The sequence below is a fragment of the Taibaiella chishuiensis genome (genome assembly GCF_003014535.1).
In the GTDB taxonomy this organism is placed as follows: Bacteria; Bacteroidota; Bacteroidia; order Chitinophagales; family Chitinophagaceae; genus Taibaiella; species Taibaiella chishuiensis.
The window spans coordinates 1,325,293-1,440,635 of record NZ_PYGD01000001.1; the positions used below are offsets into that span (position 1 = coordinate 1,325,293).

Below are 115,343 nucleotides of genomic sequence, written 5' to 3' on the forward strand. Positions count from 1 at the left end.
CACTCCGAAGCCAAAGGCCCAAAGGTACAAACTCCAGACCCAACCCGAAACAAATAAGGCGATACAGCCCAGTATTATTTCCAGGATACCCAGGTAACGGATATCGCTGATGGTGTAACGGCTGCCGTTGAACAGGGCCATGCCATACAGGATCAGGCATACCGGGACTACATACTGCAGGTCGCCCTGGTATAAGAACACGAGGATAAGCAGGGCTGCCGCTGCTATCGGGATCATCATGCTGACGATCATTTTGCGGGAGGCGCTGTTCCAGATACTGATACCCTGTTTTTTGTTTTTCCGGTAAGTAAAATAATAACCGCCGGCCAGGGCTACCAGGAATACGACCAGTGCCAGGAGCAACAGGTTATTGATACCGGTATCGCGCGCCGTTGCGTGCTCCATGGGGGTATAGGCAGCAGGCTCGAAAGTGCCCGGACCCGCTGTTTGCAGCCACACATAAGCGATTGCCGAACCGGCAAGCGCTACAAGACCGGCCCATATACCGCTCCAGCCGCTCAGCGATAAAAGCCGGGCAGAACGTTCCATGATCGTGCGTATTTCCCTGAGGGTATCTAAGGAGGAGGCTTGTTGTTCTTGATGCATAAAAGCGCTTTGAAATACAAAGTAATTGAAACTTCTGCTAAGCGGCAAATTTTTTTTCGGACGCACGCTTGTTCGTAGCGGGACGCTACGAACAGCCAGGCGCTTTTACCGGCACATCCGATCGGGCAAAAAAAGAACAAAGAAGCCTATTGTGCCCGGCCAAGCGATTCGTTTATACTGTTCCTGTTTTTTTCTCGCAGCGCCGCGGCACTGCGAGCAGATTTATTCCATCTCTGTTACCTCAACCGGGTTGTAACCTTGTTTTTACTTTAAAGTGCGCTCCTATAAACTCCGGCCGCAATAATTCTGCTATGCTGTTGGTGGCGTCCGGTACGAACCAACCGGCATAAAAAACATCCATGAAACGGGATCATGGATGTTGATGATAAGTTGATGGGTAATGCGCCCTTATATTCTTTTAATGCTTGCACCCAGGGCATTGAGCCTGCCGTCTATATCCTGGTAGCCGCGGTCGATCTGGTCGCTGTTTTCGATAACACTCTTGCCTTCGGCCGAGAGCGCCGCGATCAGCAGGGCCACACCCGCCCTGATATCGGGCGAGGACATGCGTATGCCACGGAGCGACGACTGCCTGTTGAGGCCCATGACCACCGCCCGGTGCGGGTCGCAGAGCACAATCTGGGCGCCCATTTCGATCAGTTTATCGACGAAGAAGAGGCGGCTTTCAAACATTTTCTGGTGGATGAGCACATTGCCCTTGGCCTGTGTGGCCATAACGAGGATCACGCTCAGCAGGTCGGGCGATACGCCGGGCCAGGGATGATCGTATATGGTCAGTATGGAACCGTCGATAAAGGTGCTGATGCGGTAATGATCCTGCGCCGGTACATAGATATCGTTGTCCTTAAGTTCGAACTCGATACCCAGGCGGCGGAAGGTTTCGGGCATCAGGCCCAGTTCCTGTACATCGGCATCTTTAATGGTAAGTTCGCTCCGGGTCATAGCGGCCAGGGCAATAAAGGAGCCGGTCTCGATCATGTCGGCCAGCAGGCGGTGTTCGCAACCCTGCAGGCTGCTTACACCTTCGATCACCAGCAGGTTGGAGCCTATGCCGCTGATGCTGGCGCCCATGCGGTTCAGCATTTTGCATAACTGCTGCACATAAGGTTCGCAGGCTGCATTGTAAATGGTGGTGGTGCCTTTGGCCAGTACGGCAGCCATTACGATATTGGCGGTACCGGTTACCGAAGGCTCTTCCAGTAGGAGATAGGTGCCATGCAGGTTTTTGGCGGTCAGTACAAATTCCTTCTGGTCGTTGCTGTAGCTGAAGTCGACGCCCATTTTCTCGAAACCGCGGATATGGGTATCGAGCCTGCGGCGGCCGATCTTGTCGCCACCGGGCTGGGGCAGGTAGGTGCGGCCAAAGCGGGCCAGCAACGGGCCAGCCAGCATTACGGCGCCACGCAGTTTGCCCGACTTCTTTTTGTAGACTTCGCTTTGCAGGAAATCGATGTTGACGCTTTTGGCCTGGAAGGTACATACATCGCGCGATGGTCTTTCGATCTCGACGCCCAGGTCGCCCAGCAGCTCGATCAGCATATTGACGTCGAGTATGTCGGGTATATTGGTAATGGTTACTTTCTGGTCGGTCAGCAATACGGCGCACAATACCTGCAACGCTTCGTTCTTGGCGCCCTGCGGCTGTATGGTGCCCTGCAGTTGTCTGCCTCCCTGTATTTCAAATGCGGTCATAATTGCTGTATTAAGAGCTGCAAAGAAAATGAAAAATCGGGCGTAAAAAAAACGCCAATCAAAGAATTGGCGTTTCTGTAAGTTATTGTTACAACGTGTAATAAGCAGAGTTGAGGTTGGCATTTGCTTTTTCTGCCTGCTCGATCGGGCTGTAGTCGGAGAGCAGCTCTGCCTTGCCTTTGCGTACACAGGCGTTATGCTCGAAATGTACGGAAGGCAGACCGTCTTCGGTAACGATGGTCCAGCCGTCGTCGGCGGTATAGATGTGGCGTGTGCCGAGGTTGATCATCGGTTCGATGGCCAGTACCATATTTTCCTGGAGCCTTTTGCCCGATCCGCGTTTGCCGTAGTTGGGTACCTGCGGGTCTTCGTGCATATCCTGGCCTACGCCGTGGCCTACGAGTTCGCGTACCACGCCGTAACCATGCAGTTTATTGGTATGGTTTTCGATAGCCCAGGCAATATCGCCGGTACGGTTGCCCACGATGGCCTGTTCTACGCCCAGGTACAGCGATTCTTTGGTAACGCGCACCAGGTCCATAATCTCGGGTTTTACCTCGCCGATGATAAAGGTATAGGCATGGTCGCCGTGGAAACCGTTGATGTAAAAGCCGCAGTCTACGGCTACGATATCGCCGTCTTTCAGTTCGTACTCGCCTGGAATACCATGCACCACTACTTCGTTTACGGAAATGCACAGGGAGCCGGGAAAGGCATTGCGCGGATCGCCGTACCCTTTAAAAGAGGGAATGCCGCCGTTATCGCGGATAAAGGTTTCGGCCAGTTTGTCGAGTTCTATGGTCTTGATGCCGGGACGCAGTACTTTGGCTACTTCGGCCAGGGTCTTACCCACCATCAGGGCGCTATGCCGCTGTATTTCTACTTCTTCGTTCGATTTGTATAAACTCACTGTTGTCTTGTTTGTGCTGCGGCATTACGGCCGCTTGCGGAATAAAATTTCGGGTTGTTACCGCCTTTTCAATCCAGGAAATCTTCCCTTACTTTCAATTGTACGGTCTCTACGGAGTTGCGGTACATTTTTACGATCACCGCATCATATTTGTCGATCTGTATCCGGTCGCTCTCTTTAAGTTCTTTATCGTCGTATAGCTCGGATATAAGCCCGGCCAGTGTTTCGAAGTGTTCGCCCTCTTCCAGTTTAAAGGGTATCAGTTTATTGATATCGGAGAGGGTATAGTGTGCGTTTACGAGATAGGTATTTTCGCCGGTAACCTCTACGATGGGCTTTTCATTATCGTATTCGTCCTGGATCTCGCCTACCAGTTCTTCCAGGATATCTTCCATGGAAACGATACCGGTAAGCTCGCCGATCTCGTTGGTCACAACGGCCATTTGCAGGTGTTTCTGCTGGAATTCTTTCAATACATTTTTGATCTTCGCACTTTCCGAAATGAAGTTAGCTTTGCGCAGCAGCGGCTCGATCGACTTCTCTTCGGGGTTGCTGAAAATGTATTTTACCATATCCTTGGTATAGAGGATGCCCTTGATATTATCGAGCGACTCGTCGTATACGGGATAGCGGGAGTAACCTTCCTGTATGGCATAATCCATAGCCTCTTTGATGGTGCTGGATACTTCGATCGCGGAGATATTCTTCCGGAGGGTCTGTATATTGCTTACGCGCCTGTCGTCAAATTCGAATACATTCTGGATCAGGGCCCGCTCGGTTTCTTCGATGGCGCCGCCTTCGTGGCTTTCGGAGATGATCACTTTCAGTTCTTCTTCCGAGTGGATCTCCGAACCATGCAGCGGTTTGATCCCGAATATCTTCAGGATGAAATTGGCAAAGCCGTTCAGGATCCAGATAAAGGGACGGAATACAAAGTAGAAGATCTTAAGCGGCCAGGCCACGGTAAAGGTGGTCTTGGTCGGGAAACGGATGGCCAGTGATTTGGGCGCCAGCTCGCCGAACACGATGTGTAATACGGTAATGATGACGAAAGCTAAAGGAATGGCAGCATTTTCGGCTGCTTTTTCAGAAAGGTTGAGGTTGAAGAGTCCGAAGGCGCTCCGGATCACTTTGGTCATTACTTCTTCGCCGACCCAACCGAGACCGAGACTGGCGAGGGTAATGCCCAGCTGGGTAGCTGCCAGGTAGGCGTCGAGATTATTGATAATGGATTTGGCTGCCGCGGATAGTCGCTTGTTGAGCCCGGTTTTTACTTCAATCTGGGAGGACCGCACTTTGACAATTGCAAACTCTGCGGCAACAAAAAAACCGTTTAAAAGAACTAAAAACAGGGTAAAAAGAATCTTGATTATCGAGACGGGTTCTGTGTCCATTGGGGTTAAGTTAGTAAACAATACCACGCTCAGCGCTGTCAGGCTACCGGCGTGGCTTTCCAAAGATACCGAAAACGAGTATATTTTTTATGTTCCGGTAACTTGCAAATTTTGCACAAAAATAAGAATTTATAGTAAAGTAAACACATGGGGGCCGGCAAAACCCCAAAAATAATAATGCCATCCCCGTCAGGGGATGGCATTAAAGACCACGGTCTTATACTTTTTTAACGGGGGGCGGATTGCGGTTCCAGGATGCCCGGTGCGAGCGCCTGTAACGACTGTCCCCAGGTGCGTGCCGTAGCGGAGTCGCCGGCCTGGTTGGCCATGAGTACCATATTGTTCAGTTCGCTCAGGTTCAGCTGCGACAGATGGGTCATCATGCCGTCTTTGCTGTTTTCGCCGAGGCTGTTGTAATAACGGATCTGGTCGCTGATCCCCTTGGCCACCCGGTTGCCATACTTGCGGGCCTTGTCCTGTGCACCGGCACGGTAGTAGGCGTCGATAATGTATCGCATGCTGCTGGGCGAATAAGGAAGGATATCGTAAGGCATAGACGATTCGGAAACGTTGTTCATAAAGTGATCCAGCACTTTAATCGCATCCGCGTTACGGTTTTCGGCTACCAGGCTGAGTGCGAGCTCGGCGGTGTTCTGGCGATATACCAGGAATACCAGGCGGTTCTTTTCGTCGTAATAGATATTGTTGCCTTTAGCACCGCCATAAACAAACTTATTCATGAACAGGTTCAGGTTCTTATCGATATCGGTATACGGCGCCAGCCCCTGTATGATCTGGGGTTTATTAACCGGTACAAATTTGCGCAATACGCCTTCGGATTGGAAGTAAGCATCCAGGCCCAGGTTAGGCGTTCCGTCGGTCATATAGATCGGCCTGGTCCAGCCGGTCTTGGCCTGGCCGGCGATAATATTCATCAGGGCCAGGTCGGGACGCTGGGCGCCGCCTTTGTTGTACACAAAACGGATCTCGGAAGGAATATTAGCCGAGTCGGCAGTCTTTGCCAGGCCGCTTTTCAGCAGGGCATTCCGGTCTACAGGGATCATAAGATTCCGGGTAGGCAGGTAGCTGGTACGGTCGCCGTTGCGGGTTGGCAGCTTATTGGCATCGGAGGTGAAGAATTTGATTACCTCTTCCAGGCTGAAGAAACGGTCTTTAGGGATACGCGGATCTTCGTAGTAGGGCAGGTACGACAATTTGCCGCCACGATAGTGCTCCGGTTGCCAGATTACCGGCAGGGAGTCGGCATTGTTGATCTTCATATTCAACTGCTCGTTCTGCCAGTCGGTGCCGAGCAGGTTGTAGTTAATGATCCGGATATCGGTACGGTAGCCTTCGATCTCCTGCAGGTACCAGAGCGGGTAGGTATCGTTATCGCCATAGGTAATCAGGATCGCGTTGCTGTCGCAGCTGCTCAGCATATTGTAGGCATGGTCGCGTGCAATCGTTTTTTTCGAACGATCGTGGTCGTCCCATTCCTGGGCTGCCATCAGCACCGGTACGGCCATAATGCAGATCAGGGTGGCGATCACGGCCGGTGCAGGCCCTTTGCTCATCTTTTTAAACCAGTCGGTAACCATCAGCACACCCAGGCCGATCCAGACAGCAAAGGCGTAGGTAGATACATAGGAGTAGTCCCTTTCACGGGGTTGTATCGGCGTATTGTTGATAAACAGCTGGATGGCCATACCGGTAAAGAAGAACAGCAGGCCCAGGATAAAGGTGTCCTGTTTGTCGCGTTTATACTGGTATACCAGGCCCAGGATGCCCAGGATAAAGGGCAGGAAATAGAGCTGGTTACGGGCTTTATTGTTTTTGAGCGAGTCGGGCATCAGGTCTATATCGCCGCGGCCGAAAAATTTGTCGATCGGTTTGATACCGGAAATCCAGTTGCCGTTCTGGGCTTCTGTCTGACCGGCAACATCATTCTGCCGGCCCACATAGTTCCACATAAAATAACGCCAGTACATCCAGTTCATCTGGTAACCCCAGAAGAATTTCTGGTTGTCCATTGCAGTCGGCTCCTCCGTATCGGACAGGCCCAGGTAGGCGCGGTAGAAGGCAACATGCCCCGGATCGTTAAAGTCGTGTATCCTGGGGAAGAAACGTACTTTGTCGTAGGTGTATTCCGGTTTATGATCTACCAGTTCATAGTAGTCTTTGCCGTCTTTTTTTACCCCTGCATAGATGGCGCGGCCATCTTTTACATCGGTTACTTTAGAGTCGAAGTCGGGCCCGAAAAGGATAGGCTGGGAGCCGTATTGCTCGCGCAACAGGTAAGGAATAAGCGTCATTACATTATCCGGGTTACCCATGTCGATGGGCACATCGGCTTTGGAACGCAGTACGATACTGACATAACTGGAGTAACCGATCGTGGTAAAGGCGAAACATAATACACCAAGCTGCAGCAAGTACTTTCCTTTTTTCTTGGCCCAGATAACGAGCAACACCATAATGGCGGCCAGGAGCAGCAGGAAGAAGATAGCGCCGGAGAAGAACGGCATACCGATCGTGTTGACGAACAGTAACTCGAACTGTGATGCAATAATAGGCAGGTACTGGATAATGCCAAACTGTACCAGGCCGAGCACCGCGCAGCCGATAATAAAGGCGAGCACAGCGCCACGCATATTAAAGCTGTACCGTTTAAAGTAATAAACAAATACGATAGCCGGTATGGTCAGGAGGTTGAGCAGGTGCACGCCTATCGAAAGACCCATCAGGTAAAAGATAAGGATGAGCCAGCGGTCGGCATGCGGCTGATCGGCGGTATGTTCCCATTTGAGCACAGCCCAGAATACGATCGCAGTAAAGAAGGATGAGGTGGCATACACCTCGCCTTCTACCGCCGAGAACCAGAAGGTATCGGAAAAGGTATAAGCCAGGGCGCCTACCACACCTGCGCCGATAATGGCCACCAGGTTACCGGTGCTCATCGGCTCGCCCTCTTTGGCCACCAGCTTGCGGGCAAAGTGGGTAATGGTCCAGAAAAGAAATAATATGGTCAGCCCGCTCATGAGTGCACTCATGGAGTTGATGAGGAGCGCTACATGTTCTTTACTGCTGGCAAACAGCGAGAAGATGCGGCCCAGCATCATAAATAAAGGAGCACCGGGAGAGTGACCTACCTCCAGTCGGTATGCGGTGGAAAGAAACTCGCCGCAGTCCCAGAGGCTGACAGTGGCTTCCATTGTAAGCAGGTATACTGCGTAGGCAATGGCGAACACCAGCCATCCGGCAATATTATTTACTTTTTTAAAATTCATGAGCGTGCTTAAATTTTTATGTGCGACAAATATATAGAATTACTCCAAAGGGGCTAAGACATAGGCCGGATTAACCTTGGAATATTACTTCGTTAACCAAATATTATCCCAGCAGCGGGCGCCATCGGCGGTTTCGGCATACAGCCGGTAAAAGCCCCGGGGCAATTTGGATACGTCGAGACTTACTTGTTTGTGACCGTTGGCTGTGGTTTGCGGCAGGGGGAAAGACTGGTCGAGCGAGACGCTGCCGACGATCCACCTGTTTTCTATGAGCGCACTGGCAGGCGCCGATTCGAAGAGCGCTGGCATCATCAGGATACGTACCGTGGTAGCGGGGTTGGTATTGCTGATATGCAGGTTAAGCACCTCGATGGAGGGATTGGGATAGCAGAGCAGGGTACAATGCAGGTCTTCGGTATGTATGTCGGGCGCGCCTTCCTGGCCGGCAGGTGCGGCATCTACGGTGCGCAGGTATACGCCCGAGATGACTTCGGTTTGACGCCCTCCCTTGTCTTTATTACAGGCGCCCGCAAGCAGCAGGCAGAGTAAGAGGGGGAACAGGGCAATTCGGTTCAGTTTCATAGCGTTATTGGGGTTTTTAGGTTGACAAAAATAATATAATCGGGCTAAAGACAAAATCCGCTTCAGAACAAGGGTAAGGAATAATTTGAGGCTATGCTTACTTTTGCTCCCTAAACCATAAATGATGAGACCACAGCAGGACGAATTTGCTCCTTATTACGATAAATACATCAGCCTGATCGGGGAGGATGTGCTGGCGGTGCTGGCGGCACAGCAACAGTCCTTTACCGATTATATACGCCGCATACCCGAAGCTCAGGCCGACTATGCTTATGCCGAAGGTAAATGGACGGTAAAGCAGGCCCTGGGTCATATTATCGATACCGAACGCATTATGGCTTACCGCGCCTTAAGGGTGGGCCGCGGCGATACTACGCCATTGCCGGGTTTTGAGCAGGACGAATACGTGGCGCTGGCCGACCTAAGCCAGCGGAGCCTGGCTTCCTATGCCGATGAGTTTGCCGCTGTGCGGGCCGCCAACCTGTTCCTCTTCCGCAGTTTCGATGCAGCAACACTAACCCGCCGTGGCACGGCTTCGGAGCAGCCGGTAAGCGTACGGGCGCTTTTGTATATCGTAGCCGGTCATCTCGAACACCATATCCGGATATTCGACGAACGTTATTTCCAATAAACGAAAAGCCCGGCTGCATAACAGCCGGGCTTCCTGTTGAAAAGAGATTTTTATTATTTGCTGCCGTCCTTATCTACGGCCAGTACGGTTTTTACTTTAAGCGCCTGTGCGGCACGCATTACGGCCACAATGTTGTCGGCGGTAGCCTGTTTGTCGGCATTGATAACGATGGTAGGCTCTGCATCCTGGCTTTTGCTGATCGATTCGGTGAGCATCTGCTGCAGGGCATCGGGGGTAACCGGGCTGGTACCTACGAAGAATTGTTGCTTGTCGTCGATCGAAACCACCACGGTTTGTTTGGCTTTGGTATCGCTGTTGGCCTTGGGGATCGACAGTTTTACCACGTTAGGGTTGGCCAGCGTGGCAATGATCAGGAAGAAAAACAGGAGGATGAAGAGGATATCGTTCAACGCCGAAGTATGCGCCTCGCCCCGTTCCCGTATCGTTTTGCGTAAATTCATAGATAAGCCGCCTGTTTTTAGGCTCCAGGCAAAAGTAAAAGATTTGATGGATTTTTCGTGTAGCTATTTCTTGCGGTTGCGCTCTTTCCACAGCTGGTTAAATGATTTGGGCGGAAACTCCAGGCTTACCCTGCGGTCGCCCCAGGCTGTTCTGAAGGCTTTTTCGAATACAAAATTCTTGATCTTGCCGCTGGCCGTATTCATCAGCTGCCGGTGCATTACTCCATGCCGGAACATACGCCAGGCCATCTTTTCCTTGATGCCGCCATATTTCTCTTCTACATAGATATGCCGGTTTTCCAGCAGCATTTCGTGGATGTTGATCTTTACCGGGCATACCTCCGTACAGTTGCCACAGAGGCTCGAAGCATAACTAAGGTGCCCGTAATCTTCCATATCGTTCAGGTGCGGGGAGATCACCGAACCTATGGGGCCGCTGTAGGTGGTGCCATAGGCGTGGCCGCCGATATTTTTATACACCGGGCAGGCATTAAGACAAGAGCCGCAGCGGATGCAGTACATCGACTCCCGTACCTCGCGGCGCAGCAGGTTGGTGCGGCCGTTGTCGAGCAGGATCACGTACATATCGCGCGGACCGTCGGTTTCGCCGCCCTGGCGTGGCCCGGTAATAAGGGTATTGTATACGGTAAGCGGCTGTCCGGTGCCGAAAGTAGCCAGTAAAGGCCAGAACAGGGCCAGGTCGTTGACGGAGGGCAATACCTTTTCGATGCCCACAATGGCGATATGAGTGGCCGGGAAAGCGGTGGTAAGCCGGCCATTGCCTTCATTCTCGGTAATACATACCCCGCCGGTATCGGCGATCAGGAAATTGCCGCCGGTAATGCCCACTTCGGCTTCGGTATACTTGGCACGCAGTTTTTCGCGGGCGATAAGGGTAAGCTCGGATGGCGACAGGTTGGACGGCACGCCCAGCTTATCATGAAACAGGGCGGCAATATCCTCCTTGCTTTTATGCATGGCCGGCGTTACGATATGGTAAGGCGGCTCGCCATCCAGCTGCTGTATATATTCGCCCAGGTCGGTTTCGATCGATTCAATCTCGTTTTTTTCCAGGAACTCGTTCAGGTGCAGCTCTTCGGTAACCATAGACTTCGACTTCACGACCAGCCTGGTATTTTTCGAACGGCATATAGCCAGTATCGCATTCAGCACTTCGTCTGCATCTTCGGCCCAGATCACCTTGCCGCCCTGCTCGGTAAAGTTCTTTTCAAACATTTCGAGATGGGTATCGAGGTGCTCAATGGCTTTCCATTTTATATTCTTGGCTTGCTTACGGGCGGCGTCGAGGTTGGCGAACTGTTGTTTGCCGCGTACCACAGCTTCATTATAACGGTCTATGTTAAAGCTGATCTTCCGTTTATGGTCGAGGTCATGCGCCTTTACATCGCTTTTGGCGATAAAGGTGTCCTTGTATTGCGTCGCTATATTCATAGGCCTTCCCGTTTGAGCCGTAAAGGTAATGATTTGGTGTAAGGCAAAACAAAAGGATATGTCAAAGCTCAGATACCGGGGCGCGCCGCATCATTTGCAATACCTGCCGGGTTTTGCTGCGGAGGGCGGCGGCGGGATCCTGGCTTTGCAGGTCCTCGATTACCAGTTGCAGCTCGTTCCTGATCCCGGGATACACCAGCGATAAGCGCCCCAGTATGCCCAGGGCAAATGCTCTTACGGCAACGGCTTCATCGGGATTGATCACGATATCGAAGCAGGTATGCATCATATCGCCATGCAGCGATTCCGGCAGCTCGGTTTCCTGCAGGATGCGCAGTACATTCCGCTTGACGGCGACATGGGTGCCGGTATCCTGCATACGTTGTATCAACTGGCGCAGGTAAGGGGCCATAAGCGCGGGCTGCGACCGGGCTACATAACTTACGATCCAGGCGGCCCGTTGTACTACGCGGTACTCGCCGTGCATAAACAATTGCATTAAAGCAGCTATGCGTTGCGGGTTGTCACCCACCCATTGACTGATTGCCAGGGTATGGGCCCGGCTATGTTCCTGCAGTATGGCTTCGCGGAGATTCATGCTGGCGCGCTTTAAAGTTGGGAAGAACCGCTTCCCTTCGTCGATTTATAGGTGCCGTTCGTCGATTATATTTGGCCCTACCGGGTCTAATGACCACCTTTGGACTGTAATAAAAAAGTAGCGAGCGGGATTCACCATGAAAAAGTAAAATCCACCCAAAGCTACTGTTTTTGTTTTACTCCGGGGCCTTGTTCGCGGCCCTTGCTGCGCTTTATTGCCATTCACCAAGGATCCCGGTCCTATCTCCTCACCCATTTTAGCAACCTAAACCCTATCAAAAATGGAAATCTTAGAATCATTTATGCCGCGCATCGGCATAGAAAAAGCGGCCACCCTGCTCTCCCGCCGCGAAAGGGAGATCCTGAACCTCATCATTAACGGTTATACCAATAGCGAGATCGCCGGGCTGTTGTTTGTAAGCTGCCGTACGGTAGATACCCACCGGCAGAATATCCTGGCCAAACTGGGCGCCCGCAACACCGCCGTGCTTGTTCGCTTCGCCGTAGAAAACTGTACCTGTCTCGGATTGACGCCTTGCTGAAACGGCTAAGCCCGCCGCTCCTGTAATCCTGCCTTTGGACCCGGTACAGACCTGCTTGCTTTAACTTTTAAATATCAGAATAAAAGTATAAAATTAGCCCGCCGGTTTTTTCCTTTTCTTCGATGGAACGACATTTGCTTCATTAATTAATGTATGTAAATTTTATCGGAAATGAAAAAGACTCTGTACTCCGTCCTCGCGCTTACCTGCCTGCTCTTATTAACAATTACCCCAACCGTGCAGGCGCAAAATGGTAGAGCATTTTACAAAACATCTTATAAAAACAGGAACAGCGGCTCTTTCAGTTCCAAAGCCAGCCTGCTGAGTTTCGGTATCGGTTTCCCGAACCGCTCCGGTGCGGGTTACGACTGGGATAGCGACCGCCTGGGCTTCGGACCGCTGTATGTAAAGTACGAACATGGTATCCTGAACGAACTGGGTATCGGCGGTTATGTGGCAGGCGCGGCTTCGCGCCATAAGTATGGCCCCAACGACCGCTATACGGATAAAATATTCTCCGTAAGCGTGGGTGCTATGGCTTATTACCACTTCAACAAACTGATCCCGGTGCGTAAACTGGATGTATATGCCGGCGCCGGTATCGGTGGCCGCCAGCTCTCCTATACGTACGACAACGACTGGGGCGGCTCGCGTTACCACGACAGCAACTTCGACATCATCCCGCTTTTTAAAGTGGGCGCCCGTTACTATTTCACCAAAATGTTTGGTGTATATGGCGAAGGCGGTTACGACGACATGAGCGATGTAAACCTGGGTATCACCCTCCGCTTCTAAAACGTAAACGTATTTTAACCCTCCCGGATAAGGCGCTTTTTTAAAAGCGCCTTATCTTTGTATAGATCATGACATGCCGTTTGCAAGAACGGTAAGCGGCGTGTCATTTTCTCTTCACCTGTTTAAACCCATTATTATGCTCAACGGTTTTTTTAGTGGTTTGCTGCTTATCCTGCTGGGTATCCTGGCGGTACCTTCCCTGTTGCTGTCCCGCAAGCCCGAGGCACGGGAACTGCTCGACAAGATTACCCCTTACCAGGGCTGGATCGGCGTCGTGTTTTGCGTCATCGGCCTGTTAAACCTGGTCGACGGACTATTCCGGTTAAATATACTGTTCTATTTCCCCATGTACGGCCTGCTTTTCTTCGCAGTAGCGCTGGTAATGGCCCTGCTGGGTTTTGTATTGGGTTACGGACTTATCCAGAAGTATGCCCTGTCGCGCAATAATGCTGCCAGTGAAAAGGGCGCAGCCTTACTCGCCAGGATCCGGCCTATGCAGGGCCGGCTGGGGATACTGGCCATTATACTGGGTATCGTACTGATTATACTCGCATTCTCCTTCCGCATCTGAAGGCGGTAACGACGCCAAAAACAAGAGGCTGCTTCCCCGGGGAAGCAGCCTCTTGTTTTTACGAGGAAAAGCAGGGGTTTAGGCCTGTTCCTCTTCGTATACTTTGATCTCGTTGTATAAAGTGTCGCGTTCCACAGGGGTGCGGCCCACTACAGCGATCAGCTCGCAAAGCTGCTCGGTACTGAGCGAAGGTGTCTGCTCTTCGCTGCCAGCCATCGAGTAGATCTTGGTCGTATCGTCGATCGTGCCATCGAGGTCGTTTACGCCGTAGTCCAGCGTCAGCTGTGCGGTCTGGCGGCCCAGCATCGGCCAGTAGGCTTTCAGGTTGGTAATGTTGTCGATAAATATACGGGCGATAGCATACAGCCGCAGGTCCTCTACAATGGAGGTCTCGGGCAGGTGTGCCATGTCGTTATCCTTGTTGCGGAATTTGAGCGGGATAAAGCAGTTAAAGCCACCGGTACGGTCCTGCAGTTCGCGCAGGCGGTCCATATGGTCAATGCGGTGCTCGTAGGTTTCTATATGACCGTATAGCATGGTCGCATTGCTGTGCATACCCAGTTTGTGGGCCGTTTCGTGTATATGCAGCCAGCCATCGCCGTCTACCTTATCCGGACAAATTTCGTCCCGTACTTCCTGGGCAAATATTTCGGCGCCGCCGCCCGGTAAGGATTGCAGGCCTGCATCCCTTAAGCGTTGCATGCCTTCTTCGATGGTCAGCTTGGCTTTGCGGATCATATACTCCAGCTCCACGGCGGTAAAGCCTTTGCGGTGCAATTCGGGGCGATGCGTTTTAATACGCTCCAGCAGGTCGCAGAAGAAGTCGAGGTTCATTTTGGGGTGCACACCGCCTACGATGTGTACCTCGGTAACCGGCTCCCCATCGTACTTCCGTACGATATCCATCATCTCTTCCAGGCTCAGTTCCCAGCCATTCTCCTTATTCTTATAGGTGCGGGAATACGAACAGAAACCGCAGGTAAAGATACAGACATTGGTAGGCTCGATATGGAAGTTGCGGTTAAAATAGGTCTTGTTGCCATGCAGCCTTTCCCTTACGAAATTGGCCAGGGCACCTACAAAATTGAGTTCCGCTTTTTCAAACAGGATCAGTCCTTCGGCGCGGCTCAGTCTTTCTTTTCGAATCACTTTTTCTGCAATTGCCCGGAGCTCGTCGTCATGGGCAACCATGGCGATAATGCTTTCCGGAAAAACAGGAGAAACTTGCATATAAATCAGTTTAGAAGCCTTGCGGCGTAAGAGGTTACGGTAAGGGCACCTGCAAAGATAGGAGATTCCGCAGTATGCGGGCAGCCCGGCGCATAGTTTTTGACAATAGGCATTATTAGATCAGGTACTTGATGCTTTCCACGCTCATACGGCCAGCTAACCGATGAGATCCTTCGCGATGCTCAGGATGACAATCGTCCTCTTGATACTTCATGCTTTACACGCTCATACGGCCAGCTAGGGGATGAGATCCTTCGCGGTGCTCAGGATGACACGTCCTCCTGGTACTTCATGCTTTACACGCTCATACGACCAGCTAATGGATGAGATCCTTCGCGATGCTCAGGATGACAATCGTCCTCTTGGTACTTGATGCTTTACAGGCTAATGCAGCCAGCTAACTGCGGAGATCCTTCGCTGCGCTCAGGATGACAATAACCCTCCAATATCTCACATCTCACATCTCACATCTCACATCTCACATCTCACATCTCACATCTCACATCTCACATCTCACATCTCACATCTCACATCCATTCCCCAACAAAAAGGCCTGCTTGTTACGGCAGGCCCTTCGCTCTAAAATTTACAACTATGAAAAAAACTTGAATTATTTAGTCGCTTCAACGTGGATGGTCAGGTTGATATCGTTGTTGATGATTTTATCCTTGATATCGCCGGTGCTGCCGTAGGTAATGCCCCACTGCGAACGGTCGATGTTGAATACCGCGTGTGCACTGATTTTAGCGTCGCTAACTTCGAGGTGAGCCGGGAAAGTGATGCTTTTGCTGATACCTTTAATGGTCAGGTTACCGGTTATGGTATGGGTAGCGCCTTTAAACTGGATTTTAGCCGTATCTGCACCTTCGGTTACGCTTACTACTTCAAACTTGGCAGTAGGGAAAGAGTCTACCAGGAAGAAATCAGCTGCAGACAGGTGACCTTTCAGTTTGGTGTTACCTTCGGCATCCTGGTCGGTAGGGTTGATAGATTTCATATCGATCACGAATGAACCGCCGGTCAGTTTACCTTGCTCTGCTTTTAAAGTACCTTCTGAAATGCTGATGGTTCCTTTGTGGTTGTCACCAATTGCTTTGGAACCAATCCACTCGATTTTACTGGTTGCTACATCTACTTTGTAGTCGGCGCCTGCAGCAGGAGTAGTGTTGGTAATGGCTTCACCCGCTTCTGCTTTATCTCCTTCGGGAGTGTTGTTGCAGGATGCTGTGAATAAAAGGGCGGCGGCCACTAAAGGCAAGGTTAATTTTTTCATTGTTCTTTTTTAAGTGATTGAATGAAGGGGCAAAACTAGTAAATAAATGTATATACAACGGTTGCTTTTAATAAAATATAACTTATGCTTTAATAAGATTTTTCAATAAGCGGCCCCGGCATGCCCGTATGCCGGCCCCACACTGTGGAAAAATAATCGTTGATGCGTCATCCAACCAGGCTGGCAGCTTGCGCTGTTACCTCCAGGGTGTAGGATTTACCCAGGCATAAGGTATAGTTAAGTTCCTGGTGGCCTACCGGGAAATCGAAACAGACCGGGTAGGCGTACTCCGCCACTTTATCCCGGATCAGTTCATAAATATTTTGTCCGAAGGGTCGTTCCGTATCCTTGATGTCGGTAAATCCGCCGCAGACCAGCCCGCGTATGCCGCTGAGCATACCGGCCCGTTTCAGGTTGAGCAGCATACGGTCAATATTATACAGGTATTCTCCTATATCTTCTATAAACAGGATCTTACCCTGCGTGTCCAGCTGCGATACCGACCCGGAAAGGTGGGCCAGTATGGCCAGGTTGCCGCCCACCACCACCCCCTCGGCCCAGCCTTCGCGGTTGTACTCGTGTGTGGGTACCGGGTAGGCAAAGGGTTGCCCGGTCCAGGCCTGTTGTAAAGACAGCAGGTTGGCCGGCAGGTCTTCTGCGGTATGAAAAGCGCCGCACATGGGGCTGTGCAGTGTAGCTATGCCGAAATTGCTCTGGATATGGCTATGCAACACGGTAATATCGCTGAAGCCACAGATCCATTTGGGTTGTTGTATAAAGCGGCTGAAATCGATATCGTCGATAATACGGCTCAGTCCATAACCGCCGCGGCCCATCAGTATGGCTTTTATCTCCGGGTTGTCCAGCATGGTTTGCAGGTCGTAACGCCTGCGTTCGTCGGTATCGGAAAAGTAAAAATGCCCGCTCCCGATCGTGCTGCCTGTAATGACCTTGTATCCCCAGCTTTCGAGCGCCTGTTTGGCAAAGACGATCCGCTCGGGCGGCAGGTAACCCGAAGGACAGGTAATGCCTATAGTGTCGCCGGGTTGAAGAAAGGGAGGAAGCTGCATGCAGGGTTAATTTTAAAATTTCGGTTTTTCAATCAGTAAAAATAATTTTCTTTTGCAAAATAACCTTGTTATACCTTTTATGAAATTTAAAATAACAGCAGCCGCAATCCTACTGGGCCTGTATAGCTGTAACAACCCTGAGGGTAAGGTACAGGAGCAGCCGGTCACAAAAGCGGCAGTTAGCCAATGGCAACCGCCGGCCGCCGGGAGTGTTGTCGGTAAAATGGAACAACGGATCACAGAAGATAACCTGAATGAAAGTTATTTCCGCGTAAGCATTATCAGCACAGATTCCAGCAAGGCCGGGTTCTATAACCTGAAACTGGAGTATGGCTACAATATCAACGAGGTGCCTGTAGGTCTGCCTGCCTGGACCGGCGACACGGTATTGAAACCGGTATTGCAGCAGGGTACGGGCAAGTACCATTGCCTGGTCGGCTTCGATACGGGCGATAACCAGTTCCGCGAATTGTACGAGGTTACCGTGGTAAACGGCAATGTTAAACTCAAACAAACCCACGGGTATTACCCCGACAAGAGCGCCACACCTTAATCAAAAAGAGTAAGGCCGCTGTAAGGCGGCCTTTTATTATGAAATGAGGTGAGGATTACTTTACTTGCCCGTAAATACAGCCTTCCGTTTTTCCAGGAAGGCAGCGATACCTTCTCCGAAATCCTCGGTTTGTCCCGAGGCATGCTGGTAGTCTTCTTCGGTCTGTAATTGCTGGGTCAGGGAGTTTTTAAAGGTCTGGTTCAGCGCGAGCTTGGTATAACCCAGGGCACGGGTCGGCATCTGTGCGATGTTCTGTACCAGTTTGCGGCTTTCTTCTTCAAACGCATCGTCGGCGAAAAATTTATAGATCATACCCAGTCTCTCCGCTTCTTCGGCCGATACCTTATCGCCGGTCATCATGAGTGCAGATGCTTTCTGGAAGCCGATAAGGCGGGGCAGGAAGAAGGTGCCGCCGCTATCGGGGATGAGGCCTATCTTGCTGAATGCCTGGATAAAAGAGGCGCTCTCCTTAGCTACGACGATATCGCAGGCCAGGGCGATATTAGCGCCGGCACCGGCCGCCACACCATTTACGGCAGCGATAACAGGTTTTTCGATCGTCCTGATCCTTTCAATGATCGGGTTGTAATGACCGTGTACTATAGAACGCAGCTCGGGACCATTGGGATCTACAGCCTCGGCGAGGTCCTGGCCGGCGCAGAAGGCTTTGCCTTCGCCGGTAAGGTATACGGCGCGTACATCATCGTCGCGCATACATTTGTCCAGTTCCTGTTGCAGGGCCAGCGCCATTTCCCGGTTAAAGCTGTTAAACTTCTCCGGGCGGTTGAGGCTGAGGTAGGCCACATGGTGTTCTATCTTAGATAATACGGTGCTCATTGCTATGTTTATTTGTCCGGGAGTAAAAGTACAATTTTCAAAAAACAAAACGTTTCTTCTCTATTTCTGTTATCCCTGTTAACGGAATTATTACATCATCTATCTTTACGGTATGGTAGTGGACAAAAAGGAGAGCCAGGTGCTGGATCAGGCGATCGGCCAATGGCTTCAGGAGGGGGTGGTCGACGAGGCCACGGCACAGCGGCTGCGTAACGGTTATACGGTACGCGAGGACAATGCCGGTGTGCTTTCGGTGTACGCTTTTATTGCGGCAGTGTCCTGCGGCTTGCTGGCTTTTGGCGCCCTGGTAATGGACGAAAAATGGATAGAACTGTTGCGCCGCCAATTTGGTTTTTCCGAACTGATCGTGGGGCTGTGCTTCCTGGTGCTTACCCTGGCGCTGGTTTATATGTCGCGCCGGCGCCGGCAGCGGCATCCCGAAGCGGTAGCGGCTAACGAAGCGCTGTCGGTAACAGTGGTTATGAGCCTGGCTGTAGCCCTGGCCTACCTGGGGCGCAGCGTCGGTTATATGGGGGGCAATTATGCGCCGGTATTATTCATCGCTGCAGTTTGTTATGGCGGGCTGGCCGTGCTGCTGCGGGGATACCTGCTCTGGATCACGGCTCTGCTGTGCCTTTGCGGTTGGTGGGGTGCGCAAACCTATAGCTGGAGCGCCGGCAGTGCCTATTTCCTCGGTATGAACTATGCGCTCAATATGACCCTGTTTGGCGCGCTGGTATGGTTGCTTTCGCTGCTGTTGAAACATGCCGGCTCCCTGCGTATCTTCTTCCGGCCCACTTATATCTGCGGTTTACTAATGTTCCTTACCGCGGCCTGGACCCTTTCCATTTTCGGCAACAACGGCAGTTTCGAAAGCTGGCTGGCCATGCGCCAGGGGCGGCTCTGGTATTGGGCGCTGTTGTTTACGGCCTTACTGGGCGGCCTGCTCTGGTATGCCATACGCAGCAAAGACAATACCTTGCGCGATATATGCCTGCTGTTCCTGTTGCTCAATATCTATACCCGCTATTTCGAATACTTCTGGGATCATACCAACAAAGGCCTGTTCTTTGCCATACTGGCCCTGTCGTTCTGGTGGGTAGGCAAGAAGGCGGAACAATGGCGCAGGAAACAAAACAGCAACGGCAACCCGGACCTACAGCATAACCTATGACGACAAACAGTAAGAAGCCTGTACACACCAGGCTGGTGCGCAGCATAGCCCTTGCGCTAATAGCCGCCATCGGCGCTTTATTGATCTATTACGTAATACCTTCGGCTAAGATACCGGACGGCGTCCTGGTCGACAGGATCGTCGTATACAAGGCGGCCCATAAACTGGAAGCTTATGCCCAGGGTCGCCTGGTGGTTACCTACCGGGTAGCGATCGGCAAACAGCCTGTGGGCGCCAAGCAGTACGAAGGCGATCAGAAAACACCCGAAGGTATCTATACCATTAACGACAGGAACCCCAACAGCGGCTACCATCGCAACCTGGGCATTTCTTACCCGAATGCGGATGATATGGCCCGGGCCCGGCAACTGGGTAAGCCTGCCGGCGGCGATATTAAAATACACAGCCTGAAAAACGGGCAGGGGTATATCGGTAAGTTTCACCGCTGGAAAGACTGGACCAATGGTTGTATTGCCCTGACCGATGCCGAAATGGATCAGTTGTATGAACATACGACGCTGGGCGCTACCATAGAGATCCGGAAGTAATTGCAGGCTATGGAGTATAAAGGAATAAGGGACGGCGCCGGAGCCGTCCCTTATTCCTTTTCGTTTTATTATTTAACCTGTTCGGCGACAAAACCGATTTCGTTGAAGCCAAGCATTTCGAGCAGGAAGTCGCGATCGTTGCCGAGTCCGTTATAGCGTACATTGCCGTCGAGGTTTACGTCTGCAGGCGTATATACCTGTTGGTTATAACCCACCTCGTCGAAACCGAGGTAAGCCAGTATGGCATCGCGATCGTTGGCGGTGCTGTTATAACGTACGTTGCCATTGCTGTTGGCATTACCCGCGATCAGGCATACTTTGCCATTTGCAGTAGTATAGGCATCGCTGGTACCAAACAGGGTAGCATCTGTTGCCGTGCTGAAGTCGAAGCCTGCGCCTGCAGCAGGCAGGGTGATCAGTTCGGTGCTCAGGCCCAGGTGGTTGCGGTGACGGATGGTAAGATGGTAGCTGCCGGGCGGCGCTTTGAAGTAAACGGGGCTTACTTTATCCGTACCCACTACATTACCGTTTTCCAGGATGAACGCCGCATGCCTGTCTACCAGGGAGCCGTCCGCTTTTTTCAATTCGAGCAGTACCCAGTCCACAATGTCGTTGTCATCAGATGGGGAAGCGGTAAAGGTGGCGGCAGTAACCGATTCCGTGCCTGCATAATTGCCGAACGCAGCAGTATTGTAGGGTTGCGTCAAAGCGTTGGCACTGAGCACGCTTGCCCAGGCGGGAGTAACGTCTTTATGGCGCGTGCCGCCCCAAGCTCCCCGCAGGTAAGCCTTTACAGACAGGGGTAATGCGGCCGTTACCGTATAGGTAGCCGGGGCACTGTTTTTACCGGCCGCATCCTGGAGCCGGTAAGTAAACGACATGCCCGTAGCATTACCTGCCATATACATCATTAGTTTGCCCGGGTCAAATTGCTTCAGCGTGTCCTGGGCTACAACGGCCCTGATACCGGTGGTGCCGCCAAAATTGTAGTAAAGTGCTGTATTGACACCTATGGTGGCAATCACGAAATTACGGTTCAGGTTGCAGGAGGAGGCGGCGGCACAATCTTCAGGATCGGATCCGCTCAGGCTGCCGCCGGTGGGGTAACCGGTAAGTGCGGGGGTGTTCATGGCGATCCAGTTGTAGGGTATACCGGAAATGGTCACCGCCGGGAAACCGCCTGCCGGTGCATTATTACCGAGTGCGGCAGTGCTGATCGCAAAGGTTTTATGGTCGGCCTGCGGCAATTGCTCGATGCCAAAGTTCACATCGCTGAGTGTGCTGCCATTCGATGGCGTGCCGATATTGCTAAAGCCGAGCGGATACAGGCCATTGGGATAATTGTTACCGGTAAATACCCAGCCCGCAGGCAGGGCAGGCTGTACAAACTGTCCTACCTGTGCAACGGTAGTGCTGATGCATATGTAATTATAGGTGATTATGGCCGGCGCCGTTATCGTATACGTGCCGTCGGTGTTTACAGGAGCCAGGGCTTTGATTTGCATGGCCTGGCCTGCATATGATGAAAGCTGGTAGACGTACAGGCCGGACGGTACCGTGTTGGGACCATTGCTGCTATGATTGACAGGACCGCCATCCGGATCGTGGAATACGGTGCCGCTTACGGTTACCTGGGCCCCCGCGCTGTATGCGAGTAATAAAACGGACAAAAACAGGCCGGTTATTTGTTTGCTCATAAAATTGATGTTTTTTGTTTTTTGTTGACGGATGCCGCCGTTTCGTCTACCCCGTTTCCTCTGTTCCCAGAGGTTAGTTTAGACTTTGTGGACAGGCCGGTAAGCCGGTACGTTCTTTTTTGCGGATCGGCATGCCCCGTATAAGAATGGTGCAAAGTTGATGCCGGAGAGGGGCGCAGAATGTGAAACAGTGCGAATGTGAAATAAATAGTACATATTGTAAATTTTATAATTTAATCTAATTAACAAATCTATCCGGTCTTAAGTCATACGGCAGGGTAAGACATCTACCTGCAGCAAACAATATGAGGTACTGTGGGCAAAACGGTTCGGGGCTAAATAACAAGAGGGCTGCATGATTACATGCAGCCCTCGTTTATTATTTAAGCGGGTATATTGCTTAGTGCTGTACCACCAGTTTCAGGTGTTGTACACCGCTCTCGGTAGCTACGCGCAATACATAGTTGCCCGAAGCCAGGCCGGAGAGCTGCAGTTCATTTTCCAGTGCACCATATTGCACAGGTACGGTTGCCTGCTGGCCATTGATATTGAACACACTGATGTTTTTGATATTGTTGCCTTTTACACGTACCATAGCGCCGTTTACAGGATTAGGGTATACTTCGATAGCGGTAGCAGCGGTAAAGGCTACAGCTTTTACTTCGCTCAGGCTGGATTTGCCGTCGATATCGATTTGTTTGAGGCGGTAGTGGTTTACACCATTCAGGGGTTTGCTGTCGATAAAGCTGTAAGCCAGTTTTTCGGTGCTGTTGCCTTCGTTCGCCTGTGTGCTTACAAAACCGATCTTGGTAAAGGTTTTACCATCGGCGCTGCGTTCTACATCGAAGCCGGTATTGCCGCGCTCGGTTGCAGTAGCCCAGTTCAGCATGGCTTTGTCGCCTGCTTTGTCGGCAGTAAAGGATAACCAGGTAATGGGCAGGGGCACGGAGTTCAGGCCTACTACTTTAGGGTTGCCTGCGTTGCTGAGGCCTACGGAGTTGGCCGATGCGTAGAAGGTGCTGGCGGTTTCGGTTCTGTCGCCGCCGATAAATACATAATACTCCATCTGGTAGTTGGGAAGGGCAGGAGTGCCCGGAGGGTTACCACCCAGGAAGCTGATCATTTCTACTGAAGGGATTACGGCAGTAGTGCCGTTGGAACCGCGGAACGCAAGACCCAGCAGGTCTTTCTCCTGGCCTGCGGTCATAGGGAATGGAGAGTTGCTGAAGTTGGGTGCTACGAGGTAGTAAGCATAACCGCCGTTAACTACGGAAGGAGCAATATTGGTGATAGGACCGCTCGGCGTCGTGGCGTTGAGGCCGCTAATGGTAAGCGTTGGGTTATTGGCGCCCTGGTCCTGGATGCGGATACCTACCGTAAAGCTGGAGATATTGCCGCTAATGGCGGCGCCGCTGCTGTTTTTCAGGCGGATAACGGTCTGGTAGTTCTGGCCGGAGGCGGCAGGGGTCAGGGTAGCCTGCACATTGCTTTGGGCAAATAAGCTTACCTGCACGAGTAAAAAGGCCGCAATGGATAAAAAGATTTTTTTCATCGTATCTGATTATTTATAGTTTAATAGTTTAAAGTGGAAGTGTAAGGAACAGTGCCCGGGAGCACTGTTCCTTGTTGGTTTTATTTATTTGATCTGTTGCGAGATAAAGCCGATTTCATTGAAATTGAGCATTTCCAGCAGGAAGTCACGGTCGTTGGCAGCGCCATTGTAGCGTACGTTGCCATCGAGGTTTACGTCTGCAGGCGTATACACACCCATAATAAAGCCGATCTCGTTAAAGCCGAGATAATTCAGGATAGCGTCGCGGTCGTTGGCTGTACTGTTGTACCGTACGTTACCATTGCCGTTTGCATTGCCTGCGATCAGGCATACCTTGCCATTCACAGTGGTATAGGCATCGCTGGTGCCATACAGGGTAGCATCTGTTGCCGTGCTAAAGTCGAAGCTGGTGCCTGCAGCGGGCAGGGTGATCAGCTCGGTGCTTAAGCCCAGGTGGTTGCGGTGACGAACCGTGAGGTGGTAGCTGCCGGGCAGTGCTTTGAAGTACACGCGGCTTACTTTATCGGTTCCTACTATGTTACCGTTTTCCAGGATCAGTGCGGCATGACGGTCTACCAGGGTGCCGTCTGCTTTTTTCAGTTCGAGCAGTACCCAGTCCACTACATCTTCTTCGCTGGACGAAGAGGAGGTGAAGGTCGAAGCCGGTACGGATTCGGTGCCGGCATAGTTGCCAAAGGCCGCGGTATTGTAAGGCTGGCTGGTTGCAAATTGCTGCAGCACATTCAACCAGTTTGCGCTTACATCTTTATGACGGGCGCCCTGGAATGCACCACGGAGGAAGGCTTTAGCGCTTATGCCGATATTGGATCCGAGACCGCCGAAGTTGTTGTTGTCGGCATCGATAATATCAGGTATGCCATCGCCGTCGCTGTCTGTGCCACCACCGGTATCGGCGCTGGTGATCCTGCCGTCGCCATTGGTGTCTTTGCTCTTATACGGCGTATCATCGATATCTTTTTTGGTACCGGTAATCGGATCTTTATAATCCGGTATGCCGTCGCCATCGGTATCTACCGGTGCGGGGGAATTGGTACCCCAGGTAGTTGTACCATCGGCCGGTGTCAGTACGCCGTCGCCATCCGGGTCGTTATTGATGAAGTCGATCACACCGTCGTTGTTGAGGTCGCCCGCTATAGCAGCAGCGTTGCCGCTTTCAACCAGGTCGCTCTTACCGTCGTTGTCGCTGTCGAGGTCCCTGAAGTCGGGGCGGCCATCGCCGTCCGAGTCTATCGCTACAGGGTCGTTGCTATCGCCCCATGCATTGGGTGCGCCGTCAACGCTGGACATGATACCGTCGCCATCAGCGTCAGTACCATCGGCCCTGCCATCGTTATTGGCATCAGTACCGCCATTTTCCCTTACGTCGGTAATGCCATCGTTATCGCTATCGAGGTCTTTATCGTTGCTTACGCCGTCGCCATCGGTATCGAGCGGGGTCAGACCGCCGTTGCCCGCTGTGGCCGGGATACCGTTGGCTGCTATAGCGCCATCGGCTTTACCATCGCCGTTGGCATCGGTGCCACCGGCTTCCCGTACGTCATTCACGCCATCGTTATCGCTGTCGAGGTCCCTGATATTGGGTATGCCATCGCTGTCGCTGTCGAGCAATGCAGGATCGTTGGCATCGCCCCAGGTATTGGGTGCGCCATCGGCGCCACCTACGATACCGTCGCCATCAGGATCGGTACCGTCTACTTTACCGTCGTTGTTAGCATCGGCAAGGGCCGGGTTATTTTCTTTCAGGTCGGAGAGGCCGTCGTTATCGCTGTCCAGGTCTTTTTCGTTGGTCACGCCGTCGCCGTCCGAGTCGGCCACTACGAGGCCGTTACCGGCTGTGGCCGGGATACCGTTGGCTGCTATAGCGCCATCGGCTTTGCCATCGCCATTGGCATCGGTACCACCTGCTTCGCGCACATCGGTAATGCCATCGTTATCGCTGTCGAGATCCCGCATGTTCGGAACGCCGTCGCCGTCGGTATCAGCAAGTACAGGGTCGCTTGCATCGCCCCAGGTAGTGGGTGCGCCGTCGGCCGAGCCGATAATGCCGTCTTTGTCTGTGTCTACATTACCGTCGACTATGCCGTCGTTGTTGGCGTCCACGAGGGCGGTATTGCCGCTTTCCCTCAGGTCGGAAATGCCGTCGTTATCGCTGTCCAGGTCGTAGGCATTGGGTTTGCCATCGCCATCGCTGTCGATCGGGGTAAGGCCGTTGGCGCCTGCGCTTGCCGGAATGCCATTGGCAGATACGGCGCCATCTGCTTTACCGTCGCCATTGGCATCGGTGCCACCGGCTTCGCGTACGTCGTTGATGCCGTCGTTATCGCTGTCGAGGTCCAGGTAATCCGGGATGCCGTCGCCATCTGTATCACGCGATGCAGCTGGGTTGGAGGCATTGTAACCTTCGAGTGTGTTCGGTATGCCATCGTTATCGGCATCCAGGTCTGCGCTGTTGGCTACACCATCGCCGTCACTGTCACAGATACTAACGGTAACCGAAGCCGTGGTACGGGATGCGGATATTCTTTGTGTAGGGAAGGCGCAGTTATTGGCCGCTACAGCTTCCACATAAACGTTGTTGGTGCCGTTGGGCAGCGTAGCAGAAGTGGTATAGCTGGTGCCGGTGCTCAGCAATGTGCCGCCGGTGCCGGCATTGTACCATTTGTATACCAGGCTGGATGAAGGATTGGTAATGGTATAAGTAGTAGCTGTAGAGAAACAGTTGCTGATGGTGGTGCCGCTGCCGGTTACAGCCGGTGCTGCGGGTTGGGCGGGTACACGTTTTACTTCATAAACACGTACCAGTTCGCCGGAAATACTTACGGCGGCCGGGCTTACAAATGCAATGTCTACTTTGCTGAATTGCTTGCCCGGAGCGTCGAGATAAAGACCGTTGTTCGTTGTGGTACCGCCAATGGTAAGGCCCCAGCTTGCCAGCGAAGAACCGATGTTCGCTGTTCCCGTGGTGCCGTCGGTAAAGTAATACTTCACAGAAAGGTTACTGAAGATATTCGCGGAAATGATACTGCCGTTCAGTTCGGCCTTTACATACAGTTGGTCGGTCTGGTTGCCATTGCCCACCATATTTACGGTCAGCGTATGGGTAGAAAGAAAGCCGGCCCCAAAACCTTGCCAGAAAAGGGCGTAGGTGCTCAGGTCGCCATCGCGTGCATCGCTGGGGTTCGTTACATTACTTCCGAGAAAGATACCAAGCGACGAAAAATTGCCGCTGGCTGTGCCCGCCGGGTCGCATTGTGCATTGGAATGAAAGCCGCCTGCTGCGAGCAGCAGGCCCAGCGTTGCTTTACGGAATACCCCTGAAAAATTCCTTTTAAGGAGGGGGGCATCGGGTGGGGCGGACAGGAAACGGCTTCTCTCAAAGCGGAGTTTATCTGCATTCATAGGTTAAAAATTGAAAAGTGTGAAAATTGAAGAATTAGTGTGTTTCTTTTTTGGGATGTTTTTAAGATTAAAAGTTGTAGTGTCTTTTTTTTACCTCGTGCCAAAAACCATACCTGAAATTTTTCTAATTAATAAAATATTCGCAAAATGAGTGCTCTATCAGGAGTCTTGATAATTGATAATTCTGTTCTATTTTTATAGAGAGCTAATAGCCACAGTTTTATCGGTTTCTTTGTCTACTTATAAGAATAAAAAAAAGCTCCCCCAGGAATGGAGGAGCAAACCAATAACCAGATGAATGCGTATGTATCAGCACATTAAATAATTATATTATTTAACTGCACAATAAAACGCGCTTCTAAAACCGAGACAAAAATGAAGATTATTTCCTTTCGTCCAACCCGCAAAAAATATAAACTGGCCCCCCAATTTTTTGCGGGGTATATCGCATATTAATTTAATTTTGATGCTTGGTAGGAGGCATAAAATATTATCGTTGGGTTACTTCTTAAAAAAGCAATTATGAAAATCAGTATTATAGACGACCACCAGATTATTACCGAATCGTTGAAGAAACTTTTGCTGCGTAATCCCGTCGTAAAGGAGGTGTATACTTATCCCGATGCTGATACTTTCCTGGTACAGGCTACCCCTGGTAACCTGCCCGATGTTATTATTACCGACCTGCTGATGCCCGGTACTAATGGGATCGAATTTATCGAGAAACTAAAGGCTTCCTACGGACCTAAAAGCGTAAAGATGATTATACTCTCGTCGATTACAGATGTGCAGACGATCAAGCACAGCCTGCGCTCCGGGGCCGACGGGTTCCTGTCGAAAAATACATCGATCGATGAATTGATGGAAGCGATACTTACCGTGATAGAGGATAAAAACTATATCGGCGAAAACCTGCGCAAAAACCTGCTGGACGCGGTATTTACCGAAGAGCAGGTGGTCTATCACCTGTCGCCGAGGGAGAAAGAAGTGTTGCACAAAGTATGCAGTGGCTTTACCATTAAGGAGATTGCCTATGATATGAACCTGAGCGTACATACCGTACAGTATTATCACCGCAATGTGATGAATAAACTTAAAGTAAAACGTACTTCCGACCTGATCGTATTTGCCATGCAATCGGGGCTTTATATTCCCGATATCCACTATAACAAATAAGGCCGTTGCAGTAAGGTGTGGCGTGGTTGAATGGTCCGTGCGCGATCGGCTTGCGCGGGCTGTAATGTTTGCTCCTGGCGGGATACAGCTTTTTGATGTTATGCGCTGTTTTATTGTCGACGGAAATTGATGATGCAAAAAGATCAGCTGATCTTGTTCCACTGCAAGCCTTTACCCGACCTGTCCTGTTCGAGACCTGCCCGCAAAGCTATGTGCTGCGGCAGTTCCAGCGAGGGATCGGTATAAAGGATCTCGGTCGCAGCGGTTTTTGTTTCTTCCAGTATCTCCACATCATGTACGATATCGGCGATCTTGAAATCGAGTGCGCCGCTCTGGCGCGTACCATAGATATCGCCGGGTCCCCTCATTTTCAGATCCTCTTCTGCAATCACGAAGCCGTCGCTGGTTTGGGTCATAATATGCATGCGCTGCCGGCTTTCCTTGGACAGCTCATGCCCGGTAAGCAGGATGCAATAACTCTTTTCGCTGCCCCTGCCCACACGGCCGCGCAGCTGGTGCAGTTGCGACAGGCCGAAGCGTTCGGAGCTTTCAATAACCATAACCGAGGCATTCGGCACATTTACACCCACCTCGATCACCGTAGTGGCGACCAGCATATGCGCATCGCCCGATATGAAACGTTGCATATTGCGTTCGCGTTCGTCCTGCGGCTGTTTGCCATGCACCATCGCTACCCGGTACTTCGGGTCCGGAAACCAGGCCTTTACCTGCTCGTACCCGGCTTTGAGGCTTTCGTAGTCCAGCTTTTCCGACTCTTCGATCAGCGGGTAAACGATATAGATCTGCCGGCCCTTTTCAATTTCACTTTTCAGGAACTGCATCACCTTGGGGCGGAAGTTTTCGCTGCGGTGTATGGTTTCAATGGGCTTACGGCCGGGCGGCAGTTCGTCGATCACCGATACGTCGAGATCGCCGTATACCGTCATGGCCAGCGTACGCGGTATAGGCGTAGCGGTCATCACCAGTACATGAGGGGGAAACACATTTTTTTGCCAGAGCTTGGCGCGCTGCATCACCCCGAAGCGGTGTTGCTCGTCGATAATGGCCAGGCCCAGGTTGCTGAACTGCACCGTGTTTTCGACCAGGGCATGCGTGCCGATCACGATGGGCAATGTGCCGTTGGCCAGGCCGGCCAGCACCTGTTTGCGTTCTTTGCCTTTCACCGTGCCGGTAAGCAGGGCTACGGGTACCTGTAAGGGTTCGAGCAATTCTTTGATGCCCTGGAAGTGCTGCTGGGCCAGTATTTCGGTGGGCGCCATCAGGCTTGCCTGGAAGCCGTTGTCCAGCGCGAGCAGCATGGCCATAAGCGCTACAATAGTTTTGCCGCTGCCTACATCGCCCTGTACCAGGCGGTTCATCTGTACGCCGTTAAAGGTATCCTGTCTTATTTCGCGCAGTACCCGCTTCTGCGCATTGGTAAGCTGGAAGGGTAAATGATGCCCGAAAAAATTATTGAAATGATCGCCTACCACACCGAATACAAAGCCTTTTTGCTGGTGGTGGTTGATCTTTAATTTCAGGATGCGGAGTTGGGTCAGCAGCAGTTCATCCCACTTCAGCCGTTGCTCTGCCTGCCTGCGCTGGGTTTCGCTTTGCGGGAAATGAATCTGCATATAGGCATCGTAACGACCATAAAGCTGGTAACGTTGCCGCAGCTCTGCAGGCAGTATCTCGGGTATGTCGCCGGGCTTCAGTTTTTCGAGCAGCGATTGCAATACCTTGGCAAAGGCCCGGTTGCTTAGCCCTTTGGCACGCAGCTTTTCGGTAGTGGAATAAACGGGTTGCAGGCTGCCGGCCTGGCTTACCTGGGCCGCATTATACAACTCAATTTCGGGGTGGGTAATGGTCGGCAGCCCGTTAAAGTAAGTCAGTTTGCCGAACACCGAATAGGTAGCGCCGGGTTGCAGGCTTTTCGAAATATAATTGATGCCCTGGAACCATACCAGTTCTACCCGTCCCGTCTTATCGTAGAGGGTGGCGGTAAGCCTGCGCCGGTATGCCTGCCCTTCTTCGCTCAGGTTGACCACAGCGCCCTGCAGCAACACATAGTCCTGCTCGGGCGAGAGGGCGCCGATATGCTGTACGGTAGCGCTGTCGAGGTAGCGGTAGGGGAAGTGTCGCAGCAGGTCGCCATAGGTAGCGATGTCCAGTTCCTTGCGCAGCAGTTCGGCCCGTAAGGGGCCTACGCCTTTCAGGAATTCTATCGGGGTATCGAGTATGCTGGGAGTCTGCAGGATAACAAAAAAAAATTTGAACCGGGCAAAAATAGGAAACCTCCGGAAAACATGCCGGAGGTTTCATGATCAGATAAGCCCTTCCCGGATCAGGTCGTGCAGGTGCACCATGCCGGCGTAGCGGCCCTGGTCGGTAACAATAAGCTGGGTAATATCGTGGGTGCGCATCATTTCGAGCGCCTGTATGGCCAGTTCGCTTTCTTCGATCGTTTTGGGGTGCATACTGCAGATGTCGCGGGCCTGCAGTTGCGCCGGCTGTTCGTTTTTCTCCAGCATACGGCGCAGGTCGCCATCGGTAATGATGCCTATGAGCTGGTCGTTTTCCTGCACAGCGGTTGCCCCCAGGAAGTTGCCGGAGATCACGATAATGATCTCGCGCAGCGAAGCAGTGGCAGGCACTACAGGCTTTGCATTACGGCTGCTGAGGTCGCTTACCTTCAGGTATAACCTCTTGCCCAGTGCGCCGCCGGGATGGAATTTTGCAAAATCGCGGTCGGTAAATCCTTTGAGGCGCAGCAACGATACGGCCAGGGCATCGCCCATAACCAATTGCGCGGTGGTACTGGTGGTTGGCGCCAGGTTATTGGGACAGGCTTCGCTGTCGACCGTGGTATTGATAAAGTAATCGGCATGGGTAGCCAGGTAAGCGTCTTTATTACCGCAGATGGCGATCACTTTATTGCCGAAGTTGCGTACGAAGGGCAACAGCGCCTTGATCTCGGGGCTTTCGCCGCTTTTGGAGATAATGATCACCACATCGTCGGGCTGGATCATGCCCAGGTCGCCGTGTATGGCGTCGGCGGCGTGCATAAACAGGGCAGGGGTGCCGGTAGAGTTCATGGTGGCCACGATCTTCTGGGCGATAATGGCGCTTTTACCGATACCGGTAATCACGACACGGCCTTTGGCCTCGTGCATCAGGATTACCGATTGGATAAAGTCTTCGTTTACGAAACCGCTCATGCGCTGGAGGGCGGTAATCTCATTCTGTATAGTGTCAGTCGCGTACTGGCTGATGGCTTTTAGATCGTAAGACATGGCTGCAAAGGTAAATGAAAAACGGCTTGAGACCGGTTTACCCGGCAGCATAAACGCCATTACCGCGTTTTAAGTACCTGGGAACGCCTTTCTACACGTATTTTTTCTGCTCAGATATTTTCACTAACTTTGCGCACTTTTTTGAAACACTCAACAGGCAAATGGTAAAAACATCTTAACACGCAAAAAAGTAAGAATACCTTTTCCCTGTTTTATTTTGCATTTATGAACATTCGTAACATTGCCATTATTGCCCACGTTGACCATGGTAAGACATCACTGGTAGACAAAATCATTCACGCCACGCAGGTGTTCCGGGACAACCAGGAAACCGGTGAACTGATCATGGATAACAACGACCTGGAGCGCGAGCGCGGTATCACTATCCTGAGTAAGAACATCTCAGTTACTTACAAAGATGTGAAAATCAACGTAATCGATACTCCGGGCCACGCCGACTTCGGTGGAGAGGTAGAACGCGTACTTAAAATGGCGGATGGCGTACTCTTGCTCGTCGATGCATTTGAAGGACCGATGCCGCAAACCCGCTTCGTATTACAGAAAGCGCTGGGTCTGGGCCTGCGTCCTATCGTGGTTATTAATAAAGTAGATAAGCCAAACTGCCGCCCCGACGAGGTGCACGATAAAGTATTCGACCTGTTCTTCCAGCTCGATGCCAACGAAGAGCAGCTCGACTTCCCGACCCTGTACGGTTCGGCTAAACAGGGCTGGTACAACACTTCGCTTACCCAAACTGAAGATATTACCCCGCTGCTGGATGCTGTACTGCAATATGTACCGGCTCCTGCGGTTTCTGAAGGTCCTGTGCAGATGCAGATCACCTCGCTCGATTACTCTTCCTTCCTGGGCCGTATCGCCGTAGGCCGTGTAGCCCGCGGTGTACTGAAAGAAGGTCAGAATATCCAGCTGTGCAAGCTGGACGGCAGCATGGTAAGGGGTAAAATAAAAGAGCTGTATACCTTCGAAGGTATGGGCAAAAAGAAAGTAGCCGAAGTATCTGCCGGCGATATCTGCGCCGTAGTAGGTATCGAAGATTTCCAGATCGGTGAAACCATTGCCGATTTCGATGCTCCGGAAGCACTGCCGGTTATCGCGATCGACGAGCCGACCATGAACATGCAGTTCAGCATCAATAACTCGCCGTTCTTCGGCCGCGAAGGTAAATTCGTAACTAGCCGTAACCTGCGCGACCGCCTGATGAAAGAGCTGGAGAAAAACCTGGCCCTGAGGGTAAAAGATACCGATGATGCGGATAAATTCCTGGTTTACGGCCGTGGTATCCTGCACCTTTCCGTACTGGTAGAAACCATGCGCCGCGAAGGCTATGAGCTTACCGTAGGTCAGCCGCAGGTAATCACCAAAGAAATCGACGGTCAGAAATGCGAGCCTTACGAAACCCTGGTGGTCGATGTACCCGAAGAGTTTGCCAGTAAAGTGATCAACCTGGTAACGATCCGTAAAGGAGAGATGCTGGTTATGGAATCCAAAGGCGAAATGCAGCACCTGGAGTTCGATATGCCTTCCCGTGGCCTGATCGGTCTGCGTTCGCAGATGCTGACGGCAACTGCCGGTGAGGCGGTAATGGCGCATAATTTTGCGGCTTACAAACCCTGGAAAGGACCTATCCCCGGCCGTAACAACGGTGTACTGATCGCCAAACAAGGCGGTAGCTCTACCGGTTACTCCCTCGATAAACTGCAGGACCGCGGTTCCTTCTTTATCGATCCGGGTGAAGAGGTATACGCAGGCCAGGTTGTTGCCGAGCATATTAAACCAGGCGACCTGGTAGTAAACGTAGTGGAAGGTAAAAAACTGACCAATATGCGTGCCAGCGGATCGGACGCGGCTACCAATATCGCACCTAAGATCCAGATGACCCTCGAAGAATGTATGGAGTACATCCAGCAGGACGAGTGCATCGAGTGTACGCCACAGAGCATCCGTCTGCGTAAGATCTTACTGGACGAGAATGACCGTAACAAGTATGCAAAAACAATGAAAGCCAGCTAAGGATTTGCTCCTGATGGCTTTATAAAAAATAAAAAAACGGAGCGGGAAGCTCCTCCATCTGTCTCAAAAGCTACCTCAAGGGGTAGCTTTTGAATTTGCCCGGTATGGAAAGAAAAGCCTATATTTGAATGATGATCGATTTTTCGTCCGAAATATCTTTCCAGACGGCACGGAGTGGTGGTAAAGGCGGGCAAAATGTAAATAAGGTCGAAACCATGGTGGAGGCCTATTGGAAAGTAGCCGGTACGGCCTTTTTCTCGGAAGAGCAAAAACAAATGATCCTGGAAAAACTAAAAAACCGGGTCAATGGAGATGGTTATTTAATGGTTAAAGCCAGCGAAGCCCGTACCCAGTTGTCGAATAAGAAGAAAGCCCTGGAGAAAATGCTGACGTTGGTGAACCAGAGTATCGTGAAAAAGCGGAAGCGCATTGCTACAAAACCTTCCAAATCAGTGATTGAGCGCCGGTTGGATGCTAAAAAGGTACAGGCCGAGAAGAAGATGCGCCGTAAGAAAGACTGGTAAAACGGGCAGGCATATCCAAACCGTGCCGGGCCTTCATTAACTTCCTGTTTACAAATTATTAATGGACGATTGCGTACTTAAACAGTCGTTTAATTTAATTTTGCCGCTGTAAAAAATTAAAGGCGGGAAATAAGAATCCTGATATTATTATTAGATGAAGAATTTGGCGAATGGATCGCAGTTTTTTTTCTACAAACAAAAAAAGTAACACTAAATTAATTTTATATTAATTTAGCGTTTTCAAATGCCCTTACATGCAGAAACGGTTACAACAGAAAGCGGCAGCATATACCGCTCCAGCGCAGGCCCGTGAACAAGGTATTTATCCTTATTTCAGACCCATCTCCTCTGGCCAGGACACCGAGGTAATGATTAACGGTAAAAGGGTATTAATGTTCGGTTCCAATTCTTATTTGGGCCTGACCAACCACCCGAGGATTACAGAAGCGGCGATCAAGGCTACCGAAAAATATGGTACAGGTTGTGCAGGTTCCAGGTTTTTGAACGGAACATTAGATATCCACGAAGAATTAGAGGCGCGTCTGGCTGCTTATGTGGGAAAAGAAGCAGCACTTATTTTCAGTACCGGTTTCCAGGTTAACCTGGGCGCTTTATCCTGCCTTACCGGCCGCAACGACTACCTGATCCTGGACGAATACGACCACGCTTCCATCATCGACGGAAGCCGCCTCTCTTTCTCCAAGGTGATTAAATATGCCCATAACGACATGGGCGACCTGCGCAAAAAATTAAGCCAGCTGCCCGCTGAAGCCATTAAGCTGATCGTGGTAGACGGTATCTTCAGTATGGAAGGCGATATCGTTAAATTGCCCGAAATGGTGCAGATCGCCGACGAGTTCGGTGCAAGCATCATGCTCGACGATGCACACAGTATTGGTGTGATCGGCGAAAAAGGCGCCGGTACCGCTTCCCACTTTGGTCTTACCGATCGCGTAGATATCATTTCCGGTACCTTCAGCAAATCGCTGGCATCGCTGGGTGGTTTCCTCGCTGCCGACAAATCGGTGATCGAATTCCTGAAACACCATGCCCGTTCGCTGATCTTCAGCGCCAGCATGACACCTGCCTCCGCTGCAAGCGTACTGGCGGCACTGGATATTATCGAATCCGAACCCGAACGTATCGAACAGCTCTGGGCCAATACCCGCTACGCTACCAAGCTGCTGCTGGACGAAGGCTTTGATCTCGGTCCTACCGAAACACCGATCATCCCGATCTATGTACGCGACAATATCAAAACCTTTAACCTGACCTGTGGTTTACAGGAGCAAGGCATATTCGTAAATCCGGTAGTATCGCCTGCGGTACCGCCCGACAGCACCCTGATCCGTTTCTCGCTGATGGCTACACATACCTTTGCCCAGATCGAAGAAGCAATCGGAAAACTGACGAAACTGTCTAAAGAATTAGGCATCACAACCGTAAAAGAAAGAGTATAAACCTTCAGTAAAGATCTTACGATTAGAAGGACGATATCAAATAGAACGCTGACATTTAAAAAAATCGGCGTTCTATTTTTTTTGAAAGCCCCCGGCTTTTTACATCCCTTAAAAAAATCTGACGCCAGGTTATGATAAAAATTGTACCCATTGCCGCGAAAGGGAAAGCACTACGCACCTTTATCGACTTCCCGCATGACCTTTACCGGGATGATCCGTATTACGTACCGGAACTGTTTATGGCGCAACGCGACCTGCTGAGCCCCGATAAACATCCTTTCTACAAGCACGGGGAAGCGCAGCTGTTCCTGGCGTATAAGAACGATAAGCTCGTAGGCCGGGTAGCCGGTATTATGAACGGCAATCATAACCGCTTTAACCAGACCAACGACGGCTTTTTCGGCTTTTTCGACAGCATCGACGACCAGGAGGTGGCCAATGCCCTGCTGAAAACTGCCGAAGATTGGGTAAGGGGCAAAGGCGCCGCTATGTTCATCGGCCCGGTAAACCCTTCGACCAATGAGCCCTGCGCCTTACTGGTAGAGGGCTACGACAGTTCGCCCATGCTGATGATGCCGTATAACAAGCCTTACTACAAGACCCTGCTGGAAGGCTATGGCCTTACCAAACAGATCGACCTGGTGGCTTATGCCCTGCACGATACCGACCTGGGCGATAAACCGGTGCGGCTGCAGGAAGCGCTGTCGGCCCGCCTGGAGGCCAAAGGCATTACCATAAGACCCTTCGACCTGAAACATAATTTTAAACGCGAGCTGGAGCAATTTGGCAAAGTATACAATGCTGCCTGGGATAAGAATATGGGTTTCGTGCCGATGACGCCCGAAGAGTTCAACTTTATGGGTAAGGACATGAAGATGATTGCCGATACCGACTTCTGTCTTGCGGCCGAGCACAACGGCGAGGTAGTGGGCATAGCCCTTTGCCTGCCCGATATCAACCAGGTATTGAAAACGGTAAAACGCGGACGCCTGTTCCCCACCGGCGTTTTTAAACTGCTGTTTGGCCGTAAGAAAATAAATGCCCTGCGCATACTGGCGTTGGGTGTACTGGAACCATACCGCAAATTGGGTATCGAAGCCTGTTTTTATGCCACCATTATGAAAAACGGCCGGAAGAAAGGGTATAAGATGGCCGAGGCATCCTGGATGCTGGAGACCAACGACCTGATGAACCGGGCCATCGAACATATGCATGGCAAGCGGTACAAGACCTACAGGCTGTTCGAGAAAAAGCTGGACGCATAAGCGTCCGGAGCCCACCAAGTTTTAATCATAACCAGAAAAAGAATAAGGATTTTGGAACGTAAAGGTAAAATATTGCTCACCGGGGCTTCCGGTTTTGTAGGGTATCACTTGATCGCAGCGGCCGTGGCCCGCGGTTACGAAGTATATGCCGCCGTGCGCAAAAGCAGCCAGGTAGACCATCTCAAGGAATTTCCCGTTCAATACGTTTATCCCGATTTTGCCAATGCGGCAGCCTTGCAGCAGGAACTGCAGGCGCAGCAATACGACTATATCATTCATGCCGCTGCCGCCACCCGCGCGCCTTCACAGCAGGCATTTAATGCGGCCAATGCCGACATAACCCGCAACCTGGCCACGGCCATATTACAGTCGGGTATACCCCTCAAAAAATTTGTGTTCGTAAGCAGCCTGGCTGTACTGGGGCCCATTCCCTATGATTGTTCCGATCCTATTGCCGAGAACAACGAACCACACCCCATTACCGGTTATGGCCGCAGTAAGCTGCTGGCCGAGCAGTACCTGCGCGAGTTCCCAACCCTACCACTCGTAACCCTCCGGCCCACGGTGGTATACGGTCCGCGGGAAAAGGACCTCTACGTTATGTTTAAAACGCTGGCCAGGGGTATGGAGCCCTCCATAGGCCGTAAGAACCAGCTGTTAAGTTTTGTGTACGTGGCCGACCTGGTCGATGTAATCCTCGATGCCTTGGAAAAGCCCACGCCGCCTGGCCTGGTCTGCAATATCAGCGACGGGCAGGTCTATAACCGCAACGAGCTGGCCCTGATCACCAAAAGGATACTGAATAAAAAAACCTTCCGCTTTACCGTACCGGTAGGTGTAGTGCGCATGCTGGCTTCGCTGATGGAGACGCTGTATGCACGCAGTAAGAAGAGCCCCCTGCTTTACCGCGAAAGGGTAGGCGAGCTTACGGCGCCCAACTGGAACTGCAGTATTGCCAATGCGCAACAATACCTGGGTTATATGCCCAAATACGACCTGGAAAAGGGCGTAACCGAGAGTCTGAAATGGTATAAAGAACATAACTGGCTGTAGCTGCCGGTTTCATCCCCTTGACGGAGATCGTTGACTGGCGAAACTATTATAAATAGGGTTATTGATAAAATTAATTAAACGTTTGTTTAAATAGTTAAATTGTCATTATCTTTGCACACAGATTTGAAGGTCTGTAGGGGACCATTTTAGTACTTAAATTTTTAAAGATGGATTATACAATTGAAGACGCTAAAGGAAAATTGGGCGTATTGATTCCGGGTCTTGGCGCTGTCGCCACAACGTTTATTGCCGGTGTGGAAGCCACGAAGGTCGGTATAGCAAAGCCGATCGGTTCGTTAACGCAATTAGGCAATATCCGCCTGGGTAAACGTACGGAAAACCGTTATCCCAAGATCAAGGATTTTGTGCCCCTGGCGCAGCTCGAAGACATCGTATTCGGTGGCTGGGATGTGTACAGTGACAACGTGTACGAGGCTGCAACCAATGCCAAAGTATTGCACCAGCAGCAACTGGATGCGATCAGGCCGCAGCTCGAGCAGATCGTTCCGATGAAAGCCGTTTTCGATCATGAGTATGTAAAGAACCTCGACGGTACGCATATCAAAGCCAAAGACACCAAGTACAACTGGGCTCTGGCATTGATGGAAGATATGCGCAAGTTTAAGGAAGAGAACAATTGCGACCGCCTGGTGATCGTATGGTGTGCCTCTACCGAAAAATACATCGAGACTTCGGCCATTCATGAAACCATCGAGCAGTTCGAGGAAGCCATGAAGAACGACGACCCGAACATCGCTCCCAGCATGATCTACGCTTATGCCGCGATCAAAATGGGCGTACCCTTTGCTAACGGCGCACCTAACCTCTCCTGCGATATTCCTGCACTGGTAGAACTGGCTAAAGAACTGAACGTAGCCATTGCCGGTAAAGACTTCAAAACCGGTCAGACCCTGATGAAGACGATCGTAGCGCCCGGCCTGGCAGCCCGTGCCCTGGGTGTAAACGGTTGGTTCTCCAGCAATATCCTGGGTAACCGCGATGGCCTGGTACTCGACGATCCGGATAACTTTAAAACCAAAGAAGTATCCAAACTGAGCGTATTGGAAGAGATCTTCCAGCCCGAGCAGAACCCCGAGTTGTATGGCGAACTGTACCACAAAGTAAGGATCAACTACTACCCGCCACACGGCGATAATAAAGAAAGCTGGGATAACATCGACATCTTCGGATGGATGGGTTACCCGATGCAGATTAAGATCAATTTCCTGTGCCGCGACTCTATCCTGGCAGCGCCGATCGTACTCGACCTGGCCCTGTTTATGGACCTGGCCCAGCGTTCTAAAATGTCAGGCATCCAGGAATGGCTGTCGTTCTACTTCAAATCCCCGCAAACTGCCGAGGGCCTGAAGCCGGAGCATGACATCTTTAAACAACTGATCAAACTGCAGAACACGCTGCGCCACATTATGGGCGAAGACCTGATCACGCACCTGGGCCTGGATTACTACCAGGATCTCGTGGAAGCGATGTAAGCAGCGCAACAATCAGCAATGAATTTATCGAAAACTATAGCTTCCATTTTTGGAATCGGATATATACGCAAAGGCGGTGGTACAGTAGCTGCCGCCTTTGCTGTACTCGTCTGGTGGCTTTTGTTCCGTAACGGTACAGCTGCGGCCTGGCCGGTACTGCTTACTATTGCCGTTACCGCGCTTGGCGTTGCGGTAGGCAACCAGGTAGAGCGCGACTGGGGCAAAGACAGCTACCGCGTGGTGATCGACGAAGTGGCCGGTATGTTTATCAGCGTGTTATTCGTACCGCTCGACTGGAAATGGTTGCTGACGGGCTTCGTACTCTTTCGTTTTTTTGATATTGCCAAGCCTTTATACATACGGAAAATGGAAGCCTGGAAAGGCGGCTGGGGCGTAATGATGGACGATGTGCTGGCCGGGATATATGCCAATATTATCCTGCAGGTCATTATCGTATTGTATACTCAGCTTCGGTAGAGTTTCGGTGAGTTGCCGAACATAAGGTATAGATCAGATGTTCACATTTTTAAAGGCGCAGGTATCCTCGCTGTTATCCACTGCGGTCGATTTTTTGATCACCATTCTCCTGAAGGAGCTCTTCGGCGTATGGTACCTGGCGGCGAGCGTTACCGGCACGATCTGCGGCGGTATTACCAATTTCCTTTTGGGCAGAACCTGGGTTTTTGCTTCCAAACAAAAGGCGGCGGGTCCGCAGGCGCTGAAATACGGCCTGGTATGGACCGGCAATTTATTACTCAATGCCGGCGGTATGTACCTGTTTACCGATACGTTCGGTTTTAAATACTGGATATCGAAAGTGTCGGTATCCTTAATTGTAGGGATAGGATATAATTATGTACTTCAGAAATTCTTCGTTTTTAAAAAGTAATTTATATAGCATGGCCAGCTTTAAAAAGTCTGTTGCTTTATTACTTGTTCTTTCCTGGTTCACTGTAAGCGCCTTTGCACAAACCATAATTAAAGGTACGGTGCGCGAAGGGGGCAGCAAGGAGCCTATGCCTTTTGTAAGCGTGGCTATTAAAGGTACCACCAGCGGTACCACTACCGATGTAAACGGTAACTACGAGATCTCCACTTCCGAGCAGGTGAATAAGATTCAGTTTACCTTCCTGGGTTTCCAGACCGTTACCCGCACTTTCGTTACCGGCCAGAGCCAGGTGATCGACGTGGTGATGCAGGATGACAGCAAGACCCTGGAAGAGGTCGTGATCAAACCCAAAAAAGAAAAATACCGCAACAAAAATAACCCCGCTGTTGAACTCATCCGCCAGGTAATCGCCCATAAAAAACAAAACCGGATCGAAAGTTATGCTTATGTGCATTACCAGGAGTATGAAAAGATGCAGCTGGCGATCAGCAATACCCCCGAGTCGCTTAAAAAGAATATCCTGTTCAAAAAATACCAGTTCGTACTCGATAACGTAGACACCACGCGCTTTGAAGGCAAAGCGCTGCTGCCCTTGTACCTCGAGGAGAACATTACCGAAAAATATTTTCAGCGCGACCCGGAAAAGAAGAAATCTGTTATTACCGCAACCAAACGGATCAACTTCGATGATAAGTTCGTGAACAACGAGAGCATTACCAAATACATGAAGCACCTGTACCAGGATGTAGACCTGTATGAGAATAATGTGTACATCATTACCAACTCCTTCCTGAGCCCGATCGCCGACATGGCGCCGGCGTTCTATAAGTTTTACATTACCGATACCGTATCCAATGACGGGATTAAACTGGTGGAGCTGTCCTTTGGGCCCAGGAACAAGAACGACTTCCTGTTTCTCGGTAAGATGTATATTACCCTCGATGGTAACTATGGCGTGCAGAAGGCAGACCTGGGTGTGAGCAAAGACATTAACCTGAACTGGGTAACCAGTCTCAACCTTACCCTCGACTACGAACGCAGCACCGATGGCCGTTACCATCCTTCCAAAACAGCCTTGCTGGTCAACTTCGGCGTATTCAGCGGTAAGAAAGGCATCTTTGGCGAACGCGTGGTAACCAACCGTAATTTCGATATACAAACCCCGATCGCCGATACCGTATTCAAAGGACCGGAACTGGTGCGTACCGACAGCTCGCTGAGCAAGACCGACCGCTACTGGCTCGAGAACCGGCCCGACTCGCTGAGCCGTGTGGAAGAGCAGGCCTACAAGAACATGGACAGCCTGAACAACATGAAATCCTTTAAACGGATCATGAGCTGGGCCACGCTGGTACTGGCCGGTTATAAAGATGTAGGTCCTGCGGAGATCGGCCCGGTAAGTACCTTCTACAGCTTTAACCCGGTAGAAGGTTTCCGCCTGCGTTTTGGCGGCCGTACCACTACAGCGCTCAGCAAACGTTTTTATACCGAGGCTTACGGCGCGTACGGCTTCAGGGATGAACGCTGGAAATTCTTCCTGAGCGGTACCTATTCGATCAACAACAAAAGTATCTATACCTATCCGCTCAATTACTTCAGGGCCAGCTTCCAGCGCGAGGTCAACATACCGGGGCAGGAGCTGCAGTTTATGCAGGAAGATAACTTCCTCCTGTCCTTTAAACGCGGGGTAAACGATAAGTATCTCTATAACGACATCCTGAAACTGGAATATGTATACGAGTTCGGCGATCATATGTCGGTGCGGCTGCAGTTCAAAAACCTGAAACAGGAGGCGGCCGGCGGCCTTACCTTCGTGCATTCCGATGCGATACTGGCTGATACCATCAAGGATATGACCACATCCGAGTTTGGCTTCGAATGGCGTTGGGCGCCGCACGAGCAGTTCTTCCAGCGCAAGTTGTACCGTACGCCTATTCCCAACCCTTACCCCATTATTACCATCCGGTATAACCAGGGTGTCAAAGGCTTTATGGGCGGACAATATAACTACCAGTCCATCAGTGGTAATATCTATAAACGCCTGTACCTGTCGCAGCTGGGCTTTGCCGATCTTACAGCCGGCGCCGGTTATATCTTCGGGTCGGTACCTTACCCGCTGCTCAATATCGCCAGGGCCAACCAGACCTATGCCTACCAGTTGCAGTCTTATAACCTGATGAACTTCCTGGAGTTTGTAACGGATAAATATGTGAGCTTTAATGCCGACTACCATATGTACGGCTTTATCTTTAACCGGGTGCCCCTGCTGAAGAAGCTGAAGCTGCGCGAGGTGGCCGGGTTTAAACTGTTGTATGGCGGGCTGCGCCCATCCAACCGGCCGGAGAATAACCCGGAACTACTCAAGTTCCCGGTTAATGAATATGGCACCACGACTACCTTCTCGCTCGATAAACAACCTTATATGGAGCTGAGCGTAGGTGTGGAAAATATATTGAACCTGATCCGTGTCGACCTGATCAAACGCTTGTCCTATATCGATCATCCGAATGTATCGCAGTACGGTATAAGGGCCAGGCTTAATTTCGACTTTTAACGGCCATCATAAGCATAAACAACAAGGGCTGATCTCGCGATCAGCCCTTGTTGTTTGGAATGGAAACGATACTTATTTACTTATTCGTAATTGATCTTGGCCGGGCGCTTCTGGTCGTCGATGGCCACGAAGGTAAAGGTGCCGGTAATGGCTTTTTCCCTTTCGTTGGTATACATCTGCTCGATAAAGATCTCCACCTTTACCTTCAGGCTGGTAGAGCCGATATAGGTTACGCGGCCGATCAGTTCGATAATGGTACCTGCCGGGATTGGTTTTTTAAAGTCGATCTTATCGGAAGAAACAGTTACTACTTTTTTACGGGTAAAACGCGTAGCGGCAATAAAGGCCACTTCATCCATCATTTGCATGGCAGAGCCTCCGAAGAGCGTATCATAGTGGTTGGTAGTGTTGGGGAATACCGCTTTGAAGATGCGGGTTTCGGAGGCGTCGATGCGTTGTTCTAAAGTCATTTTTTTAAAGGAGGTAATATTTGATTTACTTTTTCATTGAAAGATTTAAGCCGTATCTCGTGCCTGATCTCGAGCAGGCATTTGCGGCAGAGACAGTCGGCATAGTTGCGGGCTATGTAATCCTTCTCTGCATCGTTAAAGGTTATGCCGTCGCATTGACAGGCAGTTACATTGCCTACTTTACATTCGAAAGCGGCACTACAACGGGGACATGATTTGGTTTCGTGACACGGCATAATAACAATGCAAAAATACTATTTACAAGCTATACCAGCTAACCTTGTATCTAAAGCCGGTATAACGGGCGGGGCCCGCTATACCGGCTCCGGGTATCAGGAGGCAATCGGCTGCAGTACGTTTTGTCTTGCAGTTTCGGCAGCCTGTACCATGTTCTTTAATGCAGCTTCTGTTTCGCTCCAGCCACGGGTTTTAAGGCCGCAGTCGGGGTTTACCCACAGGTTGCGGGCGGGCAGCAGAGCGGCCGCTTTTTCCAGCAGGGCTACCATCTCGGCTACCGTAGGTACGCGGGGCGAGTGGATATCATATACGCCGGGGCCTATCTCGTTAGGGTATTTAAAACCGGCAAAGGCCTCCAGCAGTTCCATTTGCGAGCGCGAAGTTTCGATCGTGATCACATCGGCATCCATGGCCGCAATGTGTTCGATCATATCGTTAAACTCGGAGTAACACATGTGGGTATGGATCTGGGTCTGGTCCTGTACGCCCGATGCCGCTATGCGGAAGGCTTTTACGGCCCAGTCCAGGTAAGCCGCGCGCTCGTCGCGGCGCAGGGGTAAGCCTTCGCGTATGGCCGGCTCGTCGATCTGGATCATACGGATGCCTGCAGCTTCGAGCGCCACCACCTCTTCGCGTATCGCCAGTGCGATCTGGTTGGCGGTAATGCTCCTGGGCTGATCGTCCCGTACAAACGACCATTGCAGTATCGTTACCGGGCCGGTAAGCATACCTTTCATAATGTGTTGGGTTACCGACTGGGCATACTGGCTCCAGCGTACCGTCATATCATGCGGGCGGCTTACATCGCCATAAATAACCGGGGGCTTTACGCAACGGCTGCCGTAACTCTGCACCCAACCGTTCTGCGTAAACAGGAAGCCGTCGAGCTGCTCGCCAAAGTACTCCACCATATCGTTGCGTTCAAACTCGCCATGTACCAGCACATCCAGGCCCAGGGCTTCCTGCAGCTTTATGGTGCGTTCGGTTTCGGCTTTGATCAGTTCATCGTAATGCTGTTTCGAAATAGCGCCTTTCTTCAGTTGTGCCCGCCAGCTGCGTACGTCGGCCGTTTGCGGAAAGGAGCCTATGGTTGTGGTGGGGAACAGGGGCAACTGAAAACGCTCCTGCTGTACCCGCTGCCGGGTGGTGAAGGCGCTGTGGCGGCGGGCATCGGCATCGGTAATATTGGCTACCTTTTGTTTTACGTCCTGCTTGTGGATCAGCGACGACAGGTTGCGGCTTTGTATCGCTTCCCTGTTGGTAACAAGCAACTGCTCGTTGCCGTCCAGTATGGCTTTCAGCTCCTGCAGCTCATCCAGCTTCTGCCGGGCAAAGGCCATCCAATTGCGGATACCTGCGTCCAGCGCGGTTTCCAGCCCGAGGTCGAAGGGGCTGTGCAACAGCGAACAGGATGGGGCGATCATAACGCGGTCCGCGCCGATCGCTTCCTGCGCTTTCCGGATATGCTCCAGCGACCAGGCATAGTTGTTCTTCCATATATTGCGGCCATCGACTACACCCAGCGACAGGCTTAGCTTTTCGGGGATAGCGGCCAGCACGGCATCCAGTTGTTCCGGTGCACGTACCAGGTCGATATGCAGGGCGCATACCGGTAGCTTTACCGCCAGTTCCGTGTTTTCCTTCAGGGCGCCGAAATAGGTGGTGAGTACGATTTTCAGGCCGGGGCATTGTTTGTTGATCTCTTTATAGGCCAGGCGTATGGCTTCGCGCTCTTTATCATCCAGGTCCAGCGCCAGTACAGGCTCGTCGAGCTGTACCCATACCGCGCCATAACTGGCCAGGCGGTTCAGTATGTCGATGTATACGGGCAGCAGGCGGGGCAACAGGTCGATGCGGTTAAAGCCGCTCTCTTTCTCCTTGCCCAGCAGCAGGTAAGATACCGGTCCGAGCAGTACGGGCTTAGGTATTTTACCGGTTACCTGGCGGGCGCCGTTAAACTCTTCGAATACTTTATCGGAGCATATTTTGAATTGCTGTTGTTTGGTAAATTCGGGTACGATGTAGTGGTAATTGGTATCGAACCATTTGGTCATTTCCATGGCGGTAATGTCCAGGCCATCTTTCTGGTAGCCGCGGGCCATGGCAAAATACAGGTCCAGTTCCGTATTACCTTTTACGTCGGTTACCACGGGCATATATCGGGCGGGTATAGCGCCCAGCAACAGCGACATGTCGAGTACATGATCGTAGAAGCTGAAATCATTACAGGGTACGAGGTCGATCCCGGCCTGGGCCTGGGTCTTCCAGTAATTTTCTCTCAGGGTTTTGGCTGTGTTGTACAGGTCGTCTTTCGATGATTTGCCGGCCCAGTACAGTTCACAGGCTTTTTTCAATTCGCGTCTGGCACCAATGCGCGGGTAGCCGAGGTTGTTTAATAACATGCGTATATCGCTTTTAAAAGTGAATAAACAGGTGTTGCGATATGCTTTGGCGAAAAGAAAAAACTGGAGGGGAGGATAAGGACATGCAGCAGCCGCATACCATGGGTATGGCGTAAACAGCGTAGCGGGTGCTGCAATATTATCGGGCTACCGGGGCTTCAGATCGCGAAAGCATGTAACAACATAGCAGGGCAAGTATCTGACTTCGCAGGTACGGGTAGTACCTGCTCACAGTTGCGCGACAGTCCGTGATTTGCACACGGTTCCTTTTTAATTCCTGAGGTGGAGGCCACAGGATACCAGGCTATGAGATAATGAATGATAAGAACTTCAGAACCGGGAATTACCGGCGCTGCTGCGGCAAATATAGAGACAATTCGGATCGAAAGTGTCACCATAACAAAAATTGGCAATCTTGTAGTGCCGTAATCCCCCGGTTTATAAGCGGCAACCGGGTGGCTATAAAAGAAAATGAAGGCCCGCCCGGTAATAATGAGTACTTAATTGCTGCAAAAAACTTAATTTTGCCGGTAATACATCAGACAAATATTTAAAATGAAACAAAATAACGACCTGAAGCAGATTCTTCTTTGCGCCGGCTTGATCCTGGCAGCGGTAGCGGCCCGTATCGTCAATGCCGAAGCGCATCTGTATAACCTGGCGCCGGTAGCGGCATTGAGCCTGTTTAGCGGCGCGGTGCTCAAGAACAAATCTTATGCTTACCTGATTCCACTGGCGGCTTATTTTATTTCAGACCTGTACTTCCAGGTTACGGCCGGTACCGGTTTCTACGGCATCAGCCAGTTCTTCGTATATGGCGGTATGGCGTTGGTAGCTCTGCTCGGTACCCGCATGGGACAGCCTAAAGCGCTGAAAGTATTTGGTTTTTCGATCGCAGGCTCCCTGTTGTTCTGGATCATTTCCAACTTCGGTGTGTTTGTAGGCGGTTACTGGGGAACAGGCCTTAAAGGCTTTACCACTACCTACCTGATGGCGCTGCCTTTTTATACCAAAAACGGTACTACCTTCTTCATGAACTCCCTGCTGGGCGATCTGATCTTCAGCGGTGTATTGTTTGGCGCTTATGCTTTGCTGAAGCCCAAAACCAATGCTGCAAGGGAAGAAGTACTGGGTGTACGTTAAAAAACAGGAACTTAAATTTTTATAACAGCAATCAACGCAGATTATTTGAAAAAATAGTCTGCGTTATACTTTACAAGCGAAGCGGCGCCAGGCGCGGCTTCCATTAATCCGATAAAGTGAAATCAGTAGCATTCCACACATTAGGTTGTAAGCTCAACTACTCCGAAACATCTACCCTGGGGCGGATGATGGAGACCGAGGGCTTCGTGAAAAAAGAATTTGAGGACCATGCCGATGTGTATGTGATCAATACCTGTTCGGTTACCGAAAATGCCGATAAAGAATGCCGGCAACTGGTACGGCGTATCCAGCGCCGGGCGCCCGAGTCGCTGGTGGTGATCACCGGTTGTTATGCCCAGCTCAAACCCAAAGAGATCGCCGCTATCGAAGGCGTAGACCTGGTATTGGGCGCGGCCGAGAAATTCAATATTGCCGAACACCTTAAAGAGCTGTCCAAAGGCGACAGCACCAAAATCTGCAGTTGCGATATCGAAGATGTGGAAGGCTTCCAGTCTTCGTTTTCGCTTACCGACCGTACCCGTACCTTTCTCAAGGTGCAGGACGGCTGCGATTATACCTGCAGCTTCTGTACCATACCCCTGGCGCGTGGCCATAGCCGCAGCGACAGTATCGAAGGGGTATTGCAGAATGTGGACGAGCTGGCTGCTGCCGGCGCCAAAGAGATCGTACTTACGGGTATCAACCTCGGCGATTTTGGTAAAGGCACCAATGGCGGTAAAAAAAGAGAGGAGTCCTTCTTTGAGCTGGTGCAGGCGCTGGATGAACATAATGGTATCGAACGCTACCGGATCTCTTCGATCGAGCCCAACCTGCTCAGCAACGAGATCATCGAATTTGTAGCCCAAAGCCGGCATTTTATGCCGCATTTTCATATCCCGCTGCAGAGCGGCAGTAACGAGGTGCTGGGTAAAATGCGCCGCCGTTACCGCAGGGAACTGTATGCCGAAAGGGTAGCCGCGATCAAAGCGCTGATGCCGCATTGCTGTATCGGGGTCGATGTGATCGTAGGTTTCCCCGGCGAGACGGAAGAATTGTTCCGCGAGACTTTTGAATTCCTGCATGAACTGGAGGTATCCTATTTCCACGTATTTACCTACTCCGAAAGGGCCAATACGCTTGCGGTCGATATGCCCGATGCCGTGCCGATGCACGTACGCCACGAGCGGAACAAGATCCTGCGTAACCTGTCGTATCAGAAGATGCAGTACTTCACCGAGCAGCATCACGGACAGCAACGTAAAGTACTGTTCGAAAGCCCGTCCAACGGCATGCTCGAAGGGTATACCGACAATTATATCAAAGTAAAAACACCCCACCGCGAAGCCTGGCAGCACGCCATTGTAGACTGGACGCTGGCTTAACAGGCGGCCGGGGCCGGACATGCTTTGCCTGTGCTTACGTTATATAAGGGATGAGATCCATTCGCTGTGCGATTTCAGGATGACAGTGCTCCGTGTTTTAAAGGTGCGCTGTCATCCTGAGCGAAGCGAAGGATCTCATCCCTTTTGCAATACAGCAAGGGGGGATAGATTATGAGAGGGCGGTAAGTCATAAGTGGGTTACTTAGCCAATTGGTATACCAGCAGGGCTACAATATAGGCCAGGCCGGTCATATAGGCCAATTGGATCAGCGGCCATTTCCAGCTTTTGGTTTCGCGTTTAACGATAGCAATCGTGCTCATACATTGCATGGCAAAGGCATAAAAGACCATCAGCGAGAGCCCGGTGGCCAGGGTGTATACCGGGCCGCCATCGGCACGCCTGGCTGCATGCATCTTTTCGCGCAGGGGTTTGCTGTTCTCGTCCGCGCCACCCACACTGTACAGCGTAGCCATGGTGCCTACAAACACCTCGCGGGCCGCGAAAGAAGAGATCAAGGCTATACCCATTTTCCAATCATAACCCAGCGGGCGTATCGCGGGTTCTATGGCTTTGCCCATAATGCCGGCATACGATTGTTCCAGCTTTTCGCTGCCCTGCTGTTCTTTTTGTTCCTCGGTAAGGCTGCCTTGTTGCTCGGCCAGCTGTTCGTATTTCAGTTGTACGGCATCCATTTTTGCGGCGGGACCATAACTGGCCAGGGCCCAGAGGATCAGCGATATGACCAGGATCACTTTACCGGCATCGGTTACAAAGATCTTCGCTTTTTCAAACATGGTAATCAGGGCGTTCTTCCAGCGGGGCGCGCGGTATACCGGCATCTCCATCAGGAAGATGCTGTGTTCGCGGCTCTTCATAATCCAGCCCAGTATACGCGCTACGATCAGGGCGGTTACAAAGCCCAGCAGATACATGCCCATCATCACCAGGGCCTGCAGGTTGAAGATGCCGAAGATATACCGCTCGGGTATAACCAATGCGATCAGGATGGTATAGATCGGCAGGCGGGCCGAACAGCTCATAAAAGGGGTAACAAGTATGGTGATCAGCCGTTCTTTACGGTTCTCGATCGTACGGGCGGCCATTACCGCCGGGATGGCGCAGGCCATGCCACTGATCAGCGGCATTACCGAACGGCCGTTCAGGCCTACCGAACGCATCAGCCGGTCGGTAAGAAAACTGATACGGGCCATGTACCCGCTGTCTTCCAGCAGGGTAATGATTCCGAATAATAAAGCGATCTGCGGGATAAAAATAACGACCCCGCCAATACCGGCCAGCAGGCCATTGACCAGCAGGTCGCTCCACCAGGCTTCGGGCAGCAGACCGGCCGCTTGTCCCTGCAGGAAGGCAAAACCATTCTCGATCCAGCTCATCGGGTAACTGGCCAGCCAGAATACGCACTGGAACATCAGGAAGAGCACCAACAGCAAAATAACATTGCCCCAAACGCGGTGCAGCAGGATCTTATCCAGCCGCTCGGTAAACTGCTCCTTACGGGTCGGTACCCCTTCTGTTACGGTTCTCTGTACGATGTCGCCGATACGCCGGTAACGGGCCATTACTTCCTCGGCCTGTATCCGTGCTTTCAGGAATCTTTTTTTCTTGATCACCGTAGCAATCTGTTGTTGCTGATCGGCGGTCAGGAATTCGATTTTATCGTTGGCAGAGGCAATATGTAAAGCAGCATAGTCGCTGGCTACGCCCGATATGGCCCGTATGTCCTGCAGGGCTTCGCCGGCCAGCGGCGTAACCGGTGCAAAATCGGGTTCGGGAATAAATTCGGTATGGTGAAAAGATGCGATTGTTTTTTTAAGTGCGCTCAGTCCCTTGTTCTTCCTGGGGTTGATCGCCACCACGGGGATACCCAGTTCCTGTTGCAGGGCTTCCATATCTACCGATATGCCTTTTGAATCGGCAATGTCCAGCATGGACAGGGCCAGGATTACCGGCAGTTTCAGGTCGATGATCTGCGAACAGAACAGCAAGCTGCGTTTGAGGTTGGCGGCATCGGCCACGATCACGACCAGGTCGGGACGGTCTTTGCCGTAAGGGTTGAGCAGTACTTCGTAAGCGACATATTCGTCGGCACTTTTGGGATAGAGGCTGTAGGTGCCCGGCAGGTCGATGATTTTGGCTTTAATATCGGCGCTGATCTGGGCGCGCCCGGTCTTTTTGTCCACGGTTACGCCCGGGAAGTTCCCTACCTTCTGGTTCAGCCCTGTTAATGCGTTGAACAGGGAGCTTTTCCCGCTATTGGGATTACCGGCTAATGCTATCTTAAAGAAGTCACTCATGAATGTGGGCGCAAAGATAGGAAATACCGGAGGCTGGTATAACGTTTGTCACAGAAGAAATGACAATGAAAAAAATAAGTTAAGCGCCTGGTTTTAACGGTCGTTGGCGACCACCTGGGCTTTCCACATCATATCGAACACCTTTTGTTTCAGACCCTGTACATCGTTGGGCAGGAATTCGGCAATGTCTACTTCTGGCAGGAATATAGCGCGGTTAATACCGGCATTCCAGCTCCAGAAGCTGCTGTAGTGCCAGCGCTTATAGGTATCGGGAAAGATAACGGGCAGGATAGGCGTGCCGGTTTTAAGGGCCAGCCTGAAAGCGCCGTCGTAAAAGCTTTTCAGCGGTTCGCCGGTTTCGTTAAAGGTGCCTTCGGGAAAGATGAAGATACTGCCTTCGCGTTGCAGGCTGCGGCGTAGCAACTGCATGCTCCGCGACTTGCTTTTGGTATCGCTCCGGTCGACCAGTACGGCCATCTGTTTATACAGGAAGCCGAACAGTGGTATGCGCGCCAGTTCTTTTTTGGCCAGGGGCCTTACGAAAAAAGGAATGGTGCGGAAGATGAGCGGCGTATCGAGATAGGAGATATGATTGGCTACTACGACATAGTTCCTGCCGCGCTGCGGCTTTTGCAGGTACTCTCTTCTTGCCGGCATCCCGATCAGGAAAAACCAGACATAACTCCAGCCCCGTATCAGTTGCCATATGGCTTTGCGGCCCCAGGCGCCGAAGAAACTGAAGAGTATGAAAAAGGGGAACAGCAGTAAAAAAAAGACAACAAAAACGACGATGCAATAGGTCGTATAGAAATAACGCAAAACGCTCTTTTTAAAATTTGTGTACCGGGAAACGGTACTGCTTTACACTCTGGGCATCCAGCCCCGATGCAGCGCCTCGCGGAACGGCCATGGGATCGATGCCAGGATCACGATCAGTGCGATCAGGAAGCACCAGAAGGCCTTGCTGAACTTCTGTTTATCCGGTCCGGCTTTCTTGGTAGCAGCATAACCGACATGCACCAGGACAACACCGATGAGCATGCCAACGATATGTTCCAGGGCAAAAAAGCGATACTCAGGCACTTTCATGACTGCGCCGAACCCCTGGTTTTGAATGTTCTTGATGCCCAGGGCTCCCACAAAATACAGGTACAGGCCTACCAGCAGCTGCAGGTCCATCGTGATCAGGAAAAACAATGCAGGACGTTTATCGGAACCTGTAAAACTTTTACCGCCGTTTCTGCCAGCTGCCATCTTAACAATGGCCCATATAGCTACGATTAATACGATCCAGCGTAAAACGCTGTGCAGGTGTAACATTCCGGTATACATAGTTATGCTGTTTTGATAAAGGAGCCCTGCAGGGCCGGGAATTAAGGTATAAAAATGGCATAAAGGAATGTGGGGCTTTCGTCCCGCATTGCCCTTATGCTATTTTTTTATTTTTCGCGGACAATAAAAATTATCCTACTAATGCTTCGTATGCTTTGGCATCCATCAGGCTTTCTACCTGAGAAAGATCGCTGATCTTCATTTTTACCATCCAGCCTTCGCCGTAAGGATCCTGGTTTACAGATTCCGGTGCGGAAGCCAGGTCCGGGTTTACTTCGGTGATCGTTCCTGATAAAGGAAGGTAGAGGTCCGACACGGTTTTTACAGCTTCTACAGAGCCAAAAATGTCGTGCGCATTCAGCGACTGACCTACGGTTTCGATTTCCACATATACGATATCGCCCAGTTCGCGTTGTGCAAACTCGGTAATACCGATAGTTGCCGTATCGCCTTCAATTAACACCCATTCGTGATCTTTGGTGTATTTCAGATTTTCAGGAAAGTTCATTTTAATAAGAATTTTATGGGGCGAAAATAAGAGAAAAAAATCACAAAGCGGAAAAATAACCGCGGGCCGCATCAGGCATCAACACTCCTGCGCAGCTCTTTGGTAGAGGTAAGCCTGCCCACGGTAAGTCCCTGCACGATAATCGAGAACAATACGATAAAATACGTGATGGCCAGGAATACATTTTTGTTGAGGTAATCGTCGATAGAAAGGGCCAGGGCAATGGACACACCGCCCCGCAGGCCTCCCCATACAAGGATGGTAATCGTTTTACGGTCAAACTTATTGTTACGGAACGGGATCAGTTTGGTGGGGATCCAGATCGAAAGCAAACGGGCAAAGAGCACGATAGCGATCGAGAGCAAGCCTACTTTCCAGTACAGGCCCAGGTCGGGGATAATGATCAGTTCCAGGCCGATGATCAGGAACAGGATGGCGTTCATGATCTCGTCGACCAGTTCCCAGAACTTATCCAGGTAGTCTTTAGACACGGCCGACATAGCCCGGGTACGGCCCAGGTTGCCCACTACAAGCCCTGCCGCAACCATGGCCAGTGGCCCCGACATATGCAGGCTGTGCACGATCAGGTAACCGCCCATTACGATCGCCAGGGTGATCAGTACGTCTACTTTATAGTTGTCGACTTTTTTCATCATTACCGAACCGATAAAGCCCAGCAGCAGGCCGATGGCCAGGCCCCCGATGGCCTCCTTGGCGAGCAGCATGCTGATGCTGCCGAACGACAGGTCCACATCCTTGCCCTGGGCTACCTGCAGCAGGGTTACGAATACCACAACCGCCACACCGTCGTTAAAAAGCGACTCGCCGGCTACTTTGGTCTCCAGCGATTTGGGTACGCCGGCCTGTTTCAGGATGCCCAATACGGCAATAGGGTCGGTAGGCGAGATCAGTGCGCCGAATACCAGGCACTGGATAAAGGGAATATTGAAATGCAGCATCTGCAGGGCATAATACGACAGGATACCGACCACGAAGGTGGAGATGATCACACTGACGGTCGAAAAGACGACCACCGGGATACGTTGCTCCCGCAAGTCGCTCATATTGATATGGATGGCCCCGGCAAACAGCAGGAAGTTCAGCATGGCGCCCATCAGGATATCGGAAAAATCGAAGCCGCTGAGCAGGCGGGAGAAGCGGTCGAAGGTATGCGGGAAAATATTCTCAGTGGCGATAAGTCCAAGGGACACAAGCAATGCGATCACCATGATGCCGATGGTTGCCGGCAGTTTGAGGAAGCGCGCGTTGAGGTAGGAAAAAATAGCACAGAGAACGATAAGTGCAGAAAAAGAGTAGTACAATTCCATAGTTAATTCAAATAGCCTTAAATCGTTAGCGAAGGCTGCAAAGGTACGAAAATGCATTTTTTAGGCCCGGGAACGCATGATTCCTGCACGGGTATTGCCATAGCGCCGGTTTTACCCCTGCTCCGGCAGCATCCGGCCGGGAGCAGATCAACACGGGTCATTGTTATTAATTCTTTGTAACTTTGCGGCGCAAAACTTTGTATGCCTTATGCAGATTCAAGTAATGAAATCCAAGTTGCACCGTGTGACGGTTACAGAGGCCGATCTGAATTATATCGGCAGCGTAACCATTGACGAGGACCTGATGGATGCAGCTAATTTTATTGAGCATGAAAAAGTACAGATCGTTAACATCAACAATGGCGAACGACTGGAAACTTATATCATTAAGGGTGTCCGCGGCAGCGGAAAAATATGCCTTAACGGACCGGCCGCCCGTAGGGTAAGTCCCGGCGACCTGGTAATCATCATTTCCTATGGCCTGATGGATTTTGAAGAGGCGAAGTCTTTTAAACCTACGGTTATTTTCCCGAAAGAAGGCAATAAGCTTTAAGCGGTTATACGGCGCGGTGCCAGACACTGCCGCCGCAGGCTGCCCGCAAGCCGGGATATACCAAGATTAACACCGAACCCTATAGCATACACCATGTCAAAAAAGACGGCATCTACTATCCTGCAACTGATTGTTTTCCTGGGTCTCGGCGTTGCGTTGATCCTCTGGCGATACCAGGCCATCAACGAAACCGAGAAAAAGGCCATGTTCGAGGCCTTTTCGCATGTACGCTGGTGGCTGGGCGTACCTATCCTGGTCATTGGTTTCCTGTCGCACCTGTTCAGGGCCCTGCGCTGGAAACAGCTGTTACAACCCCTCGATATTTATCCCTCTGTTCCCAATATTACGTTTTCCGTACTGATCGGTTACCTGGCCAATGCCCTGGTGCCGCGCCTGGGCGAGGTAGCCAAGTGTACCGTGCTGGCCAAATACGAAAAGGTACCCGCCGATAAACTGGTCGGTACGATCATTGCCGAACGGGCCTTCGACCTCGTATGCCTGGTGCTTATCCTGTTTATCACCCTGGGCCTCCAGTACAATATCATTTACCCTTTTGCCCGCGATCTTTATATGAAACTGTTTACCGACAGTTCGGGTAACTTTATCTGGTTGCGGATCGTCATAGCCCTGGCCATCGCGCTGGGCGGGATCCTGGCTATCGTATTGCTGTACCGCAAGATCAAAAACTCCAAGGTAGGGCATATTATCAAAGGCATCGGCGAAGGACTTAAAGCCATCGGGCAGGTAAAACGTAAAGGCGTATTCCTGTTATACAGCCTGCTCATCTGGAGTATGTACACCCTGGCGGTAGTCGTTGGTTTTTATGCGCTGCCCGAAACCGAACACATTACACCGCTGGCCGGCCTGGCCGTTATTACCTTCGGCAGCGTGGGTATGATCGCTACGCCCGGTGGTATTGGCGCTTACCCGGTAATCGTGGCGCAGGTATTGCTGCTCTATGGTATCAGCGAAGGTATAGGCCTGGCCTATGGTTGGGTAAGCTGGGCTGCACAAACGGCCATCGTGGTATTGCTGGGTTTATTATCACTTATTTTATTGCCGCTCTATAATCGCAATCAAAATGCAAAAGCTTAAAAAAGAACTGGTACAGGATAAGATCATGTCCCGCGAGGCGCTCGCACACCTCTGCGCCGGCTGGAAAGTGAAAGGGTATAAAATTATATTTACCAATGGCGTTTTCGATATCCTGCACCAGGGGCATATCCGCTTGCTGCTGGATGCCGCAGAGCTGGGACATAAGCTGGTCGTAGGCCTTAATACCGATGCTTCTGTAAAAAGGCTCAAAGGCGAAAGCCGCCCGGTTAATGCCGAAGATTCCCGCGCCCTGCTGATGGCAGCTCAACTTTACGTCGATGCCGTATGTCTTTTTGAAGAAGATACCCCGCTGGAGCTTATCGAAGCCATACGTCCCGATGTGATCGTTAAGGGCGGCGATTATACGCCCGGTACCGTAGTCGGCGCCGATGTGGTAAAAACTTATGGCGGCGAGGTGGTAATCGTACCTACCGTTGAAGGTTATTCCACCACCCATATCATCAACAGCCTGAAATAGGGCCATTGCCTATATCAATGCGCCGGCCGCAAGGGTATTCGTATATTTGTAAACATGGTTAGCGCAACAATATCCATAACGCAGGTGTATACCTGGCTCTCGGAGATCTCGGACCCGGAAATACCCGCCGTCTCGATCCTCGACCTGGGTATCGTACGCGATGTGGTACTTGCAGACGATGCCGCATCGGTATCGGTAACCATTACCCCTACCTACAGCGGCTGCCCGGCCATGGACCTGATCAGTATGCAGATCCGGATGGCGCTGATGAGCCGCGGTTTTAAGAAAGTAGATATCAATATGCAGTTGGCGCCCGCCTGGACTACCGACTGGATTACTCCCGAAGGCAAGGCCAAAATGCAGGCCTATGGCATCGCGCCACCTATCCGTAAAGCCAAGGATGGGTTAGGACTTTTCGAAGAAGATGATATCGAATGCCCGCATTGCCATTCCCTCCATACCGAACTGGTCAGCCAGTTTGGCGCTACCAGTTGCAAGGCCATGTACCGCTGCCTCGACTGCAAAGAGCCTTTCGAGCATTTTAAGTGTCATTAAGATGCGTGCTACGTTTTAGAAAATGTAATCTTGTTCCTCCCCTTAGTTCTTAACAGCGAAGCAATGTGGCGTAAAGCAACAGGTTTAGACATCGCTTTTGCAGGCTCGATCCATTTTTAATTGCTGTTATTTTTAGTCGGGTTTCAATATGTGGATTTGGATTTATTTTTTAAATTCGTATTATGACCGATAGTAAATTATATCAGCTGATGGCTGTGGTTGAGGAGATCGGCCAACTGGATGAAATGATTGCCCTTCATGAAAAGCAGGGCTCTGATCTCATGCTGTCGCAGTATAGCGAAAAAAAGGTTGCGCTTACCGGCTACCTGATCCGGGAATTGATCGATCCGGCCGAAAATTCTTATGAAAGTTTGATTGCGATCCGGAGTATTCTGGATAAATTTTTCGGCTACTCTATTTCGGAAATCAAACCTTCTTCCGAACCGCATTTCAACAAAATTAAACAGCTTATTGACGTTATCGAATAGGGAATATGCCGGCATATGTCGCTTCTCGCTTCACTATTTGCCGCCCCGGTCCGTACCCGGGGCATTTCTATTTTATGTCTTATCTTTAAGACATCGGTTATCGGATGTACGCTTGCCCGGCAGCCCCGGCTAACACGGCAGTAACCCTATAAACAAGATACCATGGCAAAAACAAATTTTCAATCTGTAGATCAATACCAGGGCACCTTTCCGCCCGAAATAGCGGCACGCCTCGAGCAGGTAAGAACAATGATCCGGGAGGTGGCGCCCGATGCAGAAGAGGTGATTAGCTACCAGATACCGGCTTATAAATACCAGGGCTTCCTGGTTTATTATTCCGGCTATAAAAACCACATTTCGCTGTCTTACCCGTTCAGCGCGGCTTTGCTGGCCGAGTTCAAAGAGGAGCTTGCGAAGTACAAAGTCAGCAAATCGGCGATTCAATTTCCCAACAGCGAGCCCTTGCCTTTAAGCCTGATCAAACGCATTGTCCGGTTCCGGTTACAGGAAAATAAGGCCAAAGCGAAATAATTATTGTGTGTTTTTAATGCGGGTTTTACCCGGAGCTTTTAATACTATTTGTAAGATGACTTTTGATTTATTGTGTATGTGCGTGGGTCTGTTGCTGGTTCCATTTGTCTATTTTGCGTTTCCCCGTTTATTCTTTACCAAAAGCATGGAGCGGCCCTGCTGGATTGTCGCAGGACTAATTGCATTTGCCGGTTTGCTTGCTGTACTCCATAATGGTCTTTTTCCCGGCCCTTGTTTTCCGCTGTTCCTGTTCTGTCCCTTATTCGCTCTTTTTGTACTACGTATCGGTTGTTACCTGTTCCGGAAACGGTATCGTCGTAATCCTGTTATCCCGGAAGTGCGGGCAACTTCTTATTACGATGAATGGGACAAGGACCGGGTCTTCCTGTTCCTGTACCTGATGATAATCGTGTTGGGACCGACAAGCATATTCTTTTACATGTATCCCTCTTTTGCCGTTGCGGCACGTTAACTGTAGCTGCAGGCGGTATTTACAGCAACCCTTTCAACCAGGCTGCTATATCCGCCCATTCTTCCTGCACCGTTTCATGTCCTACCGGGTATTCGTGATAGTTCAGTTGTATACCATGTTGTTCGGTCAGCGCTTTTGCCGCACGGGCATAGGATATGGGCAGCACGGCATCAGCTGTGCCATGACCGATAAAGACATGAAGCCGTTGTAACTTAGTGCCGGCAGCCATTACAGGCTTTATCTCCGGCAATACCCGGCCGCTCAGGGCAAGGATGCCTTTTACTTTCTCGGGCCGGCTTAAGGCCAGGCTATAGCTCATAATAGCGCCTTGGCTAAAGCCCAACAGGAATACGCGCTCCGGATCTGCATCATATTTTTCCAGTACCTGGTTGATAAACTGTACCAGGATGATCCGGCTCTTCTCCGCCTCTTCGGCATTGATGACCGGTGTGCCGGCCTCGAAATGTACGTGGAACCAGGCATAAGCGCCGGGCTGTAAGGTAAACGGGGCGCGGGCTGCGATCACCAGGCTTTCTTCCGGCAGGCGGTTGGCGTAAGTAAAAAGGTTGTCTTCATTGCCGCCTACACCATGCAGCAAAATAATAACCGGCGGTTTTCCTTTGCCGGGGCGCAGTGGTTCCCGCAGGCGGTAGTGTAGTAACAGGTGTTCCCCTTTTAAGAAATGGGGCAGGGCAGGATTGGTATGCATCAGGAGTAAGATTAAGATCAGTAAAAAGCGCATGGGTCTTGTGTTTTACCCGACCTGGAAGCAGCGCATGCCGATACCGGCATACTGGTAGCCTTCGTAGGTATAGGTTACGGGTTCGTCTTTGTCTTTAAGGCCCAGGCTGTACAGCATAGGCAGGTAGTGATCGCTGGTCGGTACGGCCAGCCTTGCGGCGGCGCCCAGCCCGGTATAGCGCACCAGGTCATCCACCTGGTTATGGTCTATTTTGTTTTTAACCAGGGCATCAAATTCCAGGGCCCAGTCGTAAGGCTTTGCGTCCATGTCGTGCCAGTCTACCATACCCAGGTTATGTACGATATTGCCACTGCCGATAACCAGTACACCCTTGCTGCGTAAGGCTTTTAGCTCGGTAGCCAGTTGGTAATGGTAGGCTGCAGGCTGGCTGTAGTCGATGCTCATCTGGAATACCGGCACATCCGCTTCGGGATAGAGAAATTTCAATACCGTCCACGCACCGTGATCGAGGCCCATGGCCTGGTCTTCTTGTACGGTAGTGCTTTGTACCTGGCGCACCAGTTCGCGTGCCAGCCCCGGATGTCCAGCCGGTGCATATTGCACCCGGAAGAGCCGGTCGTCGAAGTGGCCAAAATCATAGATCGCCTTTGGCGCAGGGTTAACGGAAACATAAGTGCCGATGGTTTCCCAATGGGCCGAGATCACAAGTATAGCTTCGGGTTTGTCCATCTTTGCGCCCAGGCTGCTGAGGTGTTGTGTGAAGCTGTTGTCCAGTATAGCATTCATCGGGTGCCCATGCCCGATAAAGAGCACCGGCATTTTCTTTGCCCTTACCGGCAGACCGCTGGTGAGTTGATGCAAACCCTGTAATTGCAGCGCCGCGGGGGCGAGGGGCAACATGGCTATCGTTTTTAAAAAGTCTTTGCGTTTCATCGTCGTCAATTTTATTGTTGGCCCAGGCCGACCTGGTTGGCATAAGTCTGGTTGTCCCAGAATAAATGTTCTTCGATCATCACACCATCTTTCCAGATACCGATGGTGGCCATAGGCATTTTAAAGGCTTTGCCGGTAGGCTGGATAAACTTGCCTTCGCCTATAGGCATGGGTTGGGTAAAGGTGCCTTCGAATACACCGGTTACCGCGGTAAAATCGCCGCTGCCGAATTTTATCGGGTGAATCTTAATGCGGGTATCGGGTGCATGTACAAACAGTTTCTTCATGTCTTCGATATGTACTGCCAGTCCTTCGGTCATATGCCCGTCGGGCCAGTATACCTTTATGTTTTTGGCATGGCTTTCGTGGAAACGTTCCCATTGCTGGTTGCTGAATACCGTATAGTCGAGCGTGTCGAAAATGTCGAGGTGCTGTTTGACGCGCGCGTCAGCTGCCGTAAGGGTTTTGAGCTGTTGCCGGAGTGCAGTCACTTCGCGGGTACCGGGTTTCGATTGGGCCTGGCCTATGGTAGCGGTGGTCAACAGGATGCCTGTAGTGAGCATAAGTACGGAAAGAAGGTAACGCATAATAATTGTTTTAGGGAGTGTATTGTTTCGTTTTTACTATGCAAAGATGGGGGTATGCCGGCCCCTTTTCCTTTGATCCAGGATAGGAAAACAACTTGATCCAGGTTAAGCAATGCTGCCCGGAAAGCAGAACGCCGCCCCGGCTAAGGGGCGGCGTTCTGTGTATAAATAAGCGGATGCGTTACGCTACATATGCTTCCGGATACGGCTCAGGCTTTCCGGTGTAATGCCCAGGTAAGAGGCAATATGGATCAGGGCTACACGTTGCGCTATGCCGGGCTGATTGGCCACCAGCTCGCGGTAACGCTCTTCGGCAGGCACGCTCAGCGTCTCGTTGAGCCGCAATTGCAGGGCTACGTAAGCCCGCTCGTACAGCAGGCGGAAATAACGTTCGATCACCGGTATTTCCTGGTACAGACCCTGCAGGTCCTCGTACGAAAGTACCAGTACTTCGCTGTCTTCGAGGGCTTCGATATGCACCTGGCCCGGCTTCCGGGTAATAAAGCTGTACAGGTCGGACACCCAATGATTTTCGAGGGCGATCTGTAATACATGCTCCACGCCCTTTTCGTCGATCGTATACGAACGGAAACTGCCTTTGTTGACGAAGATCAGGATACGGCATACTTCACCTTCCTGTACGATGCTCTTTTTCTTACGTACATGGCGCAGCTTGAAACAGTCCGACAGGCGTTCCTGTTCGGCCGGTGTAAGGCTGATCTTTTCGGTAAAGCGCTCGATAAGGTGGGTATGCATAGCCGGGGCCGCTTAAGCGGTGTATCGGTGTTTATAATTCAATACATACGTTTTTGGGCTCGGTAAAAAAGCGTAAAGCTTCCCAGCCGCCTTCGCGGCCTACGCCGCTGTTTTTGAAACCGCCGAAGGGCGTGCGCAGGTCGCGCAGCAGCCAGCAGTTTACCCATATGATGCCGCTGTGTACCTGGGCTGCCATACGGTGCGCCCGGCTTACGTTTTCGGTCCAGATGGTAGCGGCCAGGCCATAGTCGCTGGCATTGGCCAGTTGCAGGGCTTCGGCTTCGGTAGTAAAGGATTGCAGGCTTACTACCGGTCCGAATATTTCTTCCATATTGGTCCGGCAATCGGGGCCCAGGCCTTCGATAATGGTAGGTTCGATAAAGTAGCCATTGGCACAGCGGCCTTCGGGTTTAAGGGCATTGCCACCCAGCAATACGGTGCCGCCTTCTTCTTTCGCCAGTTCGATACAACCCAGTACTTTTTCGTAGTGTGTTTTACTAACCACAGCGCCTTGCTTGGAAGTCTCTGCGAGCGGATCACCCACAGTCAGTTTTTTTACTTCGGCTACAAACGCTGTTTTAAATTGTTCGTAAATGCTTGCTTCTACCAGGATGCGGCTGCCGCAAAGGCAGATCTGGCCCTGGTTAGCGAAGGAGGACTGTACGGTCGTCTTCAGCATCTTTTCCCAGTTGCAGTCGGCGAAGATGATATTGGGATTTTTACCGCCCAGTTCGAGCGATAATTTTTTGAACATCGGTGCGGCTACTGCGGCAATGTCTTTACCCGCACGGGTACTGCCGGTAAAGGAGATGGCTTTGATCTCGGGGTGGCTTACAATGGATGCGCCGCAATGCGGACCGCCGCCGTGTACGATATTGAGCACACCGTCGGGCAGGCCTGCTTCCCGCGCAATCTCGCACAGCAGGTAGCCGGTCATCGGGGTTACCTCCGAAGGCTTGGCTACTACACAATTGCCGGCAGCCAGCGCAGGGGCTATCTTCCAGGTAAAGAGGTATAAAGGCAGGTTCCAGGGCGAGATACAACCGACTACCCCGATGGGGTTGCGCAGGGTATAGTTGATGGCTTTGCCCTGCATGCTGTGGCTTTCAGAGGCGTAGTGCATCAGGCCGGTGGCAAAAAAGCGGAAGTTGTCGGATGCACGCGGAATGTCCACTCTTTTCGACAGCCATAAAGGTTTGCCGTTATCATTGCTTTCGGCCAGGGCCAGGGCGTCCAGGTTGGCGTCGATCAGTTCGGCTATGCGGTTCAGTATTTTAAAGCGGTAGTCGGGTGTGGAGGTACTCCAGGCCGGGAACGCTTTTTTTGCGGCGTCTACGGCCAGCTGCACATCATCGGCGTCACTATCGGGTGTCTGGCTATATACCTCGCCGGTAGCGGGATTTACGTTATCCATAAACCTGCCGTTTTCGGGGTCGCAGAATTGCCCGTCGATATAATTAAGGATCTGTTTTGGAGCTGCTAAATTCATATTGCAAATATAGCGAAAGAAATAAGCCGGTGAGAACACCGGCCCCGACAATCGGCGCCGTTCGTGGGGGCGCCTGTTGTCTGAAAACTACAACCCTCTTTAATGTCTTTTATAAATTACTGCCGGCAGCCCTGCTCTTTTCGTCTTCAGCCCCGCCACCACGTTTGCGGGCCGGCGCCACCGTGTTTTTTCCAAACCGGTAAATGAGCGATATATTCGCTACCCGGGTCTCGCGTTGCGCTATAAAGTCTTCGCGATAGCCGGTATAGATGGATGTTGCCTTCGGGTAACCGGTAAAAAATATATCCTGGATATTGAATTTTAGTGTCGCCTTCCGGTCCAGGAAGTGTTTCTGGATACCGGCATTCAGCATCCACAAAGGCTGTACATCCATATATCCGTAAATCTGCCTGGCCTGGTAATACAGTTCCAGTTCTATAGAAATATTGCCGGGCAACAGGAAGGTATTATTGGTATTGAGGTCGAAGGTGGGTTTGCCGTTGCGCAAGGGGGTATTGGCAATATTGCCTTCATACAGGCTGTAATACATATTGATGTTCGACACATTGCTCCACCAGCGGGTAAACTGGAAAGTATAAGCGCCGCTGATCCCGACAAAGGTCATCTGCTTCAGGTTCTTGGTGGTTTGTACCGTAACGGAGTCTTCCGTATCGCTGGGTTGGATCACCTCGGTAATCACCCCTTTGTTGATCCCGTAGGTAAAGGTGGTTACCAGTTTCTGGTTAAAGGTATGTGACAGTTCTACGGAGTAAAACGATGCGGGCTGGAGGTAAGGGTATCCTGCGCGGTAGGTCGTTTTATCGATAAAGTATTTGAAGGGATTTAACTGCTGGTAATTGGGCCGTTCTATACGCCGGCTGAAGGTAATGCCCAGGTCTTGTTTCGCATCCAGGTGATATTGCAGGGCCAGGCTCGGGAAGAGCTGGGTATAACTGGTATCGTATTTCTGGCCGGTAGTGACCTGGTGCCAGTTGGCATTGGTGTTTTCCAAACGCAGGCCCAGCTGGCCGCTCCATTTGCTGGCATCCTTGCTCAGGTTGATATACCCGGCATTTATATTTTCCTTGTACAGGAAATGGTTGCTGCGCTTGGTATCCAGCACATAGTCGTTACCCACCATTTCGTAGAACAGGGGTTCGTTATCGGCTTGCGCAAAGCTGCTTTTTACTCCGGCTTCCAGGCGCAGGGCATGGCCAAGCGGGTGTATATAGTCTGCTTTGAGCGACTGGATACGGGTAACGCCGCTGAGTTTGCTTTTGAGGTAATAGTCGGGCTGGTAAGCGCTGCCGTCGGGCGCCGTATAACGTGTTACAAAGTTCTGCCTGTTGTCGGTATTAAAGGCGGCATAGTCGGCATCGATGCTTAATGACCGGCCGCTGCTGTCGAAGTTATGCCGCAGGTTCAGGTTAACGGCATAATTGTAGTATTTGTTGGCGTGCCTGCCTGTAGTCTTAAAGTCGTACAGTAAATGGTTGCCGCCATCTAAAGCCCGGGATGCATTATCGGCTTTGGGACTGAATACGTTACTGCCGAAACTGAATACAGCGCCCAGTGTGGTTGCATCGGAGAGGCTATAATCAATGCCGGTGCTGGCGGTATGGTTATTGAAGTCGAACACGGCATAGTTGTCCTGTTCATAACGGAACAACTGGCCGCCGTCGTTGCTCTTCGCCGTATCCAGGAATTTACGGTCCAGGGTCAGGTGGTTGAACCAGTAGCGGAGCGCGTAGTTGTAGTTGAAGTATACGTTCAGTTTTTTGTTGCGGTAGTTTAAAGTAAGACCAGCGCCATATTTGGGGAACTTTCCTTGCCCGTAATTAATGGTTGCGGTACCATTAATGCCCATGCGCTGGTCTTTTTTCGTTTTGATATTGATAATACCCGCGTTGCCTGCCGCGTCGTAACGGGCGCCGGGATTGGATATCAGTTCTATTTTATCTACCGATCCCGATGGCATGCCGCGTAGAACGGTGCCCAGGTCGGCGCCCTGCATCGGCGTGGGTTTGCCATCGATCCAGATCACCACACCCTGTTTGCCTTTCAGCGATATGTTATCGTTATTATCGACCGTTACACCCGGCGAGTGTTGCAGCACATCCATCACCGAAGAGCCGGAGCTCACGATGCTGTTTTCTACATTGACTACCACCCGGTCTGCTTTCACTTCCAGGAAAGGCTTCTGCGCCTGCACGGTTACTTCTTTAAGGGTACTCTTTTTCTCTGTAAGCACAATGTTGGGCGGGGCCGTGGTGCTGGTCAATACCGGGGAACTATAGCTATCGAAGCCCATGGCCGATGCTTTGAGCATATAAGGACCATCGGGCAGGCTTTCGAAGTTGTAATGCCCGTCTGCATCGGTCAGCGTCGTTTTTTGCAACACCGTATCCTTAAATAACATTACATAAGCGCCCGGCACCGGTTCCAGGGCCGGGTCGGTAACTTTACCGGAAAGTGTATGTTGGGCCTGTGCTCCGGCGCCGGTCCCGGCAAGCACAAGTAATGCGCAAAGTAAAAGGTGTTTCATGGCCCGGGATTTATGCGCTAAAGGTAAGCGCATGCGGCCTTCTAAATAATACCCCCGGGCGGGTGAAATGCAGTCCTGTAGCCTGTTTTGGTATCACCCTAACAGGGGGATTTTTTATAAAGGAATAGGAAAGGGTGAGGCAGGAGCAAAAAAAATCCCGGTCGCAGGGACCGGGATCTATACTTAGAAAGTTCGGTTATAAGCTTATTTCTTTAACCTGGTCGGAGATGACCAGGCGGCCGGCTGTTTTCGATTTAATCTCTTCGATGCTTACGCCTGGTGCATACTCGGTAAGCAGGAAGCCTTCCGGTGTTACTTCAAACACACCCAGGTCGCTTACGATTTTCTTTACGCATTTAAGTCCTGTTATAGGCAGGGTGCATGCAGACAGCAGTTTGGAATTGCCGGCTTTGTCGGTATGCTGCATGGCTACGATAATGTTTTTGGCAGAGGCTACCAGGTCCATAGCGCCGCCCATACCTTTCACCATTTTACCGGGTACTTTCCAGTTGGCGATATCGCCGTTATCGGCTACTTCCATAGCGCCCAGTACCGTCAGGTCTACACGGCCCGCACGGATCATACCGAAGCTGAGGGCGCTGTCGAAATAGCTGCCGCCCTTGCGCAGGGTTACGGTTTGTTTACCGGCATTGATCAGGTCGGCATCCACTTCCGCTTCTGAAGGGAAGGGGCCGATACCCAACATACCATTCTCGCTCTGCAGCTCGATTTCGATGTCTTCGGGCACATAGTTGGCCACAAGGGTAGGGATACCGATACCCAGGTTGACATACATGCCGTCTTTTAATTCCTGTGCAATACGTTGCGCAATCTGGTTTTTATCTAAAGCCATAAATTTTGTTTGTGATTTTATCGTTGAGCGCCGTTATACCGGTAGTCCCGCAAGGGCAGCCTGTAGGTTCGGCGCGGACAAAAATAGGCATTCTTTCCCTGCGGGAATATTTTTCAGCAAAAATTTGCACTCCGCTGCCAATTCGCTATATTGTGTAACTATATTATGTCGATTGCCCGGAATGAATTGCAGCTCCGGAAAGCTCCGGGGTACTGTTGATACAACTCAAAAGAAATTGCATTATGCTAACGATTGGTGTATTAAAAGAACCTGGCTTTGAACCCAGGGTTTCCCTGAATCCTGATATTGCAGCCGCACTGGTAAAGAGTAATATTAAAGTAGTGGCCGAAACCGGCGCCGGGGAGCGCGCCTTCGCCGGAGATCCCGTTTACACCGCTGCAGGCGTAGCTCTTGCCTCCCGGCAGGAAGTGCTGGCACAATCGGATATCCTGCTCTCCATCAACGCGCCCGCTGCCGAAGATTGCCGGCAGATGAAAAAAGGCGCGGTACTGATAGGCGTATACCAGCCTTTATTTAATCAAAAATTAATGCAGGAATGGGCAGTCTCCGGGCTGACCATTTTTAGTTTGGATACCCTGCCCCGTACTACCCGCGCCCAGGCTATGGACGTATTGAGTTCGCAGGCCAATATCGCGGGGTATAAGGCAGTGCTGGTAGCTGCCGCAGCCTATCCCCGCTACTTCCCTATGTTTATGACCGCTGCCGGTAGCATACCGCCTGCCAAGGCCCTGATCCTGGGCGCCGGTGTTGCCGGTCTGCAGGCTATTGCCACGGCGCGCCGGCTGGGCGCAGTGGTCGAGGTATTCGACACCCGGCCTGCCGTTAAAGAAGAAGTAATGAGTCTCGGCGCCAGGTTCGTGGAAGTAGAAGGCGCAGCCGATGCTTCCAAAGCCGGCGGTTATGCGGTAGAGCAGTCGGAGGACTTCCAGCAACGGCAAAAGGCCAAGATCGCCGAACATGTGGCCAAGGCCGATATCGTGATCACCACGGCACAGATACCCGGCCGGCAGGCGCCCGTGCTGATCACTACTGACATGATCGACTCGATGAAGCCCGGTTCTGTAATCGTAGACCTGGCAGCCGTTACAGGCGGCAATACCAGTCTTACCCGTAACAACGAAACCGTAGTACATAAAGGAATCAGCATTATCGGCAACTCGTCGCTGGCGGCAACCCTGCCGGCCGATGCCAGTAAGTTGTACGGTAAAAACGTACATAACTTCCTGAAAATATTGCTGGATAAGGAGAGTAACCTGGTGCTCAATTTCGGGGACGACCTCGTAAAAGGCGCTTGTATCGTGCATGGCGGCGAGGTGGTCAACGAGCGGGTCGCTCAACTCCTGGCTGCGCCGGCGCAAGGCTAAGCCTTTTTTCATTATTGTTTTTAACGCATAATCTTTCTGTTGATATGGACCAGTTCATGGATTTTTTTGCTTTGCATTATGATAAGATCACGATCGTTATCCTCTCTGTATTTTTAGGGATCGAGATTATAGGCAGGGTACCTTCCGTATTGCATACCCCGCTCATGAGCGGGGCCAACGCCATACATGGCGTAGTGGTTATCGGCGCCATCATCATTATGGGACAGGCGGAGCCCGACAACTATATGGCCCTGGTGCTGGGCTTCCTGGCCGTGGTATTGGGTACGCTTAACGTGGTGGGCGGTTTCGTGGTTACCGACCGCATGCTGGAGATGTTCCGTAAAAAGAAGGCCCCGCCCAAACCCTAGCGGGTACTGTGTTTCCGCTATTGTCCCCTATCTATCTTCTTCAATCCCTTAAAGGCTGATAACAGTTTATGAACTTCGTTTTATTGCTCTCTTACCTTATCGGTTCCGTTACTTTTATTGTGGGATTAAAAATGTTATCCCACCCCGACAAAGCCCGCAATGGCAATCTTATCGCCGCTGTGGGTATGCTGATCGCTATCGTGGCCACCATCTTCCTGTACCACGATGAGTCGGGTGCAAGACTGCATAACTATGGCTGGATTTTTTCCGGTCTCATTATCGGTACCGTGATCGGTACGGCTACCGCTAAAAAGGTAAAGATGACGGCCATGCCCGAAATGGTAAGCCTGTTCAATGGTATGGGCGGAGCCTGTGCCATGCTGATCTCTATCGTGGAGTTCAACCACCTGTATGGTAAGTACAGCAGTGTATTTGCCAACGGTACAGAATGGCAGCAGGGTAAAGGTTCGCTGGTTATTATCCTGCTGGGCCTTATTATCGGCAGTGTTTCTTTTGCAGGCAGTATCATTGCCTGGGGCAAACTGAATGGCAGTATAAAAGATAAACGTATCCCTGCCGGACAGGCGCTCAATTTTATATTGCTGGGTGGTATCGTGGTGCTTTCCGTTTTGTTGTTTACCGGGAGCCCGGCAATGGCCCCCCTGTTTTTCTATGCGGTGCTGCTGCTCTCTTTACTATACGGTATCCTGTTCGTGATGCCGATCGGCGGGGCCGATATGCCCGTGGTTATTTCGCTGCTCAACTCCTTTACGGGTGTAGCCGCGGCCTGTGGCGGCTTCCTGTATAATAACCCCGTAATGCTTACCGGTGGCATCCTGGTGGGTTCGGCCGGTACGATACTGACGATCCTGATGTGTAAAGCCATGAACCGATCGCTCAAAAATGTACTGATCGGCGCTATAGGGGCGGCCAGCGGCAACGCCGGTGCGGGTAATGGTAAGGAGCAGGGCAATTATAAAGAGATCAGCGTTAACGACTCTGCGGTATTGATGGCCTATGCCCGTAAAGTATTTATCATACCCGGTTATGGTTTGGCTGTAGCCCAGGCCCAGCACGCCTGTCATGAACTGGAAAAACTTTTGGAAGAAAAAGGTGTGGAGGTAAAATATGGTATACACCCTGTAGCAGGCCGTATGCCGGGTCATATGAATGTACTGCTGGCAGAGGCTGATGTGCCTTACGAAAAACTATTGGAGATGGAAGAAGCCAACAGCGAATTTCCTACCACCAATGTGGTACTGATACTCGGCGCCAACGATGTGGTGAACCCCGCTGCCAAAGAAGATCCTGCAAGCCCGATTTATGGTATGCCTATACTCGAAGTGGAGCAGGCCGAACATATTATCGTAAACAAACGCAGTATGAAACCGGGTTATGCCGGTATCGAAAACGACCTGTTCTTCAAGCCCAAGACCTCCATGCTTTTCGGCGATGCCAAAAAGGTATTGCAGGAGCTGGTTGCTGAACTGAAAAGCCTGTAACGTTGTCTTATCACGCCGGTCATAATTTAATAATGTTTTGCCTACGGTGAAGTCATAAACAGTGTCGATTTTTAGCGATACATCCGGGTTATCTGGACCCGGTGTTGCTCTAAATCGCCCGCCATGAAACGTGTTTATGCACTTTGTCTCTTCCTCTGCCTGGCTGCCGCTGTGCAGGCGCAACCCGGCGAATCCCGCCTGCCGCAAACCCTCTTGCATCCCGTAGCCGATGCTTATATCCCTGTATCCGTATACCCGCTGCCCGACTGGGGGCGGGCGCTTGCTGCGGAGCAGCAGGGCATTTCCGTACCCTTCCGTGCCGGCTTACCGGTAAGTACCGATATCCGTTTCCCGGCTTCGGGCGCCTGGACGGTATTGCCCGGCGGCCGCCAGGTATGGCAGGCCAGGGTGCAGATCGCCGGCGCGCCGGCTATAGGTTTTTATTACGACCAGTTCGCATTGCCGGAAGGCGCGGCCCTGTTTGTAAAGAACAAAAACGGGCGGCAGTTACTCGGGGCCTATACCAGCCGCAACAATACGCCGGAGGGGCTTTTCGCCCACGAAGCCCTGCAGGGTGATGAGGTTACCCTGGAGCTTGATCTCGAAGCCGGTGTCCCGGAATCGGCAGTACGCCTGCATATCAACCAGGTGCTGGTTTACTTCCGCGCTTACGAATACCTGAATCGTTATGAGATTGCCGATGCATCGCGGCCTACCGATGCCGATAACCTGCACCTGGAAGGCGGCGCTTCTCTTTGTCATATTAATGCAGTATGTCCTTTGGGTATGCATTATCCCTTTGCACGCAAAGCCACGGTGCAAACGGTGTATCCCAACGGTAACCTCTGCAGTGCTACCCTGGTCAATAATACCGGTAATAGTACCACAGCCTGTAAACCTTACCTGCTTACCGCTACGCACTGCGAAGAGACGAACAGCACGGCCAACACGGCTTTCGCGCAAATGCTGATCCGGTTTAATTTTGAAAAGCAGCAATGTACCAGCGGTCCGCCTGCCGAGGTAAACACCTTAACCGGCGCTTATTTCAGGGCACGATCCAATTATATCGAGGTTACACCGCCATCGATCAATGGCGATTTCCTGTTGCTGGAGCTGAAGGATAAAATACCCGCGGCCTGGGATGCATACCTCTCAGGCTGGAACCGGGACGAGACCCTGCCGGCGACGCTTACTTATCCCAAACGTTATATCGGGTTTCATCACCCGGCAGGCGATGCCAAGAAGATTGTAACCAGCACCGGTATCAGTCCGGAAGGCGATGCTGGTGGCTCTATGGGACCGGGCACCCACTGGCAGATGTACCCGATCGACTCGGGAGGCATCGAAGGCGGATCGTCGGGCAGCGGCCTGTTTGATGGCGAAGGCCGCCTGGTAGGTATTGCCTCCGTGGCCGGCGGGCCCAGTGCCGCCTGTACCGCTACGGGTCAACCCGGTCGCAGCGCTAGTTTTTATACCTATGTACAATACAGCAAACTGAACCTGGACTGGGATTATAGCCAGGACGGCGCAGATGCCTTCCGCAAGCTGAAACCCTGGCTGGACCCGCAGGGTACCGGTACGCTTACCCTCGATGCCGTAAAGTCGGATTGCAGCATGGCCGGCAGCAGCATTGTCGTGCAGGACGGCGGGCTTCCCGGCGATGCGATCGCTGTGGGCCCTAACCCGCTGACACAGGCGCAACTTGAAATTTATGTCCGCCTTGCAGAGCCGGCAAGTTTACAGGTCGACCTCTTCGACGTACGTGGCATACCCTGTCGCAGTTATGTTACAGGCAGGATACAGCAGGGCAGATTTTCGCTCGATATGTCGGGCCTGGCCAACGGGATGTACCTGGTACGGTTTAACAACGGCAAGGGTACCTGTACCAAAAAAATTATGCTTTCCCGTTAAATAATGCAACTAGACCCGGAGCTATGTCCCCGGCTGTAAGCGTGAACAGCTGTGCTGTGTAGTGTCAGGTCTATTTTTTAATTTCATATAGGATAATTTTCCGGAGTATGTGAGTTTCTTTTTGATTTTAACACTAATTAACAAACAAGGTCCCAGGATTCCTTTGCTGCGTCGGTACTTTCGCAAAAAAAATTATGAAGAAGATAGGATTATCGCTTGTCCTCCTGGTAGCTTGTGCTGCCGGCGCTCAGGCGCAGATCGGTAAAGGTGGCGTCCCGGAAAGTGTGCAGCTGCGTAACGATCAACAATATGTACCGGTACATACTGCGGTATTACCCGACTGGGCAAGTTTCCTGCAGAAAGAGAAGGCAGCTATTGCCGCAGGCACCCCCAAACCCCTGACGCTCTCGCTCAGCACGCCTACAGATATCAGTTTCCCTGCTTCCGGTTCGATCACCACGCTGGACAACGGCCGCAGGATCTGGCGCAGCCAGCTCCGCATCGACCAGGCGCCGGCTATCGGTTGTTACTACGACCGTTTTCATTTACCGCAAGGCGTTAAATATTATATCTCCAATGGCAACGGCGCCCAGATTCTCGGCGCTTTTACCAGCGAGAACAATACCCCCAGCGGCCACTTTGCCAATGAAGCGGTACAGGGCAACCTGGTAAACCTGGAACTGGATATCGATGCCGGTGTAGACCTTAAGGATATCGATTTCCATATCTACCGTTCTGCCGTTTACTTCAGGAGTTATGAATACCTGAATGCCTACGAAGGCATGCATACCATCGACTTTATCGATACGGCATTGGACGGTTCCGCATCGGTTTGTACGATCAATGCGATTTGCCCTCCGGGATCGGCTTACAGCAACCAGCGTAAAGCAACCGTACAGATACTCGATCCCTTTGGCGGCGCCTGCAGTGCAACCATGATCAATAATACCGGCAATAGCCCGGCCAGTTGTAAACAATACCTGCTTACAGCCAGCCACTGCCAGGGCGAAAACGATACGGTTTCTTCGGCCTTCGACGAAATGATCGTTCGTTTTAACTTTGAACGGGCGCAATGTACCGGTGGCGGTATACCCGAGTCCAGGTCTATGGTGGGACTTAACTTTGTATCGCGCTCCATCTTCGACGAAGATGCGATCAGGGGCGATTTCTTACTGCTGGAAATGAGGCAGACCATACCCCTTGCCTGGAACGTAACCCTCAATGGCTGGAACCGCGATGCTAACCATGCACTGACTGTGGCAGCACCTAAAAAGTTTATCGGCTTTCACCATCCTTCCGGCGACGTTAAGAAAGTAACGACTTCGCAAAGCATCACCGGCAGCGTTATGCTGTGGACGACGGTAATCGATACCGGTTACGGCGCCAGGGGCTCCTCGGGTAGCGGCTTTTTCGATGGCGACGGTAACCTGATCGGTATCGCTTCTACAGCGGCCATCCTGAACGATATGCCTTGCGGTGTGAATGCCCATAATCAGCAGGTCGATTACTTCCGCCGGGTCAATTACAGCAAACTGGCCTTCGACTGGGATTACTCGGTAGATGGCCCTAACCCGAAAAGAAAGCTGAAACCCTGGCTGGATCCGGCTAATACCGGTGTGGTAACACTTAATGGTGTTAAGTCCAACTGTACGGCCCTCGAAGGAAGCGGTACGGCTATCCGCAATGATGCCACACAATTGTCTGACGCCATCAGCGTATATCCTAACCCGAGCACCAATGGTAAAGTGACCGCGCAGATCAACCTGAAAGAGGCTACCGACCTGAGCGCCGATATCTACGCCATTACGGGTAAAAAGCAACAGCACATTAACCTGGGCAAAGTAAGGTCCGGTGTGTTTACATTCGACCTGGGCAATTATGCCAATGGTATGTACCTGATCAACTTCTCCGACGGCGCTGCAACCGCAACCCGGAAAGTAATGCTGGCGCGTTAACCTGTAACAGGCTTCTTTATCTCCATATTAAAAAAGGGCTGTCCGCTATACGGACAGCCCTTTTTGCTGTTTTACCAGCAGGTATTATTTCAGATGTTTGCTAAAAAAGCCCAGCATCGTTTTATACAATTCGATCCTGTTTTCTTCGTGCGAGAAGCCATGGCCTTCGTTGTATTTAACCATATACGGCACATCCAGTCCTTTGGCACGCAACCCGGATACCACCTGGTCCGACTCGTCGATGTTTACCCTGGGGTCGTTGGCGCCTTGTACCACGAATAAAGGTCTTTTGATCTTGTCGATATTCAGTGCAGGCGATACCGCGGTCATGATCTTTTTATCTTCTTCGCTTTCGGGGTTATACCATTGCTCGTATACCTGGCCCAGGTAAGGTTTCCAGTAGGGCGGGAACGATTTGAAGAAGGTATAGAGGTTGGATACGCCCACATAATCTACGCCGCAGGTATAGAGGTCCGGGGTCTTAACCAGGCTGCCCAGTGTAGCCAGGCCGCCATAGCTACCGCCGTAGATCGCAATCTTATCAGCGTCGATAAAGTCCATTTTCTTCACGAAGGCTACGCCGTCTTCCAGGTCGTTCAGCATGTTGCGGCCGATCTGTTTATTGCCTGCCAGCAGGAAGCTTTTACCATAACCGCCGGAACCCCGGTAGTTGATCTGCAGGGTAGCATAACCGCGGCTTGCAAAGAGCTGGCTCTCGGGGTTAAAGCCCCAGGAGTCTCTCGGGCCATAAGGGCCGCCGTGCGGGTTAACGATCAGCGGCACCTTTTTATTTTTGGCGGCGCCTTTCGGAATCGTAAGGTAACCATAGATTTCCAGGCCATCCCTGGACGTAAAGCGGATGGGGCGCATCTCGGCCATATCCTGCTCTTTCAGCTTGGGCATCAGGTCCAGCATCAGTTTTACACTGTTGGCCGTTACATCGTACAGGTAATACTTGCCATACAGTTTGTCGCTGCCTACATACACCAGCATTTTATCCTCGTTGTCGGTTATGTCGACAATGTTATAGTCATAACCTTTAAATTCTTTTTCGAAGAGGGCATGCCATTTCTTAAAGGTTTTGCTTACCGGTTCTATATGCGATTTTTCGCCTTCATACTGGTAGTAATCCACTTCATAACCCCTTTTGCGCGAGGTGCTCAATCCGCCTACATCGAAGGTCTTATTGCTATAGATCTTCCTGATGGTTTTCTTATTCTTCAGGTCGTACAGGATAATCTCGTTGGTGTTGCTTTCGAGATTGCTGCTGATATAGGCATCGTGCGGGTCTGCGGTTGTATAGTCGAAATCGAGCAGGTTGAAATTATCTTTCCACGATGTTTTGACCACTTCTTCAAACGGTGCATTTTCTGAGGTGCGGTAGTAGAGCACATAGTCCGTGCCGTTCTGTTGTTTGCGGTATCCCCTCAGGTTGCCGTCTTTATCAAAAATGTAACCGGATATGGGCGATTCCAGGTCTTTATTTTCGTAAAGCTTGGTCAGTGCGCCGGTGTTCACATTAATCTTATAGGGTTCGAAGATCTGTTTGTTGTCCTTGTTCATGGAAATGATCATGAAGTCCGGTTGTTCTTTCAGCTCTTCGAGCACGTTTACTTTTACATTATCAAAAGGCGTGAGGGCCAGGTCGTTCTTGCCGTCCAGGTCTACGGCAAACAACTGGAAGTTTTCGTTACCGCCTTTGTCCTTTACGTACATCAGGCGTTTGTTATTGATCCAGCCGTATTCGCGTACAAGTTCCGCGCCTTCTTCGATCACTTTTTTTACTTCGCCGGTTTTTGTGTTTTTTACATACACGTGCCGTTTGCCTTTATCATCTTTTTCACGATAAGAAAAATAATTGCCATCGGGCGAAAATTTAAAACCCGATTGTTTGGGCCGGGAAAAATAATCTTCTACGGTATAGGCAAAGTTGCCGGCTCCTGATTGTGCGATCGCCTGCAGCACTTCCTTACTGGATGGCAGTGCCGTATTGCCGGGCAGCTTATCGCCTTCCTGGGCATAACCCGGCTCGGATGCAGCAAGGATGCAAACCGGGATCACTAGTTTTTTGAAAAGGTTCATGGGTTGTGTTTTTTGAAATTTGAAAAGAGGGAAACACCGGGCAGCTGTTCCCGGGCCGGACAAAGTAAACCCTATTCTGTTTTGCATTTATCCCCCGGTTGAAGGGATAATGAGACTGTTTTCAGGTAGTTGCCACCCGGAGCAGGCTGATGGGAAAGGCTGGATATTTTTATTGTTTATAATGTGTCGGAGGCGCGGGATGGGGCGGTCAACAAATTGCAAACAATGTTGTTATAACCACATGGCTTTCCTGATCCGTCTTTCGCTGCTGCTGTTATTCACCGCTTCTGTCGCCCGGGGACAGCAAAAACAGCAGGTACTTATTACCGCCGAAGATTCGGTGCGCAACCTGATTGAGGCTTTGCCCGAGGTAAAAGAAAAAGATCATGTATATGACTCGCTGACCAACAGGATGCAAAACATTATTATCAGGATTACCCCGCCCGATACCGCGTTGCCTTATTATCACGTAGAGGCCGGTTACCAGGGCAATTCCCGCTTTCAACCCCATTTTTATTTCTACGTGGATTTGCCGAATAATATAATTTATATCGAGGACCTGGACAAGGGCGACCGTACCACGATCGACCAGTGGCGGGAGCGCAGAAAAGCCAAAACCGGGCAGAAATAAGGTTCCGTGGAGGTCCCGGCTTTTATACACATCATGTGCAAATCTACTTTCCGTTTTTTACTTTTTTGAGGCCATCTTTGTATTCGGCTTTTGGTTCGGCTGCCGCGCGGAAATGTTCATTTCCTTAACCGCGGCTCAAGAAGGGATCCCGGAGTACATCCGGTTTCGTCCCCGCAGCTGAAATAGCAAAATATTTACATCAGTAACATTGCTGGAGGCGTATGCCACTGGTCGCTAGCCGGCCGGGACGGAAATGGATTGTATGCTGTAAACCGGAAAGCTACCTTAAAGTTTTTTAAATAGATTTTTAATCCCCGGTTACCGGGGGAAAAGCATGCGGCCCCGTTCTGTTTCGAACGCATACAGAACGGTATTGTCGACCGCGTTACTTTGACCCCGGCGCCTTTATCATATATCATTAAAATAATTGCCCATGCAAGACGAACCTATACTCAGGGAAAATAAGGATCGCTTTGTCATCTTCCCGATAAAGCATAACGACATCTGGCAGTTCTACAAGAAAGCCGAAGCCAGCTTCTGGACCGCAGAGGAAGTGGACCTTTCTCCGGATATCAGCGATTGGCAGAATAAGCTGAACGCAGACGAACGTTATTTTATTTCCCATGTCCTCGCTTTTTTCGCAGCAAGCGACGGTATCGTAAACGAAAACCTGGCCATCAACTTCCTGCAGGAAGTACAGTACCCCGAGGCCCGTTGTTTTTACGGTTTCCAGATCATGATCGAGAACATCCACTCCGAGATGTACTCCCTGCTGATCGATACCTATATCAAGGACAGTGTAGAAAAAGACCGCCTGTTGCGCGCCGTGGATACCATCCCCTGTGTGCAGAAAAAAGCAGAGTGGGCTTTACGTTGGATCGGGCAGGGCACTTTTGCCGAACGACTGATCGCTTTCGCAGCGGTAGAGGGCATCTTCTTCTCCGGTAGCTTCTGTTCCATCTTCTGGCTGAAAAAACGCGGTCTCATGACCGGTCTTACCTTCTCCAACGAGCTCATCAGCCGCGACGAAGGCCTGCATTGCGATTTCGCCTGCCTGTTGTACCAGCAGCATATCCAGAATCCCTTGCCGGAAGCCCAGGTTAAGGAGATCATTGCCCATGCGGTGGAGATCGAAAAAGAATTTGTGAGCGAGGCCCTGCCGGTACGCCTTATCGGTATGAACGCCGACCTGATGTGCCAGTATATCGAGTTCGTGGCCGATCGCCTGTTGCTGGCATTGGGTTGCAGCAAGATCTGGAATGCGACCAATCCTTTCGACTTCATGGAGCTGATCTCGCTGCAGGGTAAAACCAACTTCTTCGAAAGAAGGGTAGGCGAATACCAGAAAAGCGGCGTAGCCAACCAGGACAAATCGGCTAACAACTTCTCGCTGGAAGAAGACTTCTAATCCACCAACTCCTTTTGCATTTTAAATAATAACCCTGCTAAATATATATTGTTATGTTCGTTATAAAAAGAAGCGGCAAGCCCGAGGCCGTACACTTCGACAAAATTACCTCCCGGATCATGAAACTGAGCTACGGCCTGAAGGTGGATCCGGATGATATTATCGAGATCGCGAAAAAAGTGATCCAGGGTATCTACAACAACGTAACGACTACCGAACTGGATAACCTGGCTGCGGAAACTTCGGCTTCCTTTACCACCGTGCACCCCGACTTTGCCGTGCTGGCCGCCCGTATCGCCGTAAGTAACCTGCATAAAAATACCGACAAATTATTCTCTGCCGTTGCAGAAAAATTATACAATTATATCGATCCCAAAACCGGTGAAAATGCCCCCCTGTACTCCGATGAGGTTTATGCGATCGTAAAGGAAAACGCAGATAAGATCGACTCGGCCCTGATCTATGAGCGCGACTATCATTTCGACTACTTCGGGTTCAAAACCCTGGAGCGCTCTTACCTGCTGCGTACCGAAGGCCGCATTGCAGAAAGGCCGCAGCATATGTTTATGCGCGTAGCCATCGGTATCCACAAAAACGATATCGACGCTGCGATCGAAACCTATAACCTGATGAGCGAAAAATGGTTCGTACATGCTACGCCTACCTTGTTCAATGCAGGTACCCCCAAACCCCAGATGTCGTCCTGCTTCCTGCTGAGCATGAAAGAAGACAGCATCGACGGTATCTTCGAAACCCTGAAACGCTGCGCCATGATCTCCCAGTCTGCGGGCGGTATCGGGTTAAACATCCACAATATCCGTGCTACAGGCAGCTATATCAAAGGTACCAATGGCGTAAGCAATGGTATCATCCCGATGCTGCGTGTATTCAACGATACAGCCCGTTATGTAGACCAGGGCGGCGGTAAGCGTAAAGGCGCTTTTGCCATCTACCTGGAAACATGGCATGCCGACCTGGAAGACTTCCTGGACCTGCGTAAAAACCATGGTAAAGAAGAAATGAGGGCCCGCGACCTTTTCCCTGCACTGTGGGTTTCCGACCTGTTTATGAAGCGTGTGGAAGAAAACGGCCAGTGGTCCCTGTTCTGCCCGCACGAAGCCAAAGGCCTGGAAGAGCTGTACGGTGCGGCTTTTGAAGAAGCTTATATCCAGTACGAAAAAGAAGGCAGGGCCCGCAAAACCATGCAGGCGCGCGAACTCTGGAACTCCATCCTGGAAGCCCAGATCGAAACCGGTACCCCGTATATCCTGTATAAAGATTCGGCTAACCAGAAATCTAACCAGAAGAACCTCGGTACGATCAAGTGCTCTAACCTCTGCACCGAGATCATCGAGTACACCGCTCCCGACGAAGTAGCCGTATGTAACCTGGCTTCCATTTCACTGCCCCGTTTCATCGATGGTAATAAATTTGACTTCGATAAATTATACGAGATCTCTAAAATCGTTACTCGTAACCTGAACAAGGTGATCGATGGTAACTACTACCCGCTGCCTGAAGCCGAAAATTCCAATATGCGTCACCGCCCCGTGGGTATTGGCGTACAGGGTCTGGCCGATGCCTTTATGCTGCTGCGCCTGCCTTTCGATAGTGAAGAAGCTGCCCTGCTGAACCGCGATATCTTCGAAACCATTTACTTCGGTGCGATGACGGCCTCTATGGAGCTCGCTAAAGTGGATGGCGCTTACGAAACGTTTAAAGGTTCTCCCTTGTCTGAAGGCCAGTTCCAGTTCGACCTCTGGAATGTAACACCGACCGACCGCTGGGATTGGGCCAGCCTGCGCAAACAGGTAATGGAGCATGGTGTACGTAACTCCCTGCTGCTGGCACCGATGCCAACTGCATCTACTTCGCAGATCCTGGGTAATAACGAGTGCTTCGAACCTTACACCAGCAATGTATACAACCGTCGCGTACTGTCCGGCGAGTTTGTAGTGGTGAACAAACACCTGCTCAACGACCTGGTTGGTCTGGGCCTCTGGAACGATGCCATGAAAAACAGGCTGATCGCAGAGAACGGTTCCGTACAGAACATCGCTGAAATTCCACAGGACCTGAAAGATATTTACAAAACCGTTTGGGAGATCAAACAGCGTACCATCATCGATATGGCAGCCGACCGCGGCGCTTATATCTGCCAGTCGCAGTCCCTGAATCTCTTCGTGGATCAGCCCAATTTTGCCAAACTGACTTCTATGCACTTCCACGCATGGAGGAAAGGCCTCAAAACCGGTATGTACTACCTGCGTACCAAAGCCGCTGCCGACGCTATCAAATTTACCGTTGACGTTGCTGCCCTTAACCGTCCGCAGGTGGAAGCGCAGCAACAGGCCGATATCGCCTGCTCGCTCGACAACCGGGACGAGTGCCTGGCTTGCGGCAGCTAATCCCGATAGGATACTGAATAAAAAAAGTTCCGGCGCTGGCGCCGGAACTTTTTTGTAAAGCAGAAAACAGATGTGTGGTATCAACCTTTTACCGCGCGTAAAATGCCCAGCAGCACAACGGCGCCGATCACGGCCAGGCCGAAGCTGCGCAGGTCGAAACCGGTAACTTTACCCCAGCCCAGCTGTGTGCCGATATAACCGCCCACAACACTGCCCAATACACCCAGGATGACCGTAATAACACAGCCCTGGGGTTCTTTGCCGGGAAGGATCATTTTGGCCAGCGCACCGGCGATAAGTCCGAAAATAATCCAGGAGAGTATGCCCATAAGTATAAGATTTTAAATGGATTTTAATCCGCGAAAAGTAGTGCTTTTCCACGGAATAGCCATAAGTGTAATTTAATTTTCCATAAAAAAGAAGGATTTGAAAAACGGGGAAAACAGCTGCAATCCCGCGTCGGTTGCAGGCTCCGGTTCCGCTCCGGGCCGGACCCTTTCCCTACCGAAAATCCTACGTAACTTCGCACCATGTCTGACTATTTAAAAGAACTGAACGAACGGCAAAGAGAAGCTGTTACCCATATCGATGGCCCGCTGATGATCGTAGCAGGAGCCGGAAGCGGAAAAACAAAAGTACTGACTACCCGTATCGCTCACCTGATGCGTAACGGTGTGGACGCATTTAATATCCTCGCGCTGACCTTTACCAATAAGGCGGCTGCCGAGATGAAAGAACGTATTGAAAAGATACTGGGTAATAACGAAGCCCGTAATTTATATATAGGTACCTTCCACTCCGTCTTCGCCCGTATTATGCGTGCCGAAGCCACGAAAATGGGCTATCCCAGCAACTTTACCATTTACGATTCGGACGATGCCAAAAGCCTGCTTAAAGGGATCATAAATGAAAATAACCTGGACGACAAGATGTATAAGCCGCAATACGTTGCCGGCCGCATCTCTGCCGCGAAGAACAACCTGATGACCCCGGCCCAGTACCAGCAGGATCATTTTATACAACAGGAAGACGCCCGCAGCGGCCGGCCGCTGATCGGGCAGCTCTATGCTCAATATGCCGCACGCTGTTTCAAGAACGGCGCTATGGACTTCGACGATCTGTTGTTCAAGATGTACCAGTTGCTGGTCAACTTTCCCGATGTACTGGCCAAGTACCAGCATAAGTTTAAATACGTGCTGATCGATGAGTACCAGGATACCAATATTGCCCAGTACCAGATCGTAAAACTGCTGGCTGCTGTGCACGAGAATATATGCGTGGTGGGCGACGATGCCCAGAGTATCTACTCCTTCCGTGGCGCTACCATCGAAAACATCCTGAAGTTCCAGAAAGACTACGAAGGCGCTAAAGTGGTAAAACTCGAACAGAATTACCGCAGTTCCCAAAACATCCTGAATGTGGCCAACAGGGTGATCGGGCTCAATAAAAACCAGATCCCTAAAAACCTCTGGACGGATAAACCCGAAGGGGAAAAGCTGAAATTGGTGCGTACGCTTACCGATAACGATGAAGGTAAATTCGTAGCCGATGCCATTGCAGAGCAAAAGCTGCGTAACCATTATAACAACCGTGACTTTGCCATCCTGTACCGTACCAATGCACAGAGCCGTGCCTTCGAGGAAAGCCTGCGCCGCATGAATATTGCTTACCGCATCTTTGGTGGCCTGTCGTTCTACCAGCGCAAGGAGATCAAGGATTTTATCGCTTACCTCCGGATCGTAGCTAACCCGCAGGATGAAGAAGCGCTGAAACGCATCATCAATTACCCGGTGCGGGGTATTGGTAAAACCAGCGTGGAGCGTATTATCATTGCCGCGAATGAAAGCGGTAAGACATTCTGGGAAGTGTTGCAGGAGCCGCAGCTCGCGGGCATGAAAGGCGCTGCAGCCGCGGCGATCGAAGCGTTTGTGGTGATGATGCGCAGCTTCCAGGCGATGCAGCAGAAAAACAATGCCTATGATGTGGCCTTTGCCGTAGGCAAGCATACCAATATGGTAAAAGAGCTGTACAATGATAAGACCGTGGAAGGCCTTGCCCGGTATGAGAACGTACAGGAATTGCTGAACTCGATTAAAGAATATACCGAAACGCCGAACGAAGATGGTGAAGTGGTAGAAGATAAAAGCCTGGGCGCTTACCTGCAGCAGATCACCCTGCTGACCGATGCGGATAAAAACAATGAAGAAGACCAGGACGTGGTGAAGCTGATGACCATTCACGCTGCAAAAGGACTGGAGTTCGATTGTGTATTTGCCGTAGGTCTTGAAGAAAATATTTTCCCATCGGCCATGAGCCTTTACGACCGGGAAGATCTTGAAGAAGAACGCCGCCTGTTCTATGTCGTGATTACCCGTGCCAGGGACCGCCTGTGGATCAGTTATGCCAATAGCCGTTACCGTTTTGGTTCGCTGGTGCAAAACGATCCGAGCCGCTTTATCGACGAGGTGCCGCCCGAGTATATGGACCGCAGCTTTGCAGGTATAGCTGGTGCAAAAGGTAGTGGTAGTGCCGCTTCTTCGCCGGGTGGTGCAGCACGCAGTTACGCGCCCAAGCAACAACCTGCCAAAAATACAACCACGGTCGCAGCAAGCGGAAACACAGACCTGAGCCGGATTGCAGCCCTTAATAAAGCCAAGGCTGCACAGCCGGTAGCGCATGTGCCTTCGGCTAACTTTGTAGCCAGCGACCCGGAACAGATGGAGCAGGGCATGCGGGTAGAGCATATGAAATTTGGTGTGGGTACCATTATTAAAATGGATGGCGGTGCGCATAACCGTATTGCTACGATTGATTTCGGAGCCGGTGTAGGCGAGAAGAAGATCATGCTGAACTATGCCAAACTGATGATCCTGAATTAGGTTGTAGTAATACCGTGTTTTACCGGTAAAGGATAATTTTTTATAAGCGCATAAAGAAGCGTGCCTGGTTATACCGGGCACGCTTCTTCGTTACAGTACGGATCAGAGTTGGGGTACGACGAACTTCAGGCGTTGATCGTAGCCGCCGGAAACCAGCTGTATGACGTACATGCCGGAAGCCATACCGGATACGGGCAGGGAGCCGTCGGCACGGATATTGCCGTTGCTGATAGTACGCCCCTGCATATCGGTGACCCGGTAAGCATAGTCGCGCCCCTGCTCGAGGTGGAATGGATAAAGCCGCCCGTTAAACACGCTGAGTTGTATCTGCGGTGCAAGCTGGATCGGCTGGATACTGGTCGGGGGGCGGTCTCCGGCCCTTATGCCCACACCTTCCGTAGTTTGGATACCCCATTCCTTTACGGTAAAGGAAGTGCCGCCGGTTGCAACGGTCATCTTCAGCCAGCCATAGGTCCAGTGGCCCGTCATCGTTTTGAAACGGAAGCCCAGGTACTTGTCGGCGGCATCGCTGCGCCAGTTGCCATTTCCACTTTCATTCAGCGATCCGTTGGCGCCCGTGGTTTCCGCCCAGGTTACCGAAGCGGTGCTGATATCGGCGCCTGCAGGTAGTTTAGCCGGGAAGCCGCCGGTCATCAGCATTTCGCCGAAACCGAAGCTTCCGTGTATCCGCAGGAAAACCGTATTGTTCATACTCCAGAAGATATGTAATTGTGCCGATGATGTTGGTGGCTGTAATACCCAGAAGGTAAGTGTGGGGCCGCCGCCAATGGTGCTGTCGGGAACAATGTCGTGGTAAGTGATCTGGGCCCTGCTGCCGAAGCCGAGCAAAATAAGGGCGCATAAAGCAAATAATCTTTTCATAGCCGGGTATGTCTTTTTTTTAATAGACGCGGCCCGGTATTGTGCTTCTTAGCGCTTGCTGCAATTATTTACGGCAATTTTGAAAAAAAATAAAAACGGGGAGCACAGCTCCCCGTTTCCAGGTAGTACTGTTTATAGTTAAGCAGGTAGTTGCCAAAAGTCGTACATAGCATCGAGTACCAGTTTGGGTGCGACGCGGTCCAGGGGGTGTTTGGTTCCGGGCAGTATGGCCAGTCGGCCTGCCTGTAGTTTGCGGTATACCTCCAGGCTTTCTTCTGCGGTTACCAGCACATCTTTATCGCCTACCATCACCTGTACCGGTATAGCCAGGCTGCTTAAGTTATCCTGTAATAAGGGGGCTTTGCCCAGGCGGGTCATCATATGGCAAAGCGCCGGCAGCAAAGGCTTCCAGTTGTCGTCACCATGCAGTTGGGCCAGTTGTTCGGCATACTTCGGCACTTTGGCGCTCAGTGTTTCGGCGTCCAGCATTTTACTTTCGGCAGCGGCGCCAGCTTCGGTCCAGGCAAATTTGGTACCCAGGGTCATGATCGAATTTACTTTGCCGGGGTGTTGCAGGGCATAATACAGCGCTGCATAACCGCCCATACTGAAACCGAAGATCGCTACATCATCCAACTGGTGTGCGGCACAGTAATCGGCAACCTGTTGTGCATTATCCTCCATAGTGATACCGCCTTCGGGCACCGGTGTATTGCCATGACCGGCAAAGAGCGGGGTATGCACCTTGAAGTGGCGGGAAAGCGGCTCCAGGTAAGGAGCAAAATGCTGGCTGTGGCCGAGTGCGCCATGCAGCAGGAGCAGGTTTTTCATGATTGCTTGGTTTAAAGGCCAAAAATAATCAATCCGGCTAAGGAAATAAATATTTGGAAAATTCGAACACTAATATTATTTTTGATATCAAAACAATATCATCGTAAAATCATTTCAACTATGGAAAAAATCGTTCGACCTCCTTCCGGATGGCTTATGCTGGTCGTAAGCCTTGGCCTGTTGGCCTTAGCGGGTTACTTATTCCTCAATGCCGGTCATGTGTTGAGCATCGCATTGGGTGTGGTTGCGGTTATCGCTTCCTTTATTATCATGTCGGGCTTTATGGCCATCGAACCCAACAGCAGCCGGGTGCTTACGCTCTTCGGCCACTATGTGGGTACGGCCAAGAGCAGCGGCTTTTGCTGGGTCAATCCTTTTTACACGAAGAAGAAAATCTCGCTGCGTGCCAACAACCTCGATACCAAACCGATCAAGGTAAACGACAAACAGGGTAACCCCATCATCATCGGTGCGGTAATCGTGTGGAAGGCCGAAGACACTTATAAGGCAGCTTTCGATGTAGACAACTATATCTCTTTTATCGTAACACAGAGCGAAGCCGCTATACGCAAGCTGGCAGGGCATTACAACTACGATCATTTTGAAGATGGCTCTGACGAGATCACCCTGCGCTCCAGCGCCGATGAGGTAAGCGAGCTCCTGGAGAAAGAGGTGGCAGACCGCCTGGCCATTGCGGGTATCAATGTGATCGAAGCCCGTATCTCGCACCTGGCTTATGCTGAAGAGATCGCCGGCGCTATGTTGCAACGGCAGCAGGCCACGGCCGTAGTTGCTGCACGCTCCAAGATCGTGGAAGGCGCTGTGGGTATGGTCGAGATGGCACTGGAACAACTCTCCGAAAAGTCGATCGTAGAACTGGACGAAGAGCGCAAAGCGCAAATGGTAAGCAACCTGATGCTGGTGCTTTGTGGCGATAAGGCGGCGCAGCCCGTGATTAACGCAGGAAGCATTTATCAATAGTTTTAAAACGCATGGCTGTGGAGAAGAAAAACTTTGTCTTAAGGCTGGATGAACAGATGTATGAAGCGCTTGCTGCCTGGGCGGGTGACGAGTTCCGGAGTATGAACGGGCAAATGGAGTGGCTGTTGCATAAAGCCCTTAAAGATGCCGGGCGGTTGCCCAAACCGCGGCAGGAGCCGCCTTCCGCCTCCGGGCCTAAGAAGAAAAAATAAAGAAACGGCTTCCGGTTATGGAAGCCGTTTCTATTTTGTTGCCGACCTGCGTATCAGGATTGCAATGCTTTTTTATACGTTTCCAGGCAGCGCTTGCGGGCCATATCATGATCGACCATAGGCGCCGGGTAGTCGAAGCTATCGAGCTCGGGTACCCAGGTGCGGATATAGACCAGCTTCGGGTCAAACTTTTCGGTCTGGCGCTGCGGGCTGAATACCCGGAAATAAGGAGCTGCATCACAGCCGCAGCCTGCGGCCCATTGCCAGTTGCCATTATTGGCGGCCAGATCGTAATCCAATAGTTTTTTTGCAAAATAAGCTTCGCCCCAACGCCAGTCGATCAGCAGGTGCTTGCAAAGAAAACTGGCGGTGATCATACGTACGCGGTTATGCATAAAGCCGGTGGTATTGAGTTCGCGCATACCGGCATCGACGATGGGATAACCGGTAGTACCGGTACACCAGCGTTCGAACTCTGCTTCCTGGTTGCGCCAGCGTATCTTATCGTATTCGGGTTTAAAAGACTGATGTACGACTTTAGGGAAATGCCAGAGGATAGCCTGGAAAAAATCGCGCCAGATCAGTTCGTTGAGAAAAGTTTCGTTGAGCTCGAGCGCCGTCTGTGCCAATTGACGGATACTGATGGTACCGAAGCGAAGGTGTACGCCCAGGTGTGTAGTACCCGGCAGCGAGGGTATATCGCGGGTACTGTCGTATTGCCGGATCAGGTTGCCGGGTACGGCGGCCGGCGGGAACGTATGCGCGGCCGGCGTAAACCCGAGCGCCTCCAGGCCAGGTACGGGCAAAGCTTTGTGCTGCAGAAAATTGTCCTGGTAACGTTTGTTGGGATAGGCCTTGAGTTGGAAAGGCGTCAGCAGCGACTTCCATTTCTTACTATAGGGGGTAAACACGGTATAGGGTGCGCCATTGTCTTTTACCACCTCTTTGCGCTCGAAGATAACCTGGTCCTTAAAGGTATTGAAGCCGATCTTCTGTTCGAGCAACATGGCTTTGATCGCGGCATCTCTTTTAAGGGCGTAGGGTTCGTAGTCGCGGTTGGTGTATACGGCGGCAATGTCAAAGTCCCGGAGTAGCTTGCTGAATGCGGCTTCGGGCGTGTCGTGGTATACGTATAGTGTGCTGCCCAGTGCAGTGAGTTGCTCCTGCAGGCTTCTTATAGCCTGGTGTATAAACTGTACGCGGGCATCGCTGCGGTCCTCGAGCTCTTCGAGGATATGGGTATCAAAAATAAATACGGGCAATACCGGGTGTCCCGATTTCAGGGCATGGTACAGCCCTGCATTGTCTTCAAGCCGTAAGTCCCGCCTGAACCAGAATACGGCTGTTTTCATAAAGTGTCGAATTGGGTAAAGATATTACGGGTAATGACCGATGGGTAGTCTTTGCCATTGAGCTGTGCTACGGGTTGTATGCCGCGTATGGCATTGCTCAGGAATATTTCCTGTGCATGCGCCAGGTCTTCGGGCCAGGTTTCGCGCTCCTGTATACGCAGCCCGGCCAGGGTTTCCGTTTGCAGCAACTTCTTGCGCATAATACCGGCAATACAACCGGAAGAGAGGGGAGGGGTATAAATACCGTCTGACGCGATCCAGAACAGGTTGCTGATCGAGCTCTCCACGATATATCCCGGGGGGCCTTTAACCAGGATATCGTCCCAGCCCTGTTGTGCCGCTTCCTGCGTCGCTATGGTATAGTTGAGGCGGGAGGTAGTTTTGAGGTTGGCGATGCTGTCGGGGCTTTTTACCACCCGCTTGCCTATGCCGGTCTGTAAGCCTTTTTCCTGCCATGATACCCGGGCCGGATCAAGCGGCAGGCATTCCAGCAGGAAGTGCAGGGTATCACCAGCGGCAGCAGGAAATACCTGCAGGCGGATCATGAGATCGCCGGCGCCGGCATTACTGGTTACCAGCCGGTCTATCTCTTGCTGCAACTGTTGGCTGTTCAGTGGAAAGCCGGGCCAGCCAAGTATGGCGAGACTGCCGGCAAGGCGTTCCATGTGGTCGTTGAAAAAACGCACCTGGCCTCCGCGCCAGCGCATGGTCTCGATCAGGCCTTCGCCAAAGCGGAACGCCCGGTTGCCGGTCCCGAATAAAGTTTCGGTAGCAGGATAAAGCTCGTTATTGTAAATTAAAAAAGACATAGCTGATCATTGAACCTCTTACACAAAGATATTGTTTACCAGGCATGCCATCTGCTAAACATTCCTTATCACCCGGCGATGGCTGCAAAATGATCCCTATGCATCGCTATAAATCTTTTTATTGTTGTATTGCGCTGCTGGCGCTCCTGTTGGCCCGGCCGGTTTATGCGCAGGAATCCGGCTTCCAGTTTCCAGCCAAGCTGGGCCTGGGTATGTCGCGCAACTTCCTGCTGGATGCGGGCCTCGTGGCCTTCAGTTATATTCCCAAGGCCAATAGCCCCCGGTATTACGATGCCCTGCTCGATGTGGAAGTGCTGATCGGCAGGCATACCATGGTTATGCCTAAATTGGAGTTGAATGCGGGCATACTGCCGGTAGGCGGCGATGGGTTGTTCGTGATCAATGCCGGGGCGGAAACCGGCCTGCTCACCGATTTTAAACAAGCCGGCTGGGTGTTCAGTCCTAAGGTGGGCGTATCGATAGGGCAGGGTTTGTTTCGCTTGTATTACCTGCGCAATATTTTGCTGAACGACCCGGTACTGCCGGGTTTCGGCAGGAATAGCGTGGTCCTGGAAATCAATATTGCCAGCCTGCAGGGCCGCCGTATGAAAGTAATGCCTTAACACAGGTACATAAAAAAACGGAGCCCCTGAAGGCTCCGTTTCCTGTATGATAACAAGGATTAAAAATCTGCATTCTTCGGGGTACGCGGGAAGGGGATCACGTCGCGGATATTGCTCATGCCCGATACGAACAGCACCATACGTTCGAAGCCAAGCCCGAAACCCGCATGGGGCGCGGAACCGAAACGGCGGCTGTCGAGGTACCAGTACATTTCCTCTTGGGGGATATGCATCTCTTCCATACGTTGCACCAGTTTATCCATACGCTCTTCCCGCTGCGAGCCACCTACGATCTCGCCGATACCCGGCGCCAGTATATCCATAGCGGCCACGGTTTTGCCATCATCATTCAGGCGCATGTAGAACGATTTGATGTCTTTAGGATAATCGGTAACGATCACCGGTTTCTTAAAGTGTTTCTCTACCAGGAAGCGTTCATGCTCGCTCTGCAGGTCGGTGCCCCATTGGATATCGTACTGGAATTGCTTCTTCTTATAAGGCTTGGATTGCAGCAGGATGTCGATCGCTTCGGTATAGGTAATGCGTTCGAACTTGTTGTTCAGTACAAACTCCAGCTTTTCGATCAGGCCCATTTCGCTGCGTTCTGCAGCCGGTTTCGATTTTTCTTCTTCCACCAGGCGCTGCGCGAGGAATTCCAGGTCGTCGCGGTTGTTGTCCAGCGCATAACGGATCACGTACTGGATAAACTCTTCGGCCAGGTCCATATTGTCTTTCAGGTCGAAGAAGGCGACCTCGGGTTCTACCATCCAGAACTCGGCCAGGTGCCGCGCTGTGTTTGAATTTTCGGCGCGGAAGGTAGGGCCGAAGGTATAGATCTCACCCAGGGCCATTGCTCCCAGTTCGCCTTCCAGCTGACCGCTTACGGTCAGGTTGGTGGCACGGCCAAAGAAGTCTTCTTTATAATCGATCTGTCCGTCTTCGGTGCGTGGCGGGTTATCGAAAGGCAGGGTTGTTACCTTAAACATTTCGCCGGCGCCTTCCGCATCGGAGGCAGTAATTACCGGGGTGTGCAGGTATACAAATCCTTTTTCGTTATAGAACTTATGAATGGCGAAGGCCAGGCTGTGGCGCAGGCGGAACACTGCGCTGAAGGTATTGGTACGGAAACGCAGGTGGGCGATTTCGCGCAGGTACTCCAGCGAAGGTTTGTTCTTCAGTTGCAGCGGGTATTCTTCCGGGTTGCATTCGCCCAGCAGGGTTACCTTTTCGGCTTTTACCTCTACGCGCTGACCCTTACCCAGCGAAGCTACCACGGTACCGTCTACCTGCAGGGAGGCGCCGGTTGTGATCTGCTTCAGCAGGCTTTCGTCGGTATGCTCAAAATCAATAACGACCTGCAGATTATTAATCGTAGAGCCATCATTGATTGCAATAAACTGGTTATTGCGGAAAGACCGCACCCAGCCTTTGATGGTTACGGCATAATCTGTTTGTTCGTTCAGCAGAATTGCTTTGATTTTTGTACGAGACATGTTTTTGAATGGTTTAAAAAAATAAGAGGCAGCGTAATGCTGCCTGTGTGTTGCAAAAATAAGGATTCCGGGATGAATCTGCGGATGTTAACCGGAAAATTATAATGCATTTCCCGGGAACAAAAAATCGCAGGTCTACACCGGCTGTATGCCCATGCCCGCCGCTATTTCCAGCATATACCGCTGTGCCGCTTCGTGCTCGTTGGGGATAATGCCGTCGAGTATCGCTTCCCGTATCGCGGTTTTGATGGTGCCTACATCGCGGGAGGGGGAGAGGCCGAAAGTGGCCATGATCTCTTCGCCCGATACCGGCGGCTGCCAGTTGCGGATCTGGTCTTTGGCTTCGACTTCCTTCAGCCGCTCCCGCACCATTTCGAAGTTCTCGAGGTAACGCACCACCTTCTCTTTGTTCTTGGAGGTAATGTCGGCTTCGCAAAGGGTCATCAGGTCGTCGATATCATCGCCGGCATCGAACAACAGGCGGCGTATGGCAGAGTCGGTAATATTGTCCTTGGTAAGTGAAACGGGCCTGTGGTGCAGCTCTACGATCTTTTTTACATACTGCATCCGGTCGTGCGCCGGCAGTTTTAGCTGGTTAAAGATCTTAGGCACCAGGCGGCCGCTGATCACTTCGTGTCCGTGGAAAGTCCAGCCATGGCCGGGTTCGAACTTTTTGGTAGGCGCCTTGCCTACATCATGCAGCAGGGCGGCCCAGCGCAGCCAGAGGTTGTCGGTATGGCGCGCAATATTATCCACCACCTGTATGGTATGGTAAAAGTTGTCTTTATGTCCTTTGTTGTCCACATACTCCGTACCGGCAAGCGCGGTAAGCTGGGGTATAATACGTGCCAGCAGGCCGCTCCGGAACAGGAGGTCGAGGCCGATTGACGGCCGGGCGCTCATCATGATCTTGTTCAGTTCGTCGGCAATGCGTTCGCGCGAAATGATGTCGATCCGGCTGGCCTGTTCTTTGATGCTTTCGAAACAGCTTACCTCGATATGGAACTGTAGCTGTGTGGCAAAACGTATGGCCCGCATCATCCGCAGCGGGTCGTCGCTAAAGGTTTGCGTGGGCGCCAGCGGTGTGCGGATAATCTTGTCCTGCAGGTCGAGCATACCCTCGAAGGGGTCGATCAGCGTGCCAAAGTTATCCTGGTTGAGGCTTATGGCCATGGCATTGATCGTGAAGTCGCGGCGGTTCTGGTCGTCTTCCAACGTGCCGGTACTTACTTCAGGTTTGCGCGATTCGCTGCGGTACGATTCTTTACGTGCCCCTACAAATTCGATTTCTATTTCGGGCAGCTTGATCTGGGCGGTGCCGAAGTTCTTGAAAAAGTTGACCCTGGGCCTGGGTTTGAAGTGGGTAGCCACCTCCTGTGCCAGGGCAATGCCATCGCCGATACATACCACATCGATATCTTTCGAGTTCCTGCCCAGTATTTTATCACGTACAAAACCGCCGATGACATAAGCGGGTAAACCAAGTTTATGAGCAGCAGCGGATAGTTTCTGGAACAGGCTTTCTTCGGCAGGAGTTAACAGTATATCGGGCACGGAATGAAAAATAATGAATATAAATGCCCGGCAAAGGTACGTGTTAACGGTTAATGATCCCCGCAGCAGCCATATTTTCTGCCCGCCGGCCCGGTTAGCGCAGCAGGCTGAAGTCGCCTTTATACTGCTGCTCTTCGCCCTTTGTGTTGCGGTAATGAATGGTGTAATAGTAAACACCCAGGTCGGCCGGTTGGCCCTTACAGTTGCCGTCCCAGCCTTTCATCAGGTCGTAGCTTTCGAAAACAGTCTCACCCCAGCGGTTGTAGATCCGCATCCTGTACCCGCCGCCCATACAGGTAAGGGGCAGCATGGGGCGGAAGATGTCGTTCAGGTTGTCCTGGTTAGGGCTGAAGGCATTGGGGACAAAGATCGTACAATTGCATTTTTCGGGTGGTTCAAAGCTTACGGAAAAAGTGTCGATACCGGTGGCATCGCTGCAGCTGCCCGTAGCTTTTACCCAATACACGCCGGGGGCGTTTATCTCTTTGTAGGATTGTGTGCTGCCGTCAGACCATTGATAGCTGTATTGGCTGCCGCGATAGGTAGGCCTGAGTACGAAAGGAGCCGAAAAGCAGAGCAAGGTATCGTGCTTGTAGTAATGTGTCGAGGCCGTGAACCGTTCGGCGGCAACCGAGGGAAACCAGAAACTGCCATACGTGTTGGGCAACAGTTGCACGCCCTGGGCATCGAAACCGGTAGCAGCACCGGCCAGGTCGGGTTTGTTGACCACGCCCAGGAAAGACTGGGCTGTATTGTAAAATATATACAGCCTGCCATCGGGGCCCCGGCGTATGTCGCAGTTTTGGCTGCCGAAGGGTACCGAGATCGAAGGGGTCTGGTAGAGCGCGTTATTCGTTTCGAAAATAAGGGAAGCGGAGGCAATGGGCAATGTGAGCGCAGGATTGCTGAAGTCGACGGGGTATTGCCACAGCATGATCTTCGGCACATTGACGGCAGCCGGGTAACCGAGGATATACAGGAATTTTTCGTTAGGCGAGAGGCATACCGAAGGGGTCGTGATGCCACCTCCCGGGTTGCGGAATTCGGAAAGATCCTGCAATTGCCAGGCATTGCTGACAACGCCGCTGCCCGGGTTGAAATCCATCATAATCAAGAGCCGGCCGCCGATCCAGCCGACAATCTTATTATGACGGTAGGCATAAATCAGGTCCATATTATGGAAAGGATAGGGGAAGCCTGCAAGGCTGACGGATGAGGTTACCGGCGGCGCTATGCCGGTTGCCGACAGGCGGTATGCCAGGAATTGCCCGGCGGTATTGGGCGCCCGGCGGTAGGCGATAAGCCAGTAACTGCAATCGCTTGCGGGCACCACCAGCATATCGGTATCGAGTTCGGTATTGACCAGTATATTGCTGAAGGCCGGATCGACGCCTCCCAGGCCGTTGTTCAACCGCATATCCACGATCGAATAGGTAAGTACGCCGCTGTAATAGGTGCCGAAGGGAGGTTCGCCCGATGAGGGGCTAAGTATAAACACATAATACCGGTTGGCATCGCCGGGTACGGGTACGATATTGGACGTGATCTTGCGGACAATATGTACCGGGGGCTGCCATACCGGATTTTGAGAACCCGGCATTACCTGCCCGTTGCGATCCTTGATATCGCGGCCATCGCAATAGAACAGCAGGTTGCCCGCCGGATCGGTCTGGCTCGACGAGGGCGAATAATGATTGTCGATAGGAAAAGTAACAGGCTGTGCCTGGCCGGATTTGAAATCCAGCCCTGCATTTTTGCCGAATACCCATACCGGTGGACCATCCTGGGCTTGGACGAGGCCGGTAAGGTGCAGCAAAACAAACAGGAATAGATGGCGGGCGGTTTTCATGTATACAAAGACTGCCGGTCCGGCGGAAAACGTTTGGTACCTGTTGCAGGATAATATTTATATAATGCGGATATTTTAAGGGCGTATTCCATTATCTTTGCAGGGTAAAGGTGATGGTGTTCCACCTGTTATAAACCGCCGCCTACGGCTGATGACGCCTGCTGAACCTACCGGGACTCCCGGTGTATCCATATGCAGGTATGAAAAAAATAAATGCTCCCTTAGAACATCTTTCCATTATTGCCCATTTACTGCGCTGGACCTTAATTGCCTTGCCCGTTGCTTTATGTACCGGTTCGGTGGTTGCCGTATTCCTGTTATTGCTCGACCAGGTAACGGCCTGGCGGTATGCACAGCCCTGGTTGTTATATCTCCTGCCGCTTACCGGCGTATTGATCGTTTTGCTGTACCGTTATGCCGGTAAAAATACAGAAGCCGGTAATAACCTCATCCTCGAAGAAATACACGAGCCCGGCGGTGGCGTACCGCTGCGTATGGCGCCCCTCGTGCTTTTTACCACCTTGCTTACTCATCTTACCGGTGGCTCGGCCGGCCGCGAGGGTACGGCTGTACAGATCGGCGGGAGTATGGCCGGCTGGCTTGCGCGCAAGCTGCGGTTGCCCCGGCAGGATGTACGGATTATTTTACTGACCGGTATTGCGGCAGGGTTCGGTGCGGTATTCGGTACCCCGCTGGCCGGCACCCTGTTTGCACTCGAAGTGGTGTATGTAGGCCGGCTCAATTATAAAGCGCTATTGCCCTGTCTCATTGCCGCGCTGCTGGCCGATGTGGTCTGCAGGGCCTGGGGCGTGCATCATACGGTCTATACCCTTGCTGATCATGCGGCGCTTATCGACAGCGGTTCTTTCCTGCACTTCAATATGCTCCTGCTGGGCAAGGTGATTATTGCCGGTACTTGTTTCGGATTGGTGAGCCGTTTTTTTTCGGAAGCGGTGCACCTGGTCAAAGACTACAGCTTACGGTGGATCAAGGCCCCCCTGCTTATACCCGTATCGGGCGGGCTGCTGGTCATTGGCTTATCGTTACTGCCCGGTGGCGCCAGCTATCTGGGGCTGGGGGTATATAATCCCGACCCAGCCGCCGTTACGCTGGTGTCGGCCTTCCGGCCGGGCGGGGCGGCAATGTTCAGCTGGCTCTGGAAGATTGTGTTCACGGCCATCACCCTGGGTACGGGTTTTAAAGGTGGAGAGGTTACACCTTTGTTTTTTGTAGGCGCTACGCTGGGTTATAGCCTGGGTGTGGTGCTGGGCGTCCCGGTCGACCTGATGGCTGCCCTGGGATTTGTTGCTGTTTTTGCGGGAGCGGCCAATACGCCGGTAGCTTGTGTGCTGATGGGCGCCGAGCTCTTCGGCAGTGCGGGTATCCTGTACTTCGGCGTTGCCTGTTTTACGGCTTACTATTTCAGTGGTAATACGGGTATCTATACCGCACAACGGCTCAGTCGCGACAAGACAGGCTCGGCGGGTTATCCCGGCGGCCGCAGTCTTAAAGATCTGCGTAAAGAACGCTTGGATGCCTTACGTAAATGGATAAAGGGTGCCACCCCGGACCAGGATTGACGCACATTACCGCAGCAGGGTTACATTGCCCTGGTAGTGCTCGCTCCGGCCATTGTTAAAGGTTACGTTGATCAGGTAAGGATATACCCCGGCCGGTTGCGCGGCCGAATTAAAGCGGCCGTCCCATCCGCGGCCATCCGGCTTTTCAGATTGGAACACTGCATTGCCCCAGCGGTTAAATACGGTCATCGAAAAGGCCGTTACTCCCGAAGCCATTAGTTGCCTGGGGAAGAAGAAGTCGTTAAGACCATCGCCATCGGGGGTAAAGGCATTGGGTATGTCCAGGTAGCAATCCCTGTGGATCACCGTCTCATCGCGGGTGGCACAGCCATCTGCATTTTCTACGCTCAGGCTGTAAATACCTTCGCCGGTTACTTTCAATACGGCGCTTGTATCGCCGGTGTTCCACAGGTAATGGTCGCCGGCATCGCGTTGCTGCCTGTTGGAAAGCAATAGCGGTGCGCTGTTGGGACAAATACTGGTGTCGGGACCGATATAAACATCCGGGAATGCAGCGACGGTAATATTTTCCTGTGCGGCGCGTTCTTTACATGCCCGGTAGCGGGCTATTGCCTTTATGGTAAAATTGCCGGCCTGGTCGTAGGCATGTAATGCCGGGTTGTTGCCCTGTGTATTGTTGTTGTCGCCAAAGTCCCAGTGGAGTTGTGTATTGCCCTGTAAGGTATAGTTGGCGGTGCAGGTAACAGATTCGCCGGTGCACAACCGTTGGCGGTCAAGGCCGATCGTGAGCGAGGGCAGGCTATCCACAACAAGGATATGATAGGCGGTATCGCTGCATTGCTGGCTGTCGGTTACGATCAGGGCTACCGTATAAGCGCCCGGCGCGGGGTAGCGGACTACCGGGTTAGGATCCGTAGTGCTGCTGCCATTGCCAAAGTTCCAGAGACAGGATACCGGCGGGTATTGCACGCTGGAACTGTTGCTGAGCCTGAGGGTATCGCCCTGGCAAAGCGTGTCCCGGCTCAGGGTCATGGCCGCGTCCAGTATCCAGGGTATTTCTTTTGCAGACCGTACTATAACGGGTAAGGTTACCGGTACCGCACATTGCCCTGCATCAGGTGTAAAGATATAACTGGCTGTTGCCAGGGTGTTGACGATTGCCGGGTTCCAGCTGCCACTGATGCCATTGATCGATACAACAGGCAGCGGCTTGGGTATAGCGCCCAGGCATACGAACATGGAATCGAACAGGGGCGTATCGGGCTCGATCACGGATACGCTCAGGGCGGCAAGCGGGCTTTCGACATCGTTAAGCGTCTGGCTTACGTACCAGGTGGTAGTGCCGGGCACCGCGGTCGAAGGGGTGGGCGGCGTAGTGCTGCCTGTACCGCCCGATGCGCTGGTATACCACCGCAGGTTTACACCGGCGGCGGTGAGCGGTAATGCTGTTGCAAACTGGCAATAGGTAAGGGAAGTAACTGCCGGTGGCAGGGTCGGCGTTACGATCAGGCACTGGTCGCTTACATTATTGACCAGGTTGGCCGATACGCCGTTTATATTACCGAAGCCATTGGTAAAGGCCACGGGGTTTGCGGCACAGGCCGGGTTAAGTTGCCCGGGTACATTGGTTATATGAACGGTCACGGTTGCGCTTTGCCCGGCGGCAAGCGACAAGCCCGATACGGTAATGATATTAGAACCGGATGTGGCCATAACGGCGCCCGTAGTGCTGCCGTTGATCACTGCGGCTGCCGGGCTGGCAACGATAAGTCCCGGCGGCAGGTTGTCGGTAAAGCCGATATTGTCGAGGTTGATGGCGCCGGCCTGGTTATTGGCGATGGTAAACGTACAGGTGGTGGTACCACCGGGCAGGATTACCTGCGGGTCGAAGGCCTTGGTAAGGATGGCTGCGGCAATATCTACCGAAATAGCGTAGGTGCCGCTACCGATAGCATCCGCACTGGTAAGGGTCTGTGTGAGTTTTACATCAATCGGGATATTACTGTTGGGCAGTATGCCTGAAGCATCCATAATATCGGCATCGAAATAATACGAGGACCAGTCGGCCACCGAAGGATCATTGGGACAGGTAAAGAAATAAGGGCTCCTGGCCATGTAATTGCCGCTCATGGCGGGCCCGCCGTCGGCGCTTACATTATTGCCGGCGCAAAAAGCGATACTGCTGTTCAGGATGTCTGAAGTAGAACCCGTAAGCGGATCGGCCAGGTAACTGGCAGCGCCGCCCGATCCGCCCAGAGATACATTATCGCCCCAGGAGGCGCCGTAATCGCCATAGCTGCCGGTAAGCCCTACTACAGCCTTTACAGGCCCGGTAACGGGGACCACTACATCGTTTATGGTAAGGTCTACGGGTATGCCCAGCGACAGGTAGGTATTATTGTCGGCTATGCTTACGCTCCGGTATTTGGAGGCAGGATTGGTATAGACTACGAACAGGCTCCAGCCATAACCGAAATTGGTGGATAGGGCCGGGCTGAAGTCGGCCACGGCATAACGCCCGGCGCCCGAAGGATTGCCTCCCGAACTCAGGGTCGATACATAACCATTTGCGGGAATGCGCCGCGTTACATCCAGTATGAATTGCTGGTACCCGGAAGAGCCGCCCGGGTTGCCGAGAAACTCGGGTGATGCGGTATTATAACTCTGGAACGTACCACCCGGTACTTTAAATCTTACTTCTGTAATCGGTGTCAAAGTCATGCCCTCTACATACAACAGGGCTTTGATGATTTTTGACCCCGGCGGTAAAACCAGGTCTGCCGCGCTCGAACGGTCCACGCCGGCCGCTGCTTCTGTATTCAGGAAATCGGTAAACACCTGGTTGTACCGGAAGGTATTGCCGGTCAGGGTAAAGCCGCCTTTTATATTGCCGCGGTAGCGTATATTCTGAGCCTGCAGCCTGCCGGCAGACAGGAGTGTTGTGCAGAACAGCAACAGGCAGTAATAGAAGTTTCTGGTAATAAATGCGGACATAGGATATATCGGTATAGAATGAAAATGGTCTTTCCCCGGCTTTTGCAGGCCGGGACGGTGCTGCCCCGGTATACTACCGCGGCATAACCGTTATGCTCAGTTCCATCAGGCAATGTGTATTCCTTGCTTTGTTGTTATTGCCTTTGCTATCCAATAATTGCTGCTGCTTGGTGTTGGTTGGTGCTACCTAATGAAATTACAAAATAGTAAAATAGTTAAAACTATCACATTATTTAACAATAATCGCCTAAGTCTCTTGCTTTTCTATGCTCCGGTTGCGCGGGTATAACTACAGCTAAGACGCCCCGGGCGGCGCCGACGTTGGTTGGGCGGGCTTTGTTTTTCGGACGGAGGACGGGGGGTGCTTTTAATAGCAAAGAAAAATTAAATGTATCTTCAGTCTTCATCCAAAACAATCCCCAATGAAAAAGAAGCCTATCGGATTACAACGCAAATTGTTCCTGGACAAGGAAACCATCGCAACGCTGAATGCAACCACGCAGGGCCGTATACGCGGCGGTAACCTGGTGCAGGCGCCGGTTAATGATTCGCTGGACTATCGCCGTTGCACCACTACCATCGAACAGTTCCGGTTGTCTATGGAAATCCAGTGTAACGAAACTGAAGTGCCGGCCCTTTGCCACACCCGGGTAAGTTATGATATCGTATGCCCTATAGGCGGCTAAGTAAAGCCTGGCCCCAGGGTCTAAAAAAGGATACCCCTACAGCGGTATCCTTTTTGCTTTACAGGATCTGCTGCACCTGTACTTTATGGGCATAGTCCTTCATGTCATCATTCATATAGCCCGGGATCACCAGCAGGGCGGGTGTTTGGTCGCCGGACCGTTCGTAGAGTTCGGTATACCGGTCCCCTTTTACAGAGGGGTCCCAGCCTTCGTCTAAAAAATGTTCGATGATCGTGGCTATAGTTCGCGGCTTGATTTCCATTAAGGTTTCGGTGCCCAAAAAGCCGTCTACGCAAAATCCGAAGCACTTTACCATAATCTTCGAAACCGGGTTTTCGTATCGTTCGATAGGAACGTTGAAGGTGATATCAGCTACTGCGCCCAGCCCGTATTTTGCAGCGGCGGCGGCATAAGCTTCCTGCAATATCCCGCTTTCCTTGCGCCAGTCGCTTACCTTCCTGAATTTGTTTACGCGCCACCGGTAGTCGCATCCGCGCACATGTATTTTTCTTGATCCTTTTTTTGTTATAGCCATGTGCTCCAAGAGGCTTTATGGGTCGCGGTTACGCCTAACCGGCTTCCCTGCCTGATATCAAAACAACGGATTTTTTTCGTAATCAGCCCGCTGTAAAATTTATTTGCGCTATAAAAAAATCCTTACTGGTGGTGAGACCGGTAAGGATTTTTGATTTTATTGAAAACGGGGAGATTAGCGGATAAACAGCAGTTCCCTGTATTTAGGCATTGGCCACAGTTTATCGTCGACGATCAGTTCCAGCTTGTCGGCGTGGTAACGGATCTTGTCGAACAGTACTTTTACATGATCGCAGTAAGCAAAAGCACGGTCGCGGGCATGTTCGATCTTGTTCGCTTTTTTACGTTCTTCGATCATCAGCTCTACGTTATCGTTGATCTCCTGGATATGACGGGATACTACTTCTACCAGGTTGAGCTGGGCTTTGTAGGAGGCGGGTTTCAGGCCGATCTCTTTCAGGCCGCGTACGTTTTCGATCAGGGTGTTCTGGTACTGGATCGCTGCAGGCAGTACGTGGTTGGTGCAGAGGTAACCCAGTATACGGGCTTCGATCTGTACTTTCTTTACGTATTCTTCCATCACGATCTCGTAACGGGCATGCAGTTCGCGCTCGGTATAGATGCCCATGTTTTTGAACAGGTTGATGGTGTCATCCTTGATCAGTACTTCGAGGGCTTCGGGTGTTGTTTTGAAATTGCTCAGGCCGCGTTTTTCGGCTTCCTGTGCCCAGGCATCGCTATAGTTGTCGCCTTCGAATAGGATATTACGGGAGTCTTTAATGTACTGGCGCAGCACCTGCAGGATAGCGATCTCTTTCTTCTCGCCTTTCTCGATCTTGGCATCAACCTCTACCTTGAATTTCTTCAGGGTGTCGGCCATAATGGTATTGAGCGTAGACATGGAAGAGGCACAGTTGGCAGAAGAGCCTACGGCGCGGAACTCGAATTTATTACCGGTAAAGGCAAACGGACTGGTACGGTTACGGTCGGTATTGTCCATCATCAGTTCCGGGATATGCTTGTGGATATCCAGTTTCAGGATCACTTCATCCTGCTCGGAGAACTTACCGTTTACCCTTTCTTCGATCTCGTCGAGTACGCTGGTGAGGTAAGTGCCGATAAATACAGACATGATCGCCGGCGGTGCTTCGTTGGCGCCCAGGCGGTGATCGTTGCTGGCCGATGCGATGGCTGCACGCAGCAGGTCGGCATGGTCGTGTACGGCTTTGATCGCGTTGACGAAGAAGGTCAGGAACAGGAGGTTGGTACGGGGTGTTTTGCCGGGTCCCAGCAGGTTTACGCCGGTGTCGGTAGCCAGGCTCCAGTTGTTGTGTTTGCCGCTGCCGTTTACACCTGCAAATGGCTTTTCGTGGAACAGTACTTTCAGCTTATGGCGTTTGGCAACCTTGTTCATCACATCCATCAGCAGGGTATTGTGGTCTACCGCGATGTTCACTTCTTCGAAGATAGGGGCGCACTCGAACTGTGCAGGCGCTACTTCGTTGTGGCGGGTACGCAGCGGGATGCCCAGCTTGTAGGATTCCTGTTCGTAGTCCTGCATAAAGGCAAATACGCGCTCAGGGATAGAACCGAAATAGTGGTCTTCCAATTGCTGGCCTTTGGCCGGTGTATGACCGATCAGGGTACGGCCGCACATAACCAGGTCGGGACGGGCATTGGCGATCGATTCGTCGATCACGAAGTATTCCTGTTCCCAGCCCAGGGTCGCCGTTACTTTCGATACGTTTTTATCGAAGTAATGACATACGTCCACGGCTGCTTTGTCGAGCACTTCGATCGATTTCAGCAGGGGGGCTTTGTAATCCAGCGATTCGCCGTTATAGGCGATAAATATAGTAGGGATGCAAAGGGTTTTGCCCTGTGCAGATTCGATAATAAAGGGAGGAGATGCAGGGTCCCAGGCTGTATAACCGCGGGCCTCGAAAGTAGCGCGGATACCACCGTTGGGGAAGCTCGATGCATCGGGCTCCTGCTGAATCAGGGCATCGCCGTCGAAAGTTTCGATGGCTGTACCGTCCGATTTCAGGGTAAAGAAGGAGTCATGTTTTTCGGCAGTAGTACCGGTAAGGGGTTGGAACCAGTGGGAGAAGTGGGTTGCGCCACGCTCTTCGGCCCAGGTCTTCATACCGGCAGCGATTTGCTCTGCTACCTTGCGCTCGATTTTAGTGCCACTCTGGATAGATTTGGTCAGGCTTTTGTAAGCCTCGTCGGTCAGGTATTGGCGCAATGCCGAACCGGTAAATACGTTAGAACCGAAAATGGCAGTTACTTTCTTGCCATTATAGCTGTTGATCTGCATTTTGCTATGCGATCCGACACTTTCAATAGACTCGAAACGGAATGAAGACATAAAAGATAGATTGAAAAGAAGAAATTTTTGCTGTTTGTATTAAAAAAAATAATAAAGTGGTTTTATTTTCTCTTTCAGATGCAAAAATGAGAGAATTTTTTCTAAAAATACAATATTAAATCAATAAATATATGATAGCGTGAATTTCGTTTGATACTTATTGTGTTACGGACCAGGCAAAATCTGTTTCAAGGCTGCCGTAAAGCCGTACCGGCATGGAAGGCAACTCGCGGGAGAACTGCATCGAAAGCTCTGCCTGTCCCGCATGGATGTCCATATGGGTAATGGGCATGTGCCGGATAAAGTCGACCGCCCCTTTCCCGTACCGTTTAAAAACCGCCTCCTTGGCCGCCCAGGCCAGGGTGATAAGCGCTGGTTCGTCGCCGCACATGGCCTGTTCGGCCGGCGACAGGAATTTATTTTGCAGGCGCAGGATCTTAGGCTGGATGACCTGTATGTCGATGCCCACTTCCTGTTGGGTATCGATGGCCACGGCCACATAGGGATAAGAATGGGAAATGGAGAAATGAAGCGGTGTGCCGGGCAGGAATGGTTTACCCAGGGGGCTTACCGCGATCTGGTCGATGGGGAAGCCCGGCCAGGAAAGCCCGAGCAAGTAACGGGTAGCCAGGTATTCCAGGCGCCGGATGGCCGACTTGCGATCGGAAACGAGGCCGGTATGACCGATGAAAAAATCTTCCGGTTCTTCTATTTTCCAGATCACGGCGCGGGTATGCCCGCCGTTCTGCCATTGGTTATAAATAGGCATGTTGCAAAGTTACAGCGAATCGGGGATATGCGGACACCTGCTGATGGCACTAAAAAAGCCCCCTGGTACCGGTAAAGGCGCCAGGGGGCTTGTAAGCAAATGCGGGTAAGGCTTACCGGGCTTGTCCGGCGCCGGTTTCTTTAACCACGCGTACCACGTCTTTCTGGTTGTCGCGGAAGAGGATCACGTAATACATACCATCCGCAAGTTTGGCCAGCGGAATTTCCGTAGTGGCCGTGGCGGCCTGTTTGCGGAAGTGTTCCCGGCCGCTCTGGTCCATCAGCACCACCGTGCATTTTTGCTGCAGCGATACGAAGTCGAGGTACAGGGTTACGAAATTGCCTGCTGGGTTAGGGTATACGCGGAACGTGCCGGCTTTACCCTCCTGCCCGGCCAGTGCCACGGGTGCGGCAAAGGCGTCGGATGGTGCATTACTATTATTGGATGCTGCGGGCCGGCAAGTCGGGCATATACGCTCCCTTTTTACCCGGTTGCCGTTCTCATCGTAAGATATTACGATCTTATTCTGTGCTTTTGCTATAAAGGCCAGTGCCGTCATCAGGCAACTGAGATACAGTGTTTTCATGTGTTTGTTTTTTTTGAAATACCTGGTTTTGGGTAGGGGAAACTTTATTCCTCATCCGAATCGGAGTAACAATAAAGGTCCAGGTCGAATTCAATATCCAGCTCCTTTAATAATTGGTTGTGCTGTTTGGTAAGGTGCACCTGCGGGGTGCTCTCTCCATTATCTGCATATACAAACAATGCGCAGGAAAACTCGCAATAGTATTGATCGCAGAGTGGCTTGAATACGTCTTTTTTTTCCGCCAGCAGTTCCGATAAGTAATTCATCTGCTGTTCGAATGGCGTATATTTATCGTAGGGAGTACCCAGGATCCAGCCGTTCTGCTTTGCGAGCGCTGTGAATTTCGGATTTTTCCTTTCTCCTTTAACATGGGTCAGCAGGGGAGTAACGCCGGTTTCCCGGGTTATGTCGTCCGGTGTACGGTCTTCAAAACCCCATATGCAAAACCTCAGGATAATTTCATTTTTCATGATTGTTTGTTTCGTTATTGATTAATCGCAACCGCAGAAGAACTTAAACAAAGCCCTGTCCATACGGGTAAAGCCCCTGCCTACATTGTCGATAAAGGTTTTCGTAGCATTATACATCCGCATGCCCATATAGGGATCGTACGTAACAGGCAGGCCCCTCATCTCGAGCTCGTTCAAGTTAACGCCAATCGGCTCGCCGGCGCCGATACCGCCTTTGGGCTTCTGGTATACATTGCCTTGTTTGTCTTTGTACAGGTCGGTTTGTCCGCCATGGTCACCTTTATCCGTGTGATCCCATCCATTCCTTTTTAGCTTCTCGATTTCACCTTTCGACAGGGCTTTGTCCTGTTTTACATTCCGGTCGGGGTTGTCGTGCAGCTCCTGGTTGGCCAGGTGTACAATGGCTGCAAATGCAGCGCCTTTCCAGAAGTCGCCCCCGCCTATAGCTGACGACAGGCCGCCGAGCCCGGCTGCTGCTACTGTTCCGCCGATAACCGTATTGGTAATAGGCAGACCGGCCGTAAGGGAACCTACACCCGAAGCTACCGCACCTGCGAGGAAGCCGGTATTAGGATCGCTTCCTGTGATGCCTGCAAAGATATAACCGGAAACGCCATGCGCGCCAGCCCGTAATAATTCTGTGCCGATATTGCCACTTACCGGTCCAAATGCACTGCCGATGCCATAGGTTACTACACCCGAAGCAGCGCCGATAAAAGTGGTTACGGCAAAGTCGCCCCAGTTCCAGTTGCGGAAACCTGCGGAGCTTGTGGCTACGTTGGCGGTATAGGTCAGCGCACTGATGCCCGCGCCGATAGCCATTGCGATAATGATCGGGTGGTTGCCATCCGGATCGGTATACTTTAAGGGGTTGTTTAACGCATAGCTATACCGGTTATAACCCTGGGTATTGTCTTTGCCGATCACGAACGGATCCGGCGCAAACATACGTCCCATAAGCGGATCGTATAACCTGCCGTTCATGTTAATGATGCCGAACTTAGGCATATGCTCGTGCCCGGTATACCCGCGATCCCAATCGTTGCCCGGTCCGGTAGGCGGTAGCGTGCTCCAGTTTTGAGGTGTACGGGGCTGTCCCCAGGCCGTAAAACTCTTCTCGTCTACAATATTACCGCTTTCATCCAGGATCTGCGTAATGCTGCCCATATAGTCGGTAAGTACAAAGTAATTTTTGGTTACATTGTTTTTTACCTCTACGATGGCAATGATATTCCTGTTCTGATCTTTGACATAACATAGTTCCCGTACGGTTCCGGTTACATCGGTGATCTTTTCGTAGTCGGGAGCATAGAGTTTGGTCTGCTGCAGCGCGCCGTTTTCATACACTTCCATTTTACTGCGTTCCTCATCGGGCCAGTAAGAAAAGTTGGCGCTTGCCGTACCTTCTTCCAGGGTTACTACTTTATTAAAGCTATTGTGGGTAAGCGTTTGGGTAACGGTAGGGATATTGACATAAGGCTCTATCTCGCTTACCCGGTTAGCTACATCGTAGGTGAAAGTACCTGCATCGCTTTTCTTGGTGATATTGCCATTGGCAGAGAAATCGGATTGCAGGGTGGCCAGCATCGATGGGAAGGGGCCTGTGTTCTGACCCTGTGCCGATTTCAACCGGTTCAGGTTATCGTAGGTAAAGTCTTCCTGCATGGTATACTTGATATCCTTACGTTGCATCAGGTTACCCGTAGACGGCTGGAAGGTGTATTCGAAATGCTGCTGAACGGTATTATCCTGTTTCTGCGACTTCCTGCTGGCCGGCCGGCCATATGCATCATACGTCTGGGTTACCATCGAAGCCTTGGGCCAGGCCAGAGGGTTGGGCAGGCTTACGCCAAGCTGGAAACCGTAAACGCCAATCCTGCTTTGACCCAATTCATTTTTGGAAAGGTCGGTATACAGGAACTTGTTATTGGGTTCATCGGTTCTTTTAACGGTTTTAACCGAACCATCGCCCGGGTCGTATTCGTAGGCCAGTCCCTTATTATTGGGGAAGATTTTGGTAGCCACACGTCCTTTGGTATCGTAGGTATACTGTGTTTTCAATACATCTGCGCCTGATTTCCGTTCTTCATAATTGAGCTTGTCGCCCAGGCCATAGTCATAGTTGATCAGGGTATTGCCACCTTGTTTGTTAACCTGGGTCAGCTTGCCGGAATTCAGGCCGGCATTGTATTCGTAATTCTGGTCGAATATGCCGTCCGGTCCGCCACGTTGTATCTGGTAGCCGCCCTGGTTATAGGAGAAGTAGAAAGTGTTGCCCTTTGGATCTTTTTTATTGATCACTTCGCCAAAGGGGTTATACGTATATTCGTAGCTGCCATAGTTGGGATCCGTGTCTTTTTTCAGCTGGGCTTGTTCGTCATACTCTTTCGTGCTCACAACGCCCGAGCCCGTAAGGCTCACCTGGTTCACTTTCCCATTGCTATGGTAGGTATAGTTCAGTTTACCGCCTGCATCTTCTGCTTCTACGGTCTTCCCCGTTTTGTCTGTTACGGTCTTCTTTACCTGGCCGGCTGCATTGGTTGCCGTTACTACATAGTTGGCGCCGGATATCTGGTAACCTATGGTATTGGCGCCTTCCGGGCGATTCTCCTGTATTACCCGTCCCCGGGTATCGTAAACATAAGTAGTCGTTAGCGGCGTGCCACTGGTCAGGTAAGGCCTGGTGCTGCTGTATAGCTGCCCTTTGGTGTTATAGCTCTTGTCTTCGTACAGTATAGATCCGCTATAGAAGGTGCTTGCTTTACGTAAGACACGGCCTAAGCGGTCAAAATAAGTATACGTAGCCTTAGCCGTGTTGGGCGCATTGAGCTCGTAGTACTTGGCCCCGGCTGGTGCATACGCATGTCCAGTTGCCCAGGCAAACGACGTATTGGTCACTTTGCCGTTATTGTCTGTTGCCGACTTAACCCGGTCAAAGCCATCATAGGTATAGCTGGTTACAAGACCATCGGGTGCTGTATTGCTCGTCAGGTTGCCGGTTACCGGGTCGTAAACAGAAGTGGTTTTTACATTGGGGAATGCCGTATTCCAGAATCCGGCTACATACCTGTTGGTGGCATCATATTGATAATGTTCCGTACGGGCAGCCCAGCCTGTACCGGATTCTGTCTTATCCGTAACGTTGCCATAGGCATCATATCCATAAGTGGTAGTGAGCGCATTGGTCGTGCCCGGGTCGTCTACCGACGAGGTGATAAGCCCGTTAGCAGGTGCGTAGCTGAAGGTTTGCTTACGGGTGTAGGCAGGCTGTCCCTGGCGGGTATTGCTGCTGGTAACCGATACCGGTTTGTTCTGCAGGAAAGCAGCCGGGTAGGGCGCTGTATAGGCCGGGTACTGGAATACCTGCTCTGCATATTCGATTTCTGATGGACTACCAGGTATCACTTCATAGGTAAAGCCCTTACGCCTGATGATCGAGTTCGGTTTACCGATGAGCACACCATGTGGTTGTGTACCGGCAGGCGCCATATAATTGTACTGTTCGCGGATACTGGTATTGCCGACATAGTCGAATTTGTCGTCGATGCTTATGTATGGAAACACGCGCCTGTTGCCATAATCGTAGAACTCGTACCTGGTGCTCGTTGCATTCAATGTTGTCGTACCGAGCTTGGTATTGGTGCTTACCGGGTACGAGATGGCGAAGGTCGAATTTAAGGCAAAGTTTTTCTGCGTGACGGTATTTTTGGCCGCATCGGTAATGGTAACTCTTTCGAAACCCATGGTGCCTTTGCCATGCAGCTGGTAACGGATGCCCTTGTACCCGTAATAAGTTGTATTGCCGCTAGTGGTTCCGTTATCGGCTACCACCGCTGATACGGCGGTAAGCGGAAGACCTTTCGATGCAAAGGGGTAGGTATAGGTACTTGCAGGGTTTTCGTAAAATGAAGTGGTCGTCAGCGCGGTATTGGTCAACTTGGAATAAAAAATTGACGTTTGTGCACCAAGACTGTTCTTAATACTGTTTATCGCATGTTTGTTCTCATTGGGGTGGAACGACATATATTGCGTAGCCCGGGAAAGCAGGAAATCGGCAGCCCCGTCTCCATCCATATCCGCGATATTAAACTGCGATTGAGATGCCAGTGCATACGTAGTTGAAAAGTTGATGCTCTCCGTCGTGAAGCCGTTGTTGCCTTTAGCATAAAAAATCTTGGCATTGCTGCCGCTGCCGTTTTCATAAATATCCTGTTTGCCATCGCCATTGAAATCGGCAATGTAAATTGGTTTGTGCGCGGCATTAGTGGGCATCGGATCTGCATTGGTCAACGCCGGACCGGTCTGCAGGTTTACAATCTGGCCGCTGCCATTGCCATACCCGATCTCCCAGCCAACGCCGGAGGCCCAGGTAAGCACATCGGTGATACCGTCGCCGTTAAAGTCGCCGGTAAATACCTGGTGCCATATGGTCGGGTAGCCGTTGTCGCTAACAAGCCGGAACGATGGCGATCCGATAACGGGTTTGTTGTTGGCATCAAAGGTTACATTGAGCTCCAGTATCTGTGCGTGGCCGCCCCAGATGGATAAGATCTCGTTTTTACCATCGCCGTTATAATCGATTACGAATAGCTTGGATTCGTTGGTCGAAAGGTAAGAAGCGTCGAAGGGTACATCGTCGAGCCGCCTGGCCAGGTTGACATAGTTGCCCGCGGTAATAGACTCTGTCAGTTGCAGGTACTCCGCACCGATAAGCCAGTTGTTCGGCGCAAAACCTGCTGTCTCCCTCTTATTATTCAGTGCCAGTATCTCTATTTTACCATCCCCGTCAAAGTCGCCGATAAACGGTGTGGTATAATGGAATTTATCGTTGATGGAAGCAGTAGTGCCTACCGGGTAGGTACGGGTACAGATTTCATTACTTAAAGGAACCAGTGAAGTACCATTCGAAAGATAAAGGAGGTAACGTTGGTTGCTGTTGTATTGGTTAACAAACTGCGCCACGTAACTAAAATCGTCCTTGCCATCCCCGTTAAAGTCGAAAGAGACGGACTGGGTCTGGTTCCGGATAAAATTGTAGGCATCGATTGTTTGATTTTCATAACCGGGGTAGGTGGGCAGTTGGCCCGATTGTACCGCCTCCAGGCCTGCGGGTCGCCTCAGGTGCAGTTCCCAGTTCGTGCCGTTGTTGATATAGGTCGGGAAACGGACCATGTCAGACAGTCCATCGCCGTTATAGTCGCCTATGGCAAACTGGTTGCTTACGCCGTTATCTACAATCAGGCCGAGATTGTCTACCGACACGGCTTGCATACTGCCGCCATACCCAAATTCTACCGGGGGCAACTCTTCGGCCATGCCGTTTAGGGTATTGCCACTTTCAGTAACTTTTATCAGATGGGAATAGGTGTCCGTAGCATAGTTCAATAAATAAGTACGCAGGGTTGTCAGTGTGTTAGATGCATTACGTTGCTCTACCAGTACGGTGCCCAGCCGCTGGGTCTGGTTTATCTTTCCACCTGCGATATAGGTATAGTTCGGGTCGCTGCGGGTATGGTACAGGAAGGTTATCCTTGTTTTAGGAGTGGCTCCTGTGTTCGTATTGCCTGTGTAGTCTATAAAACGCAGTAAGGGTTCTTCGCCTGCGCTATTCCAGTATTCGTAGGTCATGTAGTTGCCGTTCTGGTCTGTAACCTTGCTCAGCATCCACATGTATGGTACGCTGCTGCCCTGGCCCAGCGCCCTGGAGTTAACGGTGCTGCCGTACTCATAGGTCCAGCCATTCTGATCGGTTACTGTAAAATATTGCGGACCGGATCCTGTACTGCCAATGGCGGTAATCTTCCGGAACGACTCCAGCTCGGTGTTGTATACCGAAGAGGCCCAGCCGTATATACCGGAGGTTAATACAAGCCGGTTGCCATCCAGGGCATACCTGTCGGACAGGGTAAGGTTTACCCCGTTTACCTTACGGTCGTGGTAGAGGGTATTGCCCATACGGGTTATGGCCGAAGTGCCGCTAAGCGACCAGCCCATACCCATAATACTGTTGCCGCCATGGCTGTTGTAGGATAAGGTTATGGTTGGTTGCATGTCCTTGATGCCGTCGGGCACCTTAATCGGGATGCTATAATTGGCGCTGCCAAGATCGGAGACGTCGAATACACCTTCGGTAGACCCCACGGATTGGGCGAAGGTGGCAGTACTGTATAATAGTATATACAGCAATAACAAAAATGATCTCATTTGTTTGGTTGGTGTTGTGGTAGGAGTGTGTTTGAAAAATGAAATATAAAATTGTGATTTTATATTTCGTGTAAGGGACGCTTGTCGTGTCGGCTGGTGCTTAACCTGGTGATCTGATTTGTTGTTGCATTTGTTGCATCGTTTGGAGCATGAAAGATGAATTTGTCAGGGAGCTTGTTTGTGTTTTATATAATAATATTATTTATGTTAAAAACATTTAACAAAAGAAAGCTAATTACTTGTTAATAGATGGGCTTTCTTACAAACGGCAGTAAAATCTTTATAAACGTTGTAAAACGCATGCATTGTTTTTCCCTTTATGCCTATTGTTATTAGGTTAGCAAATCAAATGTTCTATTTCGTACATTTGCCAAAATATCATTCATTATGTCTGCTCCCACGATTGTAAGTATATACACCGAAATGACCCCGAACCCGGAGACTATGAAATTTGTAGCCAACAAATTACTGTACCCCGGTAAAAGCATCGATTTTCCTGAAGAAAGCGAAGCAGGCCCATCGCCTATCGCCCAGGAGCTGTTCGGTTTTCCTTTTGTGCGTGGTGTATTTATCGCCAGCAATTTCGTAACCCTTACCAAAACGCCGGAAACCTTGTGGGAAGAGGTGATCCCTACTATTCGCCAGTTCCTGAAAGCCTACCTGGAGGCCGGTAAACCGGTTATCCACGAAGACCAGGTGCCTGCCGCAAAAGATGATTACGAGATAAGCGCCGACGATAAAGACGTGGTAGAGCGGATCAAAGAAATGCTCGAAAATTATGTAAAACCGGCCGTGGAAATGGATGGCGGCGCCATCAGCTTCCGTGGTTATGACGATGGTGTGGTAAAACTGATGCTGCAGGGTAGCTGCTCCGGTTGTCCTTCGTCTATGGTTACCCTTAAATCCGGTATCGAAGGCATGATGAAACGTATGATCCCCGAAGTGAAAGAAGTGGTAGCAGAAGCAGAATAATTATTATTTAAAAAATAGGCTGATAGATGGCCCTGTGTTCACGACACAGGGCCATTGCTATTTTCAGAACTTAATATAAAATGATTTTTTCTGTTTGCGCATCAAGCCCGTGCAATACCCGGAAGAGATAAATTCCCGGGGGTAAATGCCGGTAATCAAAAGCGGTTGTTGCATAAGGGCGCAGGTTGCCTTCATCGAATTTATGCCCTCCTATATCCATCAGCAGGTACCTGCCGGATCCATCCTGGTGGTGGTCTACAGCGAACTTCCCGTTAATTGCAGGATTCGGATATAGGGAAAACAGGCGGACTCCGGTATGCTGTTCATTAAGGGCCTGGTATGCCGCTGCTTGTTGCCCCGGTATGGTATCCGGACAAACCGGAGGATAAAAGCCATTGCTGTTCCAATGCCAGAAGTTGATCCCGCTTATCGCGTAAGGAGACTCGTAGGTCGTTCCATTGGCTACATGCCGGTAGGTCTGGTAATAATAATAGAAGAAGGTATTGTTGTTGAAAGTCGCATTCGAGTCGATACCGATATTGACATAGTCGCTATAGGTATTGGGAGTAGCCAGCTTGATCGTTGTATTGGATATGCCGGCGGGCGTTGCCGGATTGCTCACGATACGCCAGAGCCTTTTGTAGAACAACTCGAAGTTGCAGCTGTCTATCTTTAAATAATCAGACGAGTGGTCGTCGCGTGTTACATAGGTTACGGTACTGTGCGTATATGGCGCAACAGGAATCATGGCGTTTGCCGTAGCGTCATACTTATGATAACAATCGGAGAAATAACATTTTTTAAAATGAACACCATCGTCCGGATTGGTAGCGCCATTGCCGCCATCCAGGATAACGCCGTAAATCTTACAATTGTAAAACCGTATTTTCTTATACAGGCTCAGTTCCATGGCTACGTTACCATTGTTGGCACCGGGTACCGGGCTCTCCGGGTTTTTCATGGCGACTATCGTACAGTTGTTGAAGAAAAATCCTTTGCCCTGGCCAAAACCCGAAGTGATGTCGATCGCACCCTTCCTGTTTTGCTCAAAGTGACAGCTGTCAAAAATTATATTCTGGGCCTTTTGTCCCGAAATCTCTTCTTCGATATTGACGGCAGAGGCGGGTATCGAAGCCACCTCGCCCATACCGGCATTATTCAACCGCGAATTCCGTACGGTTATACTATCGCCTGCGGCGATGGTGAGTCCCTGGCGGCCATTGTATTCCGTAACGCAGTTATTGATCAGTACATTTTTCTGATCGGTCCTGTTGCCGATATAGATGCCATCCCTTCCAAAGTATTTTGTGGTTACATTATCTATAGTCACATGGGAAGCCTCCCATATTCTTATGCCATCAAATGCTAATTGAATGCCTTGTATCTCATCTTTACCACCGAGGGTAATCTGCCCCGGGTGTACGTTGCCATCCAGTACCAGGTTCGATATTTTAAAATAGGTATTGTTGGCTTTTTCATAGGAGATATTGATCATGAAATTCATGATAGCCCAGTTTGCCGGGTTTTGGCCGGGAGCATCAACAGAGATTAACGTGGCCTGGGCATCGGTAAGCGGCAGGCCGGTAGTCTCGTCGAAATACCCGTAGTGAAAGCCTTCGTCGTAGCGTAATACCGGCTGGCCGATACCTTTGATCTCTACATTGGCGCAATTCTGGATGTTGAGCACGTTTGCCGGGGCATAGCTGAAATAGCCGCCCATGTGTTCCTGGCGACCTACCCGGTAACCGCCTTCCGGTATGATAAGCCGGCAGTAACCGCCCCTGGCATTGATAAAATTGCTGGCAGCCTCGAAGGCGGCCTGGTCGCTGTTCATATCGGACCCATCTGCACAAAAGTCGGTTTCGATATTGAGCTCCAGGATCGAGCTGATATCCGTATGTTGTGCATTGGAGGCTGAAAAGACCAGTGGGGTGCATTGCCCCGATACCTTCGCCGCAAGGCATGCGGTTACCAGGAACAGGAATAGTTTTTTGATCATGATCATGTTGTTTTAAGGTGAATGGCAAAGTTAGCCATGGCCTCGGCCATTAGGTGGCCGCACAAGGTTATCATTAAACATTTATTTTGCCCTTGTCGCAGGATAAAGCAGGGTATAAGGCTTGTTGCATAAAATAAAACAGGCTATGCGTGTACCCGCCTGCCAATTGCGCTGCGTCATTTGTCGTCTTTTAAAGAAAGCCCCTTCCTGTTATGAAACGACCTTACCATTGTATACTACTGCTTGCCGGGATATTGCTGCTTGCTTCCTGCGATCCGCAGACCTGCGGCCTGTACCTGATCGAAAACCAGTCGACGGGTGTTGTGGTGGTAAACCGCGGCACTATAGATCCGGTTACCCTGGCCCCGGGTGGCCGCGAACAGATAGGGCCGGTTTGCAGGCTGGGAGACGCGGCTTTGTCGCCGACCTCGGTCGTGACCAGCGAGAGCAAACTGATGCGGGATACGGTCCTGTGCAAAAAGGATATACGCGAGGAGCGCAACTGGACCACCACAAAACAGGGAAAATACGACTACGAACATCGCTTTACTGTAACCGATGGCGACTTTTAACGCTGCCCGGCATAAATGAAAAAGCCTTCGCGGTAAACTGCGAAGGCTTTTTAAATCCGGGGGACGCTGTTCCGGGAAACCGGTCCTGTATGTTTTTTTAGAAAGTCTGGGCTTCGGTAAGCAATACCTGCCAGGCCTGGGTTACTTCGTGGCGGGCAATCAGCTCTTTGGCGTACTGGTGCAGGGCCTGCTGGAGCAGTTGTTCGTCGTTGCTGTAGTCCTGCAGGATCATTTTCAGCCGCTCATCATCCGAGGTTTCCGATATCAGCGGAATTTCTGTACTGTTGGCAAGTATGCCCAGGTCGTTGCCACTCAGGATCGTACTGTTGCGGATGGCAGCAGGCAAGGCATCCATACCTACCCCGAGGTTCAGGTTGGGCTTAGGTACTTCGAAAACTGCATCGCCCGAAGCGCGGCAGTAAAAGTCCTTACCCATGCGGGCTACCAGGTCGATCTTATGCGGGTCGATCTGCTGCTCCTCGTCCAGGATCCTTTCGTCGATATGCATTTTGATCACTTCGCAAATGATCAGGTTGGCGGCGCCGCCTTCGGTACCGGTTTCGATAATCTGCAACAGTTTGCACTCGAGGCTTACCGGCGCTTCTTTTACCCGGAAGGGTTTTACGATCTCGGAAGCAACCGGGGTAAAACCCGATTTTATAAATTCATTGACGCCTTTAGGATATTCGCAGCTCGCCAGGCTCATTTGCTGTACCATATCGTAGGTAACCACGTTGATAACCACTTCGCCGGTTTCCTGTATATTTTCGAGCGTATGTTTTATCGTATTGTCCCTTACCCTGCGGGCCGGGGAAAAAATGCAGATCGGCGGTTTGCTGCCGAAAACATTAAAAAAGCTGAAGGGAGACAGGTTAGGGTTACCCTCTTTGTCGATGGTGCTCGCAAAGCAGATAGGGCGGGGGGCTACACTGCCCAGTAAATAGGCGTGCAACTGTTTGGTACTGATCTCTCCAGGGGTAATAACCATAAAAAAACGGGTTTCGGTTGAATTATAAAGGGCGGCAAAGATAAGCACTAATATTTATTGTCCTTAATACAAACCCGGGAGGCATGATGGAGATGCAACAATTTTTTGCGAACTTCGCCACTTGAAAATTTTAGCTGGCCCCTATTAAAGTATTTCCGGAAAGTGCTCAATATATTCAGGAGTTTCAATCCTTATTCGGTTTTTGCCCTGTTCCTGGTTGCCATTGTCTTCAAACTGGGCTTCCTGGTTCATCCGGCCATGCCTTACCGGATCGCCGAAAGCCCTTACCTGTGGCTCAAGCTGGCCGATTTTATGGAGTCGGCACTGGGGCATTCGGCCTTCCTGCTTACTTTTTTCGCTATTGTCAACCTCTTCGGACAGGCCATTTACCTCAACCGGATCGCCAGTACGCATCACCTTTATCCCAAGGCTTCGTACCTGCCCGCAATGGGGTATGTTCTATTGACCTCGCTGTTCAAAGACTGGAATTACCTGTCTGCGACATTGATCAGCAACTGGCTGCTGCTGGCCATGCTTTCGGGCATGCTGCAGTTGTATGCCGCCGCCGATGCCCGCAAGCAGATCTTTAATATCGGTTGTTTTATCTCCTTGTCGGCCATGCTGGTGTTTCCCAATATCGGGTTTGTGCTGCTCTTGCTGCTGGCTTTGGCCATATTGCGGCCCTTCAAGATCTCGGAATGGATGGTGGGTCTGCTGGGTCTGCTCACGCCGCTGTACTTCCTGGCCGGCATCCTGTTCCTGACCGATAACCTGCACCTGTTGCCCAAAATGGCGGCTATAGGTTTCCGGCTGCCCGACCGCCTTGCCCGTCCCGAAATCGTGATCACGGCTTTTTCGATCATTGCCTTACTGATGATTACCGGGGTATATTACCTCAATATCTTTATGAGCCGCATGCTGATCCAGAATAAAAAATGGTGGTATGTGGTGATCGGTTCTTTTTTTGTAAGCCTGGCGGCAGGCACTTTTACGATTGCCCAGGGGTATAACCAATGGCTGGCGGTACTGGTCCCGGTTACTTTTATCGTTACCAATACCTGGTTCGAAGAGCGGAAAAAGTGGATGCCCCGCGTGTTTATTTATTTACTCATGGCGGCGATTATTTTTGTGCAGTGGTTCCCAATCGGATAATAGCCCGTACTTTTGCATTTTTTCCGGCCAAACCCGAATAGCAAGTATCTAATATCTAATACCCAATATCTAATATCTAATATCTAATACCCAATATCTAATATCTAATATCTAATACCCAATATCTAATATCTAATACCCAATACCCAATACCCAATATCTAATATCTAATACCTAATACTCAATACCTATTTTATATGAAGTTCGGAATAGTCGTTTTCCCGGGTTCCAATTGCGACAGGGATATGCAACATGCTTTACAGGATGACCTGAAACAGGAAGTAGTGATGCTGTGGCACAAAGACCGTGACCTGAGCATGTTTTCAACCGAAGACTGCATTGTTTTACCCGGAGGCTTCTCTTTCGGCGATTACCTGCGTTGCGGCGCTTTATCGCGTTTCAGCCCGATGATGGAACAGGTGATCGACTTTGCCAACCGTGGCGGTAAGGTGCTGGGCGTATGTAACGGTTTCCAGATCCTGTGCGAAGCAGGTTTGCTGCCCGGTGTACTGCTGCGCAACGACAATCAGAAGTTTGTATGTAAAAATGTGTATATCCGTAAAGCCGGTACCGAAAACCTGATTGGAAAGGCCGTAGAGGA

General features: G+C 51.2%; 94 protein-coding genes, 1 pseudogene and 2 riboswitches (2 of these 97 only partly in view). Of the genes and pseudogenes, 44 read left to right on the top strand and 51 right to left on the bottom strand.

Features of this window, described 5'->3' with window-relative positions; genetic code table 11:
• From B0I18_RS05655 to B0I18_RS05680, 6 genes are all read right to left on the bottom strand, one after another.
• On the bottom strand, nt 1–549 hold the 5' portion of the coding sequence (locus B0I18_RS05655; RefSeq protein WP_146146661.1) for a hypothetical protein. 51 nt of this gene lie to the left of the window's left edge; the window shows 549 of its 600 coding nt (coding positions 1–549); its start codon is at nt 547–549; its stop codon lies beyond the left edge, outside the window.
• 465 nt (nt 550–1,014) lie between these two features.
• Nucleotides 1,015–2,319, bottom strand: coding sequence for a UDP-N-acetylglucosamine 1-carboxyvinyltransferase (gene murA, locus B0I18_RS05660; protein ID WP_106521660.1), 1,305 nt, complete (start codon nt 2,317–2,319; stop codon nt 1,015–1,017).
• An 88-nt stretch (nt 2,320–2,407) separates the two neighbouring features.
• Complete coding sequence (map, locus tag B0I18_RS05665; RefSeq protein WP_106521661.1) at nt 2,408–3,229, bottom strand: type I methionyl aminopeptidase; 822 nt, start codon at nt 3,227–3,229, stop codon at nt 2,408–2,410.
• A gap of 68 nt (nt 3,230–3,297) precedes the next feature.
• A complete protein-coding gene (locus B0I18_RS05670) occupies nt 3,298–4,623 on the bottom strand; it encodes a hemolysin family protein (protein ID WP_219905906.1) in 1,326 nt (441 codons plus the stop codon).
• A 227-nt stretch (nt 4,624–4,850) separates the two neighbouring features.
• Nucleotides 4,851–7,910: a protein O-mannosyl-transferase family gene (locus tag B0I18_RS05675; RefSeq protein ID WP_106521663.1), complete on the bottom strand. Its 3,060-nt coding sequence runs from the start codon at nt 7,908–7,910 to the stop codon at nt 4,851–4,853.
• A gap of 84 nt (nt 7,911–7,994) precedes the next feature.
• Nucleotides 7,995–8,492 (bottom strand): hypothetical protein, encoded by a 498-nt coding sequence (locus B0I18_RS05680; protein WP_106521664.1) that lies wholly within the window; start codon nt 8,490–8,492, stop codon nt 7,995–7,997.
• 124 nt (nt 8,493–8,616) lie between these two features.
• On the opposite strand from B0I18_RS05680, the gene B0I18_RS05685 reads away from it, so the two are divergent.
• Nucleotides 8,617–9,123, top strand: a complete 507-nt coding sequence (locus B0I18_RS05685; protein WP_219905907.1) for a DinB family protein — start codon at nt 8,617–8,619, stop codon at nt 9,121–9,123.
• Between the two features lie 53 nt (nt 9,124–9,176).
• Here the strand turns inward: B0I18_RS05685 and B0I18_RS05690 are convergent, their stop codons facing one another.
• From B0I18_RS05690 to B0I18_RS05700, 3 genes are all read right to left on the bottom strand, one after another.
• Nucleotides 9,177–9,584 (bottom strand): ExbD/TolR family protein, encoded by a 408-nt coding sequence (locus tag B0I18_RS05690; RefSeq protein WP_106521666.1) that lies wholly within the window; start codon nt 9,582–9,584, stop codon nt 9,177–9,179.
• A gap of 63 nt (nt 9,585–9,647) precedes the next feature.
• Nucleotides 9,648–11,036 carry a LutB/LldF family L-lactate oxidation iron-sulfur protein gene (locus tag B0I18_RS05695; RefSeq protein ID WP_106521667.1) on the bottom strand — a complete coding sequence of 463 codons (1,389 nt, stop codon included), beginning with the start codon at nt 11,034–11,036 and terminating at the stop codon, nt 9,648–9,650.
• 61 nt (nt 11,037–11,097) lie between these two features.
• Nucleotides 11,098–11,634, bottom strand: coding sequence for a hypothetical protein (locus tag B0I18_RS05700; RefSeq protein ID WP_106521668.1), 537 nt, complete (start codon nt 11,632–11,634; stop codon nt 11,098–11,100).
• 280 nt (nt 11,635–11,914) lie between these two features.
• Between B0I18_RS05700 and B0I18_RS05705 the strand changes: the two genes are divergently transcribed.
• The 3 genes from B0I18_RS05705 to B0I18_RS05715 all read left to right on the top strand — a co-directional run bounded on the left by B0I18_RS05705 (nt 11,915) and on the right by B0I18_RS05715 (nt 13,541).
• On the top strand, nt 11,915–12,175 hold the full coding sequence (locus B0I18_RS05705) for a response regulator transcription factor (RefSeq protein ID WP_106521669.1): 261 nt from the start codon (nt 11,915–11,917) through the stop codon (nt 12,173–12,175).
• A gap of 171 nt (nt 12,176–12,346) precedes the next feature.
• Nucleotides 12,347–12,970 carry a porin family protein gene (locus B0I18_RS05710; RefSeq protein ID WP_146146662.1) on the top strand — a complete coding sequence of 208 codons (624 nt, stop codon included), beginning with the start codon at nt 12,347–12,349 and terminating at the stop codon, nt 12,968–12,970.
• Between the two features lie 136 nt (nt 12,971–13,106).
• On the top strand, nt 13,107–13,541 hold the full coding sequence (locus B0I18_RS05715; RefSeq protein WP_106521671.1) for a hypothetical protein: 435 nt from the start codon (nt 13,107–13,109) through the stop codon (nt 13,539–13,541).
• A gap of 78 nt (nt 13,542–13,619) precedes the next feature.
• On the opposite strand, the gene mqnE is transcribed toward B0I18_RS05715, so the two are convergent.
• The 3 genes from mqnE to B0I18_RS05730 form a co-directional block, all read right to left on the bottom strand.
• Complete coding sequence (gene mqnE / locus B0I18_RS05720; protein WP_106521672.1) at nt 13,620–14,771, bottom strand: aminofutalosine synthase MqnE; 1,152 nt, start codon at nt 14,769–14,771, stop codon at nt 13,620–13,622.
• Between the two features lie 610 nt (nt 14,772–15,381).
• Nucleotides 15,382–16,044 carry a YceI family protein gene (locus B0I18_RS05725; protein ID WP_106521673.1) on the bottom strand — a complete coding sequence of 221 codons (663 nt, stop codon included), beginning with the start codon at nt 16,042–16,044 and terminating at the stop codon, nt 15,382–15,384.
• 167 nt (nt 16,045–16,211) lie between these two features.
• Entirely contained in the window at nt 16,212–17,114 is a 903-nt protein-coding gene (locus tag B0I18_RS05730; protein ID WP_106521674.1) for a S66 peptidase family protein, read from the bottom strand.
• A gap of 79 nt (nt 17,115–17,193) precedes the next feature.
• Between B0I18_RS05730 and B0I18_RS05735 the strand changes: the two genes are divergently transcribed.
• Nucleotides 17,194–17,667, top strand: a complete 474-nt coding sequence (locus tag B0I18_RS05735; RefSeq protein WP_146146663.1) for a hypothetical protein — start codon at nt 17,194–17,196, stop codon at nt 17,665–17,667.
• Between the two features lie 60 nt (nt 17,668–17,727).
• Here B0I18_RS05735 and B0I18_RS05740 read toward each other — a convergent pair whose 3' ends face one another.
• Nucleotides 17,728–18,504 carry an enoyl-CoA hydratase-related protein gene (locus tag B0I18_RS05740; RefSeq protein ID WP_106521676.1) on the bottom strand — a complete coding sequence of 259 codons (777 nt, stop codon included), beginning with the start codon at nt 18,502–18,504 and terminating at the stop codon, nt 17,728–17,730.
• A 112-nt stretch (nt 18,505–18,616) separates the two neighbouring features.
• On the opposite strand from B0I18_RS05740, the gene B0I18_RS05745 reads away from it, so the two are divergent.
• Nucleotides 18,617–19,678 carry a hypothetical protein gene (locus B0I18_RS05745; RefSeq protein WP_106521677.1) on the top strand — a complete coding sequence of 354 codons (1,062 nt, stop codon included), beginning with the start codon at nt 18,617–18,619 and terminating at the stop codon, nt 19,676–19,678.
• The gene (locus tag B0I18_RS05750) at nt 19,675–20,226 is read left to right on the top strand and encodes a L,D-transpeptidase family protein (protein WP_106521678.1); all 552 of its coding nucleotides are present in this window, start codon (nt 19,675–19,677) and stop codon (nt 20,224–20,226) included. The genes B0I18_RS05745 and B0I18_RS05750 overlap by 4 nt, the downstream gene beginning before the upstream one ends.
• Before the next feature lie 68 nt (nt 20,227–20,294).
• Here B0I18_RS05750 and B0I18_RS05755 read toward each other — a convergent pair whose 3' ends face one another.
• The 3 genes from B0I18_RS05755 to B0I18_RS05765 form a co-directional block, all read right to left on the bottom strand.
• A complete protein-coding gene (locus B0I18_RS05755) occupies nt 20,295–21,923 on the bottom strand; it encodes a hypothetical protein (RefSeq protein WP_106521679.1) in 1,629 nt (542 codons plus the stop codon).
• 400 nt (nt 21,924–22,323) lie between these two features.
• The gene (locus tag B0I18_RS05760; RefSeq protein ID WP_106521680.1) at nt 22,324–23,475 is read right to left on the bottom strand and encodes a T9SS type A sorting domain-containing protein; all 1,152 of its coding nucleotides are present in this window, start codon (nt 23,473–23,475) and stop codon (nt 22,324–22,326) included.
• A gap of 84 nt (nt 23,476–23,559) precedes the next feature.
• The gene (locus B0I18_RS05765; protein WP_106521681.1) at nt 23,560–26,895 is read right to left on the bottom strand and encodes an Ig-like domain-containing protein; all 3,336 of its coding nucleotides are present in this window, start codon (nt 26,893–26,895) and stop codon (nt 23,560–23,562) included.
• A 522-nt stretch (nt 26,896–27,417) separates the two neighbouring features.
• Here B0I18_RS05765 and B0I18_RS05770 point away from each other — a divergent pair.
• Nucleotides 27,418–28,071: a response regulator transcription factor gene (locus B0I18_RS05770; RefSeq protein ID WP_106521682.1), complete on the top strand. Its 654-nt coding sequence runs from the start codon at nt 27,418–27,420 to the stop codon at nt 28,069–28,071.
• Nucleotides 28,072–28,214: 143 nt separating this feature from the next.
• Here B0I18_RS05770 and recG read toward each other — a convergent pair whose 3' ends face one another.
• Nucleotides 28,215–30,359 (bottom strand): ATP-dependent DNA helicase RecG, encoded by a 2,145-nt coding sequence (gene recG / locus B0I18_RS05775; protein ID WP_342749496.1) that lies wholly within the window; start codon nt 30,357–30,359, stop codon nt 28,215–28,217.
• A 36-nt stretch (nt 30,360–30,395) separates the two neighbouring features.
• On the bottom strand, nt 30,396–31,364 hold the full coding sequence (locus B0I18_RS05780; protein WP_106522052.1) for a KpsF/GutQ family sugar-phosphate isomerase: 969 nt from the start codon (nt 31,362–31,364) through the stop codon (nt 30,396–30,398).
• 225 nt (nt 31,365–31,589) lie between these two features.
• Here B0I18_RS05780 and typA point away from each other — a divergent pair, with 225 nt between their 5' ends.
• From typA to B0I18_RS05825, 9 genes and pseudogenes are all read left to right on the top strand, one after another.
• The gene (typA, locus tag B0I18_RS05785) at nt 31,590–33,395 is read left to right on the top strand and encodes a translational GTPase TypA (protein ID WP_106521684.1); all 1,806 of its coding nucleotides are present in this window, start codon (nt 31,590–31,592) and stop codon (nt 33,393–33,395) included.
• A gap of 146 nt (nt 33,396–33,541) precedes the next feature.
• Nucleotides 33,542–33,919, top strand: a pseudogene (gene arfB / locus B0I18_RS05790) (alternative ribosome rescue aminoacyl-tRNA hydrolase ArfB); the annotation flags it as partial.
• 254 nt (nt 33,920–34,173) lie between these two features.
• Nucleotides 34,174–35,379, top strand: a complete 1,206-nt coding sequence (gene spt, locus B0I18_RS05795; RefSeq protein WP_106521685.1) for a serine palmitoyltransferase — start codon at nt 34,174–34,176, stop codon at nt 35,377–35,379.
• Between the two features lie 131 nt (nt 35,380–35,510).
• Complete coding sequence (locus B0I18_RS05800; protein WP_106521686.1) at nt 35,511–36,644, top strand: hypothetical protein; 1,134 nt, start codon at nt 35,511–35,513, stop codon at nt 36,642–36,644.
• Nucleotides 36,645–36,695: 51 nt separating this feature from the next.
• Entirely contained in the window at nt 36,696–37,697 is a 1,002-nt protein-coding gene (locus B0I18_RS05805; RefSeq protein ID WP_106521687.1) for an NAD-dependent epimerase/dehydratase family protein, read from the top strand.
• A 167-nt stretch (nt 37,698–37,864) separates the two neighbouring features.
• Entirely contained in the window at nt 37,865–39,190 is a 1,326-nt protein-coding gene (locus B0I18_RS05810; RefSeq protein WP_106521688.1) for an inositol-3-phosphate synthase, read from the top strand.
• Nucleotides 39,191–39,208: 18 nt separating this feature from the next.
• Nucleotides 39,209–39,667 carry a phosphatidylglycerophosphatase A family protein gene (locus B0I18_RS05815; protein ID WP_106521689.1) on the top strand — a complete coding sequence of 153 codons (459 nt, stop codon included), beginning with the start codon at nt 39,209–39,211 and terminating at the stop codon, nt 39,665–39,667.
• A gap of 37 nt (nt 39,668–39,704) precedes the next feature.
• Nucleotides 39,705–40,079 (top strand): GtrA family protein, encoded by a 375-nt coding sequence (locus B0I18_RS05820; RefSeq protein ID WP_106521690.1) that lies wholly within the window; start codon nt 39,705–39,707, stop codon nt 40,077–40,079.
• Nucleotides 40,080–40,089: 10 nt separating this feature from the next.
• Entirely contained in the window at nt 40,090–42,633 is a 2,544-nt protein-coding gene (locus B0I18_RS05825) for a DUF5686 and carboxypeptidase-like regulatory domain-containing protein (RefSeq protein WP_106521691.1), read from the top strand.
• Between the two features lie 80 nt (nt 42,634–42,713).
• On the opposite strand, the gene B0I18_RS05830 is transcribed toward B0I18_RS05825, so the two are convergent.
• From B0I18_RS05830 to metE, 3 genes are all read right to left on the bottom strand, one after another.
• Nucleotides 42,714–43,103, bottom strand: a complete 390-nt coding sequence (locus tag B0I18_RS05830) for an acyl-CoA thioesterase (RefSeq protein WP_106521692.1) — start codon at nt 43,101–43,103, stop codon at nt 42,714–42,716.
• Nucleotides 43,100–43,339 (bottom strand): cysteine-rich CWC family protein, encoded by a 240-nt coding sequence (locus B0I18_RS05835; protein WP_106521693.1) that lies wholly within the window; start codon nt 43,337–43,339, stop codon nt 43,100–43,102. Before B0I18_RS05835 ends, B0I18_RS05830 begins: the two co-directional genes overlap by 4 nt.
• Before the next feature lie 96 nt (nt 43,340–43,435).
• Nucleotides 43,436–45,742, bottom strand: coding sequence for a 5-methyltetrahydropteroyltriglutamate--homocysteine S-methyltransferase (gene metE / locus B0I18_RS05840; protein ID WP_106521694.1), 2,307 nt, complete (start codon nt 45,740–45,742; stop codon nt 43,436–43,438).
• Between the two features lie 173 nt (nt 45,743–45,915).
• Nucleotides 45,916–46,061: riboswitch (cobalamin riboswitch) on the bottom strand.
• 236 nt (nt 46,062–46,297) lie between these two features.
• On the opposite strand from metE, the gene B0I18_RS05845 reads away from it, so the two are divergent.
• Together B0I18_RS05845 and mtaB are read left to right on the top strand one after the other, a co-directional pair.
• Nucleotides 46,298–46,885, top strand: a complete 588-nt coding sequence (locus tag B0I18_RS05845) for a DUF6580 family putative transport protein (protein ID WP_106521695.1) — start codon at nt 46,298–46,300, stop codon at nt 46,883–46,885.
• A gap of 116 nt (nt 46,886–47,001) precedes the next feature.
• Entirely contained in the window at nt 47,002–48,267 is a 1,266-nt protein-coding gene (gene mtaB, locus B0I18_RS05850; protein ID WP_106521696.1) for a tRNA (N(6)-L-threonylcarbamoyladenosine(37)-C(2))-methylthiotransferase MtaB, read from the top strand.
• Between the two features lie 198 nt (nt 48,268–48,465).
• Here mtaB and feoB read toward each other — a convergent pair whose 3' ends face one another.
• The 5 genes from feoB to B0I18_RS05875 form a co-directional block, all read right to left on the bottom strand.
• Nucleotides 48,466–50,583, bottom strand: coding sequence for a ferrous iron transport protein B (feoB, locus tag B0I18_RS05855; protein WP_106521697.1), 2,118 nt, complete (start codon nt 50,581–50,583; stop codon nt 48,466–48,468).
• A 93-nt stretch (nt 50,584–50,676) separates the two neighbouring features.
• The gene (locus B0I18_RS05860) at nt 50,677–51,402 is read right to left on the bottom strand and encodes a lysophospholipid acyltransferase family protein (RefSeq protein WP_106521698.1); all 726 of its coding nucleotides are present in this window, start codon (nt 51,400–51,402) and stop codon (nt 50,677–50,679) included.
• A 42-nt stretch (nt 51,403–51,444) separates the two neighbouring features.
• Nucleotides 51,445–51,915: a hypothetical protein gene (locus tag B0I18_RS05865; protein ID WP_106521699.1), complete on the bottom strand. Its 471-nt coding sequence runs from the start codon at nt 51,913–51,915 to the stop codon at nt 51,445–51,447.
• Nucleotides 51,916–52,045: 130 nt separating this feature from the next.
• The gene (gcvH, locus tag B0I18_RS05870) at nt 52,046–52,423 is read right to left on the bottom strand and encodes a glycine cleavage system protein GcvH (protein ID WP_106521700.1); all 378 of its coding nucleotides are present in this window, start codon (nt 52,421–52,423) and stop codon (nt 52,046–52,048) included.
• 71 nt (nt 52,424–52,494) lie between these two features.
• The gene (locus tag B0I18_RS05875; RefSeq protein ID WP_106522054.1) at nt 52,495–53,751 is read right to left on the bottom strand and encodes a cation:proton antiporter; all 1,257 of its coding nucleotides are present in this window, start codon (nt 53,749–53,751) and stop codon (nt 52,495–52,497) included.
• A 208-nt stretch (nt 53,752–53,959) separates the two neighbouring features.
• Here B0I18_RS05875 and panD point away from each other — a divergent pair, with 208 nt between their 5' ends.
• The 7 genes from panD (at nt 53,960) to B0I18_RS05910 (ending at nt 57,923) form a co-directional block, all read left to right on the top strand.
• Nucleotides 53,960–54,304 carry an aspartate 1-decarboxylase gene (gene panD / locus B0I18_RS05880; RefSeq protein WP_106521701.1) on the top strand — a complete coding sequence of 115 codons (345 nt, stop codon included), beginning with the start codon at nt 53,960–53,962 and terminating at the stop codon, nt 54,302–54,304.
• A gap of 93 nt (nt 54,305–54,397) precedes the next feature.
• Entirely contained in the window at nt 54,398–55,399 is a 1,002-nt protein-coding gene (locus tag B0I18_RS05885) for a lysylphosphatidylglycerol synthase transmembrane domain-containing protein (RefSeq protein WP_106521702.1), read from the top strand.
• The gene (rfaE2, locus tag B0I18_RS05890; RefSeq protein ID WP_106521703.1) at nt 55,386–55,877 is read left to right on the top strand and encodes a D-glycero-beta-D-manno-heptose 1-phosphate adenylyltransferase; all 492 of its coding nucleotides are present in this window, start codon (nt 55,386–55,388) and stop codon (nt 55,875–55,877) included. The genes B0I18_RS05885 and rfaE2 overlap by 14 nt, the downstream gene beginning before the upstream one ends.
• A gap of 54 nt (nt 55,878–55,931) precedes the next feature.
• On the top strand, nt 55,932–56,432 hold the full coding sequence (gene paaD / locus B0I18_RS05895; RefSeq protein ID WP_106521704.1) for a 1,2-phenylacetyl-CoA epoxidase subunit PaaD: 501 nt from the start codon (nt 55,932–55,934) through the stop codon (nt 56,430–56,432).
• Between the two features lie 182 nt (nt 56,433–56,614).
• Nucleotides 56,615–56,920, top strand: coding sequence for a hypothetical protein (locus B0I18_RS05900; RefSeq protein ID WP_106521705.1), 306 nt, complete (start codon nt 56,615–56,617; stop codon nt 56,918–56,920).
• A 162-nt stretch (nt 56,921–57,082) separates the two neighbouring features.
• Nucleotides 57,083–57,451 (top strand): iron chaperone, encoded by a 369-nt coding sequence (locus B0I18_RS05905; RefSeq protein ID WP_106521706.1) that lies wholly within the window; start codon nt 57,083–57,085, stop codon nt 57,449–57,451.
• A gap of 55 nt (nt 57,452–57,506) precedes the next feature.
• The gene (locus B0I18_RS05910) at nt 57,507–57,923 is read left to right on the top strand and encodes a hypothetical protein (protein ID WP_146146664.1); all 417 of its coding nucleotides are present in this window, start codon (nt 57,507–57,509) and stop codon (nt 57,921–57,923) included.
• Nucleotides 57,924–57,942: 19 nt separating this feature from the next.
• Here B0I18_RS05910 and B0I18_RS05915 read toward each other — a convergent pair whose 3' ends face one another.
• The 7 genes from B0I18_RS05915 to B0I18_RS05945 all read right to left on the bottom strand — a co-directional run bounded on the left by B0I18_RS05915 (nt 57,943) and on the right by B0I18_RS05945 (nt 65,789).
• The gene (locus B0I18_RS05915; RefSeq protein WP_106521708.1) at nt 57,943–58,665 is read right to left on the bottom strand and encodes an alpha/beta hydrolase; all 723 of its coding nucleotides are present in this window, start codon (nt 58,663–58,665) and stop codon (nt 57,943–57,945) included.
• A gap of 12 nt (nt 58,666–58,677) precedes the next feature.
• Nucleotides 58,678–59,559 (bottom strand): 4,5-DOPA-extradiol-dioxygenase, encoded by an 882-nt coding sequence (gene ygiD / locus B0I18_RS05920; RefSeq protein ID WP_106521709.1) that lies wholly within the window; start codon nt 59,557–59,559, stop codon nt 58,678–58,680.
• An 11-nt stretch (nt 59,560–59,570) separates the two neighbouring features.
• Nucleotides 59,571–60,146, bottom strand: coding sequence for an ester cyclase (locus B0I18_RS05925; protein ID WP_219905909.1), 576 nt, complete (start codon nt 60,144–60,146; stop codon nt 59,571–59,573).
• A 186-nt stretch (nt 60,147–60,332) separates the two neighbouring features.
• Nucleotides 60,333–60,902, bottom strand: coding sequence for a Crp/Fnr family transcriptional regulator (locus B0I18_RS05930; RefSeq protein ID WP_106521710.1), 570 nt, complete (start codon nt 60,900–60,902; stop codon nt 60,333–60,335).
• Between the two features lie 31 nt (nt 60,903–60,933).
• Entirely contained in the window at nt 60,934–62,391 is a 1,458-nt protein-coding gene (locus B0I18_RS05935) for an aldehyde dehydrogenase (RefSeq protein WP_106521711.1), read from the bottom strand.
• 109 nt (nt 62,392–62,500) lie between these two features.
• On the bottom strand, nt 62,501–64,936 hold the full coding sequence (locus B0I18_RS05940) for an outer membrane beta-barrel family protein (RefSeq protein ID WP_181358349.1): 2,436 nt from the start codon (nt 64,934–64,936) through the stop codon (nt 62,501–62,503).
• Nucleotides 64,937–65,132: 196 nt separating this feature from the next.
• Nucleotides 65,133–65,789 (bottom strand): CoA transferase subunit B, encoded by a 657-nt coding sequence (locus B0I18_RS05945; protein ID WP_106521713.1) that lies wholly within the window; start codon nt 65,787–65,789, stop codon nt 65,133–65,135.
• 242 nt (nt 65,790–66,031) lie between these two features.
• On the opposite strand from B0I18_RS05945, the gene B0I18_RS05950 reads away from it, so the two are divergent.
• The 5 genes from B0I18_RS05950 (at nt 66,032) to B0I18_RS05970 (ending at nt 72,910) form a co-directional block, all read left to right on the top strand.
• Nucleotides 66,032–67,174 carry a Re/Si-specific NAD(P)(+) transhydrogenase subunit alpha gene (locus B0I18_RS05950; RefSeq protein WP_106521714.1) on the top strand — a complete coding sequence of 381 codons (1,143 nt, stop codon included), beginning with the start codon at nt 66,032–66,034 and terminating at the stop codon, nt 67,172–67,174.
• A gap of 44 nt (nt 67,175–67,218) precedes the next feature.
• The gene (locus B0I18_RS05955; protein ID WP_106521715.1) at nt 67,219–67,542 is read left to right on the top strand and encodes an NAD(P) transhydrogenase subunit alpha part 2; all 324 of its coding nucleotides are present in this window, start codon (nt 67,219–67,221) and stop codon (nt 67,540–67,542) included.
• Nucleotides 67,543–67,610: 68 nt separating this feature from the next.
• Nucleotides 67,611–69,044 (top strand): NAD(P)(+) transhydrogenase (Re/Si-specific) subunit beta, encoded by a 1,434-nt coding sequence (locus B0I18_RS05960; RefSeq protein WP_106521716.1) that lies wholly within the window; start codon nt 67,611–67,613, stop codon nt 69,042–69,044.
• A gap of 123 nt (nt 69,045–69,167) precedes the next feature.
• Nucleotides 69,168–70,955: a T9SS type A sorting domain-containing protein gene (locus tag B0I18_RS05965; protein ID WP_106521717.1), complete on the top strand. Its 1,788-nt coding sequence runs from the start codon at nt 69,168–69,170 to the stop codon at nt 70,953–70,955.
• A 194-nt stretch (nt 70,956–71,149) separates the two neighbouring features.
• A complete protein-coding gene (locus tag B0I18_RS05970; protein WP_106521718.1) occupies nt 71,150–72,910 on the top strand; it encodes a T9SS type A sorting domain-containing protein in 1,761 nt (586 codons plus the stop codon).
• Between the two features lie 84 nt (nt 72,911–72,994).
• On the opposite strand, the gene B0I18_RS05975 is transcribed toward B0I18_RS05970, so the two are convergent.
• The gene (locus B0I18_RS05975) at nt 72,995–74,992 is read right to left on the bottom strand and encodes a S9 family peptidase (RefSeq protein WP_219905910.1); all 1,998 of its coding nucleotides are present in this window, start codon (nt 74,990–74,992) and stop codon (nt 72,995–72,997) included.
• Nucleotides 74,993–75,233: 241 nt separating this feature from the next.
• Here B0I18_RS05975 and B0I18_RS05980 point away from each other — a divergent pair, with 241 nt between their 5' ends.
• The 3 genes from B0I18_RS05980 (at nt 75,234) to B0I18_RS05990 (ending at nt 79,439) form a co-directional block, all read left to right on the top strand.
• A complete protein-coding gene (locus B0I18_RS05980; protein WP_106521720.1) occupies nt 75,234–75,623 on the top strand; it encodes a hypothetical protein in 390 nt (129 codons plus the stop codon).
• Between the two features lie 433 nt (nt 75,624–76,056).
• Nucleotides 76,057–77,031, top strand: a complete 975-nt coding sequence (locus B0I18_RS05985; RefSeq protein WP_106521721.1) for a ribonucleoside-diphosphate reductase small subunit — start codon at nt 76,057–76,059, stop codon at nt 77,029–77,031.
• Nucleotides 77,032–77,084: 53 nt separating this feature from the next.
• Nucleotides 77,085–79,439 carry a ribonucleoside-diphosphate reductase subunit alpha gene (locus tag B0I18_RS05990; protein ID WP_106521722.1) on the top strand — a complete coding sequence of 785 codons (2,355 nt, stop codon included), beginning with the start codon at nt 77,085–77,087 and terminating at the stop codon, nt 79,437–79,439.
• Nucleotides 79,440–79,519: 80 nt separating this feature from the next.
• Here the strand turns inward: B0I18_RS05990 and B0I18_RS05995 are convergent, their stop codons facing one another.
• Nucleotides 79,520–79,768 carry a GlsB/YeaQ/YmgE family stress response membrane protein gene (locus B0I18_RS05995; protein ID WP_106521723.1) on the bottom strand — a complete coding sequence of 83 codons (249 nt, stop codon included), beginning with the start codon at nt 79,766–79,768 and terminating at the stop codon, nt 79,520–79,522.
• 201 nt (nt 79,769–79,969) lie between these two features.
• Between B0I18_RS05995 and B0I18_RS06000 the strand changes: the two genes are divergently transcribed.
• Nucleotides 79,970–82,318, top strand: a complete 2,349-nt coding sequence (locus B0I18_RS06000; RefSeq protein ID WP_106521724.1) for an ATP-dependent helicase — start codon at nt 79,970–79,972, stop codon at nt 82,316–82,318.
• Nucleotides 82,319–82,420: 102 nt separating this feature from the next.
• Here the strand turns inward: B0I18_RS06000 and B0I18_RS06005 are convergent, their stop codons facing one another.
• Both B0I18_RS06005 and B0I18_RS06010 read right to left on the bottom strand, forming a co-directional pair.
• Complete coding sequence (locus B0I18_RS06005) at nt 82,421–83,200, bottom strand: T9SS type A sorting domain-containing protein (protein ID WP_106521725.1); 780 nt, start codon at nt 83,198–83,200, stop codon at nt 82,421–82,423.
• 138 nt (nt 83,201–83,338) lie between these two features.
• Nucleotides 83,339–84,031 (bottom strand): alpha/beta fold hydrolase, encoded by a 693-nt coding sequence (locus tag B0I18_RS06010; RefSeq protein ID WP_106521726.1) that lies wholly within the window; start codon nt 84,029–84,031, stop codon nt 83,339–83,341.
• Between the two features lie 120 nt (nt 84,032–84,151).
• On the opposite strand from B0I18_RS06010, the gene B0I18_RS06015 reads away from it, so the two are divergent.
• Both B0I18_RS06015 and B0I18_RS06020 read left to right on the top strand, forming a co-directional pair.
• Complete coding sequence (locus B0I18_RS06015; RefSeq protein WP_106521727.1) at nt 84,152–85,012, top strand: SPFH domain-containing protein; 861 nt, start codon at nt 84,152–84,154, stop codon at nt 85,010–85,012.
• Nucleotides 85,013–85,029: 17 nt separating this feature from the next.
• On the top strand, nt 85,030–85,224 hold the full coding sequence (locus tag B0I18_RS06020; protein ID WP_425444926.1) for a type II toxin-antitoxin system antitoxin: 195 nt from the start codon (nt 85,030–85,032) through the stop codon (nt 85,222–85,224).
• A gap of 53 nt (nt 85,225–85,277) precedes the next feature.
• Here the strand turns inward: B0I18_RS06020 and B0I18_RS06025 are convergent, their stop codons facing one another.
• Complete coding sequence (locus B0I18_RS06025; protein ID WP_106521729.1) at nt 85,278–86,576, bottom strand: cryptochrome/photolyase family protein; 1,299 nt, start codon at nt 86,574–86,576, stop codon at nt 85,278–85,280.
• Complete coding sequence (locus B0I18_RS06030) at nt 86,573–87,385, bottom strand: aminotransferase class IV (protein WP_106521730.1); 813 nt, start codon at nt 87,383–87,385, stop codon at nt 86,573–86,575. Before B0I18_RS06030 ends, B0I18_RS06025 begins: the two co-directional genes overlap by 4 nt.
• Nucleotides 87,386–87,483: 98 nt before the next feature.
• Here B0I18_RS06030 and B0I18_RS06035 point away from each other — a divergent pair, with 98 nt between their 5' ends.
• Nucleotides 87,484–88,008: a hypothetical protein gene (locus tag B0I18_RS06035; protein ID WP_146146665.1), complete on the top strand. Its 525-nt coding sequence runs from the start codon at nt 87,484–87,486 to the stop codon at nt 88,006–88,008.
• A 59-nt stretch (nt 88,009–88,067) separates the two neighbouring features.
• Here the strand turns inward: B0I18_RS06035 and asnS are convergent, their stop codons facing one another.
• The 3 genes from asnS to B0I18_RS06050 all read right to left on the bottom strand — a co-directional run bounded on the left by asnS (nt 88,068) and on the right by B0I18_RS06050 (nt 92,904).
• Nucleotides 88,068–89,501, bottom strand: a complete 1,434-nt coding sequence (gene asnS, locus B0I18_RS06040) for an asparagine--tRNA ligase (RefSeq protein ID WP_106521732.1) — start codon at nt 89,499–89,501, stop codon at nt 88,068–88,070.
• Nucleotides 89,502–89,636: 135 nt separating this feature from the next.
• Nucleotides 89,637–91,055: a CCA tRNA nucleotidyltransferase gene (locus tag B0I18_RS06045; protein WP_245882055.1), complete on the bottom strand. Its 1,419-nt coding sequence runs from the start codon at nt 91,053–91,055 to the stop codon at nt 89,637–89,639.
• A 94-nt stretch (nt 91,056–91,149) separates the two neighbouring features.
• Nucleotides 91,150–92,904, bottom strand: coding sequence for a T9SS type B sorting domain-containing protein (locus B0I18_RS06050; RefSeq protein ID WP_106521733.1), 1,755 nt, complete (start codon nt 92,902–92,904; stop codon nt 91,150–91,152).
• 100 nt (nt 92,905–93,004) lie between these two features.
• Nucleotides 93,005–93,072, top strand: a riboswitch (Fluoride riboswitch).
• 32 nt (nt 93,073–93,104) lie between these two features.
• Between B0I18_RS06050 and B0I18_RS06055 the strand changes: the two genes are divergently transcribed.
• Nucleotides 93,105–94,484, top strand: a complete 1,380-nt coding sequence (locus tag B0I18_RS06055; RefSeq protein ID WP_106521734.1) for a voltage-gated chloride channel family protein — start codon at nt 93,105–93,107, stop codon at nt 94,482–94,484.
• 6 nt (nt 94,485–94,490) lie between these two features.
• Here the strand turns inward: B0I18_RS06055 and B0I18_RS06060 are convergent, their stop codons facing one another.
• The gene (locus tag B0I18_RS06060; RefSeq protein WP_106521735.1) at nt 94,491–97,439 is read right to left on the bottom strand and encodes a PKD domain-containing protein; all 2,949 of its coding nucleotides are present in this window, start codon (nt 97,437–97,439) and stop codon (nt 94,491–94,493) included.
• A gap of 422 nt (nt 97,440–97,861) precedes the next feature.
• Here B0I18_RS06060 and B0I18_RS06065 point away from each other — a divergent pair, with 422 nt between their 5' ends.
• The gene (locus B0I18_RS06065) at nt 97,862–98,125 is read left to right on the top strand and encodes a class I lanthipeptide (protein WP_106521736.1); all 264 of its coding nucleotides are present in this window, start codon (nt 97,862–97,864) and stop codon (nt 98,123–98,125) included.
• A 58-nt stretch (nt 98,126–98,183) separates the two neighbouring features.
• On the opposite strand, the gene B0I18_RS06070 is transcribed toward B0I18_RS06065, so the two are convergent.
• The 6 genes from B0I18_RS06070 to B0I18_RS06095 all read right to left on the bottom strand — a co-directional run bounded on the left by B0I18_RS06070 (nt 98,184) and on the right by B0I18_RS06095 (nt 109,059).
• Nucleotides 98,184–98,660: a hypothetical protein gene (locus B0I18_RS06070; protein WP_146146666.1), complete on the bottom strand. Its 477-nt coding sequence runs from the start codon at nt 98,658–98,660 to the stop codon at nt 98,184–98,186.
• 174 nt (nt 98,661–98,834) lie between these two features.
• Nucleotides 98,835–101,030 (bottom strand): glutamine synthetase III family protein, encoded by a 2,196-nt coding sequence (locus B0I18_RS06075; protein ID WP_106521738.1) that lies wholly within the window; start codon nt 101,028–101,030, stop codon nt 98,835–98,837.
• 157 nt (nt 101,031–101,187) lie between these two features.
• A complete protein-coding gene (locus B0I18_RS06080) occupies nt 101,188–101,799 on the bottom strand; it encodes a 4'-phosphopantetheinyl transferase family protein (RefSeq protein ID WP_106521739.1) in 612 nt (203 codons plus the stop codon).
• Between the two features lie 112 nt (nt 101,800–101,911).
• Nucleotides 101,912–102,385, bottom strand: coding sequence for a T9SS type A sorting domain-containing protein (locus tag B0I18_RS06085; RefSeq protein WP_106521740.1), 474 nt, complete (start codon nt 102,383–102,385; stop codon nt 101,912–101,914).
• Between the two features lie 44 nt (nt 102,386–102,429).
• Nucleotides 102,430–102,855: a DUF4279 domain-containing protein gene (locus tag B0I18_RS06090; RefSeq protein ID WP_106521741.1), complete on the bottom strand. Its 426-nt coding sequence runs from the start codon at nt 102,853–102,855 to the stop codon at nt 102,430–102,432.
• A 21-nt stretch (nt 102,856–102,876) separates the two neighbouring features.
• Nucleotides 102,877–109,059 (bottom strand): FG-GAP-like repeat-containing protein, encoded by a 6,183-nt coding sequence (locus B0I18_RS06095; RefSeq protein ID WP_106521742.1) that lies wholly within the window; start codon nt 109,057–109,059, stop codon nt 102,877–102,879.
• A gap of 387 nt (nt 109,060–109,446) precedes the next feature.
• Between B0I18_RS06095 and B0I18_RS06100 the strand changes: the two genes are divergently transcribed.
• Entirely contained in the window at nt 109,447–110,031 is a 585-nt protein-coding gene (locus tag B0I18_RS06100; protein ID WP_245882056.1) for a NifU family protein, read from the top strand.
• A 70-nt stretch (nt 110,032–110,101) separates the two neighbouring features.
• Here the strand turns inward: B0I18_RS06100 and B0I18_RS06105 are convergent, their stop codons facing one another.
• A complete protein-coding gene (locus B0I18_RS06105; RefSeq protein ID WP_181358350.1) occupies nt 110,102–112,030 on the bottom strand; it encodes a right-handed parallel beta-helix repeat-containing protein in 1,929 nt (642 codons plus the stop codon).
• A 212-nt stretch (nt 112,031–112,242) separates the two neighbouring features.
• Between B0I18_RS06105 and B0I18_RS06110 the strand changes: the two genes are divergently transcribed.
• Entirely contained in the window at nt 112,243–112,602 is a 360-nt protein-coding gene (locus tag B0I18_RS06110) for a hypothetical protein (RefSeq protein WP_106521745.1), read from the top strand.
• Nucleotides 112,603–112,699: 97 nt separating this feature from the next.
• On the opposite strand, the gene B0I18_RS06115 is transcribed toward B0I18_RS06110, so the two are convergent.
• Complete coding sequence (locus B0I18_RS06115; protein ID WP_106522057.1) at nt 112,700–113,590, bottom strand: flavin reductase family protein; 891 nt, start codon at nt 113,588–113,590, stop codon at nt 112,700–112,702.
• 162 nt (nt 113,591–113,752) lie between these two features.
• Between B0I18_RS06115 and B0I18_RS06120 the strand changes: the two genes are divergently transcribed.
• Together B0I18_RS06120 and purQ are read left to right on the top strand one after the other, a co-directional pair.
• Nucleotides 113,753–114,742 carry a DUF6427 family protein gene (locus tag B0I18_RS06120; protein WP_106521746.1) on the top strand — a complete coding sequence of 330 codons (990 nt, stop codon included), beginning with the start codon at nt 113,753–113,755 and terminating at the stop codon, nt 114,740–114,742.
• A 197-nt stretch (nt 114,743–114,939) separates the two neighbouring features.
• On the top strand, nt 114,940–115,343 hold the 5' portion of the coding sequence (gene purQ, locus B0I18_RS06125) for a phosphoribosylformylglycinamidine synthase subunit PurQ (protein WP_106521747.1). Its footprint extends 292 nt past the window's final position; only the first 404 of its 696 coding nucleotides appear in the window; its start codon is at nt 114,940–114,942; its stop codon lies beyond the right edge, outside the window.

What these genes read in the sequence shown, in the direction of transcription:
- murA (WP_106521660.1), bottom strand. Translation starts at nt 2,319, where the DNA reads ATGACCGCATTTGAAATACAGGGAGGCAGACAACTGCAGGGCACCATA.
- B0I18_RS05670 (WP_219905906.1), bottom strand. Translation starts at nt 4,623, where the DNA reads ATGGACACAGAACCCGTCTCGATAATCAAGATTCTTTTTACCCTGTTT.
- B0I18_RS05675 (WP_106521663.1), bottom strand. Translation starts at nt 7,910, where the DNA reads ATGAATTTTAAAAAAGTAAATAATATTGCCGGATGGCTGGTGTTCGCC.
- B0I18_RS05680 (WP_106521664.1), bottom strand. Translation starts at nt 8,492, where the DNA reads ATGAAACTGAACCGAATTGCCCTGTTCCCCCTCTTACTCTGCCTGCTG.
- B0I18_RS05685 (WP_219905907.1), top strand. Translation starts at nt 8,617, where the DNA reads ATGAGACCACAGCAGGACGAATTTGCTCCTTATTACGATAAATACATC.
- B0I18_RS05690 (WP_106521666.1), bottom strand. Translation starts at nt 9,584, where the DNA reads ATGAATTTACGCAAAACGATACGGGAACGGGGCGAGGCGCATACTTCG.
- B0I18_RS05695 (WP_106521667.1), bottom strand. Translation starts at nt 11,036, where the DNA reads ATGAATATAGCGACGCAATACAAGGACACCTTTATCGCCAAAAGCGAT.
- B0I18_RS05700 (WP_106521668.1), bottom strand. Translation starts at nt 11,634, where the DNA reads ATGAATCTCCGCGAAGCCATACTGCAGGAACATAGCCGGGCCCATACC.
- B0I18_RS05705 (WP_106521669.1), top strand. Translation starts at nt 11,915, where the DNA reads ATGGAAATCTTAGAATCATTTATGCCGCGCATCGGCATAGAAAAAGCG.
- B0I18_RS05710 (WP_146146662.1), top strand. Translation starts at nt 12,347, where the DNA reads ATGAAAAAGACTCTGTACTCCGTCCTCGCGCTTACCTGCCTGCTCTTA.
- B0I18_RS05715 (WP_106521671.1), top strand. Translation starts at nt 13,107, where the DNA reads ATGCTCAACGGTTTTTTTAGTGGTTTGCTGCTTATCCTGCTGGGTATC.
- mqnE (WP_106521672.1), bottom strand. Translation starts at nt 14,771, where the DNA reads ATGCAAGTTTCTCCTGTTTTTCCGGAAAGCATTATCGCCATGGTTGCC.
- B0I18_RS05725 (WP_106521673.1), bottom strand. Translation starts at nt 16,044, where the DNA reads ATGAAAAAATTAACCTTGCCTTTAGTGGCCGCCGCCCTTTTATTCACA.
- B0I18_RS05730 (WP_106521674.1), bottom strand. Translation starts at nt 17,114, where the DNA reads ATGCAGCTTCCTCCCTTTCTTCAACCCGGCGACACTATAGGCATTACC.
- B0I18_RS05735 (WP_146146663.1), top strand. Translation starts at nt 17,194, where the DNA reads ATGAAATTTAAAATAACAGCAGCCGCAATCCTACTGGGCCTGTATAGC.
- B0I18_RS05740 (WP_106521676.1), bottom strand. Translation starts at nt 18,504, where the DNA reads ATGAGCACCGTATTATCTAAGATAGAACACCATGTGGCCTACCTCAGC.
- B0I18_RS05745 (WP_106521677.1), top strand. Translation starts at nt 18,617, where the DNA reads ATGGTAGTGGACAAAAAGGAGAGCCAGGTGCTGGATCAGGCGATCGGC.
- B0I18_RS05750 (WP_106521678.1), top strand. Translation starts at nt 19,675, where the DNA reads ATGACGACAAACAGTAAGAAGCCTGTACACACCAGGCTGGTGCGCAGC.
- B0I18_RS05755 (WP_106521679.1), bottom strand. Translation starts at nt 21,923, where the DNA reads ATGAGCAAACAAATAACCGGCCTGTTTTTGTCCGTTTTATTACTCGCA.
- B0I18_RS05760 (WP_106521680.1), bottom strand. Translation starts at nt 23,475, where the DNA reads ATGAAAAAAATCTTTTTATCCATTGCGGCCTTTTTACTCGTGCAGGTA.
- B0I18_RS05765 (WP_106521681.1), bottom strand. Translation starts at nt 26,895, where the DNA reads ATGAATGCAGATAAACTCCGCTTTGAGAGAAGCCGTTTCCTGTCCGCC.
- B0I18_RS05770 (WP_106521682.1), top strand. Translation starts at nt 27,418, where the DNA reads ATGAAAATCAGTATTATAGACGACCACCAGATTATTACCGAATCGTTG.
- B0I18_RS05780 (WP_106522052.1), bottom strand. Translation starts at nt 31,364, where the DNA reads ATGTCTTACGATCTAAAAGCCATCAGCCAGTACGCGACTGACACTATA.
- typA (WP_106521684.1), top strand. Translation starts at nt 31,590, where the DNA reads ATGAACATTCGTAACATTGCCATTATTGCCCACGTTGACCATGGTAAG.
- spt (WP_106521685.1), top strand. Translation starts at nt 34,174, where the DNA reads ATGCAGAAACGGTTACAACAGAAAGCGGCAGCATATACCGCTCCAGCG.
- B0I18_RS05800 (WP_106521686.1), top strand. Translation starts at nt 35,511, where the DNA reads ATGATAAAAATTGTACCCATTGCCGCGAAAGGGAAAGCACTACGCACC.
- B0I18_RS05810 (WP_106521688.1), top strand. Translation starts at nt 37,865, where the DNA reads ATGGATTATACAATTGAAGACGCTAAAGGAAAATTGGGCGTATTGATT.
- B0I18_RS05815 (WP_106521689.1), top strand. Translation starts at nt 39,209, where the DNA reads ATGAATTTATCGAAAACTATAGCTTCCATTTTTGGAATCGGATATATA.
- B0I18_RS05820 (WP_106521690.1), top strand. Translation starts at nt 39,705, where the DNA reads ATGTTCACATTTTTAAAGGCGCAGGTATCCTCGCTGTTATCCACTGCG.
- B0I18_RS05825 (WP_106521691.1), top strand. Translation starts at nt 40,090, where the DNA reads ATGGCCAGCTTTAAAAAGTCTGTTGCTTTATTACTTGTTCTTTCCTGG.
- B0I18_RS05830 (WP_106521692.1), bottom strand. Translation starts at nt 43,103, where the DNA reads ATGACTTTAGAACAACGCATCGACGCCTCCGAAACCCGCATCTTCAAA.
- B0I18_RS05835 (WP_106521693.1), bottom strand. Translation starts at nt 43,339, where the DNA reads ATGCCGTGTCACGAAACCAAATCATGTCCCCGTTGTAGTGCCGCTTTC.
- metE (WP_106521694.1), bottom strand. Translation starts at nt 45,742, where the DNA reads ATGTTATTAAACAACCTCGGCTACCCGCGCATTGGTGCCAGACGCGAA.
- B0I18_RS05845 (WP_106521695.1), top strand. Translation starts at nt 46,298, where the DNA reads ATGAAACAAAATAACGACCTGAAGCAGATTCTTCTTTGCGCCGGCTTG.
- feoB (WP_106521697.1), bottom strand. Translation starts at nt 50,583, where the DNA reads ATGAGTGACTTCTTTAAGATAGCATTAGCCGGTAATCCCAATAGCGGG.
- B0I18_RS05865 (WP_106521699.1), bottom strand. Translation starts at nt 51,915, where the DNA reads ATGTATACCGGAATGTTACACCTGCACAGCGTTTTACGCTGGATCGTA.
- gcvH (WP_106521700.1), bottom strand. Translation starts at nt 52,423, where the DNA reads ATGAACTTTCCTGAAAATCTGAAATACACCAAAGATCACGAATGGGTG.
- B0I18_RS05875 (WP_106522054.1), bottom strand. Translation starts at nt 53,751, where the DNA reads ATGGAATTGTACTACTCTTTTTCTGCACTTATCGTTCTCTGTGCTATT.
- panD (WP_106521701.1), top strand. Translation starts at nt 53,960, where the DNA reads ATGCAGATTCAAGTAATGAAATCCAAGTTGCACCGTGTGACGGTTACA.
- B0I18_RS05885 (WP_106521702.1), top strand. Translation starts at nt 54,398, where the DNA reads ATGTCAAAAAAGACGGCATCTACTATCCTGCAACTGATTGTTTTCCTG.
- rfaE2 (WP_106521703.1), top strand. Translation starts at nt 55,386, where the DNA reads ATGCAAAAGCTTAAAAAAGAACTGGTACAGGATAAGATCATGTCCCGC.
- paaD (WP_106521704.1), top strand. Translation starts at nt 55,932, where the DNA reads ATGGTTAGCGCAACAATATCCATAACGCAGGTGTATACCTGGCTCTCG.
- B0I18_RS05900 (WP_106521705.1), top strand. Translation starts at nt 56,615, where the DNA reads ATGACCGATAGTAAATTATATCAGCTGATGGCTGTGGTTGAGGAGATC.
- B0I18_RS05905 (WP_106521706.1), top strand. Translation starts at nt 57,083, where the DNA reads ATGGCAAAAACAAATTTTCAATCTGTAGATCAATACCAGGGCACCTTT.
- B0I18_RS05910 (WP_146146664.1), top strand. Translation starts at nt 57,507, where the DNA reads ATGACTTTTGATTTATTGTGTATGTGCGTGGGTCTGTTGCTGGTTCCA.
- B0I18_RS05915 (WP_106521708.1), bottom strand. Translation starts at nt 58,665, where the DNA reads ATGCGCTTTTTACTGATCTTAATCTTACTCCTGATGCATACCAATCCT.
- ygiD (WP_106521709.1), bottom strand. Translation starts at nt 59,559, where the DNA reads ATGAAACGCAAAGACTTTTTAAAAACGATAGCCATGTTGCCCCTCGCC.
- B0I18_RS05925 (WP_219905909.1), bottom strand. Translation starts at nt 60,146, where the DNA reads ATGCGTTACCTTCTTTCCGTACTTATGCTCACTACAGGCATCCTGTTG.
- B0I18_RS05930 (WP_106521710.1), bottom strand. Translation starts at nt 60,902, where the DNA reads ATGCATACCCACCTTATCGAGCGCTTTACCGAAAAGATCAGCCTTACA.
- B0I18_RS05935 (WP_106521711.1), bottom strand. Translation starts at nt 62,391, where the DNA reads ATGAATTTAGCAGCTCCAAAACAGATCCTTAATTATATCGACGGGCAA.
- B0I18_RS05940 (WP_181358349.1), bottom strand. Translation starts at nt 64,936, where the DNA reads ATGAAACACCTTTTACTTTGCGCATTACTTGTGCTTGCCGGGACCGGC.
- B0I18_RS05945 (WP_106521713.1), bottom strand. Translation starts at nt 65,789, where the DNA reads ATGGCTTTAGATAAAAACCAGATTGCGCAACGTATTGCACAGGAATTA.
- B0I18_RS05950 (WP_106521714.1), top strand. Translation starts at nt 66,032, where the DNA reads ATGCTAACGATTGGTGTATTAAAAGAACCTGGCTTTGAACCCAGGGTT.
- B0I18_RS05955 (WP_106521715.1), top strand. Translation starts at nt 67,219, where the DNA reads ATGGACCAGTTCATGGATTTTTTTGCTTTGCATTATGATAAGATCACG.
- B0I18_RS05960 (WP_106521716.1), top strand. Translation starts at nt 67,611, where the DNA reads ATGAACTTCGTTTTATTGCTCTCTTACCTTATCGGTTCCGTTACTTTT.
- B0I18_RS05965 (WP_106521717.1), top strand. Translation starts at nt 69,168, where the DNA reads ATGAAACGTGTTTATGCACTTTGTCTCTTCCTCTGCCTGGCTGCCGCT.
- B0I18_RS05970 (WP_106521718.1), top strand. Translation starts at nt 71,150, where the DNA reads ATGAAGAAGATAGGATTATCGCTTGTCCTCCTGGTAGCTTGTGCTGCC.
- B0I18_RS05975 (WP_219905910.1), bottom strand. Translation starts at nt 74,992, where the DNA reads ATGAACCTTTTCAAAAAACTAGTGATCCCGGTTTGCATCCTTGCTGCA.
- B0I18_RS05980 (WP_106521720.1), top strand. Translation starts at nt 75,234, where the DNA reads ATGGCTTTCCTGATCCGTCTTTCGCTGCTGCTGTTATTCACCGCTTCT.
- B0I18_RS05985 (WP_106521721.1), top strand. Translation starts at nt 76,057, where the DNA reads ATGCAAGACGAACCTATACTCAGGGAAAATAAGGATCGCTTTGTCATC.
- B0I18_RS05990 (WP_106521722.1), top strand. Translation starts at nt 77,085, where the DNA reads ATGTTCGTTATAAAAAGAAGCGGCAAGCCCGAGGCCGTACACTTCGAC.
- B0I18_RS05995 (WP_106521723.1), bottom strand. Translation starts at nt 79,768, where the DNA reads ATGGGCATACTCTCCTGGATTATTTTCGGACTTATCGCCGGTGCGCTG.
- B0I18_RS06000 (WP_106521724.1), top strand. Translation starts at nt 79,970, where the DNA reads ATGTCTGACTATTTAAAAGAACTGAACGAACGGCAAAGAGAAGCTGTT.
- B0I18_RS06005 (WP_106521725.1), bottom strand. Translation starts at nt 83,200, where the DNA reads ATGAAAAGATTATTTGCTTTATGCGCCCTTATTTTGCTCGGCTTCGGC.
- B0I18_RS06010 (WP_106521726.1), bottom strand. Translation starts at nt 84,031, where the DNA reads ATGAAAAACCTGCTCCTGCTGCATGGCGCACTCGGCCACAGCCAGCAT.
- B0I18_RS06015 (WP_106521727.1), top strand. Translation starts at nt 84,152, where the DNA reads ATGGAAAAAATCGTTCGACCTCCTTCCGGATGGCTTATGCTGGTCGTA.
- B0I18_RS06025 (WP_106521729.1), bottom strand. Translation starts at nt 86,576, where the DNA reads ATGAAAACAGCCGTATTCTGGTTCAGGCGGGACTTACGGCTTGAAGAC.
- B0I18_RS06030 (WP_106521730.1), bottom strand. Translation starts at nt 87,385, where the DNA reads ATGTCTTTTTTAATTTACAATAACGAGCTTTATCCTGCTACCGAAACT.
- B0I18_RS06035 (WP_146146665.1), top strand. Translation starts at nt 87,484, where the DNA reads ATGCATCGCTATAAATCTTTTTATTGTTGTATTGCGCTGCTGGCGCTC.
- asnS (WP_106521732.1), bottom strand. Translation starts at nt 89,501, where the DNA reads ATGTCTCGTACAAAAATCAAAGCAATTCTGCTGAACGAACAAACAGAT.
- B0I18_RS06050 (WP_106521733.1), bottom strand. Translation starts at nt 92,904, where the DNA reads ATGAAAACCGCCCGCCATCTATTCCTGTTTGTTTTGCTGCACCTTACC.
- B0I18_RS06055 (WP_106521734.1), top strand. Translation starts at nt 93,105, where the DNA reads ATGAAAAAAATAAATGCTCCCTTAGAACATCTTTCCATTATTGCCCAT.
- B0I18_RS06060 (WP_106521735.1), bottom strand. Translation starts at nt 97,439, where the DNA reads ATGTCCGCATTTATTACCAGAAACTTCTATTACTGCCTGTTGCTGTTC.
- B0I18_RS06065 (WP_106521736.1), top strand. Translation starts at nt 97,862, where the DNA reads ATGAAAAAGAAGCCTATCGGATTACAACGCAAATTGTTCCTGGACAAG.
- B0I18_RS06070 (WP_146146666.1), bottom strand. Translation starts at nt 98,660, where the DNA reads ATGGCTATAACAAAAAAAGGATCAAGAAAAATACATGTGCGCGGATGC.
- B0I18_RS06075 (WP_106521738.1), bottom strand. Translation starts at nt 101,030, where the DNA reads ATGTCTTCATTCCGTTTCGAGTCTATTGAAAGTGTCGGATCGCATAGC.
- B0I18_RS06080 (WP_106521739.1), bottom strand. Translation starts at nt 101,799, where the DNA reads ATGCCTATTTATAACCAATGGCAGAACGGCGGGCATACCCGCGCCGTG.
- B0I18_RS06085 (WP_106521740.1), bottom strand. Translation starts at nt 102,385, where the DNA reads ATGAAAACACTGTATCTCAGTTGCCTGATGACGGCACTGGCCTTTATA.
- B0I18_RS06090 (WP_106521741.1), bottom strand. Translation starts at nt 102,855, where the DNA reads ATGAAAAATGAAATTATCCTGAGGTTTTGCATATGGGGTTTTGAAGAC.
- B0I18_RS06095 (WP_106521742.1), bottom strand. Translation starts at nt 109,059, where the DNA reads ATGAGATCATTTTTGTTATTGCTGTATATACTATTATACAGTACTGCC.
- B0I18_RS06100 (WP_245882056.1), top strand. Translation starts at nt 109,447, where the DNA reads ATGTCTGCTCCCACGATTGTAAGTATATACACCGAAATGACCCCGAAC.
- B0I18_RS06105 (WP_181358350.1), bottom strand. Translation starts at nt 112,030, where the DNA reads ATGATCAAAAAACTATTCCTGTTCCTGGTAACCGCATGCCTTGCGGCG.
- B0I18_RS06110 (WP_106521745.1), top strand. Translation starts at nt 112,243, where the DNA reads ATGAAACGACCTTACCATTGTATACTACTGCTTGCCGGGATATTGCTG.
- B0I18_RS06115 (WP_106522057.1), bottom strand. Translation starts at nt 113,590, where the DNA reads ATGGTTATTACCCCTGGAGAGATCAGTACCAAACAGTTGCACGCCTAT.